This window comes from Rhizobium sp. R635 (genome assembly GCF_002211285.1).
In the GTDB taxonomy this organism is placed as follows: domain Bacteria; phylum Pseudomonadota; class Alphaproteobacteria; order Rhizobiales; family Rhizobiaceae; genus Rhizobium.
The window spans coordinates 1-111,931 of sequence record NZ_LOKX01000009.1; the positions used below are offsets into that span (position 1 = coordinate 1).

109 protein-coding genes (1 of these 109 cut by a window edge) are annotated in these 111,931 nt (G+C 61.9%); 36 read left to right on the top strand and 73 right to left on the bottom strand.

From position 1 onward, the window contains the following. Positions 1-143 precede the first annotated feature (143 nt). Positions 144-2,021, bottom strand: coding sequence for an EAL domain-containing protein (locus ATY78_RS08890; RefSeq protein WP_088681986.1), 1,878 nt, complete (start codon positions 2,019-2,021; stop codon positions 144-146). A 451-nt stretch (positions 2,022-2,472) separates the two neighbouring features. Here ATY78_RS08890 and ATY78_RS08895 point away from each other — a divergent pair, with 451 nt between their 5' ends. Next, a complete protein-coding gene (locus ATY78_RS08895) occupies positions 2,473-2,814 on the top strand; it encodes a hypothetical protein (protein ID WP_088681987.1) in 342 nt (113 codons plus the stop codon). 127 nt (positions 2,815-2,941) lie between these two features. Next, positions 2,942-3,457, top strand: coding sequence for a superoxide dismutase family protein (locus ATY78_RS08905; protein ID WP_088681989.1), 516 nt, complete (start codon positions 2,942-2,944; stop codon positions 3,455-3,457). 27 nt (positions 3,458-3,484) lie between these two features. Here ATY78_RS08905 and ATY78_RS08910 read toward each other — a convergent pair whose 3' ends face one another. The 8 genes from ATY78_RS08910 to ATY78_RS08945 all read right to left on the bottom strand — a co-directional run bounded on the left by ATY78_RS08910 (position 3,485) and on the right by ATY78_RS08945 (position 8,532). Beyond that, on the bottom strand, positions 3,485-4,375 hold the full coding sequence (locus tag ATY78_RS08910) for a mechanosensitive ion channel domain-containing protein (protein ID WP_088681990.1): 891 nt from the start codon (positions 4,373-4,375) through the stop codon (positions 3,485-3,487). Between the two features lie 57 nt (positions 4,376-4,432). Next, the gene (locus tag ATY78_RS08915) at positions 4,433-4,963 is read right to left on the bottom strand and encodes a tyrosine phosphatase family protein (RefSeq protein ID WP_088681991.1); all 531 of its coding nucleotides are present in this window, start codon (positions 4,961-4,963) and stop codon (positions 4,433-4,435) included. After that, positions 4,960-5,532 carry an HD family hydrolase gene (locus ATY78_RS08920; protein ID WP_088682089.1) on the bottom strand — a complete coding sequence of 191 codons (573 nt, stop codon included), beginning with the start codon at positions 5,530-5,532 and terminating at the stop codon, positions 4,960-4,962. Before ATY78_RS08920 ends, ATY78_RS08915 begins: the two co-directional genes overlap by 4 nt. Before the next feature lie 29 nt (positions 5,533-5,561). Continuing rightward, complete coding sequence (locus ATY78_RS08925) at positions 5,562-6,398, bottom strand: folate-binding protein YgfZ (RefSeq protein ID WP_088682090.1); 837 nt, start codon at positions 6,396-6,398, stop codon at positions 5,562-5,564. Between the two features lie 98 nt (positions 6,399-6,496). Continuing rightward, positions 6,497-7,252 carry a hypothetical protein gene (locus ATY78_RS08930; RefSeq protein ID WP_088681992.1) on the bottom strand — a complete coding sequence of 252 codons (756 nt, stop codon included), beginning with the start codon at positions 7,250-7,252 and terminating at the stop codon, positions 6,497-6,499. Positions 7,253-7,270: 18 nt separating this feature from the next. Next, positions 7,271-7,528 carry a hypothetical protein gene (locus ATY78_RS08935; RefSeq protein WP_064692442.1) on the bottom strand — a complete coding sequence of 86 codons (258 nt, stop codon included), beginning with the start codon at positions 7,526-7,528 and terminating at the stop codon, positions 7,271-7,273. 103 nt (positions 7,529-7,631) lie between these two features. Beyond that, positions 7,632-8,081 (bottom strand): TIGR02301 family protein, encoded by a 450-nt coding sequence (locus tag ATY78_RS08940; protein WP_190237424.1) that lies wholly within the window; start codon positions 8,079-8,081, stop codon positions 7,632-7,634. A 34-nt stretch (positions 8,082-8,115) separates the two neighbouring features. Beyond that, positions 8,116-8,532 carry an NUDIX domain-containing protein gene (locus tag ATY78_RS08945; protein WP_088681993.1) on the bottom strand — a complete coding sequence of 139 codons (417 nt, stop codon included), beginning with the start codon at positions 8,530-8,532 and terminating at the stop codon, positions 8,116-8,118. 119 nt (positions 8,533-8,651) lie between these two features. On the opposite strand from ATY78_RS08945, the gene ATY78_RS08950 reads away from it, so the two are divergent. Together ATY78_RS08950 and ATY78_RS08955 are read left to right on the top strand one after the other, a co-directional pair. After that, positions 8,652-8,972 carry a YnfA family protein gene (locus ATY78_RS08950; RefSeq protein WP_088682091.1) on the top strand — a complete coding sequence of 107 codons (321 nt, stop codon included), beginning with the start codon at positions 8,652-8,654 and terminating at the stop codon, positions 8,970-8,972. Between the two features lie 40 nt (positions 8,973-9,012). Beyond that, complete coding sequence (locus tag ATY78_RS08955; RefSeq protein ID WP_088681994.1) at positions 9,013-9,777, top strand: SOS response-associated peptidase; 765 nt, start codon at positions 9,013-9,015, stop codon at positions 9,775-9,777. Positions 9,778-9,868: 91 nt separating this feature from the next. Here ATY78_RS08955 and ATY78_RS28525 read toward each other — a convergent pair whose 3' ends face one another. The 5 genes from ATY78_RS28525 to ATY78_RS08975 form a co-directional block, all read right to left on the bottom strand. Next, entirely contained in the window at positions 9,869-10,015 is a 147-nt protein-coding gene (locus ATY78_RS28525; protein ID WP_190237425.1) for a hypothetical protein, read from the bottom strand. A 270-nt stretch (positions 10,016-10,285) separates the two neighbouring features. Further along, on the bottom strand, positions 10,286-11,131 hold the full coding sequence (gene pssA, locus ATY78_RS08960) for a CDP-diacylglycerol--serine O-phosphatidyltransferase (protein WP_088681995.1): 846 nt from the start codon (positions 11,129-11,131) through the stop codon (positions 10,286-10,288). Positions 11,132-11,252: 121 nt separating this feature from the next. Beyond that, positions 11,253-11,951, bottom strand: a complete 699-nt coding sequence (locus tag ATY78_RS08965; RefSeq protein WP_017963685.1) for a phosphatidylserine decarboxylase — start codon at positions 11,949-11,951, stop codon at positions 11,253-11,255. Positions 11,952-12,088: 137 nt separating this feature from the next. Beyond that, positions 12,089-13,966 (bottom strand): ABC transporter ATP-binding protein/permease, encoded by a 1,878-nt coding sequence (locus ATY78_RS08970; RefSeq protein WP_088681996.1) that lies wholly within the window; start codon positions 13,964-13,966, stop codon positions 12,089-12,091. 215 nt (positions 13,967-14,181) lie between these two features. Further along, positions 14,182-16,215, bottom strand: a complete 2,034-nt coding sequence (locus ATY78_RS08975; RefSeq protein ID WP_088681997.1) for a LysM peptidoglycan-binding domain-containing protein — start codon at positions 16,213-16,215, stop codon at positions 14,182-14,184. A gap of 155 nt (positions 16,216-16,370) precedes the next feature. Here ATY78_RS08975 and ATY78_RS08980 point away from each other — a divergent pair, with 155 nt between their 5' ends. Then, entirely contained in the window at positions 16,371-16,994 is a 624-nt protein-coding gene (locus tag ATY78_RS08980) for a TIGR00730 family Rossman fold protein (RefSeq protein WP_088681998.1), read from the top strand. Positions 16,995-17,039: 45 nt separating this feature from the next. Here ATY78_RS08980 and ATY78_RS08985 read toward each other — a convergent pair whose 3' ends face one another. After that, positions 17,040-17,975 (bottom strand): LysR family transcriptional regulator, encoded by a 936-nt coding sequence (locus ATY78_RS08985; protein ID WP_088681999.1) that lies wholly within the window; start codon positions 17,973-17,975, stop codon positions 17,040-17,042. Positions 17,976-18,062: 87 nt separating this feature from the next. On the opposite strand from ATY78_RS08985, the gene ATY78_RS08990 reads away from it, so the two are divergent. The 3 genes from ATY78_RS08990 (at position 18,063) to ATY78_RS09000 (ending at position 20,981) form a co-directional block, all read left to right on the top strand. After that, entirely contained in the window at positions 18,063-18,956 is an 894-nt protein-coding gene (locus tag ATY78_RS08990; RefSeq protein ID WP_088682000.1) for an MBL fold metallo-hydrolase, read from the top strand. Then, positions 18,949-19,956, top strand: a complete 1,008-nt coding sequence (locus ATY78_RS08995) for an alpha/beta hydrolase (protein ID WP_088682001.1) — start codon at positions 18,949-18,951, stop codon at positions 19,954-19,956. The genes ATY78_RS08990 and ATY78_RS08995 overlap by 8 nt, the downstream gene beginning before the upstream one ends. A 92-nt stretch (positions 19,957-20,048) precedes the next feature. After that, positions 20,049-20,981, top strand: coding sequence for a hypothetical protein (locus tag ATY78_RS09000; protein ID WP_088682002.1), 933 nt, complete (start codon positions 20,049-20,051; stop codon positions 20,979-20,981). A gap of 31 nt (positions 20,982-21,012) precedes the next feature. On the opposite strand, the gene rarD is transcribed toward ATY78_RS09000, so the two are convergent. Next, positions 21,013-21,930 carry an EamA family transporter RarD gene (gene rarD, locus ATY78_RS09005; RefSeq protein WP_088682003.1) on the bottom strand — a complete coding sequence of 306 codons (918 nt, stop codon included), beginning with the start codon at positions 21,928-21,930 and terminating at the stop codon, positions 21,013-21,015. Positions 21,931-22,234: 304 nt separating this feature from the next. Here rarD and ATY78_RS09010 point away from each other — a divergent pair, with 304 nt between their 5' ends. Further along, the gene (locus ATY78_RS09010) at positions 22,235-22,714 is read left to right on the top strand and encodes a GNAT family N-acetyltransferase (RefSeq protein WP_088682004.1); all 480 of its coding nucleotides are present in this window, start codon (positions 22,235-22,237) and stop codon (positions 22,712-22,714) included. A gap of 74 nt (positions 22,715-22,788) precedes the next feature. Here the strand turns inward: ATY78_RS09010 and cimA are convergent, their stop codons facing one another. From cimA to cysS, 6 genes are all read right to left on the bottom strand, one after another. After that, the gene (gene cimA / locus ATY78_RS09015) at positions 22,789-24,402 is read right to left on the bottom strand and encodes a citramalate synthase (RefSeq protein ID WP_088682005.1); all 1,614 of its coding nucleotides are present in this window, start codon (positions 24,400-24,402) and stop codon (positions 22,789-22,791) included. 176 nt (positions 24,403-24,578) lie between these two features. Continuing rightward, positions 24,579-25,541, bottom strand: a complete 963-nt coding sequence (gene pip, locus ATY78_RS09020) for a prolyl aminopeptidase (protein WP_088682006.1) — start codon at positions 25,539-25,541, stop codon at positions 24,579-24,581. Then, positions 25,538-26,014: a GFA family protein gene (locus tag ATY78_RS09025; RefSeq protein ID WP_088682007.1), complete on the bottom strand. Its 477-nt coding sequence runs from the start codon at positions 26,012-26,014 to the stop codon at positions 25,538-25,540. The genes pip and ATY78_RS09025 overlap by 4 nt, the downstream gene beginning before the upstream one ends. Further along, the gene (locus ATY78_RS09030; protein WP_088682008.1) at positions 26,004-26,498 is read right to left on the bottom strand and encodes a GFA family protein; all 495 of its coding nucleotides are present in this window, start codon (positions 26,496-26,498) and stop codon (positions 26,004-26,006) included. The genes ATY78_RS09025 and ATY78_RS09030 overlap by 11 nt, the downstream gene beginning before the upstream one ends. Further along, entirely contained in the window at positions 26,495-26,971 is a 477-nt protein-coding gene (locus tag ATY78_RS09035) for a GFA family protein (RefSeq protein WP_088682009.1), read from the bottom strand. The genes ATY78_RS09030 and ATY78_RS09035 overlap by 4 nt, the downstream gene beginning before the upstream one ends. Positions 26,972-27,179: 208 nt before the next feature. Beyond that, entirely contained in the window at positions 27,180-28,556 is a 1,377-nt protein-coding gene (gene cysS, locus ATY78_RS09045; RefSeq protein WP_088682011.1) for a cysteine--tRNA ligase, read from the bottom strand. Between the two features lie 306 nt (positions 28,557-28,862). Here cysS and ATY78_RS09050 point away from each other — a divergent pair, with 306 nt between their 5' ends. Next, entirely contained in the window at positions 28,863-29,444 is a 582-nt protein-coding gene (locus ATY78_RS09050; RefSeq protein WP_088682012.1) for a hypothetical protein, read from the top strand. Positions 29,445-29,467: 23 nt separating this feature from the next. Here ATY78_RS09050 and ATY78_RS09055 read toward each other — a convergent pair whose 3' ends face one another. The 5 genes from ATY78_RS09055 to alr form a co-directional block, all read right to left on the bottom strand. Beyond that, positions 29,468-30,208, bottom strand: a complete 741-nt coding sequence (locus tag ATY78_RS09055; protein WP_088682013.1) for an SDR family NAD(P)-dependent oxidoreductase — start codon at positions 30,206-30,208, stop codon at positions 29,468-29,470. 78 nt (positions 30,209-30,286) lie between these two features. Continuing rightward, the gene (gene purF / locus ATY78_RS09060; protein ID WP_088682014.1) at positions 30,287-31,777 is read right to left on the bottom strand and encodes an amidophosphoribosyltransferase; all 1,491 of its coding nucleotides are present in this window, start codon (positions 31,775-31,777) and stop codon (positions 30,287-30,289) included. A 232-nt stretch (positions 31,778-32,009) separates the two neighbouring features. Next, positions 32,010-32,639, bottom strand: a complete 630-nt coding sequence (locus ATY78_RS09065; protein WP_088682015.1) for a CvpA family protein — start codon at positions 32,637-32,639, stop codon at positions 32,010-32,012. 90 nt (positions 32,640-32,729) lie between these two features. Further along, positions 32,730-34,130, bottom strand: a complete 1,401-nt coding sequence (gene radA, locus ATY78_RS09070; protein ID WP_088682016.1) for a DNA repair protein RadA — start codon at positions 34,128-34,130, stop codon at positions 32,730-32,732. Between the two features lie 204 nt (positions 34,131-34,334). Beyond that, positions 34,335-35,498 carry an alanine racemase gene (gene alr, locus ATY78_RS09075; protein WP_088682017.1) on the bottom strand — a complete coding sequence of 388 codons (1,164 nt, stop codon included), beginning with the start codon at positions 35,496-35,498 and terminating at the stop codon, positions 34,335-34,337. A gap of 188 nt (positions 35,499-35,686) precedes the next feature. Between alr and ATY78_RS09080 the strand changes: the two genes are divergently transcribed. The 3 genes from ATY78_RS09080 to ATY78_RS09090 all read left to right on the top strand — a co-directional run bounded on the left by ATY78_RS09080 (position 35,687) and on the right by ATY78_RS09090 (position 37,594). Continuing rightward, positions 35,687-36,508 carry an AraC family transcriptional regulator gene (locus ATY78_RS09080; RefSeq protein WP_088682093.1) on the top strand — a complete coding sequence of 274 codons (822 nt, stop codon included), beginning with the start codon at positions 35,687-35,689 and terminating at the stop codon, positions 36,506-36,508. Between the two features lie 67 nt (positions 36,509-36,575). Further along, on the top strand, positions 36,576-37,295 hold the full coding sequence (locus tag ATY78_RS09085) for an AzlC family ABC transporter permease (protein WP_088682018.1): 720 nt from the start codon (positions 36,576-36,578) through the stop codon (positions 37,293-37,295). Continuing rightward, positions 37,292-37,594, top strand: a complete 303-nt coding sequence (locus tag ATY78_RS09090; protein ID WP_088682019.1) for an AzlD domain-containing protein — start codon at positions 37,292-37,294, stop codon at positions 37,592-37,594. Before ATY78_RS09085 ends, ATY78_RS09090 begins: the two co-directional genes overlap by 4 nt. 25 nt (positions 37,595-37,619) lie before the next feature. Here the strand turns inward: ATY78_RS09090 and ATY78_RS09095 are convergent, their stop codons facing one another. From ATY78_RS09095 to ATY78_RS09120, 6 genes are all read right to left on the bottom strand, one after another. Beyond that, positions 37,620-39,116, bottom strand: coding sequence for a replicative DNA helicase (locus ATY78_RS09095; RefSeq protein WP_088682094.1), 1,497 nt, complete (start codon positions 39,114-39,116; stop codon positions 37,620-37,622). Between the two features lie 376 nt (positions 39,117-39,492). Next, positions 39,493-40,071, bottom strand: coding sequence for a 50S ribosomal protein L9 (gene rplI / locus ATY78_RS09100; RefSeq protein ID WP_088682020.1), 579 nt, complete (start codon positions 40,069-40,071; stop codon positions 39,493-39,495). 21 nt (positions 40,072-40,092) lie between these two features. Continuing rightward, positions 40,093-41,079, bottom strand: a complete 987-nt coding sequence (locus ATY78_RS09105) for a DUF2232 domain-containing protein (RefSeq protein ID WP_088682021.1) — start codon at positions 41,077-41,079, stop codon at positions 40,093-40,095. A 155-nt stretch (positions 41,080-41,234) separates the two neighbouring features. Next, the gene (gene rpsR / locus ATY78_RS09110) at positions 41,235-41,483 is read right to left on the bottom strand and encodes a 30S ribosomal protein S18 (RefSeq protein WP_004680498.1); all 249 of its coding nucleotides are present in this window, start codon (positions 41,481-41,483) and stop codon (positions 41,235-41,237) included. A gap of 12 nt (positions 41,484-41,495) precedes the next feature. Then, positions 41,496-41,954, bottom strand: a complete 459-nt coding sequence (rpsF, locus tag ATY78_RS09115) for a 30S ribosomal protein S6 (RefSeq protein WP_004680499.1) — start codon at positions 41,952-41,954, stop codon at positions 41,496-41,498. A gap of 313 nt (positions 41,955-42,267) precedes the next feature. Then, positions 42,268-43,311, bottom strand: a complete 1,044-nt coding sequence (locus ATY78_RS09120) for an aldo/keto reductase (RefSeq protein ID WP_088682022.1) — start codon at positions 43,309-43,311, stop codon at positions 42,268-42,270. A 207-nt stretch (positions 43,312-43,518) separates the two neighbouring features. Between ATY78_RS09120 and fabD the strand changes: the two genes are divergently transcribed. The 7 genes from fabD to gmk all read left to right on the top strand — a co-directional run bounded on the left by fabD (position 43,519) and on the right by gmk (position 50,072). Then, entirely contained in the window at positions 43,519-44,463 is a 945-nt protein-coding gene (fabD, locus tag ATY78_RS09125; RefSeq protein ID WP_088682023.1) for an ACP S-malonyltransferase, read from the top strand. A gap of 30 nt (positions 44,464-44,493) precedes the next feature. Continuing rightward, positions 44,494-45,231: a 3-oxoacyl-[acyl-carrier-protein] reductase gene (fabG, locus tag ATY78_RS09130; protein ID WP_008522356.1), complete on the top strand. Its 738-nt coding sequence runs from the start codon at positions 44,494-44,496 to the stop codon at positions 45,229-45,231. 288 nt (positions 45,232-45,519) lie between these two features. Next, positions 45,520-45,756 (top strand): acyl carrier protein, encoded by a 237-nt coding sequence (locus ATY78_RS09135; RefSeq protein ID WP_003547058.1) that lies wholly within the window; start codon positions 45,520-45,522, stop codon positions 45,754-45,756. A 93-nt stretch (positions 45,757-45,849) separates the two neighbouring features. Further along, complete coding sequence (fabF, locus tag ATY78_RS09140; RefSeq protein WP_088682024.1) at positions 45,850-47,109, top strand: beta-ketoacyl-ACP synthase II; 1,260 nt, start codon at positions 45,850-45,852, stop codon at positions 47,107-47,109. Between the two features lie 172 nt (positions 47,110-47,281). Then, entirely contained in the window at positions 47,282-48,499 is a 1,218-nt protein-coding gene (mltG, locus tag ATY78_RS09145) for an endolytic transglycosylase MltG (RefSeq protein WP_088682095.1), read from the top strand. Positions 48,500-48,518: 19 nt separating this feature from the next. Next, positions 48,519-49,406: a YicC/YloC family endoribonuclease gene (locus ATY78_RS09150; protein WP_088682025.1), complete on the top strand. Its 888-nt coding sequence runs from the start codon at positions 48,519-48,521 to the stop codon at positions 49,404-49,406. A gap of 3 nt (positions 49,407-49,409) precedes the next feature. Next, positions 49,410-50,072 (top strand): guanylate kinase, encoded by a 663-nt coding sequence (gene gmk, locus ATY78_RS09155; RefSeq protein WP_088682026.1) that lies wholly within the window; start codon positions 49,410-49,412, stop codon positions 50,070-50,072. Here gmk and rsmA read toward each other — a convergent pair. The 7 genes from rsmA to ATY78_RS09190 form a co-directional block, all read right to left on the bottom strand. Continuing rightward, positions 50,069-50,896, bottom strand: a complete 828-nt coding sequence (gene rsmA / locus ATY78_RS09160) for a 16S rRNA (adenine(1518)-N(6)/adenine(1519)-N(6))-dimethyltransferase RsmA (RefSeq protein WP_088682027.1) — start codon at positions 50,894-50,896, stop codon at positions 50,069-50,071. The genes gmk and rsmA overlap by 4 nt on opposite strands. Next, the gene (pdxA, locus tag ATY78_RS09165; protein WP_088682028.1) at positions 50,896-51,924 is read right to left on the bottom strand and encodes a 4-hydroxythreonine-4-phosphate dehydrogenase PdxA; all 1,029 of its coding nucleotides are present in this window, start codon (positions 51,922-51,924) and stop codon (positions 50,896-50,898) included. The genes rsmA and pdxA overlap by 1 nt, the downstream gene beginning before the upstream one ends. A 7-nt stretch (positions 51,925-51,931) precedes the next feature. Then, positions 51,932-52,876: a peptidylprolyl isomerase gene (locus ATY78_RS09170; protein ID WP_088682029.1), complete on the bottom strand. Its 945-nt coding sequence runs from the start codon at positions 52,874-52,876 to the stop codon at positions 51,932-51,934. 179 nt (positions 52,877-53,055) lie between these two features. Continuing rightward, positions 53,056-55,383: an LPS-assembly protein LptD gene (locus ATY78_RS09175; RefSeq protein ID WP_088682030.1), complete on the bottom strand. Its 2,328-nt coding sequence runs from the start codon at positions 55,381-55,383 to the stop codon at positions 53,056-53,058. After that, the gene (lptG, locus tag ATY78_RS09180) at positions 55,383-56,471 is read right to left on the bottom strand and encodes an LPS export ABC transporter permease LptG (RefSeq protein WP_088682031.1); all 1,089 of its coding nucleotides are present in this window, start codon (positions 56,469-56,471) and stop codon (positions 55,383-55,385) included. Before lptG ends, ATY78_RS09175 begins: the two co-directional genes overlap by 1 nt. Further along, positions 56,468-57,649 (bottom strand): LPS export ABC transporter permease LptF, encoded by a 1,182-nt coding sequence (gene lptF, locus ATY78_RS09185; protein WP_088682096.1) that lies wholly within the window; start codon positions 57,647-57,649, stop codon positions 56,468-56,470. The genes lptG and lptF overlap by 4 nt, the downstream gene beginning before the upstream one ends. Before the next feature lie 100 nt (positions 57,650-57,749). After that, a complete protein-coding gene (locus ATY78_RS09190; protein ID WP_088682032.1) occupies positions 57,750-58,523 on the bottom strand; it encodes a phosphatase PAP2 family protein in 774 nt (257 codons plus the stop codon). A 144-nt stretch (positions 58,524-58,667) separates the two neighbouring features. On the opposite strand from ATY78_RS09190, the gene ATY78_RS09195 reads away from it, so the two are divergent. Together ATY78_RS09195 and ATY78_RS09200 are read left to right on the top strand one after the other, a co-directional pair. After that, the gene (locus ATY78_RS09195; RefSeq protein WP_088682033.1) at positions 58,668-60,158 is read left to right on the top strand and encodes a leucyl aminopeptidase; all 1,491 of its coding nucleotides are present in this window, start codon (positions 58,668-58,670) and stop codon (positions 60,156-60,158) included. Then, the gene (locus tag ATY78_RS09200) at positions 60,158-60,607 is read left to right on the top strand and encodes a DNA polymerase III subunit chi (protein ID WP_088682034.1); all 450 of its coding nucleotides are present in this window, start codon (positions 60,158-60,160) and stop codon (positions 60,605-60,607) included. Before ATY78_RS09195 ends, ATY78_RS09200 begins: the two co-directional genes overlap by 1 nt. A 10-nt stretch (positions 60,608-60,617) precedes the next feature. Here ATY78_RS09200 and ATY78_RS09205 read toward each other — a convergent pair whose 3' ends face one another. The 14 genes from ATY78_RS09205 to ATY78_RS09270 form a co-directional block, all read right to left on the bottom strand. Continuing rightward, positions 60,618-61,169: a GrpB family protein gene (locus tag ATY78_RS09205; RefSeq protein WP_088682035.1), complete on the bottom strand. Its 552-nt coding sequence runs from the start codon at positions 61,167-61,169 to the stop codon at positions 60,618-60,620. Positions 61,170-61,234: 65 nt separating this feature from the next. After that, positions 61,235-62,158 carry a Gfo/Idh/MocA family oxidoreductase gene (locus tag ATY78_RS09210; protein ID WP_088682036.1) on the bottom strand — a complete coding sequence of 308 codons (924 nt, stop codon included), beginning with the start codon at positions 62,156-62,158 and terminating at the stop codon, positions 61,235-61,237. Between the two features lie 106 nt (positions 62,159-62,264). Continuing rightward, a complete protein-coding gene (locus ATY78_RS09215) occupies positions 62,265-64,304 on the bottom strand; it encodes a prolyl oligopeptidase family serine peptidase (RefSeq protein WP_088682037.1) in 2,040 nt (679 codons plus the stop codon). A 112-nt stretch (positions 64,305-64,416) separates the two neighbouring features. After that, on the bottom strand, positions 64,417-65,721 hold the full coding sequence (locus ATY78_RS09220; protein WP_088682038.1) for an LLM class flavin-dependent oxidoreductase: 1,305 nt from the start codon (positions 65,719-65,721) through the stop codon (positions 64,417-64,419). 13 nt (positions 65,722-65,734) lie between these two features. Next, a complete protein-coding gene (locus tag ATY78_RS09225) occupies positions 65,735-67,090 on the bottom strand; it encodes an MmgE/PrpD family protein (protein WP_088682039.1) in 1,356 nt (451 codons plus the stop codon). 8 nt (positions 67,091-67,098) lie between these two features. Beyond that, the gene (locus ATY78_RS09230; protein ID WP_088682040.1) at positions 67,099-67,884 is read right to left on the bottom strand and encodes an amino acid ABC transporter ATP-binding protein; all 786 of its coding nucleotides are present in this window, start codon (positions 67,882-67,884) and stop codon (positions 67,099-67,101) included. A gap of 12 nt (positions 67,885-67,896) precedes the next feature. Further along, positions 67,897-68,679 (bottom strand): amino acid ABC transporter permease, encoded by a 783-nt coding sequence (locus ATY78_RS09235; RefSeq protein ID WP_088682041.1) that lies wholly within the window; start codon positions 68,677-68,679, stop codon positions 67,897-67,899. Beyond that, on the bottom strand, positions 68,676-69,422 hold the full coding sequence (locus ATY78_RS09240; RefSeq protein ID WP_088682042.1) for an amino acid ABC transporter permease: 747 nt from the start codon (positions 69,420-69,422) through the stop codon (positions 68,676-68,678). The genes ATY78_RS09235 and ATY78_RS09240 overlap by 4 nt, the downstream gene beginning before the upstream one ends. 24 nt (positions 69,423-69,446) lie before the next feature. Then, complete coding sequence (locus ATY78_RS09245; protein WP_088682043.1) at positions 69,447-70,277, bottom strand: transporter substrate-binding domain-containing protein; 831 nt, start codon at positions 70,275-70,277, stop codon at positions 69,447-69,449. A 90-nt stretch (positions 70,278-70,367) separates the two neighbouring features. Further along, positions 70,368-70,955, bottom strand: coding sequence for a TetR/AcrR family transcriptional regulator (locus ATY78_RS09250; protein ID WP_088682044.1), 588 nt, complete (start codon positions 70,953-70,955; stop codon positions 70,368-70,370). 163 nt (positions 70,956-71,118) lie between these two features. Next, a complete protein-coding gene (locus tag ATY78_RS09255; RefSeq protein WP_088682045.1) occupies positions 71,119-71,970 on the bottom strand; it encodes a polysaccharide deacetylase family protein in 852 nt (283 codons plus the stop codon). 126 nt (positions 71,971-72,096) lie between these two features. Next, entirely contained in the window at positions 72,097-73,980 is a 1,884-nt protein-coding gene (locus ATY78_RS09260; protein ID WP_088682046.1) for an ABC-F family ATP-binding cassette domain-containing protein, read from the bottom strand. Positions 73,981-74,054: 74 nt separating this feature from the next. Then, positions 74,055-75,104 (bottom strand): GGDEF domain-containing protein, encoded by a 1,050-nt coding sequence (locus ATY78_RS09265; RefSeq protein ID WP_088682047.1) that lies wholly within the window; start codon positions 75,102-75,104, stop codon positions 74,055-74,057. A gap of 146 nt (positions 75,105-75,250) precedes the next feature. Then, positions 75,251-75,760, bottom strand: a complete 510-nt coding sequence (locus ATY78_RS09270; protein ID WP_088682048.1) for a DinB family protein — start codon at positions 75,758-75,760, stop codon at positions 75,251-75,253. Positions 75,761-75,896: 136 nt separating this feature from the next. Here ATY78_RS09270 and ATY78_RS09275 point away from each other — a divergent pair, with 136 nt between their 5' ends. Together ATY78_RS09275 and ndk are read left to right on the top strand one after the other, a co-directional pair. Continuing rightward, complete coding sequence (locus tag ATY78_RS09275; protein ID WP_088682049.1) at positions 75,897-76,586, top strand: glutathione S-transferase family protein; 690 nt, start codon at positions 75,897-75,899, stop codon at positions 76,584-76,586. A gap of 81 nt (positions 76,587-76,667) precedes the next feature. Beyond that, positions 76,668-77,090 carry a nucleoside-diphosphate kinase gene (ndk, locus tag ATY78_RS09280; RefSeq protein ID WP_003574140.1) on the top strand — a complete coding sequence of 141 codons (423 nt, stop codon included), beginning with the start codon at positions 76,668-76,670 and terminating at the stop codon, positions 77,088-77,090. Between the two features lie 83 nt (positions 77,091-77,173). Here the strand turns inward: ndk and ATY78_RS09285 are convergent, their stop codons facing one another. Together ATY78_RS09285 and ATY78_RS09290 are read right to left on the bottom strand one after the other, a co-directional pair. Beyond that, positions 77,174-77,677 carry a hypothetical protein gene (locus ATY78_RS09285; protein ID WP_088682050.1) on the bottom strand — a complete coding sequence of 168 codons (504 nt, stop codon included), beginning with the start codon at positions 77,675-77,677 and terminating at the stop codon, positions 77,174-77,176. Next, positions 77,674-78,219, bottom strand: a complete 546-nt coding sequence (locus tag ATY78_RS09290; protein WP_088682051.1) for a CGNR zinc finger domain-containing protein — start codon at positions 78,217-78,219, stop codon at positions 77,674-77,676. The genes ATY78_RS09285 and ATY78_RS09290 overlap by 4 nt, the downstream gene beginning before the upstream one ends. Positions 78,220-78,284: 65 nt before the next feature. On the opposite strand from ATY78_RS09290, the gene ATY78_RS09295 reads away from it, so the two are divergent. Beyond that, positions 78,285-79,181 carry a branched-chain amino acid ABC transporter permease gene (locus tag ATY78_RS09295; RefSeq protein ID WP_088682052.1) on the top strand — a complete coding sequence of 299 codons (897 nt, stop codon included), beginning with the start codon at positions 78,285-78,287 and terminating at the stop codon, positions 79,179-79,181. On the opposite strand, the gene ATY78_RS09300 is transcribed toward ATY78_RS09295, so the two are convergent. From ATY78_RS09300 to ATY78_RS09325, 5 genes are all read right to left on the bottom strand, one after another. Beyond that, positions 79,182-79,643 (bottom strand): molybdenum cofactor biosynthesis protein MoaE, encoded by a 462-nt coding sequence (locus tag ATY78_RS09300; protein ID WP_088682053.1) that lies wholly within the window; start codon positions 79,641-79,643, stop codon positions 79,182-79,184. 244 nt (positions 79,644-79,887) lie between these two features. Further along, positions 79,888-80,142: a molybdopterin converting factor subunit 1 gene (moaD, locus tag ATY78_RS09310; RefSeq protein ID WP_088682055.1), complete on the bottom strand. Its 255-nt coding sequence runs from the start codon at positions 80,140-80,142 to the stop codon at positions 79,888-79,890. After that, on the bottom strand, positions 80,139-80,729 hold the full coding sequence (gene pgsA / locus ATY78_RS09315) for a CDP-diacylglycerol--glycerol-3-phosphate 3-phosphatidyltransferase (RefSeq protein ID WP_088682097.1): 591 nt from the start codon (positions 80,727-80,729) through the stop codon (positions 80,139-80,141). Before pgsA ends, moaD begins: the two co-directional genes overlap by 4 nt. A gap of 215 nt (positions 80,730-80,944) precedes the next feature. Next, a complete protein-coding gene (gene uvrC, locus ATY78_RS09320) occupies positions 80,945-82,984 on the bottom strand; it encodes an excinuclease ABC subunit UvrC (RefSeq protein ID WP_088682056.1) in 2,040 nt (679 codons plus the stop codon). Further along, a complete protein-coding gene (locus ATY78_RS09325) occupies positions 82,981-83,748 on the bottom strand; it encodes an SDR family oxidoreductase (protein ID WP_088682057.1) in 768 nt (255 codons plus the stop codon). Before ATY78_RS09325 ends, uvrC begins: the two co-directional genes overlap by 4 nt. 365 nt (positions 83,749-84,113) lie before the next feature. On the opposite strand from ATY78_RS09325, the gene ATY78_RS09330 reads away from it, so the two are divergent. Then, on the top strand, positions 84,114-84,749 hold the full coding sequence (locus tag ATY78_RS09330; protein WP_088682058.1) for an outer membrane protein: 636 nt from the start codon (positions 84,114-84,116) through the stop codon (positions 84,747-84,749). Positions 84,750-84,842: 93 nt separating this feature from the next. Here the strand turns inward: ATY78_RS09330 and ATY78_RS09335 are convergent, their stop codons facing one another. Both ATY78_RS09335 and ATY78_RS09340 read right to left on the bottom strand, forming a co-directional pair. After that, positions 84,843-85,439 (bottom strand): glutathione S-transferase, encoded by a 597-nt coding sequence (locus ATY78_RS09335; RefSeq protein WP_088682059.1) that lies wholly within the window; start codon positions 85,437-85,439, stop codon positions 84,843-84,845. A 202-nt stretch (positions 85,440-85,641) separates the two neighbouring features. Further along, positions 85,642-86,511, bottom strand: coding sequence for a 23S rRNA (adenine(2030)-N(6))-methyltransferase RlmJ (locus ATY78_RS09340; protein ID WP_088682060.1), 870 nt, complete (start codon positions 86,509-86,511; stop codon positions 85,642-85,644). 16 nt (positions 86,512-86,527) lie between these two features. Between ATY78_RS09340 and ATY78_RS09345 the strand changes: the two genes are divergently transcribed. The 3 genes from ATY78_RS09345 to ATY78_RS09355 all read left to right on the top strand — a co-directional run bounded on the left by ATY78_RS09345 (position 86,528) and on the right by ATY78_RS09355 (position 90,571). After that, positions 86,528-88,732, top strand: a complete 2,205-nt coding sequence (locus ATY78_RS09345) for a molybdopterin oxidoreductase family protein (protein ID WP_088682061.1) — start codon at positions 86,528-86,530, stop codon at positions 88,730-88,732. Further along, the gene (locus tag ATY78_RS09350) at positions 88,729-89,319 is read left to right on the top strand and encodes an NUDIX domain-containing protein (protein ID WP_088682062.1); all 591 of its coding nucleotides are present in this window, start codon (positions 88,729-88,731) and stop codon (positions 89,317-89,319) included. Before ATY78_RS09345 ends, ATY78_RS09350 begins: the two co-directional genes overlap by 4 nt. Positions 89,320-89,401: 82 nt before the next feature. Next, positions 89,402-90,571 (top strand): alpha-D-ribose 1-methylphosphonate 5-triphosphate diphosphatase, encoded by a 1,170-nt coding sequence (locus ATY78_RS09355; protein WP_088682063.1) that lies wholly within the window; start codon positions 89,402-89,404, stop codon positions 90,569-90,571. 128 nt (positions 90,572-90,699) lie between these two features. Here the strand turns inward: ATY78_RS09355 and purN are convergent, their stop codons facing one another. Then, positions 90,700-91,371 (bottom strand): phosphoribosylglycinamide formyltransferase, encoded by a 672-nt coding sequence (gene purN, locus ATY78_RS09360; protein WP_088682064.1) that lies wholly within the window; start codon positions 91,369-91,371, stop codon positions 90,700-90,702. Next, on the bottom strand, positions 91,368-92,441 hold the full coding sequence (purM, locus tag ATY78_RS09365) for a phosphoribosylformylglycinamidine cyclo-ligase (protein WP_088682065.1): 1,074 nt from the start codon (positions 92,439-92,441) through the stop codon (positions 91,368-91,370). The genes purN and purM overlap by 4 nt, the downstream gene beginning before the upstream one ends. A 246-nt stretch (positions 92,442-92,687) precedes the next feature. Between purM and ATY78_RS09370 the strand changes: the two genes are divergently transcribed. The 4 genes from ATY78_RS09370 to ppx all read left to right on the top strand — a co-directional run bounded on the left by ATY78_RS09370 (position 92,688) and on the right by ppx (position 98,320). Then, the gene (locus ATY78_RS09370; protein ID WP_088682066.1) at positions 92,688-93,812 is read left to right on the top strand and encodes an AI-2E family transporter; all 1,125 of its coding nucleotides are present in this window, start codon (positions 92,688-92,690) and stop codon (positions 93,810-93,812) included. Then, positions 93,805-94,518, top strand: a complete 714-nt coding sequence (hdaA, locus tag ATY78_RS09375) for a DnaA regulatory inactivator HdaA (protein WP_088682067.1) — start codon at positions 93,805-93,807, stop codon at positions 94,516-94,518. The genes ATY78_RS09370 and hdaA overlap by 8 nt, the downstream gene beginning before the upstream one ends. A gap of 64 nt (positions 94,519-94,582) precedes the next feature. Then, positions 94,583-96,787, top strand: coding sequence for an RNA degradosome polyphosphate kinase (locus ATY78_RS09380; protein WP_088682068.1), 2,205 nt, complete (start codon positions 94,583-94,585; stop codon positions 96,785-96,787). A gap of 12 nt (positions 96,788-96,799) precedes the next feature. Then, positions 96,800-98,320: an exopolyphosphatase gene (gene ppx, locus ATY78_RS09385; protein WP_088682069.1), complete on the top strand. Its 1,521-nt coding sequence runs from the start codon at positions 96,800-96,802 to the stop codon at positions 98,318-98,320. Between the two features lie 318 nt (positions 98,321-98,638). Here ppx and ATY78_RS09390 read toward each other — a convergent pair whose 3' ends face one another. The 4 genes from ATY78_RS09390 to ATY78_RS09405 form a co-directional block, all read right to left on the bottom strand. Next, on the bottom strand, positions 98,639-99,997 hold the full coding sequence (locus ATY78_RS09390) for an esterase-like activity of phytase family protein (protein ID WP_088682070.1): 1,359 nt from the start codon (positions 99,995-99,997) through the stop codon (positions 98,639-98,641). 95 nt (positions 99,998-100,092) lie between these two features. Then, the gene (locus ATY78_RS09395; RefSeq protein ID WP_088682071.1) at positions 100,093-101,154 is read right to left on the bottom strand and encodes an adenylate/guanylate cyclase domain-containing protein; all 1,062 of its coding nucleotides are present in this window, start codon (positions 101,152-101,154) and stop codon (positions 100,093-100,095) included. 177 nt (positions 101,155-101,331) lie between these two features. Continuing rightward, positions 101,332-102,477 carry a ribonuclease D gene (gene rnd, locus ATY78_RS09400; RefSeq protein ID WP_088682072.1) on the bottom strand — a complete coding sequence of 382 codons (1,146 nt, stop codon included), beginning with the start codon at positions 102,475-102,477 and terminating at the stop codon, positions 101,332-101,334. 131 nt (positions 102,478-102,608) lie between these two features. Beyond that, the gene (locus ATY78_RS09405) at positions 102,609-104,000 is read right to left on the bottom strand and encodes a multicopper oxidase family protein (RefSeq protein ID WP_088682073.1); all 1,392 of its coding nucleotides are present in this window, start codon (positions 103,998-104,000) and stop codon (positions 102,609-102,611) included. A gap of 249 nt (positions 104,001-104,249) precedes the next feature. Here ATY78_RS09405 and aspS point away from each other — a divergent pair, with 249 nt between their 5' ends. Next, positions 104,250-106,040: an aspartate--tRNA ligase gene (gene aspS / locus ATY78_RS09410; RefSeq protein ID WP_088682074.1), complete on the top strand. Its 1,791-nt coding sequence runs from the start codon at positions 104,250-104,252 to the stop codon at positions 106,038-106,040. A 146-nt stretch (positions 106,041-106,186) separates the two neighbouring features. On the opposite strand, the gene ATY78_RS09415 is transcribed toward aspS, so the two are convergent. Then, positions 106,187-107,374: a hypothetical protein gene (locus ATY78_RS09415; protein ID WP_088682075.1), complete on the bottom strand. Its 1,188-nt coding sequence runs from the start codon at positions 107,372-107,374 to the stop codon at positions 106,187-106,189. Positions 107,375-107,608: 234 nt separating this feature from the next. On the opposite strand from ATY78_RS09415, the gene parC reads away from it, so the two are divergent. Then, positions 107,609-109,864, top strand: a complete 2,256-nt coding sequence (gene parC, locus ATY78_RS09420) for a DNA topoisomerase IV subunit A (protein WP_088682076.1) — start codon at positions 107,609-107,611, stop codon at positions 109,862-109,864. 213 nt (positions 109,865-110,077) lie between these two features. Continuing rightward, complete coding sequence (locus tag ATY78_RS09425; RefSeq protein ID WP_088682077.1) at positions 110,078-110,536, top strand: SRPBCC domain-containing protein; 459 nt, start codon at positions 110,078-110,080, stop codon at positions 110,534-110,536. Here the strand turns inward: ATY78_RS09425 and ATY78_RS09430 are convergent. The 3 genes in view from ATY78_RS09430 to ATY78_RS09440 are tightly spaced (at most 60 nt apart) and all read right to left on the bottom strand, a layout consistent with a single transcriptional unit that may run on beyond the window. After that, a complete protein-coding gene (locus tag ATY78_RS09430) occupies positions 110,526-110,915 on the bottom strand; it encodes a type II toxin-antitoxin system death-on-curing family toxin (RefSeq protein ID WP_088682078.1) in 390 nt (129 codons plus the stop codon). The genes ATY78_RS09425 and ATY78_RS09430 overlap by 11 nt on opposite strands. Next, positions 110,915-111,136 (bottom strand): AbrB/MazE/SpoVT family DNA-binding domain-containing protein, encoded by a 222-nt coding sequence (locus tag ATY78_RS09435; protein WP_088682079.1) that lies wholly within the window; start codon positions 111,134-111,136, stop codon positions 110,915-110,917. The genes ATY78_RS09430 and ATY78_RS09435 overlap by 1 nt, the downstream gene beginning before the upstream one ends. A gap of 60 nt (positions 111,137-111,196) precedes the next feature. After that, positions 111,197-111,931, bottom strand: partial view of a DMT family transporter gene (locus ATY78_RS09440; RefSeq protein WP_088682080.1) — the 3' portion only. The gene runs 147 nt beyond the window's last position; 735 of the gene's 882 nt are visible here — the last part of the coding sequence; its start codon lies off the right edge, out of view; its stop codon occupies positions 111,197-111,199.

Below are 111,931 nucleotides of genomic sequence, written 5' to 3' on the forward strand. Positions count from 1 at the left end.
GAACCTCGTCAGAAATCCAAACGACAAGCACAGCCTCAAAGTCCGGCGAAAAAAGGCAAACCTCAACGACGACTATCTCGAAAAGCTCATCACCCAAGCAATAAATTAACCTGAAGCGATTCCCCTGACTTCGGAACGATCCCTCATGCCGCCGTCTTCGGCGGCAGCGAGAGAAGATGGGGGACTTCGCGCGCCGGCCTCGGCGGACTGATGTAGTAGCCCTGGATCTCGTCGCATTCCTCACATTCGAGCAGCGCCAGTTGTGCGGCGCTCTCGACACCTTCGACGGTGACGCGCATGCCGAGCGCATCGCCGAGCAGGATGATCGCGCGCATGATCGCATGCGCCTCCTTGTTGTCCGCAATGTCGCTGACGAAGGATTTGTCAATCTTGATCTTGTCGAAAGGGAAGCTCGAGAGGTAGCTCAGCGAAGAATAGCCGGTGCCGAAATCGTCCATCGAGATGCGGATGCCGCGCTCCTTCAACGCATGCAGGATCGGCAGCACCTCGTCGAGATTTTCCATCAGTACGCTCTCGGTGATTTCGAGCTCGAGCCGCGATGGCGTCAGCGAGGCGGCGGCGAGCGCTTCGCCGACGTCCTGCGGCAGATCGGTGCCGCTGAACTGGATCGCCGAAACATTGACGGCAACCTTGATGCCTTCCGGCCATTGCGCCGCATCGCTGCACGCCCGGCGCAAGACCCAGCGGCCGATATCGACGATGAGGCCGACCTCTTCCGCAAGCGGAATGAAATCCATCGGCGAAATGCGGCCCCGGATCGGGTGGTTCCAGCGTATCAGGGCTTCGAAGCCGCAGATGCGCCGCTGCGAGAGATCGTAGAGCGGTTGGTAGTGCAGCTCGAATTCTTCCTTCTGCACGGCGGCTCGAAGGTCTGCCTCCAGCGTGTGGCGCAACTGCATCTGCGCTTCCATCTCGCCGGTGAAGAAGCGCTCGCGTTTGCGTCCGTCCGCCTTGGCATGCGAGAGGGCCACGCCGGCATGTTTCAGGAGGACGTCGGTTTCCTCTCCGTCTCCGGGTGCGACCGCGATGCCCATGGAGACGCTGAGCTCCACTTGTTTCTCGCCGTGGAGGAATGGTTCGGAAAGCTCTCGGCGGATCTGGTCTGCCAGCGCCGTCACGTTCCACGGCTGCTGCCTTCCTGTCTGCAGAATTGCGAACTCGTCCGAACCGAGACGCGCCAGGATGTTTTCCGTACCGGCAGAGGCGCGGATACGATCGGCGACCTGCTGCAGGATGTCGTCGCCGGTCGACGCGCCCATCGTGTTGTTGATCGATTTGAACCGGTCGAGATTGAGGTGCACGAGGGCGATCTGCTCGTCCGGCTTGCGCTCGGCAAGTGCCGCATCCACCCGCTCGCGGAAATGAATACGGTTCGGAAGGCCGGTCAGCGGGTCGTGGTGGGCGAGATAGGCAATGCGCTCGGCCGCCTTTCGATCCTCGGTAATATCGGCATGGATCGCGATACTGCTGCCGTCGGAAAGGATGGTCACCATGCTCTGGATGATGCGGCCATCGTCCATCTGCCATTCCCGCCGGCGGAGGCTGTCGTTCTTCGCACGCGCAGAGGAATGCTTCCTGCTCCGCTGCTCAGGCGTAGTGCAGATGCTCTCGGCGCCGCGTATTCTGCCGATAAGGTCGGCGATCGTCGCGCCGGCGTCGACATCTGCTCGCCTGAGGCCGAAGAGTTGGCGGAAGCGGGTATTGGAAAGCCGCAGCCGCTGGTCGGCGTCGAAGACGCTGAGACCGATCGGCAGATTGTTGAGAACGACTTCGAAAAGTCTCTTCTGTTCGTCGAATGCCTGCGTGACCGCCGAAATCTCGCCTCGCATCGCGTGGTTTTCGGTCAGCAGCGTTTCCGCGCTTCTCTCGATTTCGCCATAGTCGCTTTCATGGCGGCGATAGGTTGCAATCACGAGATCCATGAGACGCTGCGCATCGATCGATCCGTCGTCCGTGACGGCCTGCGCGCATTGTTGCCAGAAGAGCGTCTCGGCTTTCATGCGGGTGCATCTTGCAGGGACGTTGCGACGATAAAGGCAGAAGGCGTTTTCGTTTGATGAACGTACCTCATCGCGCCGGACATGGAAGAACCTTCCTAAAAGTGCTCAGAAATTGATTTTCTGCGGGATAGACGGCCTGGTAGTGATTTGTGCTCCCATCTTGTACGGGCCGGATTAATATTCGGTTGCACCGCAGCAGAGACATCCGTTCGGTCATGCATTTGTTTTATATGTGAAAAACATCTGAAATGCGGTGGCGGACGATCGGTTGGAGCGGGTGGAAAACTGTCCGGCCTCGCGTCTTTAGGTTTTGTCAATCATCGTTAAGCAGAGGTTAACAACTTATTGACGCACTGCGCAAATCAGTTTAACCAGCGATTCAACACTCGATTTTTTCACCTTCGTATTGCGTACAAACACCACCGGCAGAAGGCGGTGGATGGAGGTTTGTATGACCAGCACCACATCCGTTTCAGATACTTCATATGCATATCTGGCGACGCTGTCGCGGCTCGATGCCAATGGTGACGGCGTGCTCAGCCGTGGCGAACGCGCTGCGGACGAGAAGCCCGGTATCATCAAGGAGCTCCTGGAAGACGACCAGGCCAGCGATGCGCAGCCGAAATTCTCCGGCAGCCTTGTTGCGCTGATGATGGATACGCGTCACAGCGGCGCGACAAGCAGCATTGCCGTTCCCTATCCGTTGCAGCAGACAGCGCCGACATCAGGCGATCAATCCGACGATCTTTACCGCAACACCTACGGCCAGTTCGATTTCAACGCCGTCGCCTAAGCGATGCCACGAATTGAAATGTCTGCGAGCCGGCCATTGGCCGGCTTTTCTCGTTCGAAACTCTTCGAACAGGAACACCTTCCGGGCTGACACGTTCAAAAGGACAACCGGACGGAAGGAGATCTCCATGAAAGCCATGTGCACCATCGCCGCCCTGAGCCTGCTTGCGGTTGCATTTCCGGCAGGCGCCCAGGAGAAGCAGACGGCGATCGCCAATTTCGTCGATAAGGACGGGAAGGAAGATGGCCGCGCGCAGCTGACGGCTGCCGCCAACGGCGGCGTCCTGATCGAAGTCGAAATAGCGGGACTGCCGGCGAACAAATGGGTGGCCTTCCATGTTCATGAGACCGGCCGCTGCGACGCTGCCACCCATCATGAATCGGCGGGCGGTCATTTCAATCCCGAGAAGGTGGAGCACGGCATTCTGGCGGCCAAAGGCCCGCACCCCGGCGACATGCCCAATCAATATGTCGGGCAGGACGGCGTGTTGAGGGCGCAGATCTTCAACACCATGGTTACGCTCGACGGCAAGACCGACGGCATTCGCGGCCGTGCATTGATGGTGCACGCCAATTCGGATGATTATCGCAGCCAGCCGTCAGGGGATGCCGGCGAAAGACTTGCCTGCGGCGTCGTTCAGTAGCCCGCGGCACAATGCTTTCAATCCGAATCATTGCCGCGTCGGCCCCGGCTTTTCGGCCGCGGCCCTGCCATTGGATTTCTTTGTTGATGCCGCATCTGCAGAGTCCGGCACCTCGGCCGGATTACCCTTCTCATCGAAGGCGAACTTCACGCGCTTCAGCATGTCGCGGCTGACTGCCCACCAGTCGCCGGTCTTTGCCCAATAACGCAGGGTCAGGAAGATCGCGCTGTCAGCGAGGCTGTCGACGAAAACGCTGGGTGCCGGTGACGGCAGAACCCTGGAATCGGCTTTGGCAAGCCCCCTCAGCGTCTCCATCGCCAGATCGAGGTCATTCTCATAGCCGACCTTGATCTTCACCTCATGCTGCCGTGTAGGCTGACGGCTGAAATTGGTGATCGGCGTGTTCCAGAGCGTCGAATTCGGCGCCAGCCGATAGAGCCCGTCGCCGGTTCTGAGTTCGGTCGCAAACAATCCGATTTCGCGCACCGTGCCGGCGACACTGCTGGTCTCGATATATTCGCCGACGCGAAACGGCCTGAGGATCAGCAGCATGATGCCGGCCGCGATGTTCTGCAGCGTTCCTTGCAGCGCCAGGCCGATCGCCAGGCCTGCAGCGCCGAGTGCCGCGATGATCGAGGCGGTCTGGACGCCGAACTGGCCGAGCACGGTAATGAATACCAGGATGAGCAGCGCATAGCGCACCACATTGGTAAAGAAGCGTGCCAGGGTCTCGTCGATGCCATGGATACGCGACAGGCCCTCATAGGCCCAGCGGCTGATAAAACCGGCGAGCGTCCAGCCGACGACGAGCAGGATCACTGCCCCGAGAATCGAGAAGGAATATTGTACGGCGAGTGCGCTTGCCTGGCTGAGCGCGGTGCGCGTGGCGAGGAGGACATCGTTTGCCTGCTGTTCCATCGAGTCTGGCCCTGCTGATCATGCGTCGTGGGCTAGATGGAGCAGGTGGCGGCAGCGTCAACCGCCGGCGGTGTCCCTGATCGCGAGCAGGAAAGGCGCGTTGCCGTCGGCATCGGCGCCGCGTCCGATGGCCCGCACTGCCGCAACCAGCCGGCCGCCACGACCGAGCAGGGCGTCGCCGATTTCGATCAGCCGGGCATTCGGCGTCGCGAAAGGCGAGGCGGCCCGCAGCCGCTGGGCAAGCGTTTCCTCGCTCTGTTCCGGTGCGAGCGACAGGGCGGCGATCAGGGCCGCCGCGGGCGATCGCGACACACCCATCCAGCAATGGATGAGCAGCGGTGTCTCCTGGCGCCAGGAAGCGGCAAAGTCGATGAGGGCTCGAACATGCGTCTCGTCAGGCGCGACGAGGTCGCCGGTGCCCTTGAAGGTGATGTCGTTCATGCCAAGCGTCAGATGGCGTTCGGCCGCGATCACGCCGGGCCGATGAAAAGCCTGCTCCTTGGCGACCAGGCTGATCATGTCACGCGCCTTGTGGCGCACCGCCATTTCCGCGATGCGCGAAAGCGGCGAGACGACGATGAAGCTCATGCTGCCATCCCCCGTTCGGCCTCGATCGCCGCGAAACGCTCGCAGAACAGCCGCTGTGCTTCCAGGGCCGGCAGCGGCTCGATCATCAGCATGTCCCTGCTGATGCCGCGCGGCTGGCCGAAGAATTTCTGCGCCTCGGCAGGCGTGAAGCCGGCGAGCACCGTCGCTTCGAAATAGGCGGCGATCGTATCGGCCTTCTTGATCCGCTCCTTGAGATCGCGCGATGGATGCGGAGGCAGGCCGAAACGCAGGTGGACGGCGGCCTCCAGCCGTGTTTCCACCGCCTTGTATCCGCCGCCGACCACTGATTTGAACGGTGAGATCATGTCGCCGATCACATATTCAGGCGCGTCGTGCAGCAGCGCCATCAGGCATTCCGCCGGCTTGGCATCGTTGAAGCGTCGAAAAATATCCTCGACGATGAGACTGTGCTGCGCCACCGAAAAGGCGTGATCGCCTGAGGTCTGGCCGTTCCAGCGGGCAACGCGCGCAAGTCCATGGGCGATATCGACGAGTTCGACATCGAGCGGCGAGGGGTCGAGCAGGTCGAGCCTGCGCCCGGACAGCATGCGCTGCCAGGCGCGTGGAGCTTTGGCAGTCACGCGCTTGCCTCATCGGCGCTCGTGGGAAAGACGAGACCGGACCATTCCGGCAGGGCGAGAGAAACGGGCGTTTCGCCGGCAAGCAGTGGCGTATCCGCCGCAATCGCGGCACCCACACGGTCGATGCGCACGATCGCCAGTCCCTTGTCGCCTTCCACCGAGCCGAGCGTTCCCACAGGCTTTCCGGCCGCGGTGATCTCCGTTCCCGTCTCCGGCAAGGCGGTTGCGGCGGAAACCGTGACGACGCGCCGGCGGGCGGTGCCGCGGTGCTGCATGCGCGAGACGACCTCCTGGCCGACATAGCAGCCTTTCTTGAAGGAGAGACCGCCGTTCAGATCCATCAGGACGTCATGCGGGAAGGCATCCTGCAGCGCGAAATCCGGTCCCGACGTCACGATGCCGTGGCGGATGCGCAGCGCGTCGTAGAGCGCTTCCGCGTCGTCGCCGTGCCTTCCTGCCCGGCGGGTCAGCGTGATGCCCGCCTTGGCAAAGCGGCTGTCCCGGGCGCCATTTGCATCAGCGCCCCAGGAGACGGTGACGCCTTCTTCGGCATGCGGCGCAAGGGTCACGGCGGCGCGCAGCTTGTACATCGTCAGCCGCTTCAGCAGGCCGTCGCGCTGGCTGGCATCCGTTTCGATCGCGTAGCCGCCGACTTCCTGCCAGATGATGAAATCGAACAGGATCTTGCCTTGCGGCGTCAGCAGTGCGCCGGGCCGCGCCTCATCCGGCTCGAGCGCAACGATATCGGTGGTGATCAGGTTCTGCAGGAAGGATTGGGCTTCCGCGCCGCTGACGAAGAGCAGTGAGCGGTCTTTCAGGAATACGTCTGGCATGGCGGAACCCGTCGCGTTGGTCATCGCTCAGAGGTATGTCTTTGCGGGATGGATCGCAAGCGCCATGCAAGGCGCCAAAGGCCTGAACCGGGATAGCTTCAATCGCCTGCGGTGAAGAATTTCCATTTGCCGTCCGGCGTGATGCCGACGCGATAGAAATTATATCCGCCGAATTCCTGCATGTCGGAAAGATCGCCTGCCGTGACGATGCGCAGCAGCTCGACGCGCTCCGGCGGCGTCAGCGACTTCAGGTCCTTTTCGGCGAAATAGGGCCAGACATACATCTCGTCTGCTGTGCCCTGGCCGACATGTACGAAACCGGTCGAGATGATATCGAGCATGATGGCGAGGATTTCGTCTCCATCGGGATCGCCCGAAAGATCCTTCAGCGTGCTGATCGGGTCGTCGGTCGGCTCGCCCACCGTGACCTGGGTCTGGCCGGCGCCTGTGCCCATCAGCGGCCGCAGCCGCTCGAGATCGCCGGAGGCGGCTGCCTCGACGATCTGTTCGCGCATCTTGCGGACAGGCTCGGGCGCCTTGCTGATGTCGTAGATCACCTCGGCGGGCTTGGAATTATCCTGGGCGCTTGGGGTCTTGTCGACACCCTGATTGTTCTGGCTGTTGACCAGCGGATCGGCCATGGGAACGCCGGGAGCGGCTCCGCCCTGCGGCTGGCTCTGCGCCTGGGCGCCTCCCGCTGCGGATGGCGCGTCATTGGCGGCTTGGCCGGGGATCTTGTGCAGTTCGGAAAGCGCGTAAGCTGACGGCGCCAGGAAAACGTTGCCGGCCAGGCCGAACGCAAGCAGCACCGGCGCGAGCGGGATTCGCGAAACTTTCTCTTTACCGGTGCGCATCAAACTCTCTGATATCGGTTATTGCAGGGTGCGGTTCGCGGAAAATTCACCGGCAAGCATGCGCTCGCGCAGCGAATCGAGAAGGGCTTCGGCGCTGCTTTCCCCATGCAATCTGATCGTCTCGCGCAGCGCATGCGCAATGGCGGCATCGGCAATGATTTCAGGCTCGATTCCGTCGGCCATGCCATCGGCCCAAGCCTCGTTCTGGTACTCCAGAGCCGCCTGCATCTTCTCGTGAACGATCATGTCGTCGATGTCGTTGAGGCTTGCTTCCATTGTCTTTTCCTCAGAACTTCTCATGTCTTACTGCACCGTTAATAACACTAACAGCCTTTTCCCAAAACGACACGTCCGCATGCGAAAACAGGTTAATTAAACGTCAATTTCCAAAGCGCGAGGTAATTTCTGTGGCGAGTGTTGCACCTTCGTTACGGTAGCGCTCTTCTGCCACGATGGCGGCCGGGGTGCAATCCGTATAGACGGAGGCAAAGGCGCGATAGCCGCGATTGAAGGCCGCGGTGAGCTTTTCCTTGCGCTGCGGCTCGTTCCCTGCCTCCGAATCGAGCAGTCGCTGCATGCCCCTTCGCCACTCGTCGCCGCCCGCTGCCTTGCAGAGGGTTCTCAGGTAATGCACCGAACCCAGCACCTCGGCGAACCGCGCCAGTTTGTCGTCATAAGGCACGATCACCGGAGCCGGCGGGGCAGTCTCTTCCACCGGTGGAGGAGCCGGCGTGTTCTTGCCCTGCGCCAGAGTGGGGCCGGCCAGAACGAGCAGGGACAGGAAAACGCGCCGAACGGGAATCATGCGATCAGTTGATACGCTGAGCATGACGGCAACAAGGCGTGCCCGAAAATTTCCACTTCTATTCGCCGCCCGCCAACCGCTCGGCGCATTCGAGCACGCTCTGCGGCACCGGCAGCCGCCGGATTTCCTCGACCGTATACCAGCCAAGGGCGGCTGCATCGTCGGCCGCTTCCGCCACCGCATCCCGGTCCGCATCGACACGAAAGACCGACAGCAGGAAATGGCTGCTGACGCTGCCGTCGGCCGCATGCGTCTTCAGGTCATAGGTGGAAAACAGCCGTGGATTGCGCGCCGAGATGCCGGTTTCCTCATGGAATTCCCGAAGCGCCGTCTGCTCCGGCGTTTCGCCCGGCTCGGCCCGCCCGCCGGGAAAGGCGTACATCTCGGCGGAAGGCGGGTTTCGCCTGAGCACCAGAAGGAATCGTCCATCGCGTTCGAGAATGGCGGAAGAGGCGGCTTTGGCGGTGGAGGTCATGGGGGGCGCTCTTGCTGTGACGGCTCATCCTATCCGATGAACCGATATTTGCATGCCGCCGCCGCTTGGCTTCCCCAGTTTTCGCGGGAATAGTCGTGATGGATTCGAAAGGTGTTTCCGTGACCTACATCCTTTACGCCTTGGCGGCGATCTTCGAGATTGCCGGGTGCTTCGCCTTCTGGGCATGGCTGAAACTCGAAAAGCCCATCTGGTGGCTGGCGCCGGGCATGGTCTCGCTCGCGCTTTTCGCCTGGCTTCTGACGCTGGTGCCGAGCGAGGCTGCCGGGCGCACCTTCGCGGCCTATGGCGGCATTTATATCGTGGCGTCGCTGCTCTGGCTCTGGCTGGTCGAAAGCCGGGTGCCCGATCGCTACGATATCTCAGGCGCGCTGATCTGCCTCGCCGGGGCGAGCCTCATCTTGTTTGGGCCAAGAGGTTAGGCGTCTTGACCGGAGGCGAGCCGGGTGCAAAGACAAGCCGATGTGTGGACGTTTCGCCCTGACAAGCTCCATTGCCGAGTTGAGCGACTTCTTTTCCGGTCTCGACCTCGACGACTTTCCGGCGCGCTACAACATCGCGCCGACACAGCCGATCCTCGTTGTCATAGCGGGTGAGGGCAGGGAGCGAGGCAGCAACTCTGCTGACCGTCGCGCGGTGCTCGTACGCTGGGGGCTTACGCCCGCCTGGGTCAAAGATCCGAAGGAATTCCCGCTGCTGATCAACGCGCGCGCCGAGACCGCAATCGGCAAGGCTTCGTTCCGCGCGGCGATGCGCCATCGCCGGGTGCTGATTCCCGCCTCCGGCTTCTATGAATGGCATCGCCCGTCCAAGGAAAGCGGTGAGAGGCCGCAGGCCTATTGGATCAGGCCGCGCCGGGGCGGGGTCGTCGCCTTTGCCGGTTTGATGGAGACGTGGTCCTCGGCAGATGGCTCCGAGGTCGATACCGGTGCGATCCTGACGACGGCGGCCAATTCAGGGATTTCAGCGATTCACGATCGCATGCCTGTCGTCATCAATCCCGAGGATTTCTCGCGCTGGCTGGATTGCAAGACGCAGGAACCGCGCGAGGTGGCCGACCTGATGCGGCCTGTTCAGGAAGATTTCTTCGAGGCCATACCTGTCTCCGACAAGGTCAACAAGGTCGCCAATATGGGGCCTGACCTGCAGGAGCCGGTCGTCATCGAAAAGCCGGCCAAGGCGCCTGAGAAGCAGAAGCCTGACAACGGCCAGCTCAGTTTTTTCTGAAACTCCATCCGCTTCGGCAGCTAGATCTAAAGCATGTCAACCCAAACGGACTGCCGACCTGGGATGACGCCGAAGGCTTGAGCGTGACGCTTCAAGCGGATTTCTTGACGCTGCCCGGCTTGTGCTTCGCCATCAGCGACGCTGCGGCAACCGCCTTCAAGCCGACCGGGCGGTAGTTGGCGCTGAGATCGGGCTTGGCCGGTTGCTTTTCGCCGGTACTGTTCTTCTTCGAGGTCACGATACTCTCCATTACGTGGATCTTCCCTAGTCATTTTATTGTTTGCTGTTTCGTCATGAATAGCGACAAAACGGAGGCGTCGCCTATCAGGATTTGTAAACACGCACCATAATTCGCGAGCCTTAACTGAAGCCTACGTTGGTTAATACTTACTGAAGGGAGGAGTTCCAACAAAAGTGCGAAGCGCTTTTTCTGAGCAAAGCGCTTCGTTGTCGGGGAGTACGTGAGAGAGGAGCATTTCCCATGAGAAAGAGCAGGGAATGCGACAGGTCAGATGTGCCGGCCGATATCGTCGTCGCCGACGCCGGGTTCTTCGATCGTCAGCGTCCCGTATTTCCGGCGCCATTTGCGCGCGCCGAAGGGAAGTGAGACGAGGTAGGCGGCAACGGTGAAGACCATCACCTCCCAGGTGTAGCTCATCAGCAGAGCCACATAGAGCACGACCCCGAGCATCATCGGCAGCACGAGATCGCGCCGCAGCCGGTTGCCCTCCGACTTCCCCGACCAGACCGGCAGCCGGCTGATCAGCAGGAAGGCGATGGCGACGGTGTAGATCGACGAGATATAGGCGAAGGTGCGGTCGGTCGCGAGCCCGAGGAAGCCGAGATAAACCGGCAGCAGCACCAGCATGGCGCCGGCCGGCGCCGGCACGCCGACGAAATATTCCGATTGCCAGCTCGCCTTGTTTTCGCGTTCTGCCATGACGTTGAAGCGGGCAAGGCGGAGGCCGGCGGCGATCGCATAGATCAGCGCGGCGATCCAGCCGAGCGAGCGCGCCTGGTCGAGCGCGAAGACATAGACGACGAGGGCGGGTGCGACACCGAAATTGACGATATCGGCAAGCGAATCCATCTGCGCGCCGAACTTCGAAGTCGCCTTCATCAGCCGCGCCACGCGCCCGTCGATGCCGTCGAGGAAAGCGGCGAGCAGCACCATGGAAACGGCGAGCTCGTACCGGTTTTCGAAAGCAAGCCGGATGCCGGTCAATCCGGCGCAGATCGCCAGGATGGTGATGAGGTTCGGAAAGACGAGCCGAAACGGTATTTCGCGCAGACGCGGACCGCGCGCAGAATCATCCGGTCCGTTGGGTTCGAAAGGCGGAAAGGGCGTTTCCATATCGCGTTCCAATTCTTCCTAAAGCATGTCGCGCAAAAGTGTGCAGCGGTTTTGCGGCAACGACATGCGTAAAACAAGGACCTAAAGCGCAAGGAGCGAATCTGAAAGATCGCGACGCGCTTTAGCTGCGGCGGCTGATGACAGGGCCTTTGGCGGAGGCGAATTCGGCGATGACGGTTTCCCCCGCAACTGCCGTCTGGCCGAGCGAGACGCGCGGCGCGGCGCCCGCGGGCAGGAAGACGTCGAGGCGCGAGCCGAAACGGATCAGCCCGAAGCGCTCGCCGGCATCCACCGGCTCGTTCGGGTTTGCCCAGCAGAGGATGCGCCGCGCCACGAGGCCGGCGATCTGGACAACGCCGATCTGGCCGTGGCGGGTTTCGATCACCAGCCCGTTGCGCTCGTTGTCCTCGCTCGCCTTGTCGAGTTCGGCATTGACGAAGCTGCCGGAGCGGTAATTGATGCTGACGATCCGCCCGCGCATCGGCGCCCGGTTCACATGGCAATTGAAGACATTCATGAAGACCGAGATGCGCAGCATCGGCTCCGAGCCGAGGTTGAGCTCGGCCGGGGGCGTCACCATCTGGATCGCCGAGACCTTGCCGTCGGCGGGAGAGATCACCAGATCGTCGTCCTGCGGGGTCACGCGTTCGGGATCGCGGAAGAAATAGGCGCACCAGAGCGTGAAGATCATGCCGATCCAGAAGAGCGGCTTGAAGATCCAGCCCAGCACCAGCGAGGCGACGAAGAAGGCGGCAACGAAGGGATAGCCTTCCTTGTGCACGGGGACGATCGTGTTGCGAACCGTGTTGAACAGGCTCATGGCTGCCGGTCTCCTTGCGTTGTCGTTTTTCGCTGGTTACCGAAAAACCGCCTTCTGGGCAATGCTGCGGCCTCGGCCCCGGCTCGCATGCCGGGGTTCTGAACAACAAAAGCCGGCGCGGCCATCGGGTTCCCCAATTAGTTTGCCGGCGCAAGCCGCGTGACAACGCCCATGTCGTCGCTCTCGCGCACCTGCTTCAGATGTTCCTCGGCCTGCGTGGCCTCGCGCTGGCGGTTCCACATCGAGGCATAGAGGCCGTTCATTTCGAGCAGGGCGGCATGTGTTCCGCGCTCGGCGATCTCGCCGCTTTTGAGCACGATGATCTCGTCGGCGCCGATGACCGTCGAAAGCCGATGGGCGATGACGAGCGTCGTGCGGTTTTTCGAAACCACGTCGAGCGCCGTCTGGATTTCCCGCTCCGTCGTCGTGTCGAGCGCCGACGTCGCCTCGTCGAGGATCAGGATCGGCGGCGCCTTGAGGATGGTGCGGGCGATTGCCACCCGCTGCTTCTCGCCGCCCGAAAGCTTGAGCCCGCGTTCGCCGACCTTGGTCTCGAAACCCTCGGGCAGCATTTCGATGAAATGGGCGATCTGCGCTACCTCGGCCGCCGCATAGACTTCGCCGTCGCTGGCCGATGTCCGGCCGTAGCGGATATTGTAGGCGACCGTATCGTTGAAGAGCACGGTATCCTGCGGCACCATGCCGATGACGGAGCGCAGGCTCTTCTGCGTCACACCGCGAATATCCTGGCCGTCGACGGTAATCGTGCCGCTCTGGATGTCGTAGAAACGATAGAGCAGGCGTGACAGCGTCGATTTGCCGGCGCCCGACGGGCCGACGACGGCGACCGTCTTGCCGGCCGGCACCTCGAAGGAAATGCCTTTCAGGATGGGACGGGCCGGATCGTAGGAGAAATGCACGTCCTTGAAGGAAATCGCACCCTGGCCGATCCGAAGCTCGGTGGCATCGGGCGCGTCCTTGACCTCGGCTTTCACTTCCAGGAGATCGAACATCTGCTCGATGTCGGTCAGGCCCTGGCGGATTTCGCGGTAGACGAAGCCGATGAAGTTGAGCGGCGCGGAAAGCTGCAACAGCATCGAATTGACGAAGACGAAATCGCCGACCGTCTGCTCGCCGCGCTGCACGGCCAGCGCCGAGAGCACAAGCATGATCGTCGTGCCGATGCCGAAGATCACGCCCTGGCCGAAGTTCAGCCAGCCGAGCGAGGTCCAGACATCGGTCGCCGCCTTCTCGTAGCGCTCCATCGACTTGTCGAAGCGCTTCGCCTCCATCTCTTCATTGCCGAAATATTTGACGGTCTCGAAATTGAGGAGCGAGTCGATCGCCTTGGTGTTGGCGTCGGTATCGCTGTCGTTCATCGACCGGCGGATGGCGATGCGCCAGTCGGATGCGCGGATCGTGAACCAGATATAGGCCCAGACCGTGAAGGCGGTGACGGCCAGATAGGAAAAGCCGTAGCCCCACCAGAAGATCGCGGCCGTGAGCAGGAACTCGATGACTGTTGGAACCGAATTGAGGATCGTGAAGCGCACGATCGTCTCGATACCCTTGGTGCCGCGCTCGATGATGCGCGAGAGACCGCCCGTCTTGCGCTCCAGATGAAAACGCAGCGACAGCTCGTGCATGTGCACGAAGGTTCGGTAGGCGAGCTGGCGCACCGCATGCTGCCCGACGCTGGCAAACAGCGCATCACGCAGCTGGTTGAGGCCGAGCTGGATCAGCCGGGTGACGTTATAGGCGATGACGAGCGCGATCGCGCCCGCAAGCAGCGGCGGCACGGTGCCGGCGAGATCCATCCTGCCGTTCAGCGCATCGGTCGACCATTTGAAGAAATAGGGGACGAGCAGCAGGACGAACTTGGAGATGAGCAGGTAGACCGAGGCCCAGACGACACGCATCTTGAGATCGGGCCGGCCGGCCGGCCACATATAGGGCCAGAGGTTGAGAAGCGTCTGCAGCAGATGGGATTCCGAGACTGTCTTGCCGTTTGCCATGCCTGTCTCCAGTCCGGATGGGACTTGCCGCGGTCGCGGCGCTTCGATGCCCGGCAGAGCGCGGACCGTGGGGCGTGCCTGAAAGCGTTTCCCGCGATCCTAAGCCGCCATCGCCAGATAAGGTGCCGGCCGGACGAATACAACACGTGCGGGGTTCTGGAAAAGATAAGCCGGGCGGTTACCCGCCCGGCTTGCTCAACTTGTCCTTGCCAGCCTCAGAGGCGCTGGCCGGAAAGGCGTTTGCGGTGCAGCTCTTCGGCGTTCGGCAGCACATCCTTCGGCAGGCCGAAGATCTGGCCCGGGCGGATGCGATCGGGGTCGGTGATCTTGTCCTCATTGGCGATGTAGATCGTCGTATAGCGAACGCCGAGCCCATAGGTGCGGCGCGAAATCTGCCACAACGTATCGCCGCGGCGGATGATGACGGCCGCGTTGTTTGCCGTCAGCGGCGCCTGCTCGATCGTCTTCGGCTCGTTGCTGGCCGCATCGTTTGCGGCGGGTGCCGCCGGCGCGGGCTGAGCGGTGAGTTCGGCGATCAGGGCGCCGAGCCGCTCGATTGCGGCGCCGACGGATTTCGCATCCTTCGGCAGGCCCTGAAGCAGTGTCAGCGCATTCGAGGCCGTCCGCGAGGCGGAGCCGGATGCCTGCTTGAAAGCCTCGGACGCATCGGTTTCCGGCCGGAAGTCGGTGACGGAGCGCAGGGCAAATTCCGTTGCCGAGCGCGCAGCTGCAAGCTGTTCGACGCCCGGTTGTTTGCCGTCCGCAAACAGACCCTTCAGCAGGCCGAAGGCCTTGCCGGCTTCGGCCTTGCGCTTGCCGAGTTCGCCTTCGTCGAGGGGGACCAGCGAAGCGGCGCCGTTCGCGTCGGCGGGAGCCGATTGCGCGGCGACCCTCACCTGATCGCCCGCCGGACGGTTGAAGTTCACGGCGGCGCGCACGATCACCTTGCCCGTGGGGTCGACGACATCGACGCGGATCTTGTGGTCGCCGACCGAGAGCGCCGCCACGCCGTCGATGACGAAATGGCCGTCTGAGCCGGCCGTGTCCTGGCCGATGAGGTTGTCGTCGGCATAGCCGAGGACCTTGGCATTGGCGCGGGTCGTGCCGGCAATGAAGATCTTGTTACCTTCGATCTCGACGGCGTTGACCATCACATCAGGCGCGACTGCCTTGTCGGGTGCGGCCGTGCCGGGAGCGGCGGTCTCGCTATTGGCGCTGCCGGAAGAGGCTTCGGTCGGGTTCGGTGTCTGCAGCGCCAGCTCGCCGGTCGGCGCGGCGGCCGCAGGAGCCCCAGCCGCAGCCGAATTGTCGGCAGGCGACGGATTGGAGGCATCGGCGACTTCCGTTTCACCCTTCGGCGCGGTGATGATGCGGCTCGCCGCGCCAGGTTTGGAAACCATGGCGAGCAGATTGGCGCCGTTGCCGTCCTTCGGCACGGAAACGGTCGCGACCTCTTCGGAAAGCGTGCTCTTGCCATCCTTGCCCGTGACCTTCAGCACGAGCTGGTGATCGCCTGCGGGAAGGGGATTGTCGAGGACGGCGGCGAAATCGCCGCTCGCATCGACATTGGCCGTCGTCACCACCTTGTCACCGTCGAGCACCTCGAGCTTGCCGTTCGGTTCGGCGGAGCCGGCAATCACGGTGGAACCGTCAGGTTCGACGCGCAAGATGTCGAAGGCCGGAAGCTTCGGGCCGGTATTCTGCGCCGGCGTATTCGCCGCAGAGGCGGCAGGCTCTGGCGCACCGGTCAGCGCTGCCTCGGCCTTGGCGACGGCGGCAAGCGCATCGGCGGCATTCTCAGGGAGCGCCTGAACGATGGCGAGCGCCTTCGCGCCGCCGTCCTTGGCCTTGGCGGCTACGGTCTGGGTGGCGGGATCGACGCCGTCGGGAACGACAAAATCGGCAAGCGCGGTCAATGCTTTGACGGCCTTGGTCTTGGCGGCGGTGAAGACGTCGATGGCCGGCCCCTTGCCGTCGGCAAACAGTGTCCTAAGTTCGCTGAGGGATGTGCCGGCATCGGCGGAGAGGCGGCCTACCTGTTCGGACACGGCAGCCGAGTCCGTTACCGCGGAGCGTGATGTCTTTGCCGCCTCGTTAACCGTGTTCTTGAGTTCCGTGCTCGCTTGGTTGATGGCATCGCCGACTTTGGTTGCATCGCCGCCGATGCGCGGCATGACGAAAAACACCATCAGTAAGATTGCGATTACGAGCACTGCAAGGGCCAGCAAGCCGGCACGGTTTTTCATCATTATGTCTCCCAAGGCGGCAATTTGCCGTAGTAACCAAAATTGCTAGCGATTCCCGTTGCTTTTCACAAGCATTCAAAGCAATTAGGCAAGCTAGGCACGCTGCTTTTCAGTCAATTTTCTTGACTGCATTGAAATGGAATAGTTGTTTCGCCTCTATGACCGAGCAATCTGTATCGATTCGATCCATCTGCGTTTACTGCGGCTCCAGGCCGGGACGCGATCCCTCGCACATGGCGGCCGGGCGTGCTCTCGGAAGAGAGATCGCCGAATACGGCCTGCGCCTCGTCTATGGCGGGGGCACCAAAGGCATCATGGGCGCGGTGGCAAGCGGCGTGCTTTCAGGCGGCGGTCAGGTCACCGGCATCATTCCCGAATTCCTGATCGATATGGAAGCGACGCGCCACTCGCTCGGTCAGCTCAACGAACTCATTGTAACTCCTGACATGCATGCGCGCAAACATACGATGTTCGAGCGCTCCGATGCCTTCGTCGCCCTGCCGGGCGGCATCGGCACGCTGGAGGAAATCGTCGAGATCATGACCTGGGCACAGCTCGGCCGCCATGAAAAGCCGATGGTTTTTGCCAACATCAACGGCTTCTGGGATCCGATGATGGAGCTGCTGCGTCATATGACCGGCGAAGGCTTCGTCCACACCGCCCATCGGGTGCAGCCTTTGGTCGTCGACGATGTCTCCGGCATCATTCCGGCGATCATGGCCCAGGCCGCCCAGCTCGCCGCCGATCGTGACGGCGAAGATGAGGTGATTTCCAAAATGTAGGCAGGGCAGCAGCCCCTGGCGCTGATTAGCCTTTCGCGGACCTATTCAGCTATAGGCTGAAACAAGCTCAGTCACCTGATGCCGCATCCACCGGTTGGCGGGATCATTGTCGCTTGCCGCCGACCAGACCATCGATATCGGGCTCACCGTCAAATCGAGGGGAACCTCGGCGACCGCCAAGCCGAACAGGCCGGCATAGCGCTTCACGATTCTGGTCGGCAGGGTCGCGATCAGGGGCGCTTCGAGGACGGCGGTCAGCACGGTCAGGAATTCCGGCGCAGCCACCGACACGTCGAGTCGCACGTTGATCCGCTTCAACGCATCATCGATGCATCCTTCGATGGCGTCCTTCTGGGAAACCAGGGCATGCTTCAGGCCGACATAGCTGTCGCGGTCCAAAGTTTCGGGAAGATCAAGAAGCTTCGGATTGTAGCAACACATCAGCGATTGCTCGAACAGCAGGTTCCGCCGGTGTCTGTTGTTGCCGTCATTGTAGCAGCCGACGCCGAGGTCGATGATATTGTCGTCCAGGAGCTTATGGACCAGCTCGGGGTCGACCGCTCGCGCAAGCACTTTGATACCGGGGGCCGTCTCGCTCAACATAGCGGCGAGACGCGGCACGAGCAGCACCTCAAGCTCGCTGGAAAAGCCGATGCGGAATATCTGCTCAGCCCGGCCCGGCTCGAAGGTCGCCGGCGTTACGATCGCCTGCTGCGTGCGGGTGAGTATCTGCTCCACGGCTTCGGCGAAACGCAGCGCCCGATGGGTCGGCTGCATGACCTGGCCGACACGCACGAACAGCTCGTCCTGAAGCAAGATCCGTAGAGTGCCGAGATTATGGCTCATGGCGGGCTGCTGGATTTTCAGCCGGACAGCCGCCTTCGTCACGCTCCGCTCCTTCATGAGGGCATCGAAGGCGACGAGGAGGTTGAGGTCGAAAGACCACAAATTGAAATGATCGATGGAGACAATTTCATTCATCGATTTGATCGTTGCATGAATTGTCCCTACTGTCCATAGCCATCAGACAGCGCTGTCCCGGTTCAGTTCAACTCGAAAGGAAATTCCATGAGCGATCTTGGAAAGGAATATCGTATTGCCGGCGTGACGGTCAGAAAGGTGCTGGAGCAGTATCTGCACAACGTTCCGCCCTCATTTCTCTACCCGACCGCCGGATCTGAGGAAATCAAGGCGGTTGAGCCACGTCTTTCCGCCATCGATATGGAAGAGGGCCGCGATGCCCTTGTGGTGAGCATCCATAGCTGGCTTGTCAGGACGCCCGACCACGTCATCCTCATCGACACGGGTTCGGGTAACGATAAGGAAAGACCGCGCAATCTCGCTTTCCATCAGCAGACCCTCCCGTTTCTCCACAGGTTGCGCCAGGCAGGTGTCGAGCCCGAAGACGTCGACTTCGTCATAAATACCCATCTCCACGTCGATCATTCCGGCTGGAATACCGTTCTCGAAGACGGAAGATGGATCCCCACTTTCAAAAACGCACGCTACATCTTCCCACGCGCCGAGCAGGAATATTATGCGTCGACGGCAAGCCACAACGACGTCAACATTCCCAGCGCCGGCGTCTATGAAGACAGCGTGCGACCAGTGATCGAGGCGGGTCTTGCCGATTTCATCGACGGTGCAGGCGGTCGTTTCCTGGATCACTTTACCTTCTTGCCGACGCCTGGGCACAGCATCGGCCATATGTCCGTTCTGCTGGAGGCGGACAATCAAGCGGCAATCTTCGCCGGCGATGTCATGCATCATCCGATCCAGGTGGAACGGCCCGACCTCAACACGGTCTTCTGCGAATTCCTGGATCAGGCTACCCAGTCCAGACGGCGCGTCCTCGAACTCGCGGCCGATAATCGCGCCATGTACTTCTCCACGCACTTTCCAGGTTCGTCTGCTGGATATGTAACCCGCGACGGCGAAAAATTCAGGTGGTCCTATGTCTGACAACAAGCTCGCATCTTCAGCTTTTGACGCCGGCGAAATCGTATTCGACGAGCATTACGTTGATAGCGGAACCGATGGCATCAAGCTCTATATCCGCAATAAGCGAAGGAAGGACCACAAAGTCTTTCTCGCGGGGAAAACGATCGTGATGGTGCATGGGGCAACCTTCTCGTCCGGAAGTCTTTACGACGTTCCCTTCAACGGGATGTCCTTCATCGACTTCCTCGCTCATCGAGGCTTCGATGTCTTTGCGGTTGATGTCCGGGGCTATGGAAGATCGACCCGCCCGCCAGAGATGCAGGCGGCGCCCGATCTCAACCCGCCTCTTGTCGCCACAGACACCGGCGTCACCGACTTCGCAACGGCCATCGATTTCGTCCTTCGACTTCGCGACCTCAAGAACGTTAACGTCTTTGCAATGTCGTGGGGCGGTACCGTGGCCGGTGCATATGCTGCGCGCAACCCCGACAAGGTCGTCAAGCTCTCCTTGCTCGCGCCGCAATGGCTCAGTGACGTTGCCATCCCCATCGATCAGGGCGGCGCGCTCGGCTCCTACAGGCTTGTTCCCGTCCATGCGGCCCTGGCGCGTTGGCTAGGCACCGCACCCGAATACGCGCGTGAACGTCTTGTGCCTGAGGGCTGGTTCGACCTCTGGGCCGCACTGACCCTCTCGGAGGAGCCGTCGCAGGCCGACAGAGAGCAAGGCAAACTCCGGGCCACCAACGGGCCGATCCAGGACATCCGCACCTACTGGAGAGCTGGAGCGCCCTATTATCGGCCAAGCGAGATTCGCGCGCCGGTGCTGTTGTTGCACGGCGAATGGGACATCGACGTCCCGCTCGAGCTAGCGCGGACCTATTTCGAGCAACTGACCGGTGCCTCCTACAGGCGATGGGTGGAAATCGGGGAGGTGACGCATCTCGCCCTCATGGAGAGCCACCGCATGCAGGTCTATTCCGAGGTTGCCCGCTTCTTCGAGGAAGATTTCAAACCGGAATAGAGTCTGAACGACGTGGCTCCGGGATCGAATCCGGAGCCCGCTTCCTCCATCAAGCCGGCCGCGCGTTCACGTCCATCAAACCAGTCGTTCCCATGATAATTCTGATCACCGCAATCCTGGATGCCGGACGAAGTGCCGTCGACATCGCCATATTCACCTTTCTGCCGCTAATGATCGTGACCTTTTCGCTGATGCGCTACCTCGAGGGCATGAGCGCACTGCGATCAATCGCCGGCAAGGCCAACCTGCTCTTCAGACTTTTCGGCCTGGACGGTTTTGGGGCCTTGGCGATCATCCAGCTCAGCCTCGTAAGTTCGGCTGCCCCGGTTGCTGCCCTGTCGCTGATGGCGCACAAAAGAACATCGGATAAATTTATGGCCGCCGCCTTTGCGGCGGTGCTTGCGGCTGCGCCGGCAAATGCCAGTTTCCCGCTCGCAAGTATCGGTATCGATCCCGGCTTGATCACAATAAACGGCGTTTGCGGAGCGCTCGTTGCGTCCACTCTCGCCTGTTGGATCGTTGGGCGCCGTTCCTTGCCCGGAAAGCCCTCTTCCTGCGACAGGGCGGAGGACCACGACGTGACAAGGCGCGATCTGCTGGCGGCGATAAATCGCGGTGGCGCAGATGCTATGGGCGTCGTTTCTGCGATCCTGCCGGTGCTCGTGATCTCATTGGCTCTTGTAAGGCTTACCGAAAGCACAGGCGCACTTTCCGCCTTCACGTCCGCTGCGCAGCCATTGCTTCAGCTGCTCGGCGCCTCGCAGCAGGATGTCCTCTTCCTGCTCACAAAGTGCCTGGCAGGATCGAGCGCAACGGTCACCCTGCTGCTTAACGCCCACAAGGAACTGAGCCTTCCGCCGGAGAAAATCATTCACGGATCCGCATTTCTGCTGAACCCTCTCGATCTTCCCGGCCTATCCATTCTTGTCGCTTCAGTGCCGGCGCTCCGCTCGGTGGCGAGGGTTGCCATCTTGAGCGCATTGACCGGAATTCTCGTCCGCACAGCGCTGCTATCCTGGCTTTGAGCCAACGCTCCGGCTTGCGCTGAGAGAACGGCTACATTCTTCCGCGGCTCCCCCGCAGCATCGACCAGCTATAGAGGAACAGTCCCGCCCAGATCAGCGCGAACGCGATCATGCGCGCCGTGCCGAGCGGCTCCTGGAAGACGAAAACCGCAATCAGGAAGATCATCGTCGGCGCGATATACTGCATGATGCCGATCGTCGAGAGCTTCAGGAGCTTGGCGCCATTGGCATAGATCATCAGCGGTACGGCGGTGATGACGCCGCAACCGAGCAGCAGCGTCGTGTCGGCAAGGCCGGTGCGGTAGAAATGGCCCTCACCGGTGGCGAATTCGAGATAGAGGATGTAGAGGAGGGCCGGTCCGCTGAGGAGCAGCACTTCGAGGAAAAATCCCTGGTTCGGCCCGAGCGGCAGCGTCTTGCGGAAGAGGGCATAGAACCCCCAGGAGATCGCCAGCGTCAGCGCCACCCATGGAATGCCGCCGCTATCGAAGGCAAGAATGGCGACGGCAAGGGCCGCAAGCGCGATCGCGCCGATCTGCAGCGGCTGCAGCTTTTCCTTGAGGAGCACGGAGCCCAGAAAGATGCTGAACAGCGGATTGATGAAATAGCCGAGTGCGGCATCGAGCGAATGGCCGGCGCCGATCGCCCAGACATAAGTGCCCCAGTTGACGGTGATCAGCGCCGCCGTCAAGGCACCCATCGCCAGCATGCGCGGAGAGCGCAGCGCGGTGCGGATATCCCCAGTGCGCCCGAGCACGATCAGCACGATGCCGGCGAGCGGCAGCGACCAGACGATGCGGTGCGCGATCACCTCGGCCGGCGGAATATGCGCCACCGCCTTCATGTAGATCGGCAGGAAGCCCCAAAGCAGATAGGCCGTCAGCGCGAAGGCGAAACCGCGCGGACTATCTTCGTTCTTGATCAGCGGAGCGGATACATCGGTCGACATCGAGTGTTTCCATCTTTGTTCTTCTTCTGATCCGGCCTAGCTTAAGCGCCGTGAATAGGCCAATTCATTTCGTTGAATGAAGGGTAAGGGGATTTGAAGCGGATGGCGGAAGAATGAACGGATGACAGCGGCAAAGGCTGGTATCGCCTCCTAAAGTTTGAATCCTCTTCCCGACTGCCGCGGGCAGCCGGACCAGTTGAGGGAACAAAACTGCAAACCCGCTGATACGATCCGCGCATTCAGTTGACAGGCCCGGCAGGTTCTTTCATCTGGAGCGCCAAACGCCAGATCAGGAGCCTCTCATATGAAACTTACCGTACGCCCGGCAACGCCTTCAGACGCGGCAACGATCCTGCGATTTGTCCGCGAATTGGCCGATTATGAAAAGGCGATCCACGAGGTCGAGGCGACCGAGGAGAGTACGCGTGCGGCGATCTTCGGCGACGGTTCCGTCACGCATGCGCTGATCTGCGAACGCGAGGGGCAAGCCATCGGCATGGCGGTTTATTTCTTCAGCTATTCGACCTGGCAAGCGAAGAACGGTCTTTATCTGGAGGATCTTTACGTAACACCGGATGCGCGCGGCTCGGGCGCCGGCAAGGCGCTTTTGCGGCGCCTGGCGCAGATCGCGCTGGAGAAGGGTTGCGGCCGCTTTGAATGGAGCGTGCTCGACTGGAACGAACCCTCGATCCGTGTCTACGAGGCGATTGGCGCCGAGCCGCAGAAGGAGTGGATCCGCTACAGGATGGCGGGTGAGACACTGGTGGCGTTTGCCCGCGGTTAGGTCAGTCGTTGTACCCTCACGCTGAGGCAGGTCGGGGCATCTTTGACGATCTGGCCGATGCTGGCGGAACAGACTTATTCCGCCGCGATCTTGCCCGCCAGTTGCCGGTTCTTCATCAGCTTGTAGATGACGGAATCCATCAGCGCCTGGAACGAAGCGTCGATGATGTTCTCCGAGACGCCGACCGTCCACCAGCGCACGCCGTCGCTGTCGGTGGATTCGATCAGCACGCGGGTAATGGCCGCCGTGCCGCCATTGAGGATGCGCACCTTGAAATCGGCGAGGACGAGATCGTCGATCTCATGCTGGTATTTGCCGAAATCCTTGCGCAGCGCCAGATCGAGCGCGTTGACCGGACCTTCTGCTTCGGCAACCGACATCAGCGTCTGGCCGTCGATGGCGATCTTCACCACGGCTTCGGAGACGATCTTGATGCGGCCGTGCGAGTCGAAACGCCGTTCGATCATCACCCGGAAGCCGTCGATGGTGAAGAATTGCGGGATCGTGCCGAGCGTGCGGTGTGCGAGAAGCTCGAAGCTCGCATCCGCGCCCTCATAGGCATAGCCGGACGCTTCGCGTTCCTTGACGATCGAGATCAAGAGGTCGAGCTTCGGATCGTCCTTGGCGACGATGATGCCGCGCCGCTTCAGCGCGTTGATGAAGTTCGCCTTACCGCCCTGATCCGAGACCATCACCTTGCGGAAATTGCCGACGCTTTCCGGCGGCACGTGTTCGTAAGTGCGCGGATCTTTCAGTAGAGCCGAAGCATGAATGCCGGCCTTGGTGGCGAAAGCGGAGGCGCCGACATAGGGCATCTGGTGATCGGGCGAGCGGTTGAGCAACTCGTCGAAGGCATGCGAGAGCCGGGTGAGGTTCAGCAGCCGCTCCTCGTCGATCGCCGTTTCGAAGCGAGAGGTGTAGGCGCTCTTCAACGCCAGGGTCGGGATCAGCGTCACCAGATTGGCGTTGCCGCAGCGCTCGCCGATGCCGTTCAAAGTGCCTTGGATCTGCCGGACGCCCGCCTCGACGGCAGCGAGCGAATTGGCGACCGCCTGGCCGGTGTCGTTATGGGCGTGGATACCAAGACACTGGCCGGGAACGCCGGCGGCGATTACCGCTTCTACGATGGCGCGAACCTCCGGCGGCTGCGTGCCGCCATTGGTGTCGCAGAGCACGACCCAGCGCGCGCCACTTTCATAGGCCGTCCTGGCGCAGGCGAGCGCATAGGCCGGATTGGCCTTGAATCCATCGAAGAAATGCTCGCAATCGACGATCGCCTCCTTGCCCGCGCCAACCGCCGCCTTGACGCTTTCGGCGATGCATTCGAGGTTTTCCTCGTTGGTGCAGCCGAGCGCGACTGCGACATGATAGTCCCAGCTCTTGGCGACGAAACAGATGGCATCGCTCTTCGATTGCAGCAGCCCGGCAATGCCGGGATCGTTGGAGACCGAGACACCCGCCCGCTTCGTCATGCCGAAAGCGACGAAGGCGGCCTGGATGGTGCGCTTCTCGCTGAAGAAGGCGGTATCCGTCGGATTGGCTCCGGGATATCCGCCCTCGACGTAATCGAGGCCGAACTCATCCAGCATGGCGGCGATCGCAATCTTGTCCTCGACCGAAAAGTCGATGCCGGGCGTCTGCTGTCCGTCCCGGAGCGTCGTGTCGAAGAGGTAGATGCGTTCTTTCATGTCGTTTCCTCCCGGCAAGCGGGTGTTGTTGTACTACGGATGCTGCCCCTCATCCGGCTGCAGCCACCTTCTCCCCGTTCTGACGGGGAGAAGGGACATGCCGCACCGTTTCGCAGGGCACGTCCCCTCTCCCCGCGAGCGGGGAGAGGGCTAGGGTGAGGGGCTGTCCCCAATGCTCAGTCCGGCTTCCCGGCAAACTTGTCCGTCGCCCGGATCAGCCGATCGAGAATGCCCGGCTCCGAATAGGCATGGCCGGCACCCTCGATGAGGTGGAATTCCGCCTTCGGCCAGACCCTATGCAGCAGCCAGGCATATTTCGCAGGGCAGGGCATGTCGTAGCGTCCATGCACGATCACGCCTGGAATATCCTTGAGCCTGCCGGCATCGCGGATCAATTGTCCCTCATCCATCCAGCCGGCATGGACGAAGAAATGGTTTTCGATCCGTGCGAAGGCATAGGCGAATTCCGGCTCTTCGAACTTGCCGCTGGTCGACGGTTCCGGCAGGAGCGTGATCGTTTCGCCTTCCCAGATGCTCCAGGCCTGCGCGGCTTCGAGGCGCACGTTCCTGTCCTCATGCGTCAGGCGGCGATGATAGGCATGCATCATCTCATGCCGCTCTTCCGGCGGGATTGGTGCGATGAAGCGCTCCCACTTGTCCGGGAACATTTCCGAGACGCCGAACTGATAGTACCAGTCGAGTTCGGCCTTCGTCAGCGTATAAATGCCGCGAAGGATGAGCTCGGAGACGCGCTCCGGATGCTTCTCGGCATAGGCGAGCGCCAGCGTCGAACCCCAGGAGCCGCCGAAGACCTGCCATTTGTCGGCGCCGGCCATTTCGCGCAGCCGCTCGATATCGGCGACGAGGTGCCAGGTCGTATTGGCATTGAGCTCCGCATGCGGCGTCGACCTGCCGCAACCGCGCTGATCGAACAGCATGACGTCGTAGAGAGCGGGATCGAAAAGCCGGCGGTGAGCGGGCGAGATACCGCCGCCCGGGCCGCCATGCAGGAAGACGGCGGGCTTGGCGCCCGGGGTTCCCGAGCGCTCCCAATAGATCACATGACCGTCGTCGACATCGAGATGGCCGGAGGCATAGGGTTCGATTTCGGGATAGAGCGTGCGCAGTATTTCGGTCATATCTTCACGCCTTTCGCGGGCCAGACTGATGTATCGTGATCGGGATGCTGGAAGGAGATGATCGCCTCCTGCCGCGAGTAGAAATCCGGGTCCTTGTGAACAGGCGCGTCGAAGATCGTCTCGACCCAGGGCAGGCGGGCATCGTAATTGACCTGGATCTGCGGTGCGAGGTCACTGCGGTCGTCGAAGGTGCCGATCGCGAGCTCCAGCCCGCCCGGATGCCGGTAGGTCATCGGCGTGCCGCAGTTGCTGCAGAACCCGCGGTCGATATTGACCGAAGACTGGAAGTAGGCAGGCTCGCCGCGCGTCCATTCCATTCCTTCTTCTGGCGCCGTGACGAGCGCGGAGAAGAAGCCGCCGAACTGTTTCTGGCACATGCGGCAATGGCAGATCGAGGGTCGCCCCAACTCGCCTGATATGCGGAAGCGCACGGCGCCGCACTGGCATCCGCCTGTTCTGATCTTATCCGTCATGGGTTTCTCCGAGTGGCCAGCTTTTCGTATCGTAGTCGGGATGCTGATGATTGCTTGCCGCGATTGCGTCTTCGCGGTCGGGCGTTTCAGGCTCTGGTTCCACCGGCAGGCCGTCGATCGCGTGAAACCAGGGCATCTTGCGGCCGGTATTCGATTGCATCACGGGCTTGACCGCATCGGGCTCGTCGAGCGAGCCGAGCGCGATGTTGATGAAGTCAGCATCGGGAATATCGTAGAAGAGCGGCGTGCCGCAATCGCCGCAGAAGCCGCGCCGCACGAGATCGGAGGAGCGGAACCATTTCGGTTCGCTACGCGTCAGTTCGAAATCCTGACGCTTGGCCGCTGCCAGCGGCAGGAAGTAGTTGCCGGCCGCTTTCTGGCACATGCGGCAGTGGCAGATGTGGGGATAGCCGAGTTCGCCGCGTGCGCGATAACGAACCGCGCCGCACTGGCATCCGCCGGTATGTTCCGCCGTGTTCGTCAAGCGCGATCCTCCGGCGGCCAGACCGATGTATCGTGGTCCGGATGCTGATAGGAAATAAGCTCATGCAGGAAAGAGCCTGCCGTCAGATCCGCCTCGGTCCGCTCTCCAGGCAGTTCATGCAGATGATCGACGAAGCCGATCTTGCCTTCCACGCCCCACTGGATGGTCGGCGGCAGCTGCGACGGATCGTCGAATGCACCCGCGGCCACCGCCATCCCATCCGGCGCTTCATAGGTCAGCGGCGTGCCACAATCGCCACAGAAACCGCGCTCGACGAAATTGGAGGAACGGAAGGTCTTGCGTGTTCCCCGCGTCCATTCGAACTCCATGCCGCGCACGGAAACCAGCGGCGCATAATAGGCGCCGAACGCCTTCTGACACATGCGGCAATGACAGATCGACGAATCCGGCGGCGTACCCCGCGCCCGAAACCGGATCGCCCCGCACTGGCAGCCGCCGGTGTAGACAGTCATCGATTTTTCCTCCGCTGGGCTTCAGAGCTAAAAGCCAAGACCCCTCCCAACCCTCCCCACAAGGGGGAGGGCTCCCTCGTGGCGCCGTCTTCGCTTCCGCTTCGAATGTTTGTGGTCGCGGTGAGGTCGTTTCGGAGCAGCGCGGCACCGTAGCCCCTCCCCCTTGTGGGGAGGGGTTGGGGAGGGGCCTTATTCCAAGACGGCGCTCTCACCGCTTGACCTCCCACGTCGTCACACGCTCGCCCGTTGCCGCATCCTTGCCGTCCTTTAGCTGGATGCCCTTTGCCGTCAATTCGTCGCGGATCTTGTCGGCTTCTGCGAAGTTCTTCGCCTTCAGCATTTTCAGACGCATGGCGACCAGCGCATCGACCGCCGCAGCGACGGCTTCGTCGATCTCCGTCTTCTTGGGCATCACGCCGAGTAGCGCCGCACTTGCGGCGAAGACGGCGTCGTTGCCGGCTTGCGCCAGCGCATGCAGCGCCTGCACCGCCGCCACCGTGTTGAGGTCGTCGGCAAGCGCATTCAGCACGCTGTCATCGGGTGCGGCATCGCCGGCTTCGGCCACCGGCCATTTGGCGAGCAGGCGTTCGGCCTCTTCCAGCCGCTTGATCGAGAAATCGATCGGCTCGCGGTAATGCGTCATCAGCATGGCAAGACGCAGCACTTCGCCCGGCCATTTGCGGCCGCCGAAGGTCTCCGTGTGCAGCAGATCGTGGATGGTGACGAAATTGCCTTCGGACTTCGACATCTTCCGGCCTTCGACCTGCACGAAGCCGTTGTGCATCCAGACATTCGCCATCACCTCGGTGCCGTGGGCGCAACGCGACTGGGCGATCTCGTTTTCATGATGCGGGAAGATCAGGTCCAGACCGCCGCCGTGAATGTCGAAGACATCGCCGAGATAGCGCCGGCTCATCGCGGAGCACTCGATATGCCAGCCGGGCCGGCCGCGGCCCCAGGGGCTCTCCCAGCCGGGTTCGTTATGGCTCGACAGTTTCCAGAGCACGAAATCCCCGGGGCTCTTCTTGTGCGCATCGACGGCGACGCGGGCGCCTGCCTGCTGCTCGTCGAGCGGGCGCTTCGAAAGCTGGCCGTAATCCGCCATGGACTTGGTGTCGAACAGCACTTCGCCGGCTGCGACATAGGCATGGCCGTTGCGGATCAGCTTCTCGATGATCTCGGTCATCTCTTTGATATTGTCGGTGGCGCGGGGCTCGAAGCTCGGCTCGAGGCAGCCGAGTTCGGCGACATCGGCGTGAAACTGCGTCTCGGTCTTTTCCGTCACCGCCCGGATCGCTTCGTTGAGCGGCAGGCCGGGATGATCTCTCAGCGCCCGCGCATTGATCTTGTCGTCGACGTCGGTGATGTTGCGGGCATAGGTGACGTGGTTTTCGCCATAGACATGGCGCAGCAGCCGGAACAGCACGTCGAAGACGATGACCGGCCGGGCATTGCCGATATGGGCGAAATCATAGACCGTCGGGCCGCACACATACATGCGGACGTTCTCGGCATCGATCGGCGCAAAGACCGATTTCTCCCGCGTCAGCGTGTTGTACAGCTTCAGTTCCGGCGTGCCGCCCATTTCACTCTCCCAAAATGCACAAAGCAGAAAAGACCGCTGCCGGCAGGCCGGGGCGTTTCGCATCTTGGACATTTGGGAGACGAAAACGGCCAGGCCAGCTTTAGGCTAGCGAATAATTTTCCGGCAAATAATGCAGGTAACCGTTTTCATGCGGAAGGTTATGGCTTGGGTGATAAAAAAGGTCAAGGGTTAGAACTTCCTGAGATTGTCGTTGTCAGGGACCTGAAAATTTTGAGAGAAGAGGGAGTGCATAGGGCGCGTCCACGCAGTTGTGCGCGGCGCGAAGATCTTGTTCAGGGGCTATGAATGTTTGGCTTGTTTAGAAAAGGTTCCAAGAGGACGGTTGTTGTCGCCACGCTTAATGCCCGCCTTCAACCTATGGATAGGGGCGAGCTGGAAGATGCTTTTGATGCTTTTATGGCAGAGAAAAAGCACGGTATGCGGGTTGTCGGAGGCGGCACGCTGCAGGCGGCAAGTGGTGAGATTGAGAAATGCGACATCGAGATCGAGGTCGATAATCCCACAGATGCCAGACTGACGCTTTTGACCGAAGTTTTGGAATCGATGCTGGCTCCAGCTGGATCGATCTTACAGATACCAGATCAGCGGCGGAGCATCAATTTTGGACGGCAACATGGGCTCGCGGTTTACGTGAACGGCACGGAATTGCCGGCTTCTGTCTATGAAGAGTGCGATATCAATCACGTGTTGGCCGAGTTCTCACGGCTTCTGGGCGTCGCCGGAGTCGTTGCCAGCAATTGGCAGGGACCGCAGGATACAGCGCTCTACATTTACGGCCGGGATTTCGAGACGATGTTATCGCACCTTAAGCCGTTTATCGAAAGCTACCCACTGCTAGAACGCTGCCGGATCGAGAGGATCGCCTGAAACGATCGGTACTTGCGGCAAGGTCACCCCGGCAACCGGTAATCCACCAGTTTGTTCTCGCGCACGATGAAGAGCTTGCCCGTCTCCGTCACACCCGGGCCGAGTAAAGGCGAGATAGCCTTCGCCACTTCGGAAGGATGCGGCAGCGTCGCCGGATCTTCGCCGGGAACGGCCTGCGCGCGCATCGCCGTGCGCGTGGCGCCGGGATCGACGCTGGTGATGCGCAGCGGCGTCGATTGTGTTTCGCCGGCCCAGGTGCGGGCTAGCGCCTCGACGGCAGCCTTTGAAGCCGAATAGGCGCCCCAGAAGGGACGGCACTTATGCGCGGCGCCGGAGGACAGGATGACAGCGCGGCCGGCATCCGAGCGGGTCAGCAGCGGATCGACCGAGCGGATCAGCCGCCATGTGGCGGTGACGTTGATGTTCATGACCTTTTCGAAGACCTTCGCTTCGATATGGCCGATCGGCGAGATGACGCCGAGCACGCCGGCATTGGCGACGAGGATGTCGAGCTTGCCCCAGCGCTCGAAGATCGAACCACCGAGACGGTCGATCGCTTCCATGTCGGCGAGATCGAAGGGGACGAGAGTGGCCGAACCGCCGACGGCCTTGATCGCATCGTCGAGATCCTCGAGCCCGCCGACCGTGCGGGCGCAGGCAATCACATGCGCGCCGGCTTTCGCCAGTTCCAGCGCCGTGAAATAGCCGATGCCGCGCGATGCACCGGTGACGAGTGCGATCCTGCCTTCAAGATTGATGTTCATCTGCCCGGGTTCCGGATGTGCTTGAAAAGGTAAGGGGCGCAATAGGCGCCCCAGATTGGAAAGTCAAAACGGAAGGGCTCAGCCGTTGCTGGCAAGCATGGAAATCTTATTGCCCATGGACTCGCCGTTCTTGTCGAGCAGGCGGGTCGGATAGTCGCCGGTGAAATAGTGGTCGGTGAACTGCGGGCGTGCATTGTTGCGATCCTCGCCGCCGACGGCGCGATAGAGGCCGTTGATCGACAGGAAGGCGAGCGAATCCGCGCCGATGTATTTCGCCATGGCTTCGACATCTGCATACTGGTTTGCCAGCAACTTGTCGGCGTCGGGCGTGTCGATGCCGTAGAAGTCGGGGAAGAAGATCATCGGGCTGGCGACGCGGATGTGAACTTCGCGGGCACCGGCTTCACGGATCATCTGCACTATTTTCAGCGAGGTTGTGCCGCGCACGATGGAATCGTCGACCAGCACCACGCGCTTGCCTTCGATCATCGCCCGGTTGGCCGAATGTTTCAGCTTCACGCCGAAGGCGCGAATCTGCTGTGTCGGTTCGATGAAGGTGCGGCCGACATAATGGTTGCGGATGATGCCGTATTCGAAGGGAATGCCGCTTTCCTGCGCATAGCCGAGGGCTGCCGGTGTGCCGCCGTCCGGCACCGGTACGACGACATCGGCATTGACAGGCGATTCCTTGGCGAGGTTCATGCCCATGTTCTTGCGCGTCGTGTAGACGTTGCGGCCGCCGACAACAGAGTCCGGACGGGCGAAATAGACATATTCGAACAAGCAGAGGCGTTCCGGCTGCGGCTTGCTCGGCTTGCGCGCATCGACGCTAATCGAGCCGTCCGGCTGGATTTCGCAGATGATGACTTCGCCGTTTTCGACGTCGCGGATGAACTTGGCGCCGATGATGTCGAGCGCGCAGGTTTCCGAGCAGAAGATCGGCTTGCCGTCCAGTTCGCCCATCACGAGCGGCCGGATGCCGGTGGGGTCACGCGCGGCGATCAGCTTGGTGCGCGTCATGGCGAGCATGGAATAGCCGCCTTCCATCTGGCGGATGGCGTCTATGAAGCGGTCGGCCGTGGACGTATGGCGGGAGCGGGCGATCAGGTGAAGGACGACTTCGGTATCGGAGGTCGACTGACAGATGGCGCCGGTCGCGATGATCTGGCGGCGCAGCGTCAGGCCGTTGGTGAAGTTGCCGTTATGGGCGACGGCGATGCCGCCTTCCTCGAGTTCGGCAAAGAGCGGCTGCACGTTGCGCATCGCCACTTCGCCCGTCGTCGAGTAGCGCGTATGGCCGATCGATATGCTGCCTGGCAGTCGGGCGAGGGTCATCGGATTGGTGTAATGGTCGCCGACGAGGCCCATATGGCGCTCCTGATAGAAGCGCTTGCCGTCGAAGGAGACGATGCCAGCTGCTTCTTGCCCGCGATGCTGCAGGGCATGCAGGCCGAGGGCCGTCAGCGCCGCGGCATCGGGGTGTCCCAGAATTCCGAAAACGCCGCACTCTTCATGCAGCGTATCTCCGTCGAGCGGATCGTCGGTCGGGAAGGAATGGGACTGGTTCATTTCTGCGGGCCTTTGCTCTCACAAGAATGGATCGGCATTACCAATAGCATGATACCGGAAATCTTGCAGGTTTCCGATAACTTCATGCTGAACGACATCTGCTTTCAGAGCCCGCTCGCCGGCTCTGAAACGGCTTAGGTCCGGCGGAGCTGGAACGCCCGGCCGGACCCTTATTTCACGTCCCGCTCAAATGGCAATTGCCGCAAGGCGAGTCAAGCTGCTGAACACTGTGTCAATTCGCCGGCTGCTGTGCGCCGCCGTCTGCGGGCGCTGCCGGTGCGTCCTCCGCCGGAGCCTGGTCGGTCGTCGGCGGATTGGCGCCTTCAGTGCCCTGTGCCTGCGGCTGGAACTTATCGCGGATGCTCTCGGGTATAGCCTCGGCGATTTGTTCCGGCAGAACCGACTTCAGCTTCACGACCATCGAATCCAGGAAGGGCTTCGACTTCGCTTCATTGACCCAGGCCGGGCGGTGATCGGCATCGACGAGCCAGTTCCAGAAGGCGACGGCAACGACCAGAAGCAGCACGCCGCGGGCGGCGCCGAACAGGAAACCCAGCGTGCGGTCGAGCGCGCCGATGCGGCTGTCGATAATGAAATCGGCGATCTTCATCGTGATGAAGGAGATGACGATGAGCGCGATGAGGAAGACGACCGCTGCCGAGCCGATGATCGCGATACGGTCGTCATCGGTATATTTCTTCGCGTAGGGCAGCAGGTAGGGGTAGAGGTAGTAGGCGGCGGCGGCAGAGCCGCCCCAGCTCGCGATCGAAAGGATCTCACGCGAAAAGCCGCGGACCATCGCCAGCACGGCGGAGAAGAGCACGACGCCGATGACAATACCGTCGAAAATCGTAATGGGCATGTAAATTCAACTCCAGGACTGCCGCTTGGCGGCCGTGTCGCGCCTTATCGTGTGCCTCCTATATCATTACCAATCTTGGCAATGAAAGGATCAAACCTCGTCTTCCACACGCAACGCCCCCTTCGATCCGGCGATGCGCGCGACCAGGTCCGGCAGGCTTTCCACCTCGCTCCAGCGCCCGCCCGAATTCTTCGGCAGTTCGGCTGAGGCGGACGGAAGCAGTGCTGCGGAAAAGCCCAGCTTCTCGGCTTCCTTGAGGCGCTGGGCGGTGTGCGCAACCGGCCGGATGGCGCCCGACAGGCTGACTTCGCCGAAATAGACGCAATCGGCAGGAAGGGCAATACCGGCAAGCGAGGAAACGAGCGCCGAAGCGACGGCGAGATCGGCCGCCGGTTCGGAGATGCGGTAGCCGCCGGCGACGTTGAGATAGACGTCGTGCTGACCGAGCCGGACGCCGCAATGCGCTTCCAGCACGGCGAGGATCATCGACAGCCGGGCCGAATCCCAGCCGACCACGGCGCGCCGCGGCGTACCGAGCGAGGTCGGCGCCACCAGCGCCTGCACCTCGACGAGCACGGGGCGCGTGCCTTCCATGCCGGCAAAGACGGCAGCGCCCGGCGATTTTTCGTTGCGTTCGCCGAGGAAGAGCTCGGAAGGATTGGCAACCTCGCGCAGGCCCCTGTCGGACATTTCGAAAACGCCGATCTCGTCGGTCGGGCCGAAACGGTTCTTGACCGTGCGCAGGATGCGGTAGTGGTGGCCGCGATCGCCTTCGAAATAGAGCACGGCATCGACCATGTGCTCGACCACACGCGGCCCGGCGATCTGGCCGTCCTTGGTCACATGCCCGACGAGCACCATGGCGGCCCCCGTCTGCTTGGCGAAACGGATCATCGATTGCACACCGGTGCGCACCTGCGTCACCGTTCCCGGCGCGGATTCGGCGAGTTCGCTCCATAGCGTCTGGATCGAATCGATAATGACGAGGTCCGGCCGCTTGCCTTCTGCGAGCGTCGCCAGAATATCCTCGACATTGGTTTCGGCGGCCAGCATCACGTCGGTATCGGCTGCCGCAAGACGCTGCGCCCGCAGCCGGACCTGCGCCACGGCTTCTTCGCCGGAGACATAGATGATCTTGTGGCCGCGCCGGGCAAGGGCGGCAGCAGCCTGCATCAGCAGCGTCGATTTGCCGATACCGGGATCGCCGCCGATCAGCACGGCCGAGCCGCGCACGAAGCCGCCGCCGAGCGCCCGGTCGAGCTCCGACATGGCGGTGTGGATGCGCGGAGCTTCCTCGATCTCACCGGACAGAGCCGTCAGCGCGACCGGCCGGCCCTTCTTCGGCGTCTTGCCGGGACCGGCGCCGATCCCGCCCATCGGGTCTTCTTCGACGATGGTGTTCCACTCGCCGCAACCATCGCATTTGCCGGCCCAGCGATTATGGACCGCGCCGCAATTCTGGCAGATGAACTGTGTCCTGGCCTTCGCCATCAATGACTGCTTTCGATAAAATCTTCAGGTGAGGTGTCTTCCCGCCGGTGAGGCGCTTGGCGGCAGGGAATCATCCCTAGCGTAGTAGGGACGTTAGATCGTCGACGGTCTTGCGGGAAGGGGCAGGAGGCGGGAGCTAATGACTGGTCTTGTCGTCATGGCGGACTCCTTTGCTGGATATATAGCAATCCGCCGAGCATATTCCTACTCCTCGGCCACATAGCGCCGTTCGTGGCGCAGCCCCATGCTGGTCAGGATCTCGTATCCGATCGTGCCCGCCGCCCGCGCCACGTCGTCCAGAGCCATGTTCTTTCCGAACAGCTCGACATAATCGCCGGCGCGCACGGCGTTTTCCGGCACATCGGTGATGTCGAAGATCGTCAGGTCCATGGTGATCCGACCGGCGACCGGGACTTTGTACCCGGCAATGAAGCCTTGCCCGCCTTGCGGCACGGTCTGGCGCAGCGGCACGCCGCCGCTCGACTGGCTGCGCATATAACCATCGGCATAACCGGCAGACACGATCGCCAGCCGGCTTTTACGGTGCAGCTGGAGCGCCCGTCCATAGCTGACGGTCTCGCCGGCTTCGACGGTCCGCACCTGGATGATGCGCGCTTCCGCGGTGGCGACGGGCCGCATCGGGTTCGCCATGCCGCTGACCGCCTCGCCGCCATAAAGCGAGATGCCGGGGCGGGTCAGGTCGAAGTGATAGTCTTCGCCGAGAAAGATGCCGGCCGAGGCGGCAAGACTTGAATCGATGCCTTCATAGGCGGCGCTAACCATGCGGAATGATTCGAGCTGGCGCAGGTTCATCGCATGAGTGGGATCGTCGCCGCAGGCGAGGTGACTCATGATCAGCACCGGCGCGAAACTTGCCGGCCGCGAGACGTCGTCGGCGAGAGCCAGCGCATCGTCGATGTGCAATCCCAGCCGGTTGAAGCCGGTATCGACATGCAGTGCGCAGGGGTAATCGCCATAGTCGGCAAGCACTGCCATCCAGAAGGCGAGCTGCTCGTCGGAGGAAATCACCGGCACCAGATCGTTTTCGAAGAAGCGCCGTTCCGTTCCCGGCCATATGCCCGAGAGCACGAAGATGCGCGCTTCCGGCGCATAGAGACGCAGTGTCACGCCCTCATCGACGGTCGCGACGAAGAAATCCCGGGCGCCCGCCAGATAGAGCGTTTCACCGGCATCCTCGATGCCCATGCCATAGGCATCCGCCTTGATGACGGCCGCGGCGCGCGCCGCACCCGAGCGGCGCGCCATGTCGCGCCAGTTCTCCGTCAGGGCCGTCAGGTCGACGGTCAGCCGCAGACCTGCGGAAGCGAAAGGATCGTCGTCTTCGAAGGGGAGTGGAAAATCTGTCATGAATCGCCGTGAAGAAATGAAAGGAAACTGTCTGAACCAGTCTAGAGAGCATTGCGGCTAAGGGAAAGCGCGGGCGGTCACATACCACTCTTTGCCTTTGTGCGATCACTTTTGTTCAAGACGCATAGAGGCTTCCGCGCTAATCTTGCCGGATGCAGAACGTATCGCAGAAAGAGGCGGCAGACGCCATGCCGCTTGCCAACGTGGAATCGGCCCGCTTCTGGCGGGATGGCCGCTTCCGCGACATGGAGTGCCTGAGCGCCACCTTTCTCACGCATGAATATGCGCCGCACGCGCACGATACGTTCAGCATCGGCGCGATAGAAAGCGGCACCCAGATCGCTACCCTCAGCGGCAGGCGGGAGGAAACCGGGCCGGGCGACCTTTATCTCATCGATCCCGGCGTCGTTCATGACGGCACGCCGGGCGGCGAGGGCTATCGCTACCGCATGATCTATCCCGACACGAAGCTGTTCGTCGATATTTTGGAGGATGTCACCGGCAAGGCCTTTCACGCGACGCCGTCTTTCTCCGGTGCTCTTCCACGTGATCCGCAGCTCGCCAATGCCTTTCATGCCGCCCACCGCACGCTCGAAACGGGCGCGGGCGCGCTGGAAGCCGATGAAAGCATGTTCTCGGTGCTGGCGGCGATCTTTGCGCGCCACGGCAGCGCCATCATCGTTCCTGTCGACACGCAGGAACGGAGCGCGGTCGCCCGCGCCCGCGAATATCTGATCGAGAATTTCGACAGCGATGTCGGCCTGGAGGAATTGGCCGGCGTGGCGGGTTTGAGCCGCGCTCATCTCATCCGGGCCTTCCGCAAGGAATATCACATCACCCCGCATGCCTTCCTGACCGATCGGCGCGTGCAGGTGGCCCGCCGGCTGCTGCGGCAGGGGCGCATGCCGGCCGATATCGCGCTCGAATGCGGTTTTGCCGATCAGGCGCATTTCACCCGGCATTTCAAGGCGCGCACGGGCGTGACGCCCGGCCAGTTCCGCACAGGCTGATCACTTTCGTTCAATACGGTCGTTTCGGGCTGGGCTACTGCTCCGCGATCTCAATGAGGAGGTTGCCATGTTGCAGCACAGCCGGCCATCCAGCGGATTTCTTGGCGGCGAATTTATCGCCGGAATGCGCGCCATTTTTCCACTTGTCGTCGCTGTCTTGCCGATCGGCCTCGTTTTCGGCGCGGTTGCCGCCACCAAGGGCCTTTCTCCGCTGGAAACGACGCTGATGAGCGCACTTGTCTTCGCAGGCGGTTCGCAATTCGTGGCAATGGACATCTGGGCGCATCCGGCAAGCTGGATCGGTATTGGCTTCGCGGCTCTGCTGGTCAATATCCGCCACGTGCTGATGAGCGCGTCGATCGGCACGAAGATGCAATCCTTCTCCGGCATCAAACGCTATATCGCCATGCTCTTCCTCGCCGATGAGCTCTGGGCGATGGCGGAATTCCGCGCCGGCAGCACGCGGCTGACGCCCGCCTGGTATGCCGGCATCGTCACGCCCTTCTACCTCACCTGGGTGGGCTCTTCGCTGATGGGCGCACTGCTCGGCGCCTTTCTCGGCAATCCGGCCGTCATCGGCCTCGACTTCGCCTTTCCGGCTGTCTTTGTCGTGCTCGTCATGGGGTTCTGGAAGGGGCCGGAAACCGGCGCCGTCCTTGCCGCAAGCGGTGCCGCCTCCGTCGCGGTCCACCACGTCGTCCCCGGCGTCTGGTATATCGCCGCCGGTGCGCTGGCCGGGCTGGCAATGGCCCTCTGGCAGGGCAGGGCGCGGGAGCAGGCGGCATGACGCTCGACCTCAACACCCTTATCGCCATCCTCGCGATGGCTGCCGCAACGGTCTTCACCCGCGTCAGCGGCCTCGTGCTGATCCGTCATGTCGAGATGGATGAGCGCCGGAAAACGGCGATCGAGGCCATTCCGCCGGCCGTGCTGATGGCCGTCATCGCCCCGACCGCCTTTACGGCCGGTTGGGCGGAGACGCTGGCCTGCGCGGTCACCGCAATCGCCGCACGCCGCCTGCCGATGCTTGTGAGCGTCGTGGTTGGTGTGGCGACGGTCGCCCTGCTGCGGGCCGTTGGGCTCTAAAAGAAATTGACGCGGGAAAACCGCGTCAATGTTCCTCGTACTGTATGAAGGAAGGATCGGCGAGATCGGCAAAGCGCGTGAACTCCGCCTGGAAGGCAAGCTTCACCGTGCCGGTCGGCCCGTGGCGCTGCTTGGCGATGATGACGTCGGCCGTGCCCTTCACCTTGTCGAACAGCGCTTCCCACTCCGGATATTTCGGGTCGTGGGGATCGCGGGGCTCCTGGTTCTTGACGTAATATTCCTCGCGGAACACGAAGAGCACGACGTCGGCGTCCTGCTCGATCGAGCCGGATTCGCGAAGGTCGGAGAGCTGCGGGCGCTTGTCGTCGCGGCTTTCGACTTGGCGCGAGAGCTGCGACAGCGCGATGATCGGAACGTTGAGTTCCTTGCCGAGCGCCTTCAGGCCGGTGGTGATCTGGGTGATTTCCTGGACGCGGTTGTCGCTTGATTTGCCCGAGCCGGTCATCAGCTGCACGTAGTCGACCACCAGCACGTCGAGGCCGCGCTGGCGCTTGAGGCGGCGCGCGCGCGCCGAAAGCTGGGCGATCGAAATGCCGCCGGTCTGGTCGATATAGAGCGGCACCTTCTGCATCATCATCGAGCAGGCGACGAGCTTTTCGAAATCGGCATCGTTGATGTCGCCGCGGCGGATCTTCGAGGAGGAGACTTCCGTCTGCTCGGAGATGATACGGGTGGCGAGCTGTTCGGACGACATTTCGAGCGAATAGAAGCCGACGACGCCGCCGTTCTTGGCCTTCGTGCTGCCGTCCGACTGTACTTCGCCTTCGAAGGCAGCGGCGATGTTATAGGCGATGTTGGTCGCAAGCGAGGTCTTGCCCATGCCGGGGCGTCCGGCGAGGATGATCAAGTCCGAACGCTGCAGGCCGCCCATCTTGGCGTCGAGCGAATGGATGCCGGTGGAGATGCCCGAAAGCCCGCCGTCGCGCTCCTTGGCGACGGCCGCCATGTCGATGGCGAGCGCCACGGCATCGTTGAAGGACTGGAAGCCGCCGTCATAGCGGCCGTTTTCGGCGAGCTCGAAGAGCCGGCGTTCGGTATCCTCGATCTGTGACTGCGGCGGCATGTCGAGCGGCGCATCATAGGCGATATTGACGACGTCCTCGCCGATGGTGATCAGCGCCCGCCGCAGCGCGAGGTCGTAGATCGCGCGGCCGTAGTCTTCGGCATTGATGACGGTGACCGCGTTGCTGACGAGGCTCGCCAGATATTGCGAAACGGTCATGTCGCCGACCTTCTCGTCGGCCTTCAGGAAGGTCTTGATCGTCACCGGATTGGCGATCTTGCCCATGCGGATGATGTCGCCGGCGACCTCGAAGATCTTCCGGTGCAGCGGTTCGTAGAGATGGATCGGCTTCAGGAAGTCCGACACCCGGTAATAGGCGTCGTTGTTCATCAGGATGGCACCCAGAAGCGCCTGCTCGGCTTCGATGTTGTTGGGTGCTTCGCGGTAATGCTGCTCCGAAGGAGCAACGGCTGCAATCTTTCGAGCGGCGTCGTTCATCATCATCCGTTCTGTCTTTTTCCAACTCCGGATTTGCAATTCCGGATGGAGAAAATCAAGGGGCTGCGAAAGGAGCGGGGCTCGTCTCGCCTAAATCCTGAACGCTGTGCCCATTGTTCGACTTCTCCACAGTCCCAGGCGCCACAAACGAGAAATACTGGCAGTGTCACCCGCAGGACACGGTACGGAGCCGACTCAGCTCACCCGTTCCGGAGAAGGATATGTTAGCGCGATGACACCGGGCACGCAGCAAAAACATCCGGACAATCCCCTGTTAAAAAGTGACCGGCGGCTGCGTGAACACCCGAATGAATGGAAACGAAAAAGCCCGGCGCGATGGCCGGGCTTTCCCTCTCGCGGATTGCTCCGGCGAAAATTATGCTTCGTCTTCGTCGAGGCCGTCGGCTTCCGGATCGAAGAAATCTTCCGGACGCAGTGCGTCTTCGTCAACGCCGTAGATCGCGTCGACCGAGGTGAGTTCTTCGCCCTTCGCCTGGCGCTCTGCCTCTTCGGCGGAACGGGCAACGTTCAGCTCGACGTTGATTTCGACTTCGGCATGCAGCTGCAGCTCGACCTTGTGCAGGCCGATCGACTTGATCGGCGTGTTGAGGTGAACCTGGTTGCGGCCGACGTTGAAGCCTTCTGCGGCAAGAATTTCGACGACGTCACGGGCAGCGACCGAGCCGTAGAGCTGGCCGGTTTCGCCAGCGGAGCGTACGACGATGAAGGACTTGCCGTCGAGGACGTCGGCGACCTTCTGGGCTTCCGACTTGCGCTCGAGGTTGCGGGCTTCGAGCGTTGCGCGCTCGGATTCGAAGCGGGCCTTGTTGGCGGCGTTGGCGCGCAGCGCCTTGCCGAGCGGCAGCAGGTAGTTACGGGCAAAGCCGTCGCGAACCTTTACAGTTTCGCCCATCTGGCCGAGCTTGGAGATGCGTTCGAGAAGAATGACGTCCATTTTCTTTTCCTTTCTTGTGTCTCAGATTTTCGTATCGGATTGTTTGGGGGCATCGGCATCTTTCGCCGGGGTCAGTGCGATCGCCTTGCGCGTATCGCTGAGACCCACGACCAGGATGAGGAGAGCTGGCAGCAGCATGAGCATCGAAGCCAGGTAGCAGAGGATGAGGGCCGGTATGCGCCAGTCCTTTCCACGCGTGCGGAAATGCAGCGAGGCGAAGCCGGAGAGCATGAAACCGGCGCCGAAGGCGCCGATCACGGTCGCGCCGACGAGCGCCGGAACGCCGCCGAAGAAGCAGGCCGCAAGCCCGGCCAGGAAGATGAAGATCGAATTGCGGTTCATGCGCAGCGACGAGGGAATATCCTCGCGCGGGCGAAGGCCCCGGCCGGATGCCGCGACGATGCGCACGGCGAAATAATAGGCGGCAAACAGCATGCTGACCCACATGCCGCCCTGCACGGCCGGCAGCATCAGCAGGATCAGCGATTTGGTCTGCGCGGTTGCCGCAGGATCGGGCATGAATTCCGGCTGCTGCTGTTTGACCGAAGTGATCAGCAGGTCGACGATCGGATCGGTGATATCAGGCCCATAGCCGATCATCACGCCGATGACGATGACGGCGATCGTCACCAGTCCGCAGAGATGGAGCAGGATATCGGAGAGCGGATACCAGGCGAGCAGATGATCGGGGCCGCCGAGTTCGGAGGCGGGGCGCGCGAGATTGGCGAGATGGCTGAGCCAGCCGGCCGGCAGCAGCGTCACCAGCGTCATGATGAGCGCGAAAGACGGGGAGATGAGGAGCGCACCGAGCGTCGCTCCCGTGACGACGGCCGAAATCGCGGCGGCATTGCCCCAGCCGAGCCCGACGATCAGGATCGGCAGCGCCGAGGCCGTGTATAGAATCGCGCTGAAAAACGACGGCTGCATGCTCGCGCCCAGCACCAGCAGGGCGGCGGTCAATCCGGCGAGTGCGCCGATCAGCAGCGTTCTAAGGTTCGGTCGTTTCAAGGTCGCTGTCCTGCTTCATCAAGCAGTTAGAGGATGTTGCTGAATCGAATTCAGAAACGTCTCAACATGGGTTTTAAGAGTTCCGATCCGCGCCCATCGCGGAAGGGAGAGGGAAGGCACGAATGCCTTCCCTTAAAGGTGAATGCGTCGGCCGATCAGGCGACGACGTAGGGCAGCAGGCCGAGGAAACGGGCGCGCTTGATCGCCTGGGCGAGTTCGCGCTGCTTCTTCTGGGAAACGGCCGTGATGCGGGACGGAACGATCTTGCCGCGCTCGGAAATGTAGCGCTGCAGCAGGCGAACGTCCTTGTAGTCGATCCGCGGAGCGTTTGCGCCGGAGAACGGGCAGGTCTTGCGGCGGCGATGGAACGGACGGCGGACCGGTGCGGAGGAAGCTTCAGACATTCTTATATCTCCTTATGCACGGTCTTCGCGCGGAGCGCGGTCCGGACGCGGGCCACGCTGGAAGTCGCCGTCACGGCGCGGCGGACGGTCGCCGAATTCGCGGCGCGGGCCACGGTCGCCACCTTCGCGCGGGCCGCGGTCGTCACGGTCGCGCTTCTGCAGCATGGCAGACGGGCCTTCTTCGTGCTTTTCGACGGCGATGGTCATGTAGCGAAGAACGTCTTCGCTGATGCGCATCTGGCGTTCCATTTCCTGGATCGCTGCTGCCGGTGCATCGATGTCCATCAGGGCGTAGTGCGCCTTGCGGTTCTTCTTGATGCGGTAGGTGAGGGACTTGAGGCCCCAGTTCTCGATACGCCCGACTTTACCGCCGTTAGCTTCGATCACACCCTTGTACTGTTCTACGAGGGCATCGACCTGCTGAGCGGAAATATCCTGCCGGGCAAGGAATACATGTTCATAAAGAGCCATGACAGCTTTGCCTTTCTTGCGTTTGGTTCAACCCGATATTCGGCGGCTAAGCCTCAACGACTGCTCCTGATTGGGCGGACCCAGGCAAGAAAAGCGTTTCCGAGACGGTCGAGAGCGGAGACACGGGAGGCTGGAACGCTTCCGTTCCGAACGATTTGCAAAATGCAAACCGGCCCTCCGTTCAGCCACCAGCCAGAAGACCGGGTTAACGAACAGCGCGGCTTATACGGATTTTTGCGCGAAAGGCAAGTGCAATCGGACGGCCAGGCCGACGCAGGCCGATCGGCCATGCCGGACCGTCATGGGATTATGATCACAGCGGCAGCGGATATTGCCGGTGCACCTTGGCGATCTCTGCCAGGACGTCGTCCGAAAGCGTCAGCTCGACCGCGCCGATATCGATCTTCAACTGTTCCATCGAGGTCGCGCCGATGATGGCCGAGGCCATGAAGGGTCTCGACAGGCAGAAGGCGAGCGCCATGGCCGCCGGGTCGAGGCCGTATTTGCGTGCGATCCCGATATAGGCCTTGGTCGCCGGCTCCTGCAGCGGCTGCAGGCGGCCGCCGATATCGTGGTTGATCGAGCCGCGCGAACCCTTCGGCCTTGCGCCATCGACATATTTGCCCGTCAGGATGCCGCCGGCGAGCGGCGAATAGGCGAGCAGCCCGACATCCTCATGGTGCGAGAGTTCGGCGAGGTCGAGGTCGAAGTGGCGATAGAGCAGATTGTATTCGTTCTGGACGCTGGCGATGCGCGGCAGGCCCTTCTGCTCGGATAGCGTCAGGTATTTCTGGATGCCCCAGGTGGTTTCGTTGGAAAGGCCGATCGCGCGGATCTTGCCTTCCTTCACCAGTGCGCCGAGTGTTTCCAGGATGTCGAGCATGTTGGCGACGGCCGTCTCGCGATCCTGGTTGAACGGATTGTAGCTCCAGTTCTGGCGGAAATGGAAATGGCCGCGGTTTGGCCAATGGATCTGGTAGAGATCGACGTAATCCGTCTTCAGCCGCGTCAGGCTTGCCTCGAGTGCCAGGCGTATGTTCTTCGCATCCGCGCCTTCGCCGCCGCGTATGTAGCCGCGGCCACGGCCTGCGACCTTGGTGGCGAGCACGATGTCACCACGCTTGCCTGATTTGCTGAACCAGGTGCCGATATAATCTTCGGTCCAGCCCTGTGTTTCGGCCGAGACCGGCGTCGTCGGATAAAGCTCGGCGGTATCGAAGAAATTGACGCCCTTCTCGACGGCATAATCCATCTGCGCATGAGCGTCGGTCTCGCTGTTCTGCGAACCCCACGTCATGGTGCCGAGGCAAATTTCTGAAACGGAGATATCGGTGCGGCCGAGCGAATTATACTTCATGGAAAAACCTTGGGAGCGATCTTGAGGTGAAAGCCTTGGGAAGTGCCCGCGCAAATCTAGGCCGGATTTGACGGAGCGCAAGAGCAAAACCGGGCTTTTGTGCCGGTGCGAAAGGCTTTGCAGAGAGCGGGCCGCCACTTGACTCTCCGGGAAAGAATGTCAATTGGAGGCAAAATAGCCTTGAGGGGCGCAACCAGGGATACGAGAATGACCATCGCTTTCACTTTTCCCGGCCAGGGCAGCCAGGCCGTCGGCATGGGTAAGGATCTCGCCGAGAATTTCGCGGAAGCGCGCGCCGTTTTCGAAGAGGTTGATGAGGCGCTCGGTGAGAAGCTCTCGGATGTCATGTTCAACGGTCCCGAGGACACGCTGACTTTGACGGCAAATGCCCAGCCGGCCTTGATGGCCGTCTCGATCGCCGTCATCCGCGTGCTTGAGGCCAAGGGCCTGGATCTGAAGTCCAAGGTTGCTTACGTCGCCGGCCATTCGCTTGGCGAATATTCGGCACTTTGCGCCGCCGGCACCTTTTCGCTCGCCGATACCGCGCGTTTGCTGCGCATTCGCGGCAATGCGATGCAGGCTGCCGTTCCCGTCGGCGTCGGCGCCATGGCCGCGATCATCGGCCTCGAACATGCCGATGTCGTCGCCGTCTGTGAGGAGGCCGCCGCCATCGGCGCCTGCCAGATCGCCAATGACAATGGCGGCGGCCAGATCGTCATTTCGGGCGAAAAGGCGGCGGTTGAAAAGGCCGCCGGCCTTGCGACCGACAAGGGCGCCAAGCGCGCCATCCTGTTGCCCGTCTCCGCTCCTTTCCATTCGGCGCTGATGGCGCCCGCTGCCGACGCCATGCGCGAGGCGCTGGCAAAGGTTGCCAAATCCGATCCCGTCGTCCCGCTGATCGCCAATGTTCGCGCGGCCCCGGTAAAGAACGCCGACGAGATCGCCGGCCTCCTGGTCGAGCAGGTGACCGGCCAGGTCCGCTGGCGCGAGACCGTGGAATGGTTCGCCGCAAACGGCGTCACGACGCTTTATGAACTCGGCTCCGGCAAGGTGCTGACCGGTCTTGCCCGCCGCATCGACAAGACGATCAACGGCGTCTCGGTCAATGGTCCCTCGGATATCGACGCGGCCGTCGCCGCGCTCATGGCCTGATTGCTATCTCCAGATATAAGGAACGCTTCCATGTTCGATCTTTCCGGCCGCAAGGCTCTCGTCACCGGCGCATCGGGCGGTATCGGCGAGGAAATCGCCCGCCTTCTCCATAAGCAGGGCGCGATCGTCGGCCTGCACGGCACCCGCGTCGAGAAGCTGGAAGCGCTGGCGGCCGAGCTCGGCGAACGCGTCAAGATCTTCCCGGCGAACCTGTCGGACCGTGATGAGGTCAAGGCGCTCGGCCAGAAGGCGGAAGCTGATCTCGAAGGCGTCGATATTCTCGTCAACAATGCCGGCATCACCAAGGACGGTCTCTTCGTGCGCATGAGCGACGAGGACTGGGACGCCGTTCTCGAAGTGAACCTGACCGCCACCTTCCGCCTGACGCGCGAACTGACGCATCCGATGATGCGCCGCCGCTATGGCCGCATCATCAACATCACCTCCGTCGTCGGCGTCACCGGCAATCCGGGCCAGGCCAATTACTGCGCCTCCAAGGCCGGCATGATCGGCTTCACCAAGTCCTTGGCGCAGGAGATCGCCACCCGTAACGTGACGGTCAATTGCGTCGCGCCCGGCTTCATCGAAAGCGCCATGACCGGCAAGCTGAACGACAAGCAGAAGGAAGCGATCATGGGGGCGATCCCGATGAGGCGCATGGGCACCGGTGGCGAAGTCGCTTCGGCCGTCGCTTACCTTGCCTCCTCCGAGGCGGCCTACATGACCGGTCAGACGCTGCACGTAAATGGCGGCATGGCGATGATCTGAAACGACAAACTGTCGGTGTGGGAGCAATTCCCGCCAATAGCATGTTGAGCAATCACGAACCGTTGATTTTCTGGCTTTGCGGCAGACATAAAGCATGTTAAGCGGGCCAATGACTGTCAGCAGTCGTCCCGAGAAAGCAGACGGACCGGCGGGCTTTTTGCAAGCCTGGGACATCTCTGAAGCCGGGTAAACGAGTTTGCCGAGGATGTCTGAAAACATCGCAGGCTGAAACAGGGTAGGGATGCCGTAATGGCATGCCGATCAGGACATAAGGTCGAGGAAACCGACATGAGCGATATCGCAGAACGCGTAAAGAAAATTGTTATTGATCATCTTGGCGTCGATGCCGACAAGGTCGTCGAGAGCGCCAGCTTTATCGACGATCTGGGCGCTGACTCGCTCGACACGGTCGAACTTGTCATGGCTTTCGAAGAAGAATTCGGCGTCGAAATTCCCGACGACGCTGCTGACTCGATCCTGACGGTCGGCGATGCCGTGAAGTTTATTGAGAAGGCCCAGGCCTGATCCTGAGCATTTGAGAAAGGGCGGGCCTGGAGTCCGCCCTTTTCTTATCGGCATATTTCTCCATAGAACATAAGAGACGGGGGAAAGCACGCGATGAGACGTGTCGTCATCACCGGTACCGGCATGGTATCACCCTTGGGATGCGGAACAGAGGTGACATGGTCCCGGCTGCTTGCCGGCCAGAATGGCGCCCGTCTAGTCACCGAATTCGAGGTCGATGATCTTCCCGCCAAGATCGCCTGCCGTATCCCGATCGGTGACGGCTCCGACGGCACTTTCAATGTCGATCAGTGGATGGAGCCGAAAGAGCAGCGCAAGGTCGACCCCTTCATCATCTTCGGCATGGCCGCCGCCGACATGGCGCTTGCCGATGCCGGCTGGCATCCCGAAACCGATGAGGACCAGATCGCCACCGGCGTGCTGATCGGCTCCGGCATCGGCGGCATCGAAGGCATCGTCGAGGCGGGTTATACCCTGCGTGACAAAGGCCCGCGCCGCATCTCCCCCTTCTTCATTCCCGGCCGCCTGATCAACCTCGTTTCCGGCCAGGTCTCGATCCGCCACAAGCTGCGCGGACCCAATCATTCGGTCGTCACTGCCTGCTCGACGGGCGCGCATGCGATCGGCGACGCCGCGCGGCTGATCGCGCTGGGTGATGCCGACGTCATGGTCGCCGGCGGCACGGAATCTCCCGTCAGCCGTATTTCGCTGGCAGGATTTGCCGCCTGCAAGGCGCTGTCGACCCAGCACAACGACGACCCGCAGAAGGCTTCGCGCCCCTATGACCGCGACCGCGACGGCTTCGTCATGGGCGAGGGCGCCGGCATCGTCGTGCTCGAGGAATTGGAACACGCCAAGGCGCGCGGCGCCAGGATCTATGCCGAAGTCGTCGGCTACGGCCTGTCGGGCGATGCCTATCACATCACCGCGCCGTCTGAGGACGGCGAGGGCGCCGGCCGCTGCATGGCGATGGCGCTCAAGCGCGCCGGGCTGACGCCGGCCGACATCGACTATATCAACGCCCACGGCACGTCGACCATGGCCGACACGATCGAACTCGGCGCCGTCGAGCGGCTGGTCGGCAATGCGGCGTCGAAGATCTCCATGTCTTCCACCAAGTCGGCGACAGGACACCTTCTCGGCGCCGCCGGCGCCATCGAGGCGATTTTCGCGACGCTCGCCATCCGCGACAATGTCGCGCCGCCGACGCTCAATCTCGACAATCCCGAACGCGAGACGGCGATCGATCTCGTTCCGCACAAGGCGCGCGCGAGAGAAATCAACGTGGCGCTGTCCAACTCGTTCGGATTCGGCGGCACGAACGCGTCGCTCGTGCTGCGCCGTTACGCGTAGCGGATACCCGGCGGGTATCCCCACGCCGCAGATAAGGCCGTCCTGTAGCCTGCAGAGCAGGGCGTGCGAAAGCACAGCGGGTAACCGCCGTCATTGAAACGGCGGCAGACCTGCTTTTGCCGCATTGCTTCGCGAAATAGCGAAGTGAAGGCCAAGTTTTAGAGGATTGCCGGTGAGCGATACGACGAACCAGAGCAACGATACGCAAGGGCAGAAGGGACCGATCATCCCGAAGTCGCCGAACGAAGCCCTGCGTCCGGAGCGCGTCCCGGAGCCGCCGAAGCGGTCCAAGAATGCCCGCAGCCAGGTCGTCCTTTTCCTGAATTTCATCATGACGATGGCGGTCCTGGTCTGCATCGTCGCCGTCATCGGCTTTTATTACGCCAAATCGACCTATCAAGGCCCCGGTCCGCTGCAGACCAACACCAATTTCATCGTCCGTAACGGCGCAGGTCTCGCTGAAATCGCCTCGAACCTCGAGCGCAACGCGATCATCACCGATGCCCGCATCTTCCGTTATCTCACCGCGACGCATCTTTCTGCCGGCGAGAGCCTGAAGGCCGGTGAATACGAGATCAAGGCGAGGGCTTCCATGAGCGACATCATGGAGCTTCTGAAATCGGGCAAGTCCATTCTCTATTCCGTCTCCTTCCCCGAGGGTCTGACGGTCCGCCAGATGTTCGACCGCATGCTGCAGGATCAGGTGCTGGAAGGCGACTTGCCGGCCGCGCTGCCGACCGAAGGTAGCCTGCGTCCGGATACCTACAAATTCTCGCGCGGCACCAAGCGCTCGGAAATCATCCAGCAGATGGCGGCAGCACAGCAGAAGCTCGTCGACCAGATCTGGGACAAGCGTGACGCGTCACTGCCGTTGCGCTCCAAGGAAGAATTCGTGACGCTCGCCTCGATCGTCGAAAAGGAAACCGGCGTTGCCGACGAGCGCGCCCATGTCGCCTCCGTTTTCCTCAACCGGCTCGGCAAGGGCATGCGCCTGCAATCCGACCCGACGATCATCTACGGCCTCTTCGGTGGCGAAGGCAAGCCGGCCGACCGGCCGATCTACCAGTCGGACCTGAAGCGGGATACGCCTTACAACACCTACGTGATCAAGGGCCTGCCGCCGACGCCGATCGCCAATCCCGGCAAGGATGCGCTGGAAGCCGTCGCCAATCCCTGGAAAACCCAGGATCTCTATTTCGTCGCCGACGGCACCGGCGGCCATGTGTTCGCGGCCACGCTCGAGGAGCATAATGCCAACGTCAAACGTTGGCGTAAGCTCGAAGCCGACAAGGGCTCGGACCCGAACATCGCAGTTGACGGCCAGCCGGAAGAGCCGCCAGCGGACAACGGCGCGGCCGCCGCGCCGCCGAAGAAAAAGAAGATCAACTGACAGATTTCGGGAGGCTCGCATGGCTCTGCAGTCCATGACCGGTTTTGCGCGGCGCGAGGGAACGAGCGGCCGCTGGCGCTGGGCCTGGGAACTGCGCTCGGTCAACGGCAAGGGTTTGGACCTGCGCCTGCGGCTGCCGCCCGGACTTGAGCGCATGGAGGCGGAGGTCCGCCGCCTTGCCGGCGAAAGCTTCAGCCGCGGCAACCTGCAGGCATCGCTATCGGTCACCGCCGACGAGAACCGTTTCGAGGCGGTGCTGAACAAGCAGGCGCTCGCCGCCGTGCTTGCCATGCGTGAGCAATTGGAGGGCGTGATCGACCCTGCGCCGCTGAAGCTCGATACGCTGCTTCTGGTGCGCGGCATCGTGGAATTTCGTGAAGGCGAGGACGGCGAGGAGGCGCTCGCCGCCCGCGACGCCGATATCGTCGCCGGCCTGCTGGCTGCCCTTGCCGATCTCAAGGCGATGCGCGAACAGGAAGGCTCGGCACTTGTCCGCATTCTCCTCGATCATGTCGCGACCATCGAAGGGTTGACGCGGACGATCGAGAGCGATCCCTCGCGCTCGCCTCAGGAGATCGCTGCCCGGCTTGCCGCGCAGGTTGCCTTGCTGGCGGAGGGCATGGCCGCGCTCGACCGTGACAGGCTGCATACCGAAGCCGCACTCTTGGCGACCAAGGCGGATCTGCGCGAGGAAGTCGATCGCCTCAAGGCGCATATCGCGGCAGCGCGCGATCTTCTGGTGAAAGGTGGTCCTGCCGGCCGCCGGCTGGATTTCCTTGCACAGGAATTTAACCGCGAATCGAATACCATCTGCTCGAAGTCGAATGCCTCGGCGGTCACTGCCGCCGGCATCGAATTGAAAGTCGTGATCGACCAGTTCCGCGAGCAGGTCCAGAATTTGGAGTAGGACATGAACCCGGCGAAAATCTCGCCCGTGCAGATCGCCCGCCGCGGTCTGATGCTTGTCATTTCGTCGCCGTCAGGCGCCGGCAAGTCGACGATCGCACGGACGCTTCTGGCGACCGACAAGCATATCGGTCTCTCCGTCAGCGTCACCACGCGCCAGCGCCGCCCGAGCGAGGTCGAGGGTGTGCATTACCTCTTCAAAAGCGTGCGCGAATTCGAGCGGCTGCGCGATAGCGATGCGCTGCTCGAATGGGCCGAGGTGCATGGCAATTTCTACGGCACGCCGCGCGAGCCGGTCGAACTGGCCATGGCCGAAGGCCGCGACATGCTCTTCGATATCGACTGGCAGGGCGCCCAGCAATTGCAGGAGAAGATGTCGGCCGACGTGGTCTCGATCTTCGTACTGCCGCCGACCATGACTGAACTCCAGTCGCGGCTGCACCGCCGTGCCGAGGATTCCGAGGAGGTCATCCAGACGCGCCTCGCCAACAGCCGCGCCGAAATCGCCCATTGGCGCGAATATGATTACGTCATCGTCAACGACGACCTCGATACCGCCTTCGACGCCGTTCAGTCGATCGTCAAGGCTGAACGCCTGCGCCGCGACCGCCGCCACGGCATGTTCGATTTCGTCCGTGAACTGCTGGAAGAGACGCCGTCTCTCTAAAGAGTGTTCGCAAGAAGGCAAAATTCCTCGACGGACAAGGTCTCTGCCCGGCGCGCCGGATCGATGCCTGCCTTGACGAGAAGGCTTTCGCCGCCGAGCGGCTTCAAGCTTTGACGCAGCATCTTGCGGCGCTGGCCGAAGGCGGCTTGCGTGACCTTTTCCAGATTGCTGACGGCGCAGGGGATGGGGTTTTCACGGGGAAGCAAGTGCACGACCGTGGAGGTCACCTTCGGCGGCGGCGTAAATGCCTGTGGCGGCACGTCGAAGGCCATGCGTGCCTGCGTCCGCCAGCCGCAGAGAACGCCGAGACGGCCATAATGGTCGTCGTCTTCGCAGGCGACGATGCGTTCGCCGACTTCCTTCTGGAACATCAGCGTCAGAGACTGCCAGAACGGCGGCCAGGCTTTCGGCAGCAGCCAGTTGACCAACAGCTGTGTGCCGACATTGTAGGGCAGGTTGGAGATGATCTTGACCGGGCCTTGCGGGGCCAATGCCTCGAAATCGGTCTTCAGCGCGTCGCCTTCGATCACCTCCAGCCGGCCAGGATAGTGATCGGCGATTTCGGCGAGCGCCGGCAGGCAGCGTGTGTCCCGTTCGACGGCGATAACCTTCTTGGCGCCGAGCGCCAGGATCGCACGCGTCAACCCGCCGGGGCCGGGACCGACCTCGAAGACGGTGGCCTCTTCGAGTGCGCCTGCCGTGCGGGCGATCTTCTGCGTCAGGTTAAGGTCGAGCAGGAAGTTCTGGCCGAGCGCCTTACGCGCATCGAGGCCGTGACGCTGGATAACGTCGCGAAGCGCCGGCAGGCCGTCGAGTGCTGCCATCAGCGGCGGCTTTCCATGCTGCGGCCGAGCTGAGCGGCAAGTTTCAGCGCCGCAACGAGGCTCTGCTCGCGCGCCAGTCCCTTGCCGGCGATGCCGAAAGCGGTGCCGTGATCCGGGGAGGTGCGCACGAAGGGGAGCCCGAGCGTGACGTTGACGCTGTCGTCGAAGCCGAGGGTCTTGGCCGGGATCAGCGCTTGATCGTGGTACATGCAGACGGCGACATCATAGCGCGCCCGCGCCTCGTCATGGAACATCGTGTCGGCGGGCAGGGGACCGATCGCATCGATACCCTCGTCGCGCAGACGCTCGATCGCCGGACGGATGATGGTCTCGTCTTCCTTGCCGATCGCCCCGCCTTCGCCGGCATGCGGGTTGAGGCCGGCGACAGCCAGCCGCGGCGCCTCTATGCCGAAGCGCTGCCTCAGGTCCTCATGGGCGATCCGGCAGGTTTCCATGATCGTTTCCTCCGTCAGCGCCTGCGGCACATCCCGCACCGGAATGTGGATCGTGACAGGAATGGCCCTGAGCTTCGGGCCTGACAGCATCATCACAGGCGTGACCGGCTTGCCTGTCGCCCTGGCGGCGAGATCGGCGAGAAATTCGGTATGGCCGGGAAAGCGGAAACCGGCATCGTAGAGCACGGCCTTGGAGATCGGATTGGTAACGACCGCGAGCGCCTCGCCGCCGATCACCAGCAACACGGCTCTTTCGATCGCCGTGATCGTGCCTTTCGCCGTCGCCTCATGTGGCTCGCCAGGCACCACTTCGATTCCGGCAGGTATCGGCATCACGGGCAGCGCGTCAGCAAAGAAGTCGGCTGCTTCGCTGGCTTTGTTGGTTTCACGGATCGAAACAGCGAGATTGAGCTGGCGGGCTCTCAATGCCAGCACATCGGGATCGCCGATCAGGAAAAAAGGCGGCAGGCCGAGTTCACGCCGCCGCAGCCAGGCCATCAGGGTGATGTCCGGGCCGATGCCGGCGGGGTCGCCCTGGCTCAGTGCAAGCGGTCGCGAAAACGGTGTCGCCATCGTCGGGTCAGCGGTAGGCGATCTGCGCCTTCTTGCGCAGTTCATCCAGGTATTTCTTGCTGTTGTCGTTTTCCGGGGGAGCGTCCTTATTGGACTTGGACTTGTCGAGATCCTCCTGCCGGAAGACCATTTCGGCGGCTTGGTCGTCGGAAACCTGGCGCTGGCTGCAGATCGCCAGATATTCGACCCCCTTGTCGGTGACGCGAGTCCCTGTCGTGTTGCCTTTGGCCTGCTCAACGAGCGGCTTCCAATCCGGCGGGATTTCGGGGGCGAGCATGCGGCCGAGGTCGCGCACGGAAACGTCGCGCATCGTCGCGGCAAAAACCTTTGCCTGATCACAGCCTGGGAATTTCGAGCGCGATGCTTCCGCCTCGCTCTTGCGTTTTCCGGTGATGGCGCCGCGCTTGGCCTGCGGAACGACGAAGATGATCTGTTGCAGCATGTATTCCGTCGTCACCGGCTTCTGCTTGTTGTTCTGCATCATGCGGGAGACGAGGTCGTAATTCGAGAGCCGCGACGTAGAGCCGTAGCGCGCATTGACGACGCGCGGCCAGCTCATCTGCACGGCAATGAAACCCTTGAAATGGTCGACACCGACGCCGGCGCGATCGAGGATCTGCGACATCTGTTCGACGGAAAGCTTGTTGCCGCTCGAGAAGCGCGCGAACGAGGCATCGACGTCCTGCTGTGAAACCGACATACGGACGCGGGCGACCTCCTGCCGCTTGAGCGTCTCGTCGATCAACTGCTCCTCGGCAGTCTTGGCGTCTGCCTTTGTATGCTGCAGCCGCAAGAAGGCCTGGCGCTTGGCGACATCGCCGCTGGTGATGGCAGTGCCGTTCACCACGGCCTTGACTTCGCTTGCGGCAAGCGCCGGGCCGGCAAAGCCAGCCAGAAGCGTAATCGTTGCCCCCGTGATGAAGGCTGTTATGGCTTTTTTCGCGTCAATCATCTGTTGACCTCCCGATGGCGCCGCGAGGCGTGTTCGCGGCGTTCTTACCACAGTGCGAGACACGCGGAAATCGCTTCCATCATGGCGCGAGACCGCTATGCCTCAGATACCGACTGGCGGCAATGTCCTGCACAGGCTTGCGGCGAAAGAATGACTTGAGGCCATGTTGTCGCCGTTCATCACTCAATACTATCGGTGCCGATCTTGATGTCGCCGAGGGTGCGGAAGGTCAGTCGCGCGCCGATCGTCCAGTCGCTTCCCGACTCGTCGTCGGAGTCCCTCGTATCGGTATAGGCGATCGTAAAGATCGTGCATTCGTCCTCGTAGGTGAGGCCGAGCGTGCGGCGGCTGAGCACGTCATTGTTCAGATCCCAGGCGACGCCGCCGAAGATCGACCAGTAGTCCTTGAACTTGATGCTGCTGTTGGTCTGGATCTCGTCGTTATCGTCGGCAAAGCCATAGGCCGGTTGCGCGCTGAGATGGGTGTAGGTCACCCGCGAGGAGAAGGTGTCGTTCTGGTAAGCCGTCGTCAGGTCGCCGCGGCGGAAATCGAAATCCTTCTCGTCCAGGCGATAGGAGGCGGTCACGGAAACGCCGAACGGTGTTTCGACGCCACCGAGGCCGACATAATCGGAGCGGGAGGTCTCGAGGCCTGAATCCGCGCCGACATTGACGAGGTCGCTGGTCGCGAACGAGTTCTGGCCGGCGATCTGATACGACTGGCCGAAGATGCCGTGCAGCTTGTAACCGCTGTCGAAGGTGCCGGTATACTGAATGCCGACATTGGCGCGGGTGCCGCCTTCGACACGGTCGTAGCCTGAGAACTTGTCGCGGTCGAACAGCGATGTGGCGTCGAAGACGAAGCTCTGCGCATCTTCGTTCGGCAGCCGTCCGGCAAGCTGCTCGTCGGGGCGTGCATAGATCTGCGCGATCGGCTCGAGGATATGGGTGCTGTTGTCGGTCGTCATCAGGATCGGATAACGCATCTCCAGCCCGGCGGTGAACATCGAACGGGTGGCCGAATTGCCGTCATAGTAGTTGCCGGCGTAGCCCGTGGGGTCGTCCATGTTCAGTGCGAAGGCGTCGCCGCGGGCAGCCAGCAGCGGCGTGATCACCAGACCCGTCGGCGTGACGTAGGTACGCTTCCACTGCAGTTCCCCGGTCAGGCGCGAGGTCTGTCCCTTCAGGCCGCGGAAGCGGTCGAAGCCGTCGACGGTATAGAAATCGTCATGGGTGCGCGAAATGTTCGTGAAGTTGACATCGGCAGAAAGCTCGCCGCCTGCAAGAGGCTGCGGCGCTACGTAGTGATAGTCCATCGCGGGATAGACGATCGCCTGCTTCTTTTCGGCCGTGTTCTTCCGATCCGCATCCTGAACGTCGAAATAGAACGCCCGCATGTCGAAATAATTGCGCTTCCCAAGCCCGGTCAGATAGATCTGGTTGGTGCGCGGTGTCCCGCTCAAGCCGCGCAGCTTGTAGGTTTTCGAGAAATTGTTGTCGCTCTGCATCATGACGTCCCAGCCGAACGTCCAGCGCGGATTGATCCGGAATTCGGCCTTCGACGCCACCATGCCGCGCTGCTCGGCTTCGGCATCGCTGGTGCCGGAGGTGAAGTTGCCGGGATTTGCCTGGTCTATGCCCGCGACGCGCAGGATATGTGTGCCGTTTTCAAAACGCTGGCGGAATTCGCCTTCGACGAGGAAACCCTGAGCGGTGTAGCCCGTGGCAGTGACCGTCGCGTCCATGCTCGGCGAGATCACGTAATAATAGGGAATGGAAAGACCGAATCCGAGATTCTGCGACAGGCTCATCGTCGGAAAGAGGAAACCCGACTTGCGCTTCACCGTGTTATCGGGAACTTCGATGAACGGCACGAAGGCGATCGGATAGCCGAGCAGCTCGAATCGCGCCCGCTCCAGACGGATCGTGTGCGTCTCGCCATTCTGGATGACGCGTTTCGCCTTCACCTGCCAGAAGGGCGCGCGCTTCGGATCTTCGGCGCAGGGAAGGCAGGCCGTATAGACGCCTTTATTGAGGATCATCTTCGTGCCGCCGACCCGCTCGCCGCTTTCGGCGACGATACGCGTGTTGTCGGAGGTTTCGATCCGCAGCGAGTTCAGGAACCCGTCGGCGAAATTGTCGGTCACGTCGAGATTGTCGGCGTAGATTCGGTTGCCGTCGGGGCTGACCAGCTCGACATTGCCGAGCGCCATCATCCGGCCGGTCTTCTGATTGTACTCGACCTTCTGCGCGACCATTTTGTAGCCGCCATAATTGATCTGCACGCCACCGACCGCCGACACCAGATCGGCATCGCGGTTATAGACGAGCTCATTGGCGGAAAGCATAAGCTTTGCGCCTTCGGGAATCTTGTTTCCGATATTTTGTTCAGGGGTAGTGGCCTGGCCGTAGGAGGCCGGGACGCTGCCGAAATAGGAACATAGAGTCGCACCGGCAAGCAGGGCAACCAACTGTTTACTAAAATACTTGCGGTCGCCTGCCGCCACTAGCCATCCTCCTGATGAAGCAGAATAGTCGCGCCCAATGCCGACGCGACGATCACCGGTATCCACGTCGCCACGAAAGGAGGCACGACTCCACTGCTTCCGAATGCTTTTACAAGCACGGTGACGACATAAAGCACGAAGCCCGCGAGGATGCCACCCAGAATCACGGAGCGGGATTGGTTGAACCGGCTAAATTTTAGGGACACTGTTGCAGCAATGAGAGTCATCGCCACCAGCAGCAATGGCTGGGACAACAGGGAGTTGAATTGGGTCTCCAGCGCCTTGGTTGAGATGCCGAAGGACTTGGCCGCCGCAATGCGGTTGGAAAGGTCAAAGAAACCAATTGTTTCCGGCGCCGTCAGCCGCTCCTGGACGAAGTCCTGTTTCAGATTGGTGCGAAGTTGAACCGAAGCTTTACGCACGGGGATTTCGCCAGGCTTGCGCTCTACGACGGTGTTAAGCTGCCAGTAACCATCTTCCAATTTCGCCGTGGCGGCGTCCTGTCTCAGAATGACCTGACCCTTTGAATCGAAATGGATCAGCACGGCATCGACCAGTTTGGTTCCGTTCTCCTGAACCGTCTGGGCGCCGATGATGACATCGTCCCGGCCGCTGATCTGGCGCAGCCACGGAATCTGCGGCGCCTTGCGCAGAACCGCATTCTCGCCGCGCCAGTCGGATTCGACGAGAAGCGCCTGGCGCTGCCCCCAGGCGGCAAGCGGATTGAGCGCCGCCATCGTCAGCACCCCGAGCACCAGAGAGCCGAGGATGAAGGGAAACATGAACTGCCAGACGGAGATGCCGGCTGCGCGCGTAACGACGAGCTCATATTTGCGGTTGAGCCCGATCAGCACCGTCATGCCGACGAAGAGCGTGATGAACGGCACTGTTTGCTGCAGGATGAGCGGCAGGCGAACGGCAGTCATCAGGATGCCGCCGCCGATCGTATAGCCGGGCAGGCCGGACATGCGCCCCGCCGTCTCGCTGAAATCGAGGAGGAAGGCAATGGCCGACACGCCGATCAGGAACCAGCCCGTCGTCGCAAGATAGCGGCGAAAAAAATAACGCGACAATGTGCCGAACATCATTGGGCAGTGCCCCCGCCGGTCCGGCCTGCGGCTGCAAGCAGCCTCTCCTGCATCCGTCTCCAGAAAGACGACACCCGGTCCCGGATGAACGAAGGCATGACCAGTCGCTTGTGCAGGCTGAGGAAGACGATCGAGACGATACTGCTGACGATCGGAATCCCGTAAAGGACGGCGATATATTCAGGATCGGTGTCGATCTGATTGGCCGCGTAGAAGGCCGCCCAGCGCAGCGCGAAAGCATAGGTGAGCGCGCTGACCATCGGATGCAGCCGGGCTTCGCGATGCGAGCGCGCGTCGCCGGCGATCGCCAGGGAAAACAGTGCGAAGACGACCGGCAGAATCCAGTCCGTCAGCCGCCGGTGCAGCTCGGCGCGGTAGCTCAGCGGCCGGATCGTATAGTCCTTGTCGGTCGGATCAGGGTTGAGCAGGAACCACAGGTCCCGGTCGCTGGCACGCAGCGTCGCCTGACCGCGATTTTCCGTCATGTCCGAGAGGTCGAAGGAATAGGAATCGAAATTGATGACCGAGACGTTGCCGTCAGGCGTTTTGCGGTGAACCTCGCCGTCATGCATGATCAGCGTGGTGCCCTTGTCGTCGACGGCGCCTTCCTTGGCATAATAGATCAGTTCGTACGCCGGATCGCGCTCGTCGGCGACGAACAGACCTTTCAGCATGCGGCCGGCCATGCGCTGCGAGATCTGCACATAGAGGCCTTCATCGAGCTTGCGGAAGGTCTTTTCCTCGATCACCGAGGAGAGAAGGTCGGCATAGGTCTCGGCGATCATCTGGCGAACCACCGTCTTTGCCCTGGGCTCGACGATGTTGTCGACGAAGAAGGAAAAGACGCTGATGACGGCGGCAAGCAGCAGGATCGGACGAATGAGAACGCTTCGCCGTGCCCCCGCCGCATCGATGACGGTGAGCTCGGAATCGTTGTTCATCGTCGTCAATGTCTGCGTGACGGCAATGACGAGGGCGAAGGGCAGCACGACGGGAATGATCGACGGCAGGATCATCGTCGCAAGCTTGGCGAACGAACCGATAGACTGGCCGCTGTCGGTGACGAGGTTGATGCGCTGCAGAACCTGTGTCGTCCAAATGATCGCCAGCACGGGCAGCAGGGCCACGAGAAACATCTGGCCGACGCGCCGCAATATGTATGTCTCGAGTAGTTTCATGCCGGCCCTTGAAAGCACCTGCTCGCCCAAACGGCTTTGCAGGAGAATCCCTCTACGCTCTTTGTCGCGCTTTTGCGACAAGCTGGTGTCAAAAATTCATTCAAATTTCAGAATTTTTTTGGCCCTGTTGCGACTCAGTTAATGCCAGCAGCGCGGCGAAGATGACAAGCGAGGAAAGCCATCCGAGGACGACATCGGAAAGGTAGTGGGCGCCGAAGGATAGCCGTAGCGCCGGCGTCAGGATCGAGATCGTGGCCACGGGCGGAAACAGCGCATAACGCAGGGATTTCGGAACGAAGAGGAGAAGGCAGAGGAGCCAGCCCGCGCTTGCCGCCTCGCCGGAGACGAAGGAGCAGTTCGAGACGCATTTGCCGGCAAGCGAGCCTGCCTCGGCGAAATGCAGCGTACCGCCGAAAATGTCGGTCTGTAGGGGCCGCGGCCGGCCCCAATGTTCCTTCAGGATGACATTGACGAGCAGCACCGGCCCGATCAGCAGCGTCCCGAGCGCGACTTTGAGTTTGCGAGCCCGCTCGGCGTTAAAGGTCGCGCCATGCTGTTGATAACATTCGATAAGTTTCCACAGCATCACGATCGCCACCACATAGGGCAGACGGAAGAAGATGGTGCGCATCAGGTCGAGGATCGCCTCGTCGCGATAGGGAAAACCGCCGCAGAGGCTGTCGGCGGCGGCAGTCGCGTCGCAATCCGCGGCCACGAAAAAAAGCCGGGAAAAATAAATGTCTATTCCGGGAAAGGCGCGGAATAGGAGAAGCAGCGCCCACCACGTCCAGAACAACAGCAGGAATGCACCGAAAGTCGTTTTCGGCAGGCGGATTGCCAGGCCCCGCCATCGATTTTTCGAAAAAATTGTCAACGCGAATATCTACGAAACTGACGAAAACATGGAGGCCTTGGTGGCCGCGGGCGACCATAACAATTGTCGCAAGCCATTGACAGACCCGCCAAACGCGAAATTATCCGCGAGGAATGGATCTCAAAGAATCCCAGCGGAGAAGACATGTCAGCAAAGTTCGAAATTTCATTCTCAAAGTCGGCCAAGCTCAACGGCGGCCTGGCGATTCTGCTGAAGACGGCGGAGGCCGAGAGCGCTGCGGGCGTTGAAGCAGCCGATCCGGCAGGCGTGGTCGCCAAGGCTGCGAAGATTGGCCGTTTCTCCGCAAGATCGATGGCCGCGCTCGATATCTTCGCTCCCGAAGGCGCGCCCGTCGATCGCATCGTTGTCATCGGGCTTGGCAAGGCCGCCGAACTCACTCCTCATGACTGGCTGAGGGCCGGAGGCGCTGCCGCATCGAAAATCAAGAATACCGACAGGACCGCCGTCTTCATCGATGTTCCCGGCCTTAAGGCGAGCGCGCGGGCAGCCGCCGATTTCGCGCTCGGTTTGCTGCTGCGCGCCTATAGCTTCGATACCTATAAGACGAAGAAGAACGACGAGGACGAGAAGCCGGCGAAGTCAGTCAAGGTGACGATCGTCACCGCCGATCCTGCCGGCGCCAAGAAGGCGTTTTCCGATTCCGAAGCGGTTGCCGGCGGCGTCAATCTTGCCCGCGACCTCGTCAACGAACCGCCGAACGTGCTCGGCCCCGTCGAGTTCGCGGCCAAGGCGAAGGATCTGGAAAAGCTCGGCGTCGAAGTGGAAATCCTGACCGAGCGGGAAATGCGCCGTCTCGGCATGGGCGCGCTTCTCGGCGTCGCGCAAGGGTCCGTGCGCCCGCCGCGTCTTGCGATCATGCAGTGGAAGGGCGGCAAGGCGAAGGATCGTCCGATTGCCTTCATCGGCAAGGGCGTCGTCTTCGACACAGGCGGCATTTCGATCAAGCCGGCCGCCGGCATGGAGGAGATGAAGGGGGATATGGGTGGTGCAGCCGCCGTCACCGGCCTCATGCATGTGCTCGCCTCCCGCAAGGCCGCCGTCAACGCTATCGGCATCATCGGCCTGGTGGAGAACATGCCTGATGGCAACGCCCAGCGTCCCGGCGACATCGTCACCTCGATGTCCGGCCAGACGATCGAGGTGATCAACACCGATGCCGAAGGCCGCCTCGTGCTGTGCGACGCGCTCTGGTACTGCAATGATCGTTTCAAGCCGCAGTTCATGATCAATCTCGCCACGCTGACCGGCGCGATCGTCGTGGCGCTCGGCAATGTGCACGCGGGCCTGTTTTCCAACGACGACCAGCTCTCCTCCCAGTTGACGGCGGCCGGCCTTTCCACAAACGAAAAGCTCTGGCGCATGCCGCTCGGCAAGGACTACGACAAGCTGATCGACAGCAAATTCGCCGACATGAAGAACACCGGCGGCCGGCAGGCGGGCTCGATCACGGCGGCGCATTTCCTCAAGCGTTTCGTGCAGGATACGCCCTGGGCGCATCTCGATATCGCCGGCACGGCGATGGGCTCGCCGCAGGACGAGATCAATCAGTCCTGGGGGTCCGGCTTCGGCGTTCGCCTGCTCGACGAGCTCGTTCGCGCGCATTACGAATCCTGATGACGGACGTTCTCTTTTACCATCTGACGGAATCGAAGCTGGAAGACGCGCTTCCGCCGCTCATCGACAAGAGCGTCGAGCGCGGCTGGCGCGTCGCCGTCCAAATGAAGGAAACCGCGCGGCGTGACACGCTGGATGCCCATTTATGGACCTATCGGGAGGATAGCTTCCTGCCGCACGGCACGGATGAGGCTGATTTCGCTGAGGATCAGCCCGTTCTGCTGACCGTTTCGGGGGAAAACCCGAATGCCGCCACCGTCCGCTTCATCATCGATGGCGCCGAACCGCCGCCCGCCGCGGACTATGAGCGGATCGTTTTCATGTTCGACGGTTATGATCAGGAGCAGGTCGAAGGGGCGCGTGCGCAGTGGAAGAAGCTGAAAGGCGAGGGACACAACCTCACCTACTGGCAGCAGACACCGGAAGGGCGCTGGGAAAAAAAGGGCTGACGCGTGAGCGTCAGGCCAAACCGCCTTCCGCCAGAACCTTGTCGATGAAATCCTTCTTTGCGCCGGTATAGGCGGCGCGGCTTTCGGCAAATTTCTGCGCCAGCCCGATCTTCAGCTCTTCATAGGCCAGCGCGAGCGCAGGATCGTTTTGCAGCCTGTCGCGGAAGAAAATGTTCCGCCGCCAGTTGAAGCCCTGATATTCGACGACATGGGCGAGATGCGTGCGCGTTTCGCCCGTGATGCCGCGGCCGAAAAGATGGTCGTCGGGCACCATGTCCGTGCCGGCGTAGTCGTAGCCGATCTCTTCCATCGGCTTGACGCAGGCAAGTCCATCCTCGAAGCGGGGGACGCCGATCATGATGTCGATGATCGGCTTTGCCTTGATACCCGGAATGGCGGTGCTGCCGAAATGCTGGATATCGAGCGCGAGGGGGCCGAGCGCGTTGCGGATTCGCGCCTCTTCCAGCAGATAGGCCTCGCGCCATTTGGCATTGGAGTCGGAAAGCCTGACCGTCAGATGCCGGACGCCCAATCCAAACGATTCATCCTGCTCCTGCTGCATGGAAGCGGCCTTCGAGTGTTAGGCCGCCACTTTAGCATGTAGCCGGAGCGATGGCATCTGGCCAATCAATCGTGGAAGGCGTCGACGAATTTCCGCTTGCCGAGCATGAAGGCATCGGCGACGTGGCGCAGCGGCGAGAGATCGACATCCGACTTGCCCGCCTTGATGATCTCGGCGAAGCGGCGATAGAGCGAGGGATACTCCTGTTCCGGTTCGGCGAATGTCAGCGTGCCGTCGACGGAAAGCTTGGCGCCGCCTTCGGAGAGAACCATCTGGCCGGCCGCCGTTTCCGCGACGATGTCCCAGCTCTGCTTGCCGGTCTGGCGCCAGTCGAATTCGGCATGAACGGGCAGGCCGGCGGCATCCTGGAAGCGAATGTCGGCAGCGATGGGCGCATCCCGATTTTCGGGGAATTCCAGCACTGCACCGGTGATGAAGAGCGGCGGCAGGATATGGGTGACGATCGACAGCGCATTGATGCCGGGATCGAAAACGCCGAGACCGCCGGCCTGCCAGATCCAGTCCTGGTTCGGATGCCAGTGGCGGACATCCTCCTTCCAGATCACATGCACGCTTTTGATCGTGGTCGAGGCAAGAAAGGCCTTGGCGGCCTCGACGGCCGGCGCATAGCGCGAATGCCAGCTGGCAAAGAGTGATGCACCCTGCTTGGCGGCAAGCGCTTCGAGATCGGCGACTTCGCTGAGCGTCGCGCCCGGCGGCTTTTCCAGGAAGACGTGCTTGCCGGCGGCCAGCGCCTTATAGGCCGCCTCATAGCGGTATTGCGGCGGCATGCAGAGCGAAACGGCATCGATCGAGGGTTCGGCGTCGAGCATCGCGTCGATCGTCGTATAGCTCCGGATGCCTTCGACCGTGCCGTGACGGCTCGCCGTGGCGACGAGCTCGAAATCCGGGTTCTTGGCGATGGAGGGAAGGTGCTGGTCGCGGACGATCTTGCCGACGCCGACGATGGCGAGGTTGATAGGAGACATGGTGTTTCGCTCGAGCCTGTGAAAAGTATGATTTATTGAGCTTGTTTTAGCAGAAAGAGAAGCGCCGACAAGCTCTCCTCGTCCATTCTATCGCATGATCGCCCGTCTACCTCATGATAGTTTGGCGAAGAAAGCTGTAACCCATCGCCGCGCGCGCGGCGCGCTCTTCGGAATTGCCGTCGCCGCCATGCCCGCCCGAGCCGAATTCGTGGAAGAGCGGCCGGTGCCCTGCTTCCTCCAGCCGCGCGGCAAAGCGGCGCGCATGCGAGGGATGCACGCGGTCGTCATTGGCGGAACTTTCGATATAGACCGGCGGGTAAGTCACGTCGCTCGCGGGGCTGACATTGTGAAGCGGCGAATAGCCGAGCATGAAATCCCGGTCTACCGGCGTGTCCGGGTCGCCATATTCGTCCATCCAGGCTTTTCCTGCGCTGAACAGGTGGAAGCGCGTCATGTCGAGCACCGGCACCTGGCACCAGACGGCGCCGAAATCCTCTGGGTAGCGCGTCAGCATGACGCCTGTCAGCAGGCCGCCATTGCTGCCGCCCTGGCAGGCGATCCGCGACGGCACGGTGTAGCCGCGGGCGACGAGATCGCGGGCGATGGCGACGAAATCGGCAAAGGCCTTGTCCCGTCCCTGCCGCTTGGCGCTGCGATACCAGTCGGGTCCGAATTCGCCGCCGCCGCGGATATAGGCCTGCACATAGGCGCCGCCTTGCTCCAGCCAGCGTCCGGTCACGCCGGAATAGGTCGGCGACAGCGAGACGTCGAAGCCGCCATAGCCGTAAAGCAGCACCGGCAGCGCCCCCTTGGTCCACCGCCTCGGCAAGACCAGCCGGTAGGGCACTTTCGTTCCGTCTTCCGAGACGGCTTCCAGCAGTTCGGATGACATATCCGTTGCGTCGAAATAACTCGGCGCAGCCGCGACGAAAATCGGTTCGGGCTTTCTGCTGCGATCCGAGAGTTCCAGCCGGTAACAGGCCGGAGGCTGGAGAAAGCCCTGACCGACGATGTAGAGCGTATCGTCGCCGAGGTGCAGATCCGCGTGCAGCGGCCTGAAATAAGCTGTTTGCATGTTCGCGGGCAGCGCGATCTCGCATTGTTCGGTATCAGCTCTTGTCAGGTCCAGCACCATCAGACGCGGACGCAGCCGATCGGAAATCATGAAGACGCACCATTCACGCATCAGCATGATCTGTGAGACGGACTGGCCCTCGCCAGGCTGGAACAGGACACGCTCCGGCCCGAGTATCGTCTGGGACTTCGGGTCGAAACGTTGCAGCACGAGGCTACCCGTGGGAACGCGCTCATCGGTTTTTGCGCGCCAGAGGCAATGATCGCGATTGAAGTGAAAGTCGGCTTCTTCAGGCAGATCGATGCGCCGCCGCGTTCCGTCGTCTGCGATGAGGAACGCGCTTGAGACGCCGATCTCATGGCCGGCGACGAAAATCTCGATCAATCCGGCATCTGCCGAAGCCCCCGACAGGGTGGGATCGATGACGATATTGGAACCGTAGACGTCCTCGTCCGCAGCTTCGAACATGATGGCGGCATCTTCCGGCCGCTGCCCGCGCTTCAACCGCCGGCCGACGCGCGGCCATCCGGAGCGGGTTGCCGAAAATCGATCGATGGAGCCGAAATAGCAGATTTCGTCGCGGCTCAGCCAGGTGGCATGCGATCGCACGGCGGGCGTGTCGAAGCCGCCCTCGACGACCTGTTTTGTTCCCGAGTCGAATTCGAGCAGCCGGATGAGATCGGAGCCGCCGTCCGAAAGGACGAGCAGCACTCGCGTCGGCTCCCATGCGCAAGTCACGGCGCCGCGCCAGTTCCAGCGCTTGCCCTCGCTGGCGCAGAAGGCGTCGAGGTCGAAGACCGGCTCCCAATCGGCATCGGGCAAAGGGTTCTGGTCGGCGGGCAGGCGAAGCCAGACGCCGAGTGGATTGTCCTTGGTCTGACGGAAGTCGAACAGCCAATCGCCTCGCCGAAGCGGGACGATGAGCCTATCCTGCCGCTCGATCAGCGCCTTGATCGCATCGCGGTCCGCGGCGAACTCGGCTGTTCTGAGCACCGTGTCGGAATGCGCATTGTGCTCGTCGATGAACTGGCGGGTGCGGAGGTCGTCGTCCGTTTCGAGGTGAAGATTCATGTCCGACCTGCCTGATTCCGTTGACGTCGCACAGATCTACCCCATCGGCCCGGAAATCGGAATCGATTTCGGAAAGCGCGATGTGCAGCACAGCCGCCGATATTCCGCGCAGTTAGCGCGAAATTCGCGCCGGCCGCGCGAGCCCGAGATGATCGCGGAGGGTCGCGCCCTCATATTCGGTGCGGAAAAGGCCGCGCTCCTGCAGCATCGGCACGACCATTTGCGTGAAATCTTCCAGCCCTTCGGGAAAAAACGGCGGCATGACGTTGAAGCCATCGGCGGCGCGGCTTTCAAACCAGAGCTGCATCCGGTCGGCGATCTCGGCTGGCGTTCCAAGCACGATATGATGGCCGCGGCCGGCGGCAACGCGCAGCGCCAGCTGCCGGATGGTCAGGTTCTCGCGTCTGGCAAGCGCAGTCAAAAGCTCGGCGCGGCTGCGAAGCTGATCGGAGATCGGAAGGTCCGGCAAAGGGCCATCCACATCGTAATCGGCAAGGCTGTGGCCGATGCGTTCTTCCAGAAGCGGCATGGCGCTTTTGATATCGGTCCACTTGTCCAGTTCCGCAAGCTTGTCCGCGGCTTCCTTGGCCGTGCGCCCGATCACCGGCAGGAAGCCCGGCATGACGGCGACGTCGTCCGGCCGGCGTCCGAAATGGACGACGCGCTCCTTGACGCTTCTGTAGAAGGCCTGCGCCTCCTCGAGGCTCTGCTGCGCGGTGAATACGACGTCGGCGGTGCGGGCGGCGAGGTCCTGGCCCGGACCGGACGACCCGGCCTGGATCAGGATCGGATGGCCCTGCGGCGCGCGCGGAATGTTCAACGGCCCTTTGACCGAGAAATATTTGCCCTTGTGATCAAGGATATGAAGCTTGGCGGGATCGGCATAGACGCCGCTCTGCTTGTCCTTGACGAAGGCATCGTCGTCCCAGCTGTCCCAGAGGCCGCGCACGACATCGACGAATTCCTCGGCCACGGCATAACGCTCGTCATGCTCCGGATGCGCCACGGAGAAATTGTTCGCCGTGCGGGCGTAAGAGGTCGTGACGATATTCCAGGCGGCGCGGCCGTGGCTCAAGTGATCGATCGAGGCGAAGGCGCGGGCGGTATGATAAGGCTCGCCGTAGGTCGTGGAGGCGGTTGCCGCGAGCCCGATCTTGTCGGTCACGACAGCCAGCGCGGACAGCAGCGTCAAGGGTTCGAAGCGCGCGATCGTCGAGGGATGCGCATCGGCGCCGCTGGTCAATCCGTCGGCCAGAAACACCATGTCGAATTTCGCCGCTTCGGCGATCTGCGACACGCGCCGCAGCAGGTCGAAATTCTCGCTTCCCGCCTCGGCGTGAGGGTGACGCCAGCCGGATACGTGGTGGCCGGCTCCTTGCAGGAACAGGCCCAGATGGATTTCTCTTTTACGGGTCATGGCAAATCCTTCGTCAGAAGTTTGGGACGACATCCTGGTTGAGCAGCGCCAGCAATCGGCGAAGATCGGCGGCGCTGCTCATTGTTCGGACGAGCGACGGGATATCCGCGTAGGCGGGATGGTGCGCCGTCGCCTCGCGAAATTTTTCGGTCGGATCGGTGATCCCCGGCAGGCCTTCGAAGCGGCGGCGTATCGTGCTGCCGTCGCGAAGCAGGATATCGACGATCACGAAGCGGGTCCGGGGATCGCTCGACATGCGCGGCGCGCTCTCGTCATGACGGCGACCGGCGCGCCGGGCCAGTTCCATCAGCCGCGGCGCAGCAGGCTGCTCGTCGAAATGGTCGAGCCGCAGAGCCCCATCGATGAGGGCGGCGGCGAACACGTATTCGGGACTGAAGCGCGCCTCGATCCCGTTTGTCGGCTGGCTCACCACCAAAGCGGCATCGGCGCCGGGCGGGTAGGTGAACATGACCTGCTCGATTGCGTCGGCGCTGAGGCCTTCGCGGTTGAGGTCGATCCCGAGAGAGGCGACCGGGTGGCTGGCGGTGCAGCAGGGATAGGCCTTCAATGTCAGCCCGGGCGCCACGATCTGCCAGGGCGAACCCCAGTTCTCGGTCAAGGCGGACAGGCGTTCGGCACCGAAGGCATAGGCCGAATGGAAGCCGACCGGATTGTCGAGGAAATCGGGTACACCGCCGAAACCGGCGGCCGCCAGTCGCGCCGACAGGAGGCCTGATCGCGCCGCCATGCCGGCATGGAAAGGCTTGGCGTCGCTGCCGAATTGCAGCCGCAGGCCGGACGATTGCGTTGCCGCAAGGCCGAGCGTAACGGCCGTCTCGTCGATGGAGGCCCGCGTCAGATGCGCGATTGCGGCCGCCGCGCCCACTGTGCCGAGCGTTGCCGTGGCATGAAAACCGTTCTCGTAATGCTTCGAGCCGAGCGACAGTCCGAGCCGCGCCATGGCTTCCAACCCGACGATATAGGAGGCGACCAGCGCATCCGCGGAAAACACGCGCTCGGCGGCGAAAGCCAGCAGCGCCGGGATGATGACGGTGGTCGGATGGCCGCGCACGCTTGCGTGCACGTCGTCATAGTCGAGTACATGGCCGGCATGACCGTTGACGACGGCGGCAACAAGCGGATCGGTTTGGCGCGCGCTTCCGATCAGCACTGCTTCGCCCGGCAGGCCGGCCCCGACGGTATCGGCCAGGATGCCGGTCGTGCGGTCCCGGGCGCCCGGGATCGCGCAGGCGAGAAAATCGATGATCGCCGTGCGGGCCACATCCATCGCCGCGGCATCTTTCGATGGATCGGAGGAGACGATCGCCCGGGCGAATGCAGAAGTCAGCGGCGCTGATGTGCTCGTCATGACGAATCCTAGATGCCTTCGCCGTGCATCGACCCGCGCCCACCGGCCAGCCCGCCGACGAATTGGCGGATACGGGGATTGTCGAACGTATGGAAAATCTCGTTAGGGGAGCCCTGGTCGACGATGCGTCCGTTTTCGGTGAAGACGACGATGTCGCTGATTTCCTCGGCGAAGCGCATTTCGTGGGTCACGAGAATGCTTGTCATGCCGTCGCGGATGAGATCGCGGATCACCCACAGCACCTCGCCGACGGTCTCGGGGTCGAGCGCCGAGGTCACTTCGTCGAACAGCACCAGTTCCGGCTTCATCGCCAGCGCACGGGCAATCGCCACGCGCTGCTGCTGGCCGCCGGAAAGCTGGCCGGGATAGGCGCCGGCTTTTTCGGAGAGCCGCACCTTGTCGAGCAGTTCGCGTGCGAGTTTCTCCGCCTCCCGCGGTTCGACGCCGAGGATGCGGGTCGGGGCCAGCACGATATTGTCCAGCACCGTCAGGTGAGGAAAGAGATTGTATTGCTGGAAGACGATGCCGACGCGTTTGCGCAGTGCGATGCGTTCGGCTTCCCCGGCCAACTGGTCGACACGGGTGCCGTTGACCGTGATGCGCCCGCGCTGGGGCGTCACCAATGCGTTGATGCAGCGCAGGATGGTCGACTTTCCCGAACCGGAGGGGCCGATGATGGAGACCGCATTGCCCCTGTTGACGGTCAGGTCGATACCCTTCAGCACCTCGGTCTGGCCGAAGGACAGGTGTACGTCTTCCAGTCGCACGATCGTTTCGTCGGTTTTCGTGTTCATCGTCTCAAATCCTCAGGCCGCGTTGAGACGTCGCTCGAGGCGCCGGGTCAGTCGCGAGATCGGGTAGCAAAGCGTGAAGAAGGCGGCCATCACCACGATATAGGCGATAATAGTGAAATCGAGGCGGCGCACTGATGTGCTGGCATCGGTCGCCGCATGCAGCAGTTCGTGCACGCCGACCAGCGAGGCGAGCGAAGTGCCCATGGTGATGGAGGCCAATATGTTCATCCATGGCGGCAGCGAGCGCCGCAGGCATTGCGGCAGGATGATCCAGCGCAGCGCCTGGCCGCGCGAAAAGCCCAGTCCCTTTGCCGCTTCCCATTGCGTGGTCGGGATGGAAAGGATGGCGCCGCGGGTGATTTCCGCCACATAGGCACTGGCCGGTATGGCAAGCCCGATCACTGCCTTCAGCCAATCGGGGAAAGGCAGGTAGTTGCCGGCGACCACGACCTCGAAGGGAAAGATGTAAGTCGTCGCGAAGATCAGCACGAGATGCGGCGCGTTGCGAAAGACCTGCACATAGGCGACCACAGGGTAGCGCACCAGCCTGTAGGGCGCCAGTTCCAGGATGCCGAACACGGCTCCGACCGAGGTTCCGAGTGTCATCGCGCACAGGCTGATGACGACGTTCATCACGAAGCCGGAGGCGAGATAGGGAAACCACGTCACCAGTTCGCGACCGAGCGTGAGATCGGTCAGTGACCAGAGGAGGATGACGAGCGGCAACGCCACGAAACCGATATTGCGCAGCAGGTGGCCGCCCTTGCGCGGCTCGGAAAGCGCGAATGTCGTCATAGGCCATACCCCGGCACGGCGAGCTTGCGCTCCACCCATAGGCCGATGCGGGCAACGGCGAGATTGATGAGGCTGAAGAACAGCAGGATGACGATCATCAGCGACACGACGTTGTCGCGCTGTGTCCAGACCATGATCGAGGCATAGGTGATCTCGCTGACCGCAATCGCGTTGCCCACCGTCGTCAGTTTCACGAGGTTGATGAGATTGTTGACGATCGCCGGAAGCGATGCCCGGAACGCCAGTGGAATTTCGACGTAACGAAGGATCTGCAGCTTGCTGAAGCCGGTGCCGCGCGCCGCCTCCACGGTGGCCGACGGTACGGCCTCGATGCCGGCGCGGATCGCCTCGGCGTGCAAGGCAGCGATGTGCAGCCCCACCACCGCCACCACCCAGAAGAACGGCGTCAGCGGATTGTTCTGTGCGCCGCCGACCAGGTTCGACACGAAGGTGTTGAGCACAAGGAAGCTGAACATCAGCTGCACCAGCGTCGGCGTGTTTCGCGTGATTTCCACGAAGGCGCGCACCGGCGCCGATAGCCAGGGCCTGCCCGATGTCAGGCAGGCGGCAAACAGCAGCCCGGCAATCAGGCTGACGGGGATCAGCAAGGCGATCAGATAAAGCGTGGTGATGAAACCATCACGCCATATCTGCGCCTCGTAACCCGTTGCCAGGAACTCGTAGTTGAGGCCGAGCCTGTTCGTCATGTCGACGAACAGGCTGGTCAGGCTTGTATCCCGCATATCGATCCGCCGGTGCAACCTGTCTTATTTGCTGGCCGACAGGGTGTTGCGCTCCTGTTCGAGATATTCGGTATTGCGGAGACGGTTCGCCTTCGCAAATTCCAGAAGCTTTCCTGACGTATGGAGCTGCCGGATCGTCTTATCGAGTGCCTCGGCCGTGTCCTTCTCGCCCTTTCGCACCCAGATGACGGAATCGGAAGGGAGCAGCTCGGTCGGGAAGAGAATGGTGTAGTCCTTCCACTCCTCGGGCCGATCCTCCAGCAGCAGGCCGACGGTTGCGCCGACATGGACGGCCGCGACGCAATTGCCGCCCTGCAGCGCCAGCAGCGACTCCGGCTGGCTCGGCAGGCCTTTGACCTCGGCGCCGTACTGTTCGATGAGCGGCTGGGTGAAGTTCGACCCCTGTGAAACGCAGACCGGCTTTCCCTTGAGATCCGCCCAGTCCTTCAGGCCGCTGTCCTTGCGTCCGACGGCAGCGCCGCCGCTGCGGTCATAGGGCGTCGGCACCCAGTCGAGCACTTTGGCGCGGTCTTCCGTGTATTGCATATTGGCAATCAGAATATCGACCTTGCCCTGCTGGAGAAACTGCACCCGGTTCGGGGGCGTGACGGTCACCGTTTCGAGTTTGACGCCGAGATCGTCGGCGAGCGCCTTGGCAATATCGAGATTGTATCCCTTCTGCGTCTGCGAGGTCGGATCGATATAGCCAAAGGGCGCGCCCGACAGGATGACCCCGACGGTGAGGGTGCCGCGGGCTTTGATGCGATCGAGCGTCGCATCCGCGAATGCCTGCGTTGCCGCCAGCAAGGAAATCGAGACGGCCAGGAGCGCCTTCGGGAAAATTTTACGTGACATAGTTTTTCAGCTCCGTTTTGAAAGGAAGGTAGAGGATCAGTTCATGTCCCCGAGCAAATGCTGGCTCTTTTGAACTGACTGTTTAGATCGTTAATGCTTGCTGCGCGGGAAGGAGACGCCGCCACTGGCCTGGAGAAGAGCCTCAGCCGTCTTTCGGGCAACTTCTGCGGGCCTTGCTTCCGGCCGCAGCACCGATCCGGCAAGCGCGCCTTCATAGAGAACGAGCAATTGCTCGCTGAGGTCATCATGGGTAGGGCCGGGCGGGACGAGCCGGCCGAAGAGTTCGCGAAGAAATGCCTTATGCTCGTACGCCACGTTGCGCACGGCGACCGAGCCGGGATTTTCCGTTACCGCGATGAGGAAAGCGCAGCCGCGGAAAGTTTCGCTGCGTGTCTTGTCGGCCAGGCTGTCGAAGATGGAGAGAACGGCCGGCGCATCGCTTTTGCCGGCGATCAGCGTCTCCAGTTGGCCGCTGACCAACGCATGGCGGTGCCTGAGATAGGTAACGATGAGATCTTCTTTGCCGCCGAAATGGCGGTAGAGGGTCGCGCGGGCAATCTTCAGTTCCCGAACGATCTCGTCGATGCCGACCAGATATGTTCCGCGCCGGTAGAAAAGATCGCTAATCGCATTGATGATTGTCTCGCGAAGCGGAAACTGAGCAGCTGTGGAAGGCATGAGGACCCAAAGAGAGAGACGGAACGTTCTTTCTCAGAGAAGACCACTATTGAAATGGATTTTATAGATTTAATTTTTTCAATTCGGCGCGCGCGTTGAAAAATCCTCCGCCCGAGACGCCGCTTTGGTCGACTCCTCCCGAGCGCCTGCCTGGCAACCCGCCTCAACGGGTCGTCGTCACCAAATCGGCTGAGGCGACGAGATTGCTGGGGGCGCGTGTCTTCTTGAATTTCAGCGTCACGACCTTGTAGCCTTCGGCTTCGAGTTTCGAAAGCAGGGCCGGCAGCATCGTTGCGGTGCGCCTGTGGATGTCGTGCATCAGAATGATGCCGCGGCCGCGTTTGTGCAGCAGGTCCATGGTCCGCTGCGTCACCGAGACCGGCGTCCCGGTGAAATAATCCTTGCTGTCGATATCGACATCCATGACCACCATCTCGTGCATGGCGATTGCGGCGCGCAGCTTGTGGCTCTCGGCAAGATAGGGGAAGCGGAAGAAGGAGACATCCGTTCCGGTCGCCTTCGTCACCGCCATCTCGCCTTTCATCACTTCGGCCATCGCGGCGTCGAAACTCAGCGCATTCAGATTGGCGTGCCGGTAGGTGTGGCTGCCGATCGTGTTGCCGTCCATCGCCACTTTGCGGGCGAGCGCCGGATGCATTTCGGCCATCTGGCCGACCATCATGAAGGCGCCTTTGACGCCGAACTGGTCGAGGGTTGCCAGTACCTTATCCGTCCGCCCGGGCACTGGACCATCGTCGAAGCTCAGGATCACTTCCTTCTTGTCGAGCTTGAGATCTGCAAGTGAGGAGACCTCCAGCGTCCGCCCCGCCAGATGATGCGGGCCGGCAAGGAGCGGCGCTGCGGCATCATCGTCGCTCTTGTCGGTCGGCTTCTGCCCTTCGGGCGCAATGACCGAGGAGGTCTTGATCGATGTATCGGGAGTTTGTCTGGTCGTGCTGCAAGCGGTGAGGGCAGCTGTCAGGGCGATGCAGGACAGAACGAGAAAGCGGTGCATGAAAGGGCTCAACAAATCAGTAATGAATGTTGAGGCAACCTTTCGAATTATGGTTAACGATCGGTTGAGATCGGCCGGAATTGTGCCGAAACGCGGCGCTTCGCCGCGTTTCATTGATGGCTGTGGCTATCCTGCCATCGCCTCTTCATATTCGGCCGACAGCATCAGCCAATCTTCTTCGGCGGCGGCGAGTTTTGCCGCGGCTTCGCCGCGCTGCTTTGCCTTCTCGGCGGCCTTGGCGGGCGTTTTCTCATAGAGGGCGGGGTCTGCAAGTTCTGCATCAAGCGCCTGAATCTGTTTCTCCAGCTTGGCCGTCAAGGATTCGATTTCGTTGATCTTTTTCCTGAGCGGCGTCAGCGAGGCGCGCTTTTCCGCATTGAGCTTGCGCTGGTCGGCCTTCGATGTCGTCTCGTCGGCAGCCTGCGGCTTCTCTTCTTTTTTTCTGCCGGAGCTGACGATCAGGTCCCGGTATTCGTCCATGTCGCCTTCGAAACTGGTGACGGTGCCGCCATTGACCAGCCAGAGGCGGTCGACCGTCGCCTCGATCAGATGGCGGTCGTGCGAGATCAGGATGACCGCGCCGTCGTAGTCGTTCAGCGCTTCGATCAACGCGCGGCGGCTGTCGATATCGAGATGGTTGGTCGGCTCGTCGAGGATGAGCAGGTTCGGCGCATGGAAGGCGGCAAGCCCCATCAGCAGGCGGGCCTTTTCGCCGCCGGAAAGGTCCTTGGCGGCGGTTGCCATCTTCTCCGTCGCCAGTCCCATCTGCGCGACGCGGGCGCGCACCTTGGCCTCCGGCTCGGCGGGCATCAGCCGGCGCACATGCTCCACCGCCGACTGCTCAGGAATGAGGTCGTCGAGCTGGTGCTGGGCGAAGAAGCCGATCTTCAGGCCCGGCGCGAGCTTGAGCTCGCCGCTTTCCGGCGCGAGCCGGCCGGAGATGAATTTGGCGAAGGTCGATTTGCCGTTACCGTTCGAGCCGAGCAGGGCGATGCGGTCGTCATTGTCGATGCGCAGGCTGAGGTTCTTCAGGATCGGCTTGCCGGGCGCATAGCCGACGGCGCCGCCCTGGATTGCCACGATCGGCGAGGCCGGCTGCTTCTCCGGCTCGGGGAAGGTGATCGGCTGCACATGGTCCTCGATGACGGCAGCAACCGTCCCCATGCGCTCGAGCGCCTTGACGCGCGATTGCGCCTGGCGCGCCTTCGAGGCCTTGGCCTTGAAGCGGTCGATGAAGCTCTGCAGATGCTTGCGCGCCGCTTCGTTTTTCGCCTTGGCTTTCGTCTGCAATTCGTCGGCTTCCGCCTTCTGCCGCTCGAACTGGTCGTAATTGCCGCGGTAGAAGGTGAGCTTCCTCTGGTCGAGATGCACGATGGAATTGACCGCGTTGTTCAAGAGGTCGCGGTCGTGGCTGATGATGATGACGGTGTGCGGATAGCGGCGGATATAGTCCTCCAGCCACATCGTACCTTCGAGATCGAGATAGTTGGTCGGCTCGTCGAGCAGAAGCAGATCCGGCTCGGCAAACAGCACGGCCGCAAGCGCCACGCGCATGCGCCAGCCGCCGGAGAAGGAGGAGGCGGGACGGGCTTGCGCAGCCTGATCGAAGCCTAGGCCGGCGAGAATGCTTGCCGCGCGCGCTTCGGCCGAATGCGCGTCGATATCGACGAGGCGCATCTGGATTTCGGCGATGCGGTGCGGATCGCTCGCCGTTTCCGCTTCGGCAAGCAGTGCCGCGCGTTCCTTGTCGGCCGCAAGCACGATCTCGATCAGCGAATCCTCGGTTCCGGGCGCTTCCTGCGCCACCTGGCCGATGCGCGCGCCCTTCGGGATCGACACCGATCCGGTCTCCGCGCTGAGATCGCCGGTGACGACGCGAAACAGCGTGGACTTGCCGGCGCCATTGCGCCCGACGAGGCCTGCCTTCGTGCCCGAAGGCAAAGAGACGCTGGCATTGTCGAGAAGCAGGCGTCCGGCGATGCGGGCGGAAATGTCTGTGATCGTGATCATGGCCGGCGTTTTGGCCGAAAGCGCCCGTCAAGGCAAGAGTGCTTCACCAAGACGGGAGCGCATGTCTCACGGCCTCAGCGGCCGAAAGCCTGCACCGGCAGGCGGCGGTTCGACTGCGCTGCGAGAAGTGCCACGCGCGCATTGGCCTGCAACTGTCCCGGCGTTGCCGCATCGGCGCTCAGCGCCACGCCGATCGAGACGGTGAGCCTGCCGGGATCGGCCTTGTCCGAAGTCGAGAAGACGAGATTGTCCTCGACGGAGCTGCGCAGCCGCTCGGCGATCGCCATGGCATCCTGCATGCCGACATTGGAAAACAGGAAGCCGAATTCATCGGCCTCGGTGCGGGCGACGAAATCGTTCTTCTTGATGGATTTGCGGAAGAGGCCGGCGAGCTTCTTCAGGAGCTTGTTGCCGGCCTGCGTGCCGTACCGGTCGTTGAGGTCGGCGAAATTGTCGATATCGACCATGAGCAGCGCGCAGCCGGCCGCCCCCTCTTCGCGTTCGTAGAGTTCCGATATCACCCGGTTGAACGCGACGCGGTTCGCGAGCCCGGTGATCCTGTCGGCAACAGCGGCCGACTGCATCGCCGAAATGCCGCGCTCCAGCACTTCCAGCGCCTTGATGTCTTCCTGCAGCCTGGCGCCGATCTCCATCTCGGCCGACAGCACCGCCGTCAGTGAGGCGGAGAGGTAATCGATCTCGCTGATGAAGGCGGCAAGGCTCTGGTCCTCCTGGCCCGAGACGGACTTCAGGATCTGGCCGCAGGCACGCGCAAAGGCATTCTTGTGCTTGAGACCTTCGGCAAGCCGCTCGGCAACCTCGCGCAGCATCCGGCTCGCTTCGTTCCGTGACGTCTCACCTGCCAGCCCGCAATGGCCGACGAGGCGGTATTTCAGCCCGAGTTCGTCGAGCATCGCCTGTTGCGGCTGGGGCCCAAGCGCCGCGATATCCTGCGCCAGGCCCGGATTGAGCCCGATGATCGCCTCGTGGAAGAGTTCATAGTTGCGCGGCAGTGCGGCAACGTTGAGGCGCGCCATGTGCTGGGCGATCCTCTGGATATCAGCCATCGGCGCCGGGCGCACGACCTCGCGCGCCACCAATGCGTTTGCGCTTGCATTCTGCATGACGATCCCTCGCGGCCCGGCCTCATTTCTCATCTTCCGCTATGCCCGCAAGCTTTTAAAAGAGGCTGAATTTGCGAAGGGAAGCGCCGGATTGGCGAGGAGAACCGGCAAAGGCGGTTAATTCAGTCTTGATGGACGCTGCTGCCTCACACCCATTCGCGGCCCTCGCTGCGCAGGAAATAGATGAGATCAAGCCGGAGGCTCGGCTTGCCGAGCGCCGTCAGGGTCATGTGGCATTGGCCGCGATGATGGGTCTGGTGGTTGAAGAAATGCGCAAGCGCAGTCCACAATGGCTGGGTGACTCCGATTGGTTGCGTCACCGGCGTATAGGTGAAGTCGGCGGCAAGGGCTGTCTCGTCAAGCGTGCCCGTCCAGGCCATGATCCGCTCGTCCTCTGTGTCGCGTGCAGCGGCAAGCGCATCCAGCTCTTCGAAGAGCACGGCATCGAGAGTCATCGGCGCATCGCCGGTGCCGGTGAAGCGCTTCATCCATATCCGGTCGGCGACGAGCAGATGATTGAGCGTGCGATGGAGCGAGCCGAAGAAGGCGCCGCGGTCGCTGCGGAATTCCGCAGCGGTGAGTTCGGCCGCAGCCGCATAGACTTGGGCGTTGGCCCAGCGATTATAGGCGGCGAACATCCTGTAATGTCTGAGCATCCGGTCTCCCTTGTCGTCGCGGCAGTCTAGCCCGTTTTCCGGCAAATCGCAGTGATGTGCCCATGAAATTTCCTGATTTGATCGCAGCCGCTTTCTGTCGTGGAATGGCCGGAGCTTCGATCTCGAAAGGACTGTCATGACCAGAGCCCTCTATTCCCTCTGCGGCGCCGATGAACGGCGCTTCTTCTCACCCCATTGCTGGAAGGTGGTGATGGCACTGGCGCATAAGGGGCTCGATTTCGAGGAGATTCCGACGACCTATACCCGCATCCGCGCGATTGGCGGCGGTGTCTCCCCGACCTTACCGGTGCTCGATGACAACGGCCGGCTGATCCCGGATAGTTTCGCGATCGCCCTTTATCTGGAGGAGGCTTATCCCGAGCGGCCGTCGCTCTTCAACGGTGAAGGCGGCAAGGCGCTGTCGCGCATGGTGGAAGGCTATTCCCAGATGATCATCCATCCGGCAATCATGCGGATCGCCCTTCTCGACATCCATGCGATCCTCGATGAGGGAGACAAAGCCTATTTCCGCGAAAGCCGCGAGGTGAGGCTCGGCAATCCGCTGGAAGTGGTTGCCGCCGACAGCGAGGCGGAGAAGGCGGCTTTTGCCGCCAAGCTGGAGCCGCTCCGGCATATGCTGAAGTTCCAGCCCTTCATCGGCGGCCAATCACCGCTCTTTGCCGACTATATCGTCTTCGGCGCCCTGCAATGGCTGCGTGTCTGCGCCGGCCTTGCCATGCTGGCCGCCGGCGATCCCGTCATGGCCTGGTTCGAGCGCTGCCTCGATCTCCATGAGAGCCGGGGCCGGACTGTGACAGCGGCGTGAAATTGCCGCCGGCCTCTTGTTTTCGGGCGTGGGGGCGGATAAAGACCGCCCACTTTCCCCGAGAAACAAGAGGATTTGACTATGGCGATTGAACGCACCTTCTCGATGATCAAGCCTGACGCAACCAAGCGCAACCTGACGGGCGCCATCACCAAGATGCTCGAAGATGCCGGCCTGCGCGTCGTCGCCTCCAAGCGCGTCTGGATGAGCCGCCGCGAAGCTGAAGGCTTCTACGCCGTTCACAAGGATCGCCCCTTCTTCGGCGAACTCGTCGAAGGCATGACCTCCGGCCCGACCGTCGTCCAGGTCCTGGAAGGCGAAGGCGCTATCCTCAAGAACCGCGAAATCATGGGCGCGACCAACCCGGCAAACGCTGACGAAGGCACGATCCGCAAGGTTCACGCCCTTTCGATCGGCGAAAACTCCGTCCACGGCTCGGATGCTCCGGAAACGGCTGCCCAGGAAATCAAGTACTGGTTCTCCGATACCGAAGTCGTCGGCTGAGGCCACGCTTCGGCATTGCCTCGCAATGCCTTGAATTGACTCTCGAAAGCCGGGGCCATGCTCCGGCTTTTTCTATGCTCGTTCTATTCCGGGCATTTGTCGGTGTTCGAAAAATCGACGCTCCCGTCCGGCTTGAAGACCTCCGGGTTCTTTTCATAAAGCGCACCGACGACGAGCGGCTTGCTCGGCAGCACCGTCTGGTCCAGATCGGATCGGAACTCAGTCTTCAATTGCTGCAGCACCTTGCCGTCCTTGTCGACCAGCCGGACATTCACCGTATAGGGCCGGTCCTTGCGCACGCAATGGAGGTTTTCGCTCTGCAGCGCGATCTTGTCGTCGATCGGATAGATTTTCTGGTTCAGCACCAGCGGGGCGCCGCCTTGCGGATTTTCGAATTCGGCGATGATGAGAGAACCATCGGGAATGGGGCCGGTCTTCTTCAGCGTCAGCAGATAGGTGGCGCTCGCGACGCGATAGTTGAAGACGAAGAGATGGCCGGTGACTTCGACGAGGTTTTCGGCCTGGCGCTGGCAGGCGGACAGCAGAAGGGCGGCGGTGGCCGCCATCATGATCCAATGGTTTCTCATGGCGTCTCCTCCTTCTTGCGGCGATAATGCCGGTTCGCCTTGGCGCGGTTGCCGCAGACCGCCATGTCGCACCAGGCGCGGCTCCTGTTCTTGCTGCGATCGATGAACAGCCAGCCGCAATTGCCGCAGATCTTCATGCGCTCCGGATCGGGCATGGCGATCAGCCGGAGCACGGAATGGGCGGTCGCGGCGGCCAGGCCGCCGGGGCTTGCGCCACGCAGCGTCTTCGCCAGCGCTTCCAGCAGGCCGGCCAGCAACTGGTCGCCGCCGCTGTTCTGTATACGCTCGCGGAAATAGAGGTCGATCGCTTCCCTTAGAGCGAGGAAATCCGCCTCGTTCTCCTCAGCCACCGGCGTGATGTCGCCGAAGAGGGCGCGTTCGGCGCAGAATTCGGCGGCAGCGCTGGGAAAGCTGCGCATCTGGTCCCTGACCGCAAAACGGTCGATCCGCCGCCTGGCATCGTGGCGCAGGACGACGCTGTTGGCGACATCGAGCGCCAGTGCGCCGCCGGCAAAGCGGTGAGGGGTCCAGGAAAAGCTCATGATGAAATTATAACTGGCTAAACATGTTTTACCAGTTATAATTTTGCTGACGCGGAGTGTCCGGAATGGCCTATCTTCTGCAGCAGCTGGCGAATGCGGTTCCGCTTGCCGCCCTCTATGCCGCGCTCGCCTTCGGTTATGCCGTCGCCTTCGGCGTGACGAAGCGCGTCGATATCACCTATGGCGCGATCTTCGCCTTTTCGGGCCAGATCCTGCTGCTCTTCACGGAACTCGCTTTCGTCAGGTTCTGGCTAGTGCTGCCGGCGGCTTTGGCCGTCGGGGCCTGCGCCTCCATCGCCTATTCGGTGGGCGCAGGCTTATGGATCGGCCGCTCGATCATGATGCCGCTGGTCAAGAAGTCGCCGAACACGGTCATCGTCGCCGCCCTCGGCATGATGATCGTGCTGATGGAGACTGCCCGGCTTGCCGCCGATACGCGGGCCATCTGGCTGCCGCCGTTCCTGAACGATGTCGTCGTCTTCTGGAGCGACGGCCCGTTCAAGGTGACGCTCACTTATATCCAGCTGGTCGATACGGCGCTGATGTCAGCACTCGTCGCGATCGGCGCGCTGATCCTGAGGCGCACGGCCTGGGGCCGCATCTGGCGGGCCGTCACCGACGATCCGCTGGCCGCCGAGCTTTGCGGCACCAGCGCCGACCGCGTCTTTCTCGTCGCTTATGCGGCAGCCAGCCTCGTCGCCACGATCTGCGGCATCCTGGCGACCTTCTACTACGGTTCGATGGATTTCGGCGCCGGTCTGATGTTCGGGCTGAAAGTGCTGCTGATCGCAGCCGTCGGCGGCTATTCCGATCCGCTGCGCTCGGCGGGCGGGGCCGCCGGGCTCGCGGTCGTCGAAACCCTCTGGGGCGCCTACGGCCCCTTCGTCTGGCGGGATCTCGTCATCTTTTCGCTGCTCGTCCTGCTCCTAGTCATGAGCCGCAGGGAGCGGGTAGTGCTCTGACTACTTCCACTTGTCGCGTGCCGCATCGTCGGCGTCTTTCGCCGCGACCCAATCGCCGCTAGCGCCATCCTTGCCGTGCTCCTTCTTCCAGAAGGGGGCGGCGGTCTTCAGGAAATCCATGACGAAATTGGCCCCGTCGAACGCCGCCTGCCGGTGCGGCGCGGCTGCGACGACGAGCACGATGTTCTCGCCGGGGGCGATCTTGCCGTAGCGGTGGATGGCGGTGAGCCCGAGCAGCCCGAAACGGGCGATGGCGAGATCGCCGATGCGGGTCATCTCGGCTTCGGCCATGCCGGGATAATGCTCGAGTTCGAGGGCCGCGAGCGTCCCGCCTTCATCGCGGCAGAGGCCGGAGAAGGTCACGACGGCGCCGATGCCGGCTTTGCCCTTGGAGAGGAGATCGACTTCGGCTTGCAGGTCGAAGTCTTCGCGTTGGACGCGGATGGTGGGGGTGACGGTCACAGCGAAATCCTCCGCTGCTTTGATGCGCTGCCATATCCCCACCCACCCTCATTCCTGTGCTTGTCACAGGAATCCAGTGCGCCCAAGTCCTTGGGCGCGGGAGACAGTATTCGCCCTCGAAGGAAGTCATTCACCGCGCGGACGCGCGGTGGCTGGATTCCTGTGACAGGCACAGGAATGAGGGAGAGAAAGGAAGACGCAGTCGTACCCATTGGCAGCTTTCCGAAGCCCAAGCGGGCCGAGTTTACCCCCCCGTCATCGGCGGAAAGATCCCGATCTCCCGCGCGCCCGATATCGGTTCGTCATGCTCGACATGTTCCATGTCGAGCGCAACGCGGATCACCTCGGGATATTGAAGCGCCGTCTCATATTCTTCGCCCAGCGTCTTCAAATGATTCAGGAGATCGGCGACGGTGACGACGGAGGAGGGGAGGTCGATCTCCTCCTCGCCCTTGCCGATGCGCTCGCGCACCCATGCGAAATAGACCAGCCGCGTCATTCTTCGTCGTCCACGATATGTTTCAGCCCGGCGCGGAAATAGTCGTAGCCGGTATAGATGGTCAGCAGCGCCGCGATCCACAGAAGCGCGATGCCGGTCTGTGTCGTATAAGGGAAAATCTCATCGCCGGCCGGGCCGGCGAGCAGGAAGGCGATGGCGACCAGTTGCAGCGTCGTCTTCCATTTGGCGATCCGCGTCACCGGCACGCTGACCTTCAGCGCCGCCAGATATTCGCGCAGGCCTGAAACCAGGATCTCGCGGCAGAGAATGATGATCGCCGCCCAGATCGACCAGCCGGCGATAGTCTGGTCGGCTGCGACAAGCAAAAGGATCGAGGCGACCAGCAGCTTGTCGGCGATCGGATCGAGCATGCGGCCGATATTCGACGTCTGGTTCCAGATGCGCGCGAGATAGCCATCGAGGAAATCGGTGATCGAGGCGATGACGAAGATCCACAGCGCCACCCAGCGCGCCGTATTGCTGATCGACAGCCTGCCCTCGACGAAGAAGCAGAGAACGATCAGCGGCACGGCGAGGATGCGGCCGTAGGTCAGAAGATTGGGAATGCTGTACGCACGCGATGCCATGGGATCGTTCTCTGAATTGATGCGCCGCTCCAGCGCCGCGCGTCTTTTCAGACGCATGAAGGACGCTGCAACACTTTAAATCCTCGCATCGTGCTTTCCTGATATCGATTCCGATTTTTCGGCCCGATGCGGGTAGATGACGGCTTTGACCGCGGACCGTCAACATTCTTTCTGTCTTTTCACTGCCTTTGCGTGGAATTTGCGACGCCGGCCCGTTATTTCGCGGCGTCGTCGTGGAAATGGTTATAGACCTGCCTGGCGACGGCTTCCGATATGCCTTCCACCGTCATCAGGTCGGACAAGGCGGCGCGTGAAACCGCCTTCGCCGTGCCGAAATGCTGAAGCAGCGCGCGTTTGCGCGACGGGCCGATGCCGCCGATCTCGTCGAGCGGATTCTTGACCATTTCCTTCTTGCGCCGCGCCCGGTGCGAGCCGATCGCAAAACGATGCGCCTCGTCGCGCATGCGCTGGATGAAGTAGAGCACCGGGTCGCGCGGCGGCAGCGTGAAGCTCTCGCGCCCCGGCGGGAAGAAGCGCTCGCGCCCGGCATCGCGGTCGACACCCTTGGCGATGCCGATCGCCGTCACGCTCTCGGTGATGCCGAGCTCGGCCAGGATCGCGCGCACGGCGGTCATCTGCCCCTGGCCGCCGTCGATCAGGATCACGTCGGGCCAGGCGGGGAAGGGCATGTCGGCGGCGTCGGCGGCGGCTGCCTGCGCCGTCCGGTCGGGAATGCCTTCCTCCTTGATCAGCCGCGAGAACCGCCGGGTCATCACCTCCTTCATCATCCCGAAGTCGTCGCCGGGGGTGATGTCGGTCGATTTGATGTTGAACTTGCGGTACTGGTTTTTCACGAAGCCTTCCGGCCCCGCCACCACCATGCCGCCGACGGCATTGGTGCCCATGATGTGCGAGTTGTCGTAGATCTCGATGCGCTGCGGCGCATAGCCAAGCCCGAAAGTTTCCTTGAAGCCTTCGAGCAGGCGCGATTGCGATGCCGTCTCGGCAAGCTTTCGCCCATGCGCCTCGCGCGCATTGCCGACCACGTGCTCGACGAGATCGCGTTTCTCGCCGCGCTGCGGCACGAGAATGGATACCTTGTGGCCGGCCTTTTCGCTGAGCGCCGCGGCGAGAAGCTCCAGCTCCTCGACCGTTTCCGACAGCATGATCTGCTTCGGCACCGGCTTGTCGTCATAGAACTGCGCGAGGAAGGCATTCAGCACTTCGGCGCTTGATAGTTGCGGGTCGGCCTTTGGAAAATAGGCGCGGTTGCCCCAATTCTGACCTGTGCGGAAGAAGAACACCTGGATGCAGGAAACGCCGCCTTCGTGATGGATGGCGAAAACGTCAGCCTCCTCGACGCCGGCCGGATTGATGCCCTGGTGGCTCTGCACATGCGAGAGTGCCGCCAGGCGGTCGCGATAGATCGCGGCCCTTTCGAAATCGAGATCCTCGGCCGCCTGGTTCATGGCTTCCGCCATGTGCGACTTCACCTTCTGGCTCTTGCCGGACAGGAAGTCTTTCGCCTCCTGCACCAGCTCGGCGTAGCCCTCGTCGCTGACCTCATGCGTGCAGGGCCCGGAACAGCGCTTGATCTGGTAGAGCAGGCAGGGCCGCGTGCGTGTCTCGAAGACGCTGTCGGTGCAGGTGCGGATCAGGAAGGCGCGCTGCAGCGAATTGATCGTCCGCCCGACCGCGCCGGCCGAAGCGAAAGGCCCGAAATAGTCGCCCTTTCGAGCCCGCGCGCCGCGATGCTTGAAAATGGCAGGCGCCCGGTGATCGCCGGTGATGAGGATATAGGGAAACGACTTGTCGTCGCGCAGCAGCACGTTAAAGCGCGGCCGCAAGCGCTTGATCAGATTCGCTTCCAGCAGCAGCGCTTCGGTTTCCGTGCGCGTCGTCACGAATTCCATGTTCGCCGTCTGCCGCACCATCTGGGCGATGCGGTTGGAGTGGACGCGGCCGACGGCGTAATTGCCGACGCGCTTCTTGAGGCTGCGCGCCTTGCCGACATAGAGCACGTCGCCCTCGGCATTGAACATGCGGTAGACGCCGGGGCTGTTCGGCAGGCGCTTGACGAACTCGCCGATCAGTTCGGCGCCGATGAGCCCGGTCTCGTTCAGGCTGCCGGCGTTCCAGTCGACCGCTGCCGCAAGCGGCGAGGCGGAAACGTCGCCTTCCGCCTCGATATCGTCTTCGCTCTCGTCCGTATCGTCGTAGAGAACGCCGCCATCCGGCAGCTTTCGTCCGTTCATTCCTTAATCTCCGCCACGTCGGGCGTCTGCCAGGCAAGGTGCTGGCCGCCGTCGAGGGCAATCATCTGGCCGGTGATCGAGGGCGTGTCGTAAAGGAAGCGAATCGTTTGCCCGAATTCTTCCAGTGCCGGCCCTCGCTGCAGGATAAGGGCTGAGACCTGCGCTTGGAAGTCCTCCAACGACTGCCGCTCGCTCGGCATCGAGGGACCGGGGCCGATGGCGTTGACACGGATGCGCGGCGCCAAGGCCTGGGCAAGCGTCTGCGTTGCCGTCCACAGCGCGGATTTGGAGAGCGTATAGGAATAGAAACTGGGCCTCAGCGCCCAGACCCGCTGGTCGATGATGTTGACGATCAGCCCCGCGGCCTCGGCCGGCATCTGCTGCGCGAAGGCCGCCGCAAGGATCGAGGGCGCGCGCACATGAAGGTCGAAGTGCAGCGCCCATGTGGCTGCGTTGAAACCGCGCGCGGAATCATGCTGGAAGACCGACGCATTATTGACGAGCAGATCGAGCGGTCCGAGCGCTTCCGATGCCTTAGCGACCAGTTCGCCCGCTTCACTGACATCGGTAAGATCGGCCTGCAGCGCGAGCGCCCTTTGTCCCTTTCGCCGCAATTCCGCCGCCAGCTCCTCGGCTTCGCCGAGGGAGCCGTTCGCGTGGATCGCAACGGAAAAGCCATTTGCAGCAAGGTCTTCGGCGATTGTCCGGCCTATTCTCTTGGCAGCCCCTGTTATGAGGGCTGAGCGAAGTCTTTTGTGGTTCAAAATCTTGCCTTCTGGTCCCGCGAGTCTGTGTGCAACCTATATAGGGGCCGGCGGAGATTATATAAATAGGTGGCTGCGGTTGCATCCGAGGCCGGGATATTCTATGTATTATTTAAGAATGCGATTTCTTAAAATAAGTATTTATAGTTTAACTTACCAGTAAGGTTAATGAATTGTATGTTGCGCGCAAGCAACATCGAATTTCGGCCATGCGGCAGCCACAATGATATCACAATTTGGCTCTTTCAAATCCGCAATTCAGTTCCAATTTCAGTCTCGATCCGGAAGGGACATCTGGCAATTTCCCCGCCAATGCTTCGCTGAGAGACAGATGATAAGCGGCGCGGGACTGAAAGGAGAAAAGTATGCGTGTACTCATTGCTGGCCTCATGGCCTCCGCTTTTGCGATTGCGGGCGTTTCGGTAGCTCAGGCCGCCGATGCGGTCGATCAGGTTCCGGAAGCACCGGTTGCCCAGGACGCACCGGTCAAGCCTGCCGGCAACTGGGAGGGCTTCTATCTCGGCGGCGCCGGCACTTACAACATGGGTGACTTCGGTTCCGATCGCCACACCTACGGTTTCGGCGGCCAGGTCTTCACCGGCTACAACTGGCAGCAGGGCCAGATCGTTTACGGCGTTGAATCCGATCTCGGCTACAGCGGCGACGACGTTTCCGAAGGCGGCGTCAAGAACAAGTATGGCTGGAACGGCTCCGTCCGTGGCCGCGTCGGCTACGACATGAACCCCTTCCTGCTGTACGGCACGGCTGGTCTGGCTCTCGGCAACGTCAAGGTTTCCGACGGCACGTCCGACGAAAGCAAGACGAACGTCGGCTATACGGTCGGCGCCGGTGTCGAAGCCTTCGTGACCAACAACATCACGACGCGCCTGGAATATCGCTACACCGACTACCAGAGCAAGGATTACGATCTCGACTCCGGCAGCTTCTCGCGCGGTTACGACGAGAACAGCGTCAAGCTCGGTATCGGCGTCAAGTTCTAAGCCGATCGACCCTTCCGAACATACAGAAGCCGGGCTCATCGCCCGGCTTTTTGCTGCTTGCCCGTTGCTTGCAGGCGCTTTGTGATTTCCGGATCAGGCGCTGGCCTTGAGTTCGCGATGGGCGGGAAATTTCTTTTCGAATTGCGCCAGCCAGTCGATCAGCGGCGCGTGATCGGCTTCCCACTGGTCCTTGAAGCGCAGGTCGAGATAGTCGAGCGTGGCGGCCAGCGCGAAATGTCCGCCATTGAGCCCCTTGCCGAGTTTCGGCGGCTTGGCGCCGAGATGGGCGAGCCCCGCCGTCACCTTCTTCCATTGCCGGTCGATCCAGGGCTGGTGAACCTTCTCCTCCTCGCGGAAGCGGCGCTCGTAGACGATCGTCAGCAGGCAGTCGCAGATGCCGTCGCAAAGCGCTTCGAGGACTTCCGCATCCGTGCGCTTGCCCTTCTTGGAGGGATAGAGCCCGCCCTTCGTCAGCCGGTCGAAATAATGCATGATCGCGACGCTGTCGAAGATCGAGGCTCCGTCATCGGTCAGAAGCGTCGGGATCTTGCCGAGCGGATTGTTGTCCACCAGGATCGCCGGTCCGGTATTGGTGTCGACCCGGATGGCGTCGACCTCGATACCCAAAAAGTGCGCGGCCATCCGCACCTTGCTGGAATAGGGCGAGGCTGGTGAGCAAAGAAGCTTCATGGGACACCTGACAAGATTGTGGCTAATGCATGCGCCCAAAAGTGTGCAGCGGTTTTGGGCGATGCGCTCTGGCGCGGACTATCCCCGAAGCTAGCGCATAACCCCGAAAATCAAAACGATTTTCGGAAAGGATTATGCGCAAATTCAAAGTGCTACAGCGTCCTTTGCGCGCCTGAAAGACGCGCGGCGCTGTAGTCCCCGGTCAATCGTCCTTGACCGTCTTGCTCTCGCCGCGCAGCCAGAAGGCGCGGTGCGAGGCGAAGCGGTCCTGCGCCAGGTGGTCCTTCAGCGCCGGCAGCATCTGGTGCAGTTCGTCCTTCAGTGTGAAGGGCGGATTGACGATGACGAGGCCGGAGCCGGTCAGTCCCGTCGTGCCGCGGTCGCTGCGCACGGTGAGTTCGGCGCAGAGCATTTTCGGAATATCGAGCGCCTGCAGCGTCTCGTGGAATTCCTTGATCGACGCGCCTTTCTTCAGCGGATACCACAGGCAATAGGTGCCGCCGGGAAAGCGGCGATAGGCTTTTTCCAGCCCGGCAGCCAGGCGCTGATATTCGTCCTCTTCCTCGAAAGCCGGATCGACGAGCACGATGCCGCGCTTTTCCTTCGGCGGCAGATGCGCGCCGAGTGCTAGCCAGCCGTCGAGCTCGGTGATGCGGGCGTGGTGATCGCCCTCGAAAAGCCGGTGCAGGCGGGCATAATCCTCAGGATGCAGTTCCATCGCCGACAGCCGGTCCTGCGGTCGGAACAGCATGCGCGCAAGCTTCGGCGATCCGGGATAGAAGCGGATGCCGCCCTCGGGATTGAGTTCGCGGATGGTCGAGAGGTAAGGTTCCAGCAGTTCGGAAACCTGCGGCCCGAGTTCCGCCTGCATCAGCTTGCCGATACCCTCAAGCCATTCTCCGGTCTTCTGCGCTTCCTCGGAGGAGAGGTCGTAGAGCCCGATGCCGGCATGCGTGTCGAGCACCCGGAATGCCGCGTCCTTCTTCTGCATGTAGCGGATCAGCCGCGCCAGCACGGCATGTTTCAGCACATCGGCAAAATTGCCCGCATGATAGATGTGGCGGTAGTTCATTTTCGCTGATGTCCGTATGAATTCGCGTTATCGGGAGTTTTTGTGGCTTTTGGCCTTAGAAGCCTTGCAATATACAAAGGCCATGAACATTGCGACCCCCATCCACGCCAAATCCCCGAAGCTGGACAGCAAGATCGGCCACACGGCCTGTCCGCATGACTGTCCTTCCACCTGCGCGCTCGAGGTCGAGATATCGGAGGATGGCCGCATCGGCCGCGTGCGCGGCGCAAACGATCATTCCTATACGTCGGGCGTCATCTGCGCCAAGGTCGCCCGCTATGCCGAACGGCTCTACAATCCCGACCGGCTGATGCATCCCCTGCGCCGCGCCGGCGCCAAGGGGGCAGGGCAGTGGCAGCAGATTTCCTGGGAGAATGCGCTTGACGAGATCGCCGAAGCCTTCGTGAAGGCCGAGGCGAGAGACGGTAGCGAGGCGATCTGGCCCTATTTCTACGCCGGCACCATGGGCTGGGTGCAGCGCGACTCGATCGATCGCCTGCGTCATGCCAAGCGTTATTCCGGCTTCTTCTCCTCGATCTGCACCAACCCCGCCTGGACCGGATTCACTGTGGCGACCGGTGTACTGCGCGGGCCGGATCCGCGTGAGATGGGCCGCACCGATTGCGTCGTCATCTGGGGCACCAATGCGGTCTCGACCCAGGTCAACGTGATGACCCACGCCATCAAGTCCCGCAAGGAACGCGGCGCGAAGATCGTCGTCATCGACATCTACGATAACCCGACGATGAAGCAGGCCGACATGGCCCTGATCGTCAAGCCGGGCACCGACGCCGCACTTGCCTGCGCCATCATGCACATCGCCTTCCGCGACGGCTACGCCGATCGGGACTATATGGCGAAATACGCCGATGATCCCGCCGGTCTCGAAGCGCATCTGAAGACGAAGACGCCGCAATGGGCGGCTGATATCACCGGCCTTTCGGTCGAGGAGATCGAAGCCTTCGCGCGCCTCGTCGGCACGACGAAAAAGACCTTCTTCCGTTTGGGTTATGGCTTCACCCGCCAGCGCAACGGCGCGGTCGCCATGCATGCGGCGGCTTCGATCGCCACCGTCCTCGGCTCCTGGCAATATGAGGGCGGCGGGGCCTTCCATTCGAACACCGATATCTTCCGCATGAACAATGCGGAATTGACCGGCCGGTCGATGAAGGATGCCGATATCCGCGTGCTCGACCAGTCGCAGATCGGCCGGGTGCTGACCGGCGATGCGGTGGCGCTGCGCCATCGCGGTCCGGTGACGGCGATGCTGATCCAGAACACCAATCCCGCCAACATCGCCCCTGAACAGCGCCTCGTCAGACGCGGCTTCGCCCGCGACGATCTCTTCGTCGCCGTCCACGAGCAGTTCATGACCGAAACGGCCGATATCGCCGACATCGTGCTGCCGGCGACGATGTTCGTCGAGCACGACGATATTTACCGCGCCGGCGGGCAGAACCACATTCTGCTGGGGCCGAAGCTGGTCGAGCCGCCGCCAAGCGTGCGCACCAACCTCTTCGTCATCGAGGAGCTGGCAAAACGCCTCGGCGTCGCCGACCGCCCCGGCTTCGGCTTCACCGCCCGCGAAATGATCGACCGCGTTCTGAAATCGAGTGACCTGCCGGATTACGACCATTTCCTCGAACACAAATGGTTCGATCGCCAGCCGGCTTTCGAGGACGCCCATTTCCTGAACGGCTTTGCCCATCCCGACGGCAAGTTCCACTTCCGCCCGGACTGGATCAACCAGCCGGCGCCGAACAAGCCGCCGGCCGCGATCGGCGTGCTCGGGCCGCATGCCGAGCTGCCTGTATTCCCCGATCAGGTCGATGTCATCGAAGTCGCCGATCCCGAGCACCCCTTCCGTCTCGCCACGTCGCCGGCCCGCAACTTCCTGAATTCGAGCTTTTCCGAAACCAAGACCTCGCGTCAGAAGGAAGGCCGTCCGGAAGTGATGATCAATCCGTCAGATGCCGAAGCCAGCGGCATCGGCCATGGCGATCTCGTCCGCATCGGCAACGGCCGCGGCGATCTGCGCATCCACGCCCGCGTCACCACCGAGGTGAAGCCGGGCGTGCTCATCGCCGAGGGGCTCTGGCCGAACAAGGCGCATGTCGACGGTGAGGGCATCAATGTGCTGACGGGCGCAGATCCGGTCGCGCCTTATGGCGGGGCGGCCGTACACGACAATAAGGTCTGGCTTCGCAAGGACATAGCATGATGCAGCCGAAATCACGGGTGAAAATCGTCAGCGAGGAAACCCTGTCGAATGGGTGGACGCGGCTGACCAGCTACCTGCTTGACTATATCGACCGCAGGGGCGCGACCCAAAGGTTGAAGCGGGAAGTCTACCACCGCACGCAGGCTGCCTGCATCCTGCTCTACGATCCCAAGCGCGACCTCGTCGTCCTCGTCCGTCAGTTCCGCCTTCCTGTCCATCTGCATGGCGATCCCGCCTGGACAATCGAGGTGCCGGCCGGTCTTCTCGACGACGATCATCCCGAGGCGGCGATCCGCCGCGAGGCGATGGAGGAAACCGGCTATCACCTGCGCGATGCCCGCTTCCTTTTCAAAGCCTATTCTTCACCGGGCTCGGTCACCGAAGTCGTTCATTTCTTCGCCGCCCTGATCGACACTGCCGATCGCGTCGCGGAAGGTGGCGGACTGGATGAGGAGCATGAGGACATCGAGGTTCTCGAAATCCCGCTCGACGAGGCCGCCCGGATGATCGAAACCGGCGAGATCTTCGACGCCAAAACGATCATGCTGTTGCAATGGGCTTTGTTGAACAGGGGCAGGCTTCAATAGCGCCCAAATTTCATACGAGTGTCACGAAGCAGTTCTAAGCGCTGCGGCTTGTCGATCATCGGATACGGTCAGGAGAAAGCCCATGTGGCTCAGCAATTTCACCCTCGTTCTCCCAAACGAGGTGGTGAGTGAAGGTTCCGTGCGTGTCGAGGATGGCATGATCGCCGAGATCAGGCCGGAGCCGGTCGCGGCTGCCGCCATCGATGGCGGCGGGCGGCTGCTGATGCCGGGATTTGTCGACCTGCATGGCGACATGATCGAGCGCGAGATCGCGCCGCGGCCGAACGCGACCATGCCGATCGATTTCGGCATCCACGAACTCGACAAGAAGCTTGCCGCCGCCGGTGTCACCACGGCCTTTGCCGCCGTCTCCTTCGCCACCGAAAGCGTCTACGGCCACGTCCGCTCGCTGGAGACGACGTCGGCCGTGATCGAGGGCATCAACCGGTTGCGTAACGATCTGCTGATCGACCATCGCGTCCACGCCCGCTATGAAATCACCAATGTCGGTGCGGCGCCCGTGCTCGAACGTCTGCTGAACGCCGATGAGATCGATATGGTCTCGCTCACCGACCACACGCCGGGCCAGGGCCAATACAACAACCTGCAGAGCTATATCCTCAGCATCTCCGAGCGCCGCGCCATCTCCGAGGAAATGGCCGCCGAGATCGTCGCCAAGCGCATCGCCATGCGCAACAATCCCGAGATCGAAGCCAAGCTGAAGGAGATCGTCGCGCTGTCGCTGAAGCACAAGCTGTCGCTTGCCTCGCATGACGACGACAGCGTCGAGAAGGTCGCCGAAATGCATGATCTCGGCGTCACGATCAGCGAATTTCCTGTCACCGCGCCTGCGGCCGAAGAAGCCCGCCGCCGTGGCCTCTGGACGCTGATGGGCGCTCCGAACGCCCTGCGCGGCCAGTCGATGTCCGGCAATCTCAGCGCGCTTGCTGCCGCCAAGGCAGGGCTGCTCAGCGTCATCGCCGCCGATTATCACCCGGCCGCCTTCGTCCCCGGCATCTTCAAGCTCGCCGACATGGTGGAAGGCGGCTTCCCCGCAGCCGTCGCCATGGCGACCGGCAATGCCGCCCGCTCCGCCGGCCTCCTCGACCGTGGCGAGATCGCTCTCGGCCAGCGCGCCGATCTGGTCGTGGTCGAGCCGGGCGACATCAACCGCATCCGCGCCACCTTCCGCGCCGGCCGCTTCGTCTACAGCGACGGCACGCTGCATCCGCTGCGGGCGATAGCGGCTTGACGCAATTCACCTAAAACTTGTGTGTTTCGCCCCTCATCCTCACCCTAACCCTAACCCCGAAAAACGGAGAGAAGGTGCCGGCAGGCGGATGAGGGGCAGCCCTTGAACCAGAGCCATTGAGATGCGCTTTATGCGCGGTCGCCGATCAGCGAAATCAACTGCGCCTTAGGGGCGACGGCGGAAGTCTCGGCGCCCACCGCCTTGCCGCCGTCCATCGTCACGCGGCCTTCGGCAAAGAGCCGCAGCGCTCGCGGATAGATCTGGTGCTCGACGGTGAGCACCCGCGCGGCCAGGCTTTCGGCGGTGTCGCCTGTGAGAATCGGGACGGCCGCCTGGCCGATGACCGGCCCTTCGTCCATGCCTTCGGTGACGAAATGCACCGTGCAGCCGGCGATCCGCATGCCGGCGTCGATGGCGCGCTGATGTGTGTGCAGGCCCGGGAACAACGGCAGCAGGGAAGGGTGGATGTTGAGCATCCGGCCCTCGTAACGCTGGATGAAAGTCGCCGTCAGCAGCCGCATGTAGCCTGCGAGGCAGAGGATATCGGGTGAAAGCGTGTCGAGCACGGAAAAAATCGCCGCCTCATGCGCTTCCTTGCTTGCATAGTCCTTGCGAGGAAAGGCGAAGGTGGCGATGCCTTCGGCATCAGCCTTGGCAAGTCCGCCGGCATCCGCCTTGTCGGAAATCACGCCGACGATCTCGGCCGGGTAGTCGGCGGCTTTCGCCGCCGCGACCAGCGCCATCATGTTGGAGCCGCTGCCCGAAATGAAGACGACGACGCGTTTGCGCGGCGTGCTCATAGGGCAAGCGTGCCCTTGTAGACCGTGCCGGCAGCGCCTTCGTCGCGGGCGATCATGCGGCCGAGGGTGACGACCTTTTCGCCTTCGGCTTCGAGCGCCGTCGATACCGCGGCGACATTCTCGTCAGCGACGACGACGATCATGCCGATGCCGCAGTTGAAGGTGCGCAGCATTTCCTTGGCCTCGACGCCGCCAGATTTGGCGAGCCACGAGAAGACCGGCGGCACCTTGACGGCGGCAAGATCGATCTCGGCCGCCAGATGCTTCGGCAGCACGCGCGGAATATTCTCGGGGAAGCCGCCGCCGGTGATGTGGGCGAGCGCCTTCAATGCACCCGTCTCGCGGATCGCTTTCAGGAGCGGCTTTACATAGATGCGGGTCGGCTCGAGCAGCGCTTCGCCGAGCTTCTTGCCTTCGGCGAACGGCGCCGGAGCATCCCAGCCGAGGCCGGAGAGTTCGACGATCTTGCGCACCAGCGAGAAGCCGTTGGAATGGACGCCGGAGGAGGCGAGGCCGAGGATTACGTCGCCCTCGGCGATATCGCCCGACGGCAGCAGTTGGCCGCGTTCGGCAGCTCCTACGGCAAAACCGGCGAGATCGTAATCGCCGGAGGAATACATACCCGGCATTTCGGCGGTTTCGCCACCGATCAGCGCACAGCCCGCCTCGCGGCAGCCCGCCGCAATGCCGCCGACGATGGCGGCACCCTGGTCGGGGTCGAGCTTGCCGGTTGCGAAATAGTCGAGGAAGAACAGCGGCTCGGCGCCCTGGACCACCAGATCGTTGACGCACATGGCGACGAGGTCGATGCCGACGGTGTCGTGATAATCCGCATCGATGGCGATCTTCAGCTTGGTGCCGACGCCGTCATTGGCGGCGACGAGGACTGGATCGGTAAAGCCTGCGGCCTTGAGGTCGAAGAGCCCGCCGAAGCCGCCGATCTCGCCGTCAGCGCCGGGGCGGCGGGTCGAGCGCACCGCCGGCTTGATCTTCTCGACGAGGAGGTTGCCGGCATCGATGTCGACGCCCGCATCGCTGTAGGTCAGGCCGTTTTTCCCAGACTGGCTCATGCTGGTCTCCGATGGCTGTTTTCAGGCGGCTAACATGCCGCGTCATCTGCCGGTCGCAATTGCATGACAGGGGCGTTTATGCAAGCGCTGCATGGGAAAAGCCCCCAATTTCCCGCGTCTTCCCTGAGCCTTTCCGGGATTTGGCGCAACAGGGTTGACCATCTTTGCGCCTGCATCCTATGTGCTGAATGGCCGCGCCGGATGAGACGCGGCGTTTATCGGCGGCGAGCGATCAGCGGGGAAGCGATGCCACAGCATGTCAGCGGCAACAGTCTCAAGCGCCAGATCTTCTTCTGGCTGGCCGTGCTCGTCTTCTTCATCGCCTTTCTTTATGTTTTCAGCTCGATCCTGCTGCCCTTCGTCGCCGGCATGGCGATCGCCTATTTCCTCGATCCGGTGGCAGACAGGCTGCAGCGGCTCGGCCTGAGCCGGATGATGGCGACGATCGTCATCCTGATTGCCTTCGTCGTCATTTTCGCCTTGGCGCTGATGATCCTCATTCCGGTGCTCATCAGCCAGTTCAACGATTTCGCCGAGCGGCTGCCGGGCTATATCAGCCAATTGCAGCAGTTCATCACCCAGACGCAGAATTCGCTGCTGCCGGACTGGGTCAAGAGCCAGGCCGGCACGATCAAGGACAATCTCTCCGGCATCCTTTCCGAAGGCATGGGTTTCCTTACGGGATTGTTCGCGCAGCTCTGGAATTCCGGCAAGGCGATCGTCGATGTCATATCGCTGCTCGTCGTCACCCCCGTCGTCGCCTTCTATATCCTGCTCGATTGGGATCGCATGGTTTCCAAAGTCGACCAATGGATCCCGCGCGACTATGTCGGCGATGTCCGCCAGATCGCCAAGGAGATCGACCAGGCGATCGCCGGCTTCATCCGCGGCCAGGGCTCGCTCTGCCTCATCCTCGGCATTTATTATGCCGCCGGGCTTTCTCTGGTCGGCCTGAATTTCGGCCTGCTCATCGGCCTCTTCGCCGGCATGATCAGTTTCATTCCCTATGTCGGTTCGCTTGTTGGTCTCATTCTCGCCGTGGGCGTGGCGCTCGTGCAGTTCTGGCCGGATTATCCCTGGATCGGCCTGGTGCTCGCCGTCTTCTTCAGCGGCCAGTTCCTGGAAGGCAACATCCTGCAGCCGAAGCTCGTCGGCTCCAGCGTCGGCCTGCATCCTGTCTGGCTGATGTTTGCGCTTTTCGCCTTCGGCGCGCTCTTCGGCTTCGTCGGTCTTCTGGTCGCCGTGCCGGCGGCCGCGGCCGTCGGCGTCCTTGTCCGCTTCGCGCTTTCACGCTACCTTCAGAGCGATCTTTATTTTGGCGGGTCGTCAGGCGGCCGCGTTCGGAAGACGAAATCAGTTCCCCATGAATGACGTGAAGAACGCTGATCCGAAGCGTAAGGCCGGAGAGCAGCTTCCCCTGGCCTTTTCGCATGACGTTGCAACCGGCCGCGACGATCTCCTGATCTCGGAGCGTCTCGCGGCGGCGGTTTCGATCGTCGATGCCTGGCCGAACTGGCCCTCGCCAGTCGTCATCCTCGCCGGCCCGGTGGGCTCGGGCAAATCGCATCTCGCCGGCATCTGGAAGGAACACAGCGGGGCGGAGATCATTCATCCCAAGGCCGGCTCCGATGCCGCCGTTGCGGCGGCGAACGGCCCCGTTCTGTTCGAGGATGCCGACCGTCTCGGCTTCGACGACAACACGCTCTTCCACGTCATCAACAGCGTGCGCGAAAACGGCACCAGCCTGCTGATGACAAGCCGTCTCTGGCCGATGTCTTGGTCGGTTCTGCTGCCGGATCTGCGCTCTCGCCTCAAGGCCGCCACCGTCGTCGAGATCGGCGAACCGGATGAAGCCCTGCTGTCGCAGGTGATCGTCAAGCTCTTCGCCGACCGGCAGCTTTATATAGATGACAAACTCGTGCTCTATATCGTCAACCGCATGGAGCGGTCGCTGAACGCAGCCCAGACGATCGTCGAAAGGCTCGACCGGCTGGCCTTGTCGCGGGGCACGAAAATCACCCGGTCCCTTGCTGCCGAAGTATTGAATGAATTGGGAAATTCGGAACCGGCCGATTGACTGTCACAGTTCCGTCGTGAAACTGATATAATTGCCGTCGCGATTGAAAACGGGGGAGCGGACCATGGACAGCGCAGTCGCAGAAAATCAGGAAGCCTTCCCGCAAACCAACGACAACGTCCCCCCGCTGGAAGAATTGCTGACGAGCCCCGAGCGCTTCATCAACCGCGAATTCTCCTGGCTGCAATTCAACCGCCGCGTCCTGGAAGAGACGCTGAATACCGAGCATCCGCTGCTCGAGCGTGTTCGCTTCCTGTCGATCTCCGCTGCCAACCTCGACGAGTTTTTCATGGTGCGCGTCGCCGGCCTCGAAGGCCAGGTGCGCCAGAACATTGCCATCCGCAGCCCGGACGGTAAGACCCCGGCCGAACAGCTCGACTCGATCCTGCAGGAAATCGACCATCTGCAGATGGAGCAGCAGGCCTCGCTCGCCGTGCTACAGCAGTATCTGGCCAAGGAAGACATCCTGATCGTGCGGCCGGGGGCCCTGAGCGATGCCGATCGCCAATGGCTGGCGACGGAATTCGAACAGGCGATCTTCCCGGTGTTGACGCCGCTGTCGATCGATCCGGCCCACCCATTCCCCTTTATTCCCAATCTCGGCTTCTCGATCGGCCTGCAGCTCGTCAGCAAGAGCGGACGTGAGCCGATGACGGCGCTGCTGCGCCTTCCGCCGGCGCTCGACCGCTTCGTGCGTCTGCCGGACGAGGCTGGCATCATTCGCTACATCACGCTGGAAGATGTCGCCAACATCTTCATCCACCGGCTTTATCCCGGTTACGAAGTTCAGGGATCGGGTACGTTCCGCGTCATCCGCGACAGCGATATCGAAGTCGAGGAAGAGGCCGAGGATCTCGTCCGCTTCTTCGAAACGGCGCTGAAGCGGCGCCGCCGCGGCAAGGTGATCCGTATCGAGACCGACTCGGAAATGCCGGCCTCGCTGCGGCAGTTCGTCGTCCAGGCGCTCAGCATTCCCGACAATCGCGTCGCCGTTCTGCCTGGTCTCCTGGCGCTGAACACTCTCTCCGAGATCACCAAGGCGCCGCGCGACGATCTCAGGTTCCAGCCCTACAATGCGCGATTTCCCGAGCGCGTCCGCGAGCATGCCGGCGACTGCTTCGCCGCCATCCGCGAGAAGGACATGGTCGTCCACCACCCCTACGAATCCTTCGACGTGGTGGTCCAGTTTCTTCTCCAGGCTGCGCGCGATCCTGATGTCCTGGCGATAAAGCAGACGCTTTACCGCACCTCCAACGACAGCCCGATCGTCCGTGCGCTGGTCGATGCCGCCGAAGCCGGCAAATCGGTGACGGCGCTGGTCGAGCTCAAGGCGCGCTTCGACGAAGAGGCGAATATCCGCTGGGCACGCGACCTCGAACGCGCCGGCGTGCAGGTCGTCTTCGGCTTCATCGAACTCAAGACCCACGCCAAGATGTCGATGGTCGTGCGCCGAGAGGAGGGCAAGCTCCGGACCTATTGCCATCTGGGAACCGGCAACTACCACCCGATCACCGCCAAGATTTACACGGATCTCTCCTATTTCACCTGCAATCCCGTCATCGCCCACGACATGGCGAATATCTTCAATTTCATCACCGGCTACGGCGAGCCGGAAGAGGGCATGCAGCTCGCGATCTCTCCCTATACGTTGCGCTCGCGCATCCTGCGTCACATCGAGGAGGAGATTCAGCATGCCAGGAACGGCGCGCCGGCGGCGATCTGGATGAAGATGAACGCGCTCGTCGATCCCGACATCATCGACGCGCTCTATCGCGCCAGCCATGCCGGCGTCGAGATCGATCTCGTCGTGCGCGGCATCTGCTGCCTGCGTCCGCAGGTGCCCGGCCTTTCCGAAAAGATCCGCGTGAAGTCGATCGTCGGCCGCTTCCTCGAGCACAGCCGCATCTTCTGCTTCGGCAACGGCCACGGCCTGCCGTCCGATAAGGCGCTGGTTTACATCGGTTCGGCCGACATGATGCCGAGGAACCTCGACCGCCGCGTCGAAACCATGGTTCCGCTGACGAATCCCACCGTTCATGAGCAGGTCTTGTCACAGATTATGCTCGGCAACGTGATTGACAATCAGCAAAGCTACGAGATATTGCCCGACGGTACGTCGCGGCGCATGGAAGTGCGCAGGGGCGAGGAACCGTTCAATGCGCAGCAGTATTTCATGACCAATCCGAGCCTGTCGGGCCGTGGTGAAGCCCTGAAGTCCAGCGCGCCGAAGCTGATCGCCGGCCTGCTCGACGGCCGCAACAACAAGTAAAACTGGACCTAAATGGTTGAATCTGAAGCCCAGGGGCGCCTTCCGGGGATCGCCCCGGTCTCCGTCGTCGACATCGGATCGAATTCCATTCGTCTGGTCGTCTACGAAGGCTTGTCCCGTTCGCCCACGATCCTCTTCAACGAAAAGGTTCTTTGCGGCCTCGGCAAGGGCATTGCTCTGACCGGCAAGATGGACGAGGCAAGCGTTGCCCGGGCGCTTCAAGCACTTCACCGCTTCAAGGCTCTCTCCGATCAGGCCCGCGCCGCCACCATATATGTGCTCGCGACGGCCGCCGCACGTGAGGCGAGCAACGGTCCCGATTTCATCCATCAGGCGGAGACGATCCTGCAGCGCCACGTCCGCGTGCTCTCAGGTGAGGAAGAGGCTCGTTTCGCTTCGCTCGGCATCATCAGCGGCTTCTTCAATCCCGATGGTATTGCCGGCGACCTCGGCGGCGGTTCGCTTGAGTTGATCGACATCAAGGGCAAGGAAGTCGGCAAGGGCATCACCCTGCCGCTCGGCGGCCTGCGCCTGTCGGAATATGCCAGCGGCTCGCTTTCCAAGGCTCGGACCTTTGCCCGCAAGCAGGTGAAAACGGCAAAGCTCCTTGCGAAAGGCGAGGGGCGCACCTTCTACGCCGTCGGCGGCACCTGGCGAAATATCGCCAAGCTGCACATGGAGATCACCAATTATCCGCTGCACATGATGCAGGGTTATGAAGTGTCGCTCGAAGCGATTATGCTGTTCCTCGATCAGGTGGCGACCGCGCGCGATTCCAAGGAGCCGGCCCTTCAGGCGGTCTCCAAGCATCGCCGCTCGCTGCTGCCCTTCGGCGCCATCGCCATGAAGGAAGTCCTGAGCGTCATGAAGCCTTCGATGATTTCCTTCTCGGCGCAGGGCGTGCGCGAAGGCTATCTCTATTCACTGCTTTCCGAATCCGAACGCCGCGCCGATCCGCTGCTGGCGGCTGCCGGCGAATTGGCGATCCTGCGTGCCCGATCACCGGAACATGCCCGCGAGCTGGCGGAATGGACCGGCCGCATGATGCCCCTCTTCGGCATCCAGGAAACCGAAGAGGAAAGCCGCTACCGTCAGGCTGCCTGTCTGCTTGCCGATATCAGCTGGCGCGCCCATCCCGACTATCGCGGTCTTCAGGCGCTGAACGTCATCGCCCACTCTTCCTTCGTCGGCATCAGCCATCCTGGCCGGGCTTTCATCGCCCTCACCAACTATTATCGCTTCGAGGGCCTGCACGATGACGGCGCCACCGGGCCGTTGGCGCAGATCGCGACAGCCCCATTCATCGAGCGCGCCAAGCTGCTCGGCGGCATGCTGCGCGTCGTCTACCTCTTCTCAGCCTCGATGCCCGGCATCGTCAAGAACCTGACCTTCCGCAAATCGTCGAACCCCGACTTCGATCTCGAATTCGTCGTCCCCCCCGAATACCGGGACTTCGCCGGCGAACGCCTGGACGGCCGTTTGCAGCAACTTTCGAGATTGACGAACAAGAGGCTGGCGTTCCGGTTCGAGTAGTACACTGCTTGCTCCCTCTTCTCCCCAGCGGGGAGAAGGTGGCCCGCAGGGTCGGATGAGGGGGCCGCACGGCACGCCCTTCATGTTGCCCTTCGCTTATGCTCAGCGCATTCGCGGCTTCGCCGCTCACCCCCTCAACCGCCTGCCGGCACCTGTACCTGGGTTGAGCCGCGGGTCTCAACCCGTCCTTCGGACCCCCGCTGGGGAGAAGAAGTTTGTGGCAGCGCCGAATTCCTACGTCACCTCAAGATTCGCGGCGCTGAAACAGAAAAAGGGCGGCGCCCACGCACCGCCCTCTCCATCTCAATTAAACCCGAATTACTTCGCGTTCAAAAACTCGCCAACCTCAAGCAGGCTGAACTCGTTGTTGTCGGCCTTGTCGACGGCGCGGCCGGCGGAGAAGGGCAGGTTGTTGTCGTTGCCGATAATGATGTGCGTGGCGTCGACGCGATCCACGTTTTCGATCGTCACGAACGGCATGTCGTAGACGCCGTCCTTGCTGCCGGCCTTCTTCTTGTTGTCGGGGTCCTTGATATCAAGGAGATCGATATAACCGATCTTGCGGACGGCCTTACCGACATTGGCGTCGTTGAACTCGATCTTGTAGGCGCGCTTCAGCACGGCCGGAGCTTCGAAGCAATCCGGCTTCGGCTGCTTCGGGTCGGCGCAGGCCTTGTCGCTGGCGCCGGCGCCGCTGTCGCGCTCGATGACGAGGGCGGTGGTGTCGTCGAGCATGTTGAAATCGCCGATGGACACACCCTTGTCCTCGAAGGGATAAAGCCAGCTGCGGCCGGTCCACTTCTTGGAGGCGACGTCGAACTCGATGACGCGGATGGCTGTGTGGCCGTCGACTGCCTCCATCGTGCCGTCATCCTTGTAGATGGCGCCTTCGAGCAGGCCATAGAGCTTGGAGCCGTCCTTCGACATGGCGAGGCCCTCGAAGCCGCCGGAGCGCTTCAGGTTGAAGACCGGCATCTTCGCCGCCGGATTGCCCGGCAGCTGGATCAGCGGATTGTCGGGCGAAAGCACCGGCTTGCCGTCGAGCGTCGTCGGGATGACGTCGGTCAGGCGGCCTTCGGTGTCGACCTTCAGGATGTAAGGACCGAATTCATCGCCCAGCCAGAAACCGTCGGCAACCGGCTGGATCGATTCGATGTCGAAGTCGGCGCCGGTGAGGTAGCGCGTATCCGTGCCTTCGAGCACGATCGGGAAGGGGGCGATCTTGTTGGGATCGGAAAGGAAGAGGTTCTTGACGACTTCAGCCTTGTTGGCCGCCCAGTCGAACTTCATCTGGTGCAGGAAAAGCATGGAGTCCGACGAATTGGCCTTGGAGCCGAAGCCGTTGTCCGAGAGCGTCCAGAAGGTGCCGTCGGCCATCGTCTTGATGCCGGAGAAGCCCTGGATCGGTTGACCGTCGAAGGGAAGCTTCAGGTCGGTGACGCGCGCGCCGTCCTTGCCGGGAACCGTGCCGAGCGCTTCGGTGCGCTTGCGGTCCGGCGTCGTGAACTTGCCGGAATGCTTGAGGAATTCGGGCGCGTCGGCCGGTGCCGCAACCATGGTGTTGGCAGGCAGGATCGCCTGGCCCGCGAGCTTGGCCGGAAATTCCTGCTGATCGGCCGAAGCGGAGCCAGCAATCAGGATGAAAAGCGATACGGATGCAAAAAGGATCTTCTTCATAATATCCCCATGAAACGGATGCGAATGCCTCCGCTTAGCAGGGCTTCCGTGTCAGGGAATTGACGGTTGGGTGAAGCTTTGGTGACTTGCCTTGCTCAGCCGTGCAGAATGACCGCGGGCGTGTTCAGCATGGTGACCGCGCGTGAGGAAAGCGCCATCACGCCGAGCGCCTGGCCGCGTCCTTTGACGGCATGAATGCCGAGATCCTCACAGGCGACGTCGTCTGGAAATTCCATGCGCCGGGCCAGCTCGGCGGAGATCAGCACCTGCCGGTTCAAGCTGCGGCAGAGCGTCTCCAGCCGGGAGGTCGTATTCACCGTGTCCCCGAAATAGCTGATCTTGTGGTGGTCGACGCCGACTTCCGCCGTAATGATCTCGCCGCCATGAAGGGCGGCGCGGAGCTTCGGCACCTGCCCGTAGCTTTTCCGCCAGCCGGCGGCATTGGCTTCGATATCGGCAAGGATGTCGAAGATACAGCGAACGCAGCGCGCATCCTTGATGCCGCGGGCAAGCGGCCAGGTGATGATCGCCGCATCGCCGACATAGTCGTTGATCATGCCCTTGTGACGCCGCACGGGCTCGGCGAAGGTCGCAAACAGCGAGCTCAGCAGTTGCTGCGCCCGGAGGTCACCATGCTTTTCGGCAAAAGCCGTCGAATCGACGAGATCGATGAACAGAAAGACGCGTTCTTCCTTGACCGGATTGCGGTAGCGGCTGATGAGCATGCTGAGGAATACCTCGCGGCCGAGCAACTCCCGCACCCGCAGGATGAAGATCAGCGCCGAGCAGACGGCAAGCGCATAGAGGAAGACCTCGAACGGCATGATGACGAGGTCGAGGGGCGAGGAGGGCGTGAGCATGCCGAGCGACCACAGCAGCAGGCCGGCGCAGGCAAAGCCGATGCTCATCAGGATCTCGTAGATCACCAGTTCCGTGATGATGAAAACGAAGGTCGGCAGCTTCTGGATGCGCCTGTAGAGGGTACGAAACAGCACCTTGCGCTCGAAGGCGAGGATCGGCATGCCGATGAAGAGCGCGAAGATAGCTCCGACAACAGGCGTCTGATTGGAATAGAACATCAGATCGTAGACGACGCCGCTGGCCGCCAGCACGATCGAGATCAAGATCCAGTTCTGCGTCGGAGATATTTCCCGCATGCCGCCTCTTCGTCGTGCTGTTTGCTCCCGCTATTGTTTCAGCCGGGAAAAAAGCGTCAAGCGAATTTGATTCTGCCCTGAAGCATGTCGAGCAAAACTGTGCAGCTGTTTTGCGGCAAGATATGTCGAAACAAAGGCCTAAAGCGCGGTAGGCGAAGGTGAAAGATCGCGACGCGCTCAGAGGCTGACGGTTTCGACCTTCCGGCCGACGAAGCGCAAGCCGATCTGGCCCTGGATCAGCTGCAGCGCCGGTTCGCCGAAAAGATCGCGCCGCCAGCCGTGCAGGGCAGCGACGTCGGCCTTCTCGCCGTCGGCGGCGATCTTGTCGAGATCCTCGCTGTTGGCGATCACCTTGGGCGCGACGCCGTGTTTTTCCGAGATGAGCTTCAGGAGCACCTTGAGCAGCTCGACGGCAGCCGCAGCCCCCTCGGGCGCCTGGGTCTGGCGTGGCACATGCGGCATATCTGCCTTCGGAAGAGCCAGCGCCGCATTGACGGCCTCGACGACGGCGCCGCCGGAGGCCGAGCGCTCCCAGCCTTTGGGGATGGTGCGCAACCGGCCGAGCGCCTCGGAATCCTTCGGCTGCTGCTGGGCGATTTCGTAGATCGCGTCGTCCTTGAGGACGCGCGAACGCGGCACGTTGCGGGCTCGCGCTTCGCGCTCACGCCAGGCGGCGACAAATTTCAGGACCGCCAGCTCCTGCGGCTTGCGCAGCCGCATCTTCAGCCGCTGCCAGGCGTCGTCGGGATGCATGTCATAGGTTTCGCGCGCTTCGAGAATGTCCATTTCCTCGCGGAGCCAAGACGTGCGGCCTTCGCGGTCGAGCTCAGCCTTCAGCGACAGATAGACGTCGCGCAGATGCGTGACGTCGGCCAGCGCATATTCCAGCTGCTTATCGGAGAGCGGCCGGCGGCTCCAGTCGGTGAAGCGCGACGACTTGTCGATATGGACGTTCTTGATGCGGCTGACCAGCTGGTCGTAGGAGACGCTGTCGCCGAAGCCGCAGACCATGGCGGCGACCTGGGTATCGAAGATCGGATGCGGGATGAGATTGCCGCGATTGAAGATGATTTCGATGTCCTGCCGCGCGGCGTGAAAGACCTTCAACACCTTCGTATCGGCCATCAGCTCGAAAAAGGGAGCGAGATCGAGGCCCTTCGCCAGCGGATCGACGAGAACTTCGATCGTCGGGCTCGCCATCTGGATCAGGCAGAGCTCCGGCCAGAATGTCGTCTCGCGCAGGAATTCGGTGTCGATGGTAATGAAGTCGGACTTGGCCAGCTCTTTGCAGGCGGCCGCCAAATCGGCGGTGGTTTCGATCATATCATTTCATTCGCAAGGAAAAGGTCGGTTGAACCTTCCTTCTCCTTTCGGTTCGATATGTCAATACAACAGCATACGCCTTCCAGCATTGCTGGCTAAGAATCACGACCAAACTGTGGCAAAGCTGAGCCTCAGCTCACTCTGACATAGCTCGTCATGCCCGTCTTTTGGTGTTCGATGATATGGCAATGCAGCACCCAGTCGCCGGGATTGTCGGCGACGAAGGCGAGTTGCACTTTCTCGTCGGGCTGGACGAGATAGGTATCGGAGACCAGCGGCATCACCTCCCGCGTCGAGGAGGAAATCACCGTGAAGCTCATGCCGTGCAGGTGAATCGGATGCGCATGCGGCGTGGTGTTCTCGAGATTGAAGACATAGCTCTTGCCGAGCTTCAATTCCGCGAGCGGCGCCGTCGGATCGGGCGTGTCGCCTGGCCACGGCACCTTGTTGATGGCCCAGAAACTGTAGCCGAGCGTGCCGCAGATGCTCTCGACGGCGGCATTCTCGGCCGTGGCGCTCAGCACCAGCGGGATCTCTTCCGCAGCCGAAAGATCAGCTTTGGGGACAGGATTTTCGGCAAGCAAGCCGAGATCGCCGATATTGCGCTTCAGCGACTGTCCGACGGCGCGCAGGCTGGCAATCGTCTTCGGCGTGGTGCCGCGGATGTCTTCGAGCGTCGCGATGGCGCCTTCTCCATCAGGTATGCGCACGGCAAGATCGAGCCGCTGACCGGGTCCGATCTGCAAGAGGTCGAGAGGGAAGCGCTTCGGCACCGGATTGCCGTCGATGGCGATGACCGTCGCATCGGCGCCTTCCATCTTCAGCGAAAAGATGCGCGTCACGTCGGTGACGGCGATACGCAGCCGCACCAGCCCGCCGGCCGGCGCATCATATTGCGGCTCTTGATGCCAGTTGGCGGTGCGCACCGTGCCGTAGGTGCCGGCCTTCGCCGCATCGCGCGGCCGGAAGGGCGCGATGAATTGCCCGTCGCCCCCGAGCCGCCAGTCGCGCAGGTTCAGCAGCACCTCCGCGTCGAATTCGGGATCGGCCGGGTCCTCGACGACGATCATGCCCGTCATTCCGTGCCCCATCTGCGTCAGCGTATTGCAATGGGGATGATACCAGAAGGTGCCGGCATCGGGCGGCGTGAAGGCGTAGTCGAAGCTGTCTCCGGTATAGACGTAAGGCTGAGTCACGAAAGGCACGCCGTCCATGCGATTGTCGATACGCAGCCCGTGCCAGTGGATCGTCGTCGGCTCGTCGAGCTTGTTGACCAGGCGCGCCGCAAAGGGCCGCCCCTTGATCATCCGGAGAGTGGGCGGCATGCCGTCCTGGCCCCAGCTCATCACATCTCTGGTCGCTCCTGCCTCTGTCAGCAGCGCCTCGGTCTTCAGCGCCGTCAGCAGTTGCGGCTCCGCGGCTGCCTCGGCAAAACCGAATTTCCCGGCAATGCCGATGCCGGCACCATAGGCGCCCGCGACGGCGGATGCCTTCAGCAGGTTGCGGCGGGTAAGGAGAGGCATGGGGCGCTCCGTGATGAGAATGCGTCCTTTTAAAGTTGACCGGCATTTTCATCAATATGGAAGGCGCGGGCCAAACTGCCGCAGTGCTGACGTCGCCGCCTCGCCATAAAGGCGTGCCAAACACCCGGCAGCGCGTGCCAAGCCTTGACAAATCGGAGCGTCCATGCGCTTTTCCGCCCGATTTTCTTGTCGGCGCTTGAGGGTCTTGGAGCCCTTGCAGCCGTCTCAGCACATCCAGGATTTGAGATCATGCATCGCTACCGCAGCCACACATGCGCCGCCCTCCGCAAGACGGATGTCGGCTCGACCGTCCGCATCGCCGGCTGGGTCCACCGCGTTCGCGACCATGGCGGCGTTCTCTTCATCGACCTTCGCGACCATTACGGCATCACCCAGGTCGTCGCCGATCCCGACAGCCCGGCCTTCAAGATGGCCGAAACCGTGCGCGGCGAATGGGTCATCCGTATCGACGGCCTCGTCAAGGCCCGCACCGAAGATACCGTCAACAAGACCATGGCGACCGGCGAAATCGAGCTCTATGCCCAGGAGATCGAAGTTCTCTCCGCCGCCAAGGAACTGCCGCTGCCGGTCTTCGGCGAGCCTGAATATCCGGAGGACGTCCGCCTCAAGTATCGTTTCCTCGATCTTCGCCGCGAGACCCTGCACAAGAACATCGTCAAGCGCACCCAGGTCATCTCGGCCATGCGCCGTGAAATGGGCGGCGCGGGTTTCACCGAATATACGACACCGATCCTGACGGCCTCCTCGCCGGAAGGCGCGCGCGACTTTCTCGTGCCGAGCCGCATCCATCCCGGCACCTTCTACGCCCTGCCGCAGGCGCCGCAGCAGTATAAGCAGCTCTTGATGGTCGCTGGCTTCGACCGCTATTTCCAGATCGCGCCGTGCTTCCGCGACGAGGACCCGCGCGCCGACCGTCTGCCGGGCGAATTCTACCAGCTCGACCTCGAAATGAGCTTCGTGACCCAGGAAGATGTCTGGAACACGATGGGCCCGCTGATCACCAAGGTGTTCGAGGAGTTCGCCGAGGGCAAGCCGGTCACCAAGGAATGGCCGCGCATCCCCTATGACGAGGCGATCCGCAAATACGGCTCCGACAAGCCTGATCTGCGCAACCCGATCGTCATGGAAGCGGTGACCGAGCATTTCGCCGGCTCCGGCTTCAAGGTCTTTGCCGGCATGATCGCCTCCAACCCGAAGGTCCAGGTCTGGGCGATCCCGGCAAAGACCGGCGGCTCGCGCGCCTTCTGCGACCGTATGAACGCCTGGGCGCAGAGCCAGGGCCAGCCCGGCCTCGGCTACATCTTCTGGCGCAAGGAAGGCGAAAAGCTCGAAGGCGCCGGACCGCTTGCCAAGAACATCGGCGAGGAGCGCACCGACGCGATCCGCACCCAGCTCGGCCTCGATGACGGCGACGCCTGCTTCTTCGTCGCCGGCGAGCCGGAAAAGTTCTACAAGTTTGCGGGCGAGGCTCGCACCAAGGCCGGCGAAGAACTGAACCTCGTCGACCGCGACCGCTTCGAGCTGTGCTGGATCGTCGACTTCCCCTTCTTCGAATGGAGCGAAGAGGAGAAGAAGGTCGATTTCGCCCACAACCCGTTCTCGATGCCGCAGGGCGGCCTCGAAGCGCTGCAGAACCAGGATCCCTTGACGATCAAGGCTTTCCAGTATGATGCCGTCTGCAACGGCTTCGAAATCGCTTCCGGTTCGATCCGTAACCAGTCGCCGGAAACGATGGTTGCCGCCTTCGAGAAGGTGGGGCTCAGCCAGCAGGACGTCGAGGACCGTTTCGGCGGCCTCTACCGCGCCTTCCAGTACGGCGCGCCCCCGCATGGCGGCGCTGCCTTCGGTATCGACCGCATCATCATGCTGCTCGTCGGCGCGAAGAACCTGCGCGAAATCTCGCTCTTCCCGATGAACCAGCAGGCTCAGGACCTGCTGATGGGCGCGCCGAGCCCGGCAACGCCGACGCAGCTGCGCGAACTTGCGATCCGGCCGATCCCGCCGGTGAAAAAGGACTGAGTTCTGTTCGTTTTCGAACGAGAGAGCCCGGCGATCAGTTCACAATCGCCGGGCTTTTCATTTGTGCCGATGCATGTTGGCGCCTGAAAAAGAAAAGGCTCGGCAGCGGAACTGCCGAGCCTGCTCTCATGAAGAAAGCCACGAAATCAGTCGTTGGCCGTAACCTTGACGCCGAGCACCTGGGGCAGCGTGTTCGGAGCGCCCATGGCAGCACCCACGATCGTCGGGAAGGGCACCGGCTTTTCAGGCGCGGCGCTGACCGTCAGGCTCTTCGGGTCGTCGAGGAAGGTGTTGACGGCGGCCGAAACGGCATTCTGCAGCTCCGGGATATTCAGCTGCGCCAACATGATCGGCGTCATCGCCTTCAGCGAATCCGCCATCTGCTTGCCGGACATATTCTGCTGCGAACCGGCATAGTCGAGCGCGCGCTTGGTGATAGAGGCATCTTCGAAGCGCACCTTTGCGCCCTCGAAAGACAGCTGCTGCATCAGACCGAGCATGGCGAGACCGAGCGCCTGCTGCGACTGTTCCTTGTTCGGGTTGGCTTCGGATTCCTTCATCGCATCCTGCATCGACTTGATGAAGGCCATCGTGTAGCCCGAGATTTTGAAGCCAAGGTTCAGCTTGCCGACGTTGGTGAAGTCGAAGGCGAATTCCGAAATGTCGATCGTGCCCGGCGCGAGTTCCCAGGCGCCCTTCATGGTGATGTCGCCCTGGACGTGCTGCAGGGCGAGCTTCTCGATCGCATCCTTGCTCTGCGGATCTTCGGCCTTGCTGAGATCGGCCTTCATGCTCTTGAAGGCGCCGTCGAAATCGAAGCCGGATTCATCTTCGCGCAGCGTCAGATTCATGTCGCTCTGGAGCACGGAGAAGACTTCCGCACCGTCCTTGACCACTTTCAGCGGCCCGGTATGGGCGGTTTCATAGAGCATCATGGTGTCGAGCGAGTCGCCGCCCGGCGTCGCCGGAACGGAAATGCCGCCGAGCGTCAGCTCCTGCGCGGTCACCGTGACGCCTTCCTTCGTCGTGTTGATGTCAGGGAAGGCGGCTTCTTCGATGTAATAACCGCCGTCTTCGTCTTCCTCGACGCCGGAAAGGGTGACTTCGCCGATGGCAAGGCTCTCGCCGCCGGTCGGTTTGACGCTGACATTCTTCAAGACAACGGTCGTGCCGTCGATATCGACGCCATCAGCCGAGATCGTTCCGCCCTGTGCTTCATAGGCAGCATTGAGCTTCTTCAGCAGATCGGCGCCGTCGAGAGCGAAAGCCGAGCCGGTAAGCGAGAAAAAGGCTGCGCCCGACAGCATCAGCCGCGTTGTCCGGTAAAAATTCATGGGGTGATTCCTCTGGTGGCGTGTGGCGGTTTGGAAATCTGCAGTTACGCTACTACGGATTGGGCCTGCTTTATATTGCGGCCCACTAATTTTTTGTTGAAGGGAAGGGCAAACGAAATCCAAATTGCCGCGATGAGCTTGTCTCATCCTTTGATGTCGGCCGGAAGACTTCATCCACAGCTGCAATAGGCCGGATTCCTTGCCCGCCGGGCTCTTCTGAGCTAGTCAGGACCCATGGGACAAGAGATTTTGCCGCCTTCCGGCGGAGACGACGACAATATTCAACCAGTCGACCTCAAGGCGGCGCTCGAGCAGCGTTACCTTGCCTATGCGCTGTCGACCATCATGCACCGCGCCCTGCCTGACGTGCGCGACGGGCTGAAACCCGTCCACCGCCGTATCGTCTATGCGATGCACGACATGGGCCTGCGGCCGACCGCGGCTTTCAGGAAATGCGCTAAGATCGTCGGCGAAGTGATGGGTAACTACCATCCGCACGGCGACCAGTCGATCTACGACGCGCTTGCCCGTCTCGCCCAGGATTTCTCGCAGCGCTATACGCTGGTCAATGGCCAGGGCAATTTCGGCAATATCGACGGCGACAGCCCCGCCGCCATGCGTTACACCGAATCGAAGATGACGGCGGTTTCCGAACTGCTGCTCGAAGGCATCGACCAGGATGCCGTCGATTTCCGCGACACTTACGATGAGTCGAATTCCGAACCGGTCGTCCTTCCCGGCGCCTTCCCGAACCTGCTTGCCAACGGTTCGTCCGGCATCGCCGTCGGCATGGCGACATCGATCCCGTCGCACAATGTCCATGAGCTTTGCGACGCCGCCCTGCATCTGATCAAACATCCGGATGCGACCGTCGAAAAGCTCGTCGAATTCATTCCCGGCCCGGATTTCCCCACCGGCGGCATCATCATCGACAATCGCGACAGCATTATCGAGAGCTACCGCACCGGCCGCGGCGGCTTCCGCGTGCGGGCGAAGTGGCAGACGGAGGATCTCGGCCGTGGCGGCTACCAGATCGTCGTCACCGAAATTCCCTTCCAGGTCCAGAAATCACGCCTGATCGAGAAGATCGCCGAGCTGTTGATCGCCCGCAAACTGCCGCTGCTGGAAGATATCCGCGACGAGTCGGCCGAGGATATCCGTATCGTCTTGGTGCCGAAGAGCCGCACCGTCGATCCGACGATCCTGATGGAATCGATGTTCAAGCTGACGGAACTCGAAAGCCGCTTCCCGCTGAACATGAACGTCCTGTCCATGGGCCGCATTCCCAGGGTCATGGCGCTGAACGAAGTGCTGAAGGAGTGGCTGGATCATCGCCGCGAGGTGCTGCAGCGCCGCTCGCGCTTCCGCCTTGCGGCGATCGACAGGCGTCTCGAAATCCTCGGCGGTCTTCTGATCGCCTACCTCAACATCGACGAGGTGATCCGCATCATCCGCGAGGAAGACGAGCCGAAGCCCGTCATGATGGCGCGATGGGATCTGACCGACAACCAGGTCGAGGCGATCCTGAACATGCGGCTGCGCGCCCTGCGCAAGCTGGAAGAATTCGAGATCCGCAAGGAGTTCGACGAGCTCACAAAGGAAAAGGGCGAGATCGAGGCGCTGCTCGCTTCCGACGACAAGCAGTGGCAGACGGTTGCCTGGGAAATCGGCGAGGTGAAGAAGAAGTTCGCCAAGGCGACCGAGGTCGGCCGCCGCCGCACCCAGTTCGCCGATGCGCCCGAAGCCGACGAGGAAGCGATCCAGCAGGCGATGATCGAGAAGGAACCGATCACCGTCGTCATTTCCGAAAAGGGCTGGATCCGCGCGCTGAAGGGCCACATCGCCGATACGGCGACGCTGACCTTCAAGGAAGGCGACGGCCTGAAAGTGGCCTTCCCGGCGCAGACGACGGACAAGATCCTGATCGTCACCACGGGCGGCAAGGCCTTCACGCTCGGCGGCGACAAGCTGCCTGGCGGCCGCGGCCATGGCGAGCCGCTGCGCATCATGGTCGACATGGATAACGACCAGGCGGTGCTGACCGCTTTCGTCCACGACCCCTCGCGCAAGCAACTGATCGTTTCCACGGCCGGCAACGGCTTCGTCGTTCCCGAAGCCGAGTTGGTCGCCAATACGCGCAAGGGCAAGCAGATCATGAACGTCGCGCTGCCCGAGGAAACGCAACTGCTCGTGCCCGTCAGCGGCGATCATGTCGCCGTCGTCGGCGAAAACCGCAAGCTGCTGGTCTTCCCGCTGGTGCAGGTGCCGGAAATGTCACGCGGCAAGGGTGTGCGCCTGCAGCGTTACAAGGATGGCGGCATTTCCGACGTCCGATGCTTCGCAATATCGGATGGCCTCGTCTGGGAAGACAGCGCCGGCCGCACCTTCACGAAGAACAAGGACGAGCTCGCCGAATGGCTTGCCGACCGCGCCACCGCCGGCCGCACTGTGCCGAAGGGCTTCCCGCGCAGCGGTAAATTCGCGGGCTGAGCTTTTACAGCGCCGCGCTCAATTTAGGTGCGGGCTGTAACGCTTTGATTTGCTGCAGAAGTAAATTCCGCGCCCGGCTCTTGGCGGATGCGGGAACTTCTCTATCTCATTGCTGTTACCAAAAATAAGAGAAGGCCGGTTGCGTGGGCGGACGGAACGGCTGTGGCTCGTGCGCCTGGGGAAGGCGCGCGTGCCCTTACCGGAGGAAAAAAGATGCCCGCCAGCACCATAAAATTGCATGTCAGCCACACCTACAAGGCGCCGCCCGCTGTCGTCTATGACGCCTGGCTCAACCCCGAAATCGCCCGGCGCTTCCTGTTTGCGACCGATGACGGTCATGTCATCCGTGCCGAGATTGATCCGCATGTCGGCGGCCGTTTCTTCATCGTCGATCGCCGCCCGACGGGAGATGCTTTCCATCAGGGTGTCTTTCTGGAACTGAAGCGCCCTCGGCACATGGCCTTCAGCTTCTCGGTCGAAGACCACGACCACAATTGCGACCGTGTCGAGATCGACATCGAGCCTCTCGGCGGCGGCAGCCGCCTGACGCTGACCCATGAAATGTGCGCCGAGTGGGCCGAACACGAGGAAAAGACCCGGCGGGGCTGGGCGCATGTCATCGAAGGGCTCGGCAGGGAGCTGGAACAGCAGCAGTTGAAGGCTACGGGTTGAGCGGCACGCTGAAGTCCCGAAGGAAGCGGGTCGCGCCTTCCTCGTCGATCTCCCCGGCGGCGACGGCAAGAACGAAAGCGTAGAGATTGGCGTCAGTGGTCTCTATCTCGTAGCCATTTTCGAGAAGGAATACGCCGGCGGTAACGATCGCGATGCGCTTGTTGCCGTCGACGAATGCGTGGTTGCGGGCAAGGCCGAAAAGATAGGCGGCGGCGAGTTCGATGACGTCTTCGCAGCCGTAATGGGCTTTGTGCATCGGCCGGCCGAGAGCGGATTCCAGCGCGCCTTCGTCACGCAGTCCGGCAAGCCCGCCGAATCGCTCGATCTGCATCGTCTGCAGGCTCTCCACCAATGGCCTTGTCAGGAATTTCAAGGCCATTATTCGGCCAGCTTCTTCAGGGCAACCTTATATTTGTCCATGAAATAGCGCGCCGCCTCAAGCTGACGGGACAAATCCTCATCGGCCGGTTTCAAATTGATGCCGCCGTTTTCCATTTGCAATTCCAGCGAGTCGCCTGCTTTCAATCCAAGGCGATCCAGCACCTCTTTGGGAATGATGACACCCTCGGAGTTTCCGATCTTGCGGATCGTGACGTTCATCGCTCTATCCTCTGTGGTAACGCCGTTATAACATGTCGCCAAGCAGGCGACAACGTCGCGTCATGCCTGTTGCCTGATGCTCTTTCCTCGCACCATCCAGAAGCAATGTCCGGCGATCGCGGCCACCAGGATGCCGCCGCCGAGGAGTGTCATCGTCGCCGGCGTTTCGGCAAAGATCAGCCAGACCCAGATCGGCGCGAGCACCGTTTCCAGCAGATAGAACATGCCGACCTCGGGCGCGGAGAGATAGCGCGGCCCGGTCGCAAGGCACCAGAAGGCAACGGGCATCATGATGGCGCCGTTGAAGAGGATCCAGCCGGGATGGGCGATGGAAAAGCCGGAGGGCAGCGCTTGCGCGAGACCGAGCGCGGCCGGCAGAATGGCGGCGAGCAGCGGCACGAAGCCCATTTCCCGGCGCGAGGCGCGCCCGACCGTGATGGCTGCGGCAAGAATGAGCGCGCTGAGAAGCGCCATGGCGTCGCCAAAAAAATGGCCGCTGGAAAGCCCTTCGCTGACGATCAGTCCGACGCCTGATATCATGAACAGCATGGCGATCAGCGTTGCGGCCTGCGGCTTCTCCTTGAGGAAAATCCAGGAAAGAAGCGCCCCGAACATCGGGTTGAAGGCGACGATGAAGACGACATTGGCTGTGGTCGTATTGAAGACGGCCAGCACGAAGGTGAGGGAGGAGATGCCGTAGAGCAGGCCGGCGAGCAGGCCAGGTCGCCCCGGAACCAGGACCGGCCATTTGCCGGAAGCAAGCCGAATCGTTCCAAGGATGACGAGCGTGGCAAG

Bases quoted from the DNA above. Each gene is read 5' to 3' on its own strand.
- ATY78_RS08890 (WP_088681986.1), bottom strand. From the start codon at position 2,021: ATGAAAGCCGAGACGCTCTTCTGGCAACAATGCGCGCAGGCCGTCACG.
- ATY78_RS08895 (WP_088681987.1), top strand. From the start codon at position 2,473: ATGACCAGCACCACATCCGTTTCAGATACTTCATATGCATATCTGGCG.
- ATY78_RS08905 (WP_088681989.1), top strand. From the start codon at position 2,942: ATGAAAGCCATGTGCACCATCGCCGCCCTGAGCCTGCTTGCGGTTGCA.
- ATY78_RS08910 (WP_088681990.1), bottom strand. From the start codon at position 4,375: ATGGAACAGCAGGCAAACGATGTCCTCCTCGCCACGCGCACCGCGCTC.
- ATY78_RS08915 (WP_088681991.1), bottom strand. From the start codon at position 4,963: ATGAGCTTCATCGTCGTCTCGCCGCTTTCGCGCATCGCGGAAATGGCG.
- ATY78_RS08920 (WP_088682089.1), bottom strand. From the start codon at position 5,532: ATGCTGTCCGGGCGCAGGCTCGACCTGCTCGACCCCTCGCCGCTCGAT.
- ATY78_RS08925 (WP_088682090.1), bottom strand. From the start codon at position 6,398: ATGCCAGACGTATTCCTGAAAGACCGCTCACTGCTCTTCGTCAGCGGC.
- ATY78_RS08930 (WP_088681992.1), bottom strand. From the start codon at position 7,252: ATGCGCACCGGTAAAGAGAAAGTTTCGCGAATCCCGCTCGCGCCGGTG.
- ATY78_RS08935 (WP_064692442.1), bottom strand. From the start codon at position 7,528: ATGGAAGCAAGCCTCAACGACATCGACGACATGATCGTTCACGAGAAG.
- ATY78_RS08940 (WP_190237424.1), bottom strand. From the start codon at position 8,081: ATGCTCAGCGTATCAACTGATCGCATGATTCCCGTTCGGCGCGTTTTC.
- ATY78_RS08945 (WP_088681993.1), bottom strand. From the start codon at position 8,532: ATGACCTCCACCGCCAAAGCCGCCTCTTCCGCCATTCTCGAACGCGAT.
- ATY78_RS08955 (WP_088681994.1), top strand. From the start codon at position 9,013: ATGTGTGGACGTTTCGCCCTGACAAGCTCCATTGCCGAGTTGAGCGAC.
- pssA (WP_088681995.1), bottom strand. From the start codon at position 11,131: ATGGAAACGCCCTTTCCGCCTTTCGAACCCAACGGACCGGATGATTCT.
- ATY78_RS08965 (WP_017963685.1), bottom strand. From the start codon at position 11,951: ATGAGCCTGTTCAACACGGTTCGCAACACGATCGTCCCCGTGCACAAG.
- ATY78_RS08970 (WP_088681996.1), bottom strand. From the start codon at position 13,966: ATGGCAAACGGCAAGACAGTCTCGGAATCCCATCTGCTGCAGACGCTT.
- ATY78_RS08975 (WP_088681997.1), bottom strand. From the start codon at position 16,215: ATGATGAAAAACCGTGCCGGCTTGCTGGCCCTTGCAGTGCTCGTAATC.
- ATY78_RS08980 (WP_088681998.1), top strand. From the start codon at position 16,371: ATGACCGAGCAATCTGTATCGATTCGATCCATCTGCGTTTACTGCGGC.
- ATY78_RS08985 (WP_088681999.1), bottom strand. From the start codon at position 17,975: ATGAATGAAATTGTCTCCATCGATCATTTCAATTTGTGGTCTTTCGAC.
- ATY78_RS08990 (WP_088682000.1), top strand. From the start codon at position 18,063: ATGAGCGATCTTGGAAAGGAATATCGTATTGCCGGCGTGACGGTCAGA.
- ATY78_RS08995 (WP_088682001.1), top strand. From the start codon at position 18,949: ATGTCTGACAACAAGCTCGCATCTTCAGCTTTTGACGCCGGCGAAATC.
- ATY78_RS09000 (WP_088682002.1), top strand. From the start codon at position 20,049: ATGATAATTCTGATCACCGCAATCCTGGATGCCGGACGAAGTGCCGTC.
- rarD (WP_088682003.1), bottom strand. From the start codon at position 21,930: ATGTCGACCGATGTATCCGCTCCGCTGATCAAGAACGAAGATAGTCCG.
- ATY78_RS09010 (WP_088682004.1), top strand. From the start codon at position 22,235: ATGAAACTTACCGTACGCCCGGCAACGCCTTCAGACGCGGCAACGATC.
- cimA (WP_088682005.1), bottom strand. From the start codon at position 24,402: ATGAAAGAACGCATCTACCTCTTCGACACGACGCTCCGGGACGGACAG.
- pip (WP_088682006.1), bottom strand. From the start codon at position 25,541: ATGACCGAAATACTGCGCACGCTCTATCCCGAAATCGAACCCTATGCC.
- ATY78_RS09025 (WP_088682007.1), bottom strand. From the start codon at position 26,014: ATGACGGATAAGATCAGAACAGGCGGATGCCAGTGCGGCGCCGTGCGC.
- ATY78_RS09035 (WP_088682009.1), bottom strand. From the start codon at position 26,971: ATGACTGTCTACACCGGCGGCTGCCAGTGCGGGGCGATCCGGTTTCGG.
- cysS (WP_088682011.1), bottom strand. From the start codon at position 28,556: ATGGGCGGCACGCCGGAACTGAAGCTGTACAACACGCTGACGCGGGAG.
- ATY78_RS09050 (WP_088682012.1), top strand. From the start codon at position 28,863: ATGTTTGGCTTGTTTAGAAAAGGTTCCAAGAGGACGGTTGTTGTCGCC.
- ATY78_RS09055 (WP_088682013.1), bottom strand. From the start codon at position 30,208: ATGAACATCAATCTTGAAGGCAGGATCGCACTCGTCACCGGTGCATCG.
- purF (WP_088682014.1), bottom strand. From the start codon at position 31,777: ATGAACCAGTCCCATTCCTTCCCGACCGACGATCCGCTCGACGGAGAT.
- ATY78_RS09065 (WP_088682015.1), bottom strand. From the start codon at position 32,639: ATGCCCATTACGATTTTCGACGGTATTGTCATCGGCGTCGTGCTCTTC.
- radA (WP_088682016.1), bottom strand. From the start codon at position 34,130: ATGGCGAAGGCCAGGACACAGTTCATCTGCCAGAATTGCGGCGCGGTC.
- alr (WP_088682017.1), bottom strand. From the start codon at position 35,498: ATGACAGATTTTCCACTCCCCTTCGAAGACGACGATCCTTTCGCTTCC.
- ATY78_RS09080 (WP_088682093.1), top strand. From the start codon at position 35,687: ATGCCGCTTGCCAACGTGGAATCGGCCCGCTTCTGGCGGGATGGCCGC.
- ATY78_RS09085 (WP_088682018.1), top strand. From the start codon at position 36,576: ATGTTGCAGCACAGCCGGCCATCCAGCGGATTTCTTGGCGGCGAATTT.
- ATY78_RS09090 (WP_088682019.1), top strand. From the start codon at position 37,292: ATGACGCTCGACCTCAACACCCTTATCGCCATCCTCGCGATGGCTGCC.
- ATY78_RS09095 (WP_088682094.1), bottom strand. From the start codon at position 39,116: ATGAACGACGCCGCTCGAAAGATTGCAGCCGTTGCTCCTTCGGAGCAG.
- rplI (WP_088682020.1), bottom strand. From the start codon at position 40,071: ATGGACGTCATTCTTCTCGAACGCATCTCCAAGCTCGGCCAGATGGGC.
- rpsR (WP_004680498.1), bottom strand. From the start codon at position 41,483: ATGTCTGAAGCTTCCTCCGCACCGGTCCGCCGTCCGTTCCATCGCCGC.
- rpsF (WP_004680499.1), bottom strand. From the start codon at position 41,954: ATGGCTCTTTATGAACATGTATTCCTTGCCCGGCAGGATATTTCCGCT.
- ATY78_RS09120 (WP_088682022.1), bottom strand. From the start codon at position 43,311: ATGAAGTATAATTCGCTCGGCCGCACCGATATCTCCGTTTCAGAAATT.
- fabD (WP_088682023.1), top strand. From the start codon at position 43,519: ATGACCATCGCTTTCACTTTTCCCGGCCAGGGCAGCCAGGCCGTCGGC.
- fabG (WP_008522356.1), top strand. From the start codon at position 44,494: ATGTTCGATCTTTCCGGCCGCAAGGCTCTCGTCACCGGCGCATCGGGC.
- ATY78_RS09135 (WP_003547058.1), top strand. From the start codon at position 45,520: ATGAGCGATATCGCAGAACGCGTAAAGAAAATTGTTATTGATCATCTT.
- fabF (WP_088682024.1), top strand. From the start codon at position 45,850: ATGAGACGTGTCGTCATCACCGGTACCGGCATGGTATCACCCTTGGGA.
- ATY78_RS09150 (WP_088682025.1), top strand. From the start codon at position 48,519: ATGGCTCTGCAGTCCATGACCGGTTTTGCGCGGCGCGAGGGAACGAGC.
- gmk (WP_088682026.1), top strand. From the start codon at position 49,410: ATGAACCCGGCGAAAATCTCGCCCGTGCAGATCGCCCGCCGCGGTCTG.
- rsmA (WP_088682027.1), bottom strand. From the start codon at position 50,896: ATGGCAGCACTCGACGGCCTGCCGGCGCTTCGCGACGTTATCCAGCGT.
- pdxA (WP_088682028.1), bottom strand. From the start codon at position 51,924: ATGGCGACACCGTTTTCGCGACCGCTTGCACTGAGCCAGGGCGACCCC.
- ATY78_RS09170 (WP_088682029.1), bottom strand. From the start codon at position 52,876: ATGATTGACGCGAAAAAAGCCATAACAGCCTTCATCACGGGGGCAACG.
- lptG (WP_088682031.1), bottom strand. From the start codon at position 56,471: ATGATGTTCGGCACATTGTCGCGTTATTTTTTTCGCCGCTATCTTGCG.
- lptF (WP_088682096.1), bottom strand. From the start codon at position 57,649: ATGAAACTACTCGAGACATACATATTGCGGCGCGTCGGCCAGATGTTT.
- ATY78_RS09195 (WP_088682033.1), top strand. From the start codon at position 58,668: ATGTCAGCAAAGTTCGAAATTTCATTCTCAAAGTCGGCCAAGCTCAAC.
- ATY78_RS09200 (WP_088682034.1), top strand. From the start codon at position 60,158: ATGACGGACGTTCTCTTTTACCATCTGACGGAATCGAAGCTGGAAGAC.
- ATY78_RS09205 (WP_088682035.1), bottom strand. From the start codon at position 61,169: ATGCAGCAGGAGCAGGATGAATCGTTTGGATTGGGCGTCCGGCATCTG.
- ATY78_RS09210 (WP_088682036.1), bottom strand. From the start codon at position 62,158: ATGTCTCCTATCAACCTCGCCATCGTCGGCGTCGGCAAGATCGTCCGC.
- ATY78_RS09215 (WP_088682037.1), bottom strand. From the start codon at position 64,304: ATGAATCTTCACCTCGAAACGGACGACGACCTCCGCACCCGCCAGTTC.
- ATY78_RS09220 (WP_088682038.1), bottom strand. From the start codon at position 65,721: ATGACCCGTAAAAGAGAAATCCATCTGGGCCTGTTCCTGCAAGGAGCC.
- ATY78_RS09225 (WP_088682039.1), bottom strand. From the start codon at position 67,090: ATGACGAGCACATCAGCGCCGCTGACTTCTGCATTCGCCCGGGCGATC.
- ATY78_RS09230 (WP_088682040.1), bottom strand. From the start codon at position 67,884: ATGAACACGAAAACCGACGAAACGATCGTGCGACTGGAAGACGTACAC.
- ATY78_RS09235 (WP_088682041.1), bottom strand. From the start codon at position 68,679: ATGACGACATTCGCGCTTTCCGAGCCGCGCAAGGGCGGCCACCTGCTG.
- ATY78_RS09240 (WP_088682042.1), bottom strand. From the start codon at position 69,422: ATGCGGGATACAAGCCTGACCAGCCTGTTCGTCGACATGACGAACAGG.
- ATY78_RS09245 (WP_088682043.1), bottom strand. From the start codon at position 70,277: ATGTCACGTAAAATTTTCCCGAAGGCGCTCCTGGCCGTCTCGATTTCC.
- ATY78_RS09250 (WP_088682044.1), bottom strand. From the start codon at position 70,955: ATGCCTTCCACAGCTGCTCAGTTTCCGCTTCGCGAGACAATCATCAAT.
- ATY78_RS09255 (WP_088682045.1), bottom strand. From the start codon at position 71,970: ATGCACCGCTTTCTCGTTCTGTCCTGCATCGCCCTGACAGCTGCCCTC.
- ATY78_RS09260 (WP_088682046.1), bottom strand. From the start codon at position 73,980: ATGATCACGATCACAGACATTTCCGCCCGCATCGCCGGACGCCTGCTT.
- ATY78_RS09265 (WP_088682047.1), bottom strand. From the start codon at position 75,104: ATGCAGAATGCAAGCGCAAACGCATTGGTGGCGCGCGAGGTCGTGCGC.
- ATY78_RS09270 (WP_088682048.1), bottom strand. From the start codon at position 75,760: ATGCTCAGACATTACAGGATGTTCGCCGCCTATAATCGCTGGGCCAAC.
- ATY78_RS09275 (WP_088682049.1), top strand. From the start codon at position 75,897: ATGACCAGAGCCCTCTATTCCCTCTGCGGCGCCGATGAACGGCGCTTC.
- ndk (WP_003574140.1), top strand. From the start codon at position 76,668: ATGGCGATTGAACGCACCTTCTCGATGATCAAGCCTGACGCAACCAAG.
- ATY78_RS09285 (WP_088682050.1), bottom strand. From the start codon at position 77,677: ATGAGAAACCATTGGATCATGATGGCGGCCACCGCCGCCCTTCTGCTG.
- ATY78_RS09290 (WP_088682051.1), bottom strand. From the start codon at position 78,219: ATGAGCTTTTCCTGGACCCCTCACCGCTTTGCCGGCGGCGCACTGGCG.
- ATY78_RS09295 (WP_088682052.1), top strand. From the start codon at position 78,285: ATGGCCTATCTTCTGCAGCAGCTGGCGAATGCGGTTCCGCTTGCCGCC.
- moaD (WP_088682055.1), bottom strand. From the start codon at position 80,142: ATGACGCGGCTGGTCTATTTCGCATGGGTGCGCGAGCGCATCGGCAAG.
- pgsA (WP_088682097.1), bottom strand. From the start codon at position 80,729: ATGGCATCGCGTGCGTACAGCATTCCCAATCTTCTGACCTACGGCCGC.
- uvrC (WP_088682056.1), bottom strand. From the start codon at position 82,984: ATGAACGGACGAAAGCTGCCGGATGGCGGCGTTCTCTACGACGATACG.
- ATY78_RS09330 (WP_088682058.1), top strand. From the start codon at position 84,114: ATGCGTGTACTCATTGCTGGCCTCATGGCCTCCGCTTTTGCGATTGCG.
- ATY78_RS09335 (WP_088682059.1), bottom strand. From the start codon at position 85,439: ATGAAGCTTCTTTGCTCACCAGCCTCGCCCTATTCCAGCAAGGTGCGG.
- ATY78_RS09340 (WP_088682060.1), bottom strand. From the start codon at position 86,511: ATGAACTACCGCCACATCTATCATGCGGGCAATTTTGCCGATGTGCTG.
- ATY78_RS09345 (WP_088682061.1), top strand. From the start codon at position 86,528: ATGAATTCGCGTTATCGGGAGTTTTTGTGGCTTTTGGCCTTAGAAGCC.
- ATY78_RS09350 (WP_088682062.1), top strand. From the start codon at position 88,729: ATGATGCAGCCGAAATCACGGGTGAAAATCGTCAGCGAGGAAACCCTG.
- ATY78_RS09355 (WP_088682063.1), top strand. From the start codon at position 89,402: ATGTGGCTCAGCAATTTCACCCTCGTTCTCCCAAACGAGGTGGTGAGT.
- purN (WP_088682064.1), bottom strand. From the start codon at position 91,371: ATGAGCACGCCGCGCAAACGCGTCGTCGTCTTCATTTCGGGCAGCGGC.
- purM (WP_088682065.1), bottom strand. From the start codon at position 92,441: ATGAGCCAGTCTGGGAAAAACGGCCTGACCTACAGCGATGCGGGCGTC.
- ATY78_RS09370 (WP_088682066.1), top strand. From the start codon at position 92,688: ATGCCACAGCATGTCAGCGGCAACAGTCTCAAGCGCCAGATCTTCTTC.
- hdaA (WP_088682067.1), top strand. From the start codon at position 93,805: ATGAATGACGTGAAGAACGCTGATCCGAAGCGTAAGGCCGGAGAGCAG.
- ATY78_RS09380 (WP_088682068.1), top strand. From the start codon at position 94,583: ATGGACAGCGCAGTCGCAGAAAATCAGGAAGCCTTCCCGCAAACCAAC.
- ppx (WP_088682069.1), top strand. From the start codon at position 96,800: ATGGTTGAATCTGAAGCCCAGGGGCGCCTTCCGGGGATCGCCCCGGTC.
- ATY78_RS09390 (WP_088682070.1), bottom strand. From the start codon at position 99,997: ATGAAGAAGATCCTTTTTGCATCCGTATCGCTTTTCATCCTGATTGCT.
- ATY78_RS09395 (WP_088682071.1), bottom strand. From the start codon at position 101,154: ATGCGGGAAATATCTCCGACGCAGAACTGGATCTTGATCTCGATCGTG.
- rnd (WP_088682072.1), bottom strand. From the start codon at position 102,477: ATGATCGAAACCACCGCCGATTTGGCGGCCGCCTGCAAAGAGCTGGCC.
- ATY78_RS09405 (WP_088682073.1), bottom strand. From the start codon at position 104,000: ATGCCTCTCCTTACCCGCCGCAACCTGCTGAAGGCATCCGCCGTCGCG.
- aspS (WP_088682074.1), top strand. From the start codon at position 104,250: ATGCATCGCTACCGCAGCCACACATGCGCCGCCCTCCGCAAGACGGAT.
- ATY78_RS09415 (WP_088682075.1), bottom strand. From the start codon at position 107,374: ATGAATTTTTACCGGACAACGCGGCTGATGCTGTCGGGCGCAGCCTTT.
- parC (WP_088682076.1), top strand. From the start codon at position 107,609: ATGGGACAAGAGATTTTGCCGCCTTCCGGCGGAGACGACGACAATATT.
- ATY78_RS09425 (WP_088682077.1), top strand. From the start codon at position 110,078: ATGCCCGCCAGCACCATAAAATTGCATGTCAGCCACACCTACAAGGCG.
- ATY78_RS09430 (WP_088682078.1), bottom strand. From the start codon at position 110,915: ATGGCCTTGAAATTCCTGACAAGGCCATTGGTGGAGAGCCTGCAGACG.
- ATY78_RS09435 (WP_088682079.1), bottom strand. From the start codon at position 111,136: ATGAACGTCACGATCCGCAAGATCGGAAACTCCGAGGGTGTCATCATT.